The 115,343-nt window shown below is 53.0% G+C and carries 105 protein-coding genes and 3 pseudogenes (1 of these 108 running past the window's edge); 42 read left to right on the top strand and 66 right to left on the bottom strand.

The features are described 5' to 3' along the window. The 3 genes in view from ACOSDR_RS00540 to ACOSDR_RS00530 are tightly spaced (at most 12 nt apart) and all read left to right on the top strand, a layout consistent with a single transcriptional unit that may run on beyond the window. Nucleotides 1-1,011, top strand: partial view of a thiamine pyrophosphate-binding protein gene (locus ACOSDR_RS00540; RefSeq protein ID WP_420730060.1) — the 3' portion only. 684 nt of this gene lie to the left of the window's left edge; the window shows 1,011 of its 1,695 coding nt (coding positions 685-1,695); its start codon lies off the left edge, out of view; it ends in the stop codon at nucleotides 1,009-1,011. Nucleotides 1,012-1,015: 4 nt separating this feature from the next. Next, complete coding sequence (locus ACOSDR_RS00535) at nucleotides 1,016-2,644, top strand: GMC family oxidoreductase (protein ID WP_420730059.1); 1,629 nt, start codon at nucleotides 1,016-1,018, stop codon at nucleotides 2,642-2,644. A 12-nt stretch (nucleotides 2,645-2,656) separates the two neighbouring features. Beyond that, a complete protein-coding gene (locus ACOSDR_RS00530; RefSeq protein ID WP_420730057.1) occupies nucleotides 2,657-3,040 on the top strand; it encodes a carboxymuconolactone decarboxylase family protein in 384 nt (127 codons plus the stop codon). Here ACOSDR_RS00530 and ACOSDR_RS00525 read toward each other — a convergent pair. The 10 genes from ACOSDR_RS00525 to ACOSDR_RS00480 all read right to left on the bottom strand — a co-directional run bounded on the left by ACOSDR_RS00525 (nucleotide 3,037) and on the right by ACOSDR_RS00480 (nucleotide 13,812). Further along, nucleotides 3,037-3,795 (bottom strand): TSUP family transporter, encoded by a 759-nt coding sequence (locus tag ACOSDR_RS00525; RefSeq protein WP_420730056.1) that lies wholly within the window; start codon nucleotides 3,793-3,795, stop codon nucleotides 3,037-3,039. The two genes, ACOSDR_RS00530 and ACOSDR_RS00525, sit on opposite strands and share 4 nt — an antisense overlap. Nucleotides 3,796-3,842: 47 nt before the next feature. Further along, the gene (locus ACOSDR_RS00520) at nucleotides 3,843-4,883 is read right to left on the bottom strand and encodes a YeiH family protein (RefSeq protein WP_420730055.1); all 1,041 of its coding nucleotides are present in this window, start codon (nucleotides 4,881-4,883) and stop codon (nucleotides 3,843-3,845) included. Then, nucleotides 4,861-5,334, bottom strand: coding sequence for a DUF3237 domain-containing protein (locus tag ACOSDR_RS00515; RefSeq protein ID WP_420730054.1), 474 nt, complete (start codon nucleotides 5,332-5,334; stop codon nucleotides 4,861-4,863). Before ACOSDR_RS00515 ends, ACOSDR_RS00520 begins: the two co-directional genes overlap by 23 nt. Nucleotides 5,335-5,400: 66 nt before the next feature. Further along, entirely contained in the window at nucleotides 5,401-6,684 is a 1,284-nt protein-coding gene (locus ACOSDR_RS00510; RefSeq protein WP_420730053.1) for a TRAP transporter large permease, read from the bottom strand. Between the two features lie 9 nt (nucleotides 6,685-6,693). Next, nucleotides 6,694-7,215, bottom strand: coding sequence for a TRAP transporter small permease (locus ACOSDR_RS00505; RefSeq protein ID WP_420730052.1), 522 nt, complete (start codon nucleotides 7,213-7,215; stop codon nucleotides 6,694-6,696). 92 nt (nucleotides 7,216-7,307) lie between these two features. Then, nucleotides 7,308-8,534: a TRAP transporter substrate-binding protein gene (locus tag ACOSDR_RS00500; RefSeq protein WP_420730051.1), complete on the bottom strand. Its 1,227-nt coding sequence runs from the start codon at nucleotides 8,532-8,534 to the stop codon at nucleotides 7,308-7,310. A 169-nt stretch (nucleotides 8,535-8,703) separates the two neighbouring features. After that, complete coding sequence (locus tag ACOSDR_RS00495) at nucleotides 8,704-9,762, bottom strand: SDR family oxidoreductase (RefSeq protein WP_420730050.1); 1,059 nt, start codon at nucleotides 9,760-9,762, stop codon at nucleotides 8,704-8,706. Further along, nucleotides 9,759-11,993 (bottom strand): acetate--CoA ligase family protein, encoded by a 2,235-nt coding sequence (locus ACOSDR_RS00490; protein ID WP_420730049.1) that lies wholly within the window; start codon nucleotides 11,991-11,993, stop codon nucleotides 9,759-9,761. The genes ACOSDR_RS00495 and ACOSDR_RS00490 overlap by 4 nt, the downstream gene beginning before the upstream one ends. 35 nt (nucleotides 11,994-12,028) lie before the next feature. Then, nucleotides 12,029-12,250 carry a biotin/lipoyl-binding carrier protein gene (locus ACOSDR_RS00485; protein ID WP_420730048.1) on the bottom strand — a complete coding sequence of 74 codons (222 nt, stop codon included), beginning with the start codon at nucleotides 12,248-12,250 and terminating at the stop codon, nucleotides 12,029-12,031. 32 nt (nucleotides 12,251-12,282) lie between these two features. Then, the gene (locus ACOSDR_RS00480; RefSeq protein ID WP_420730047.1) at nucleotides 12,283-13,812 is read right to left on the bottom strand and encodes an acyl-CoA carboxylase subunit beta; all 1,530 of its coding nucleotides are present in this window, start codon (nucleotides 13,810-13,812) and stop codon (nucleotides 12,283-12,285) included. Between the two features lie 254 nt (nucleotides 13,813-14,066). Between ACOSDR_RS00480 and ACOSDR_RS00475 the strand changes: the two genes are divergently transcribed. Then, nucleotides 14,067-14,984, top strand: a complete 918-nt coding sequence (locus tag ACOSDR_RS00475; protein ID WP_420730046.1) for a LysR substrate-binding domain-containing protein — start codon at nucleotides 14,067-14,069, stop codon at nucleotides 14,982-14,984. 13 nt (nucleotides 14,985-14,997) lie between these two features. Here the strand turns inward: ACOSDR_RS00475 and ACOSDR_RS00470 are convergent, their stop codons facing one another. Next, the gene (locus tag ACOSDR_RS00470; RefSeq protein WP_420730044.1) at nucleotides 14,998-16,344 is read right to left on the bottom strand and encodes an MmgE/PrpD family protein; all 1,347 of its coding nucleotides are present in this window, start codon (nucleotides 16,342-16,344) and stop codon (nucleotides 14,998-15,000) included. Between the two features lie 316 nt (nucleotides 16,345-16,660). Here ACOSDR_RS00470 and ACOSDR_RS00465 point away from each other — a divergent pair, with 316 nt between their 5' ends. After that, entirely contained in the window at nucleotides 16,661-17,431 is a 771-nt protein-coding gene (locus ACOSDR_RS00465; protein ID WP_420730043.1) for a GntR family transcriptional regulator, read from the top strand. A gap of 22 nt (nucleotides 17,432-17,453) precedes the next feature. On the opposite strand, the gene ACOSDR_RS00460 is transcribed toward ACOSDR_RS00465, so the two are convergent. The 4 genes from ACOSDR_RS00460 to accC form a co-directional block, all read right to left on the bottom strand. Beyond that, nucleotides 17,454-18,335 (bottom strand): amidohydrolase family protein, encoded by an 882-nt coding sequence (locus tag ACOSDR_RS00460; RefSeq protein ID WP_420730042.1) that lies wholly within the window; start codon nucleotides 18,333-18,335, stop codon nucleotides 17,454-17,456. 33 nt (nucleotides 18,336-18,368) lie between these two features. Then, nucleotides 18,369-19,865: a hypothetical protein gene (locus ACOSDR_RS00455; RefSeq protein ID WP_420730041.1), complete on the bottom strand. Its 1,497-nt coding sequence runs from the start codon at nucleotides 19,863-19,865 to the stop codon at nucleotides 18,369-18,371. 21 nt (nucleotides 19,866-19,886) lie between these two features. Continuing rightward, nucleotides 19,887-20,417 (bottom strand): acetyl-CoA carboxylase biotin carboxyl carrier protein, encoded by a 531-nt coding sequence (locus ACOSDR_RS00450; protein WP_420730040.1) that lies wholly within the window; start codon nucleotides 20,415-20,417, stop codon nucleotides 19,887-19,889. A gap of 193 nt (nucleotides 20,418-20,610) precedes the next feature. Then, nucleotides 20,611-21,981 carry an acetyl-CoA carboxylase biotin carboxylase subunit gene (accC, locus tag ACOSDR_RS00445; RefSeq protein ID WP_420730039.1) on the bottom strand — a complete coding sequence of 457 codons (1,371 nt, stop codon included), beginning with the start codon at nucleotides 21,979-21,981 and terminating at the stop codon, nucleotides 20,611-20,613. Between the two features lie 272 nt (nucleotides 21,982-22,253). Between accC and ACOSDR_RS00440 the strand changes: the two genes are divergently transcribed. From ACOSDR_RS00440 to ACOSDR_RS00430, 3 genes are read left to right on the top strand one after another with little or no spacing between them, the layout of a single operon-like run. Then, complete coding sequence (locus tag ACOSDR_RS00440; RefSeq protein WP_420730038.1) at nucleotides 22,254-22,988, top strand: energy-coupling factor ABC transporter ATP-binding protein; 735 nt, start codon at nucleotides 22,254-22,256, stop codon at nucleotides 22,986-22,988. Then, nucleotides 22,976-23,572, top strand: coding sequence for an energy-coupling factor transporter transmembrane component T family protein (locus ACOSDR_RS00435; protein ID WP_420730037.1), 597 nt, complete (start codon nucleotides 22,976-22,978; stop codon nucleotides 23,570-23,572). Before ACOSDR_RS00440 ends, ACOSDR_RS00435 begins: the two co-directional genes overlap by 13 nt. 1 nt (nucleotide 23,573) lies before the next feature. Beyond that, complete coding sequence (locus tag ACOSDR_RS00430) at nucleotides 23,574-24,116, top strand: biotin transporter BioY (protein WP_420730036.1); 543 nt, start codon at nucleotides 23,574-23,576, stop codon at nucleotides 24,114-24,116. A 275-nt stretch (nucleotides 24,117-24,391) separates the two neighbouring features. Here ACOSDR_RS00430 and ACOSDR_RS00425 read toward each other — a convergent pair whose 3' ends face one another. From ACOSDR_RS00425 to ACOSDR_RS00415, 3 genes and pseudogenes are all read right to left on the bottom strand, one after another. Continuing rightward, nucleotides 24,392-24,877 (bottom strand): DNA methyltransferase, encoded by a 486-nt coding sequence (locus ACOSDR_RS00425; protein ID WP_420730035.1) that lies wholly within the window; start codon nucleotides 24,875-24,877, stop codon nucleotides 24,392-24,394. Between the two features lie 392 nt (nucleotides 24,878-25,269). Further along, nucleotides 25,270-25,991: pseudogene (locus ACOSDR_RS00420) on the bottom strand (IS5 family transposase); the annotation flags it as partial. Nucleotides 25,992-26,268: 277 nt separating this feature from the next. Continuing rightward, on the bottom strand, nucleotides 26,269-27,954 hold the full coding sequence (locus ACOSDR_RS00415) for an AIPR family protein (RefSeq protein ID WP_420730034.1): 1,686 nt from the start codon (nucleotides 27,952-27,954) through the stop codon (nucleotides 26,269-26,271). 705 nt (nucleotides 27,955-28,659) lie between these two features. On the opposite strand from ACOSDR_RS00415, the gene ACOSDR_RS00410 reads away from it, so the two are divergent. The 3 genes from ACOSDR_RS00410 (at nucleotide 28,660) to ACOSDR_RS00400 (ending at nucleotide 31,027) form a co-directional block, all read left to right on the top strand. After that, nucleotides 28,660-29,337, top strand: a complete 678-nt coding sequence (locus tag ACOSDR_RS00410; RefSeq protein WP_420730033.1) for a hypothetical protein — start codon at nucleotides 28,660-28,662, stop codon at nucleotides 29,335-29,337. A gap of 158 nt (nucleotides 29,338-29,495) precedes the next feature. Next, a complete protein-coding gene (locus tag ACOSDR_RS00405; RefSeq protein WP_420730032.1) occupies nucleotides 29,496-30,110 on the top strand; it encodes a type IV toxin-antitoxin system AbiEi family antitoxin domain-containing protein in 615 nt (204 codons plus the stop codon). Then, nucleotides 30,107-31,027, top strand: coding sequence for a nucleotidyl transferase AbiEii/AbiGii toxin family protein (locus tag ACOSDR_RS00400; RefSeq protein ID WP_420730031.1), 921 nt, complete (start codon nucleotides 30,107-30,109; stop codon nucleotides 31,025-31,027). The genes ACOSDR_RS00405 and ACOSDR_RS00400 overlap by 4 nt, the downstream gene beginning before the upstream one ends. Before the next feature lie 100 nt (nucleotides 31,028-31,127). On the opposite strand, the pseudogene ACOSDR_RS00395 reads toward ACOSDR_RS00400, so the two are convergent. The 11 genes and pseudogenes from ACOSDR_RS00395 to ACOSDR_RS00345 all read right to left on the bottom strand — a co-directional run. Then, nucleotides 31,128-31,253 (bottom strand): annotated as a pseudogene (locus ACOSDR_RS00395) (IS110 family transposase); the annotation flags it as partial. 226 nt (nucleotides 31,254-31,479) lie between these two features. After that, nucleotides 31,480-32,550, bottom strand: coding sequence for a hypothetical protein (locus ACOSDR_RS00390; protein WP_420730030.1), 1,071 nt, complete (start codon nucleotides 32,548-32,550; stop codon nucleotides 31,480-31,482). A gap of 212 nt (nucleotides 32,551-32,762) precedes the next feature. After that, a complete protein-coding gene (locus tag ACOSDR_RS00385) occupies nucleotides 32,763-33,221 on the bottom strand; it encodes a hypothetical protein (protein ID WP_420730029.1) in 459 nt (152 codons plus the stop codon). A 456-nt stretch (nucleotides 33,222-33,677) separates the two neighbouring features. Continuing rightward, nucleotides 33,678-34,079: a hypothetical protein gene (locus ACOSDR_RS00380; protein ID WP_420730028.1), complete on the bottom strand. Its 402-nt coding sequence runs from the start codon at nucleotides 34,077-34,079 to the stop codon at nucleotides 33,678-33,680. Nucleotides 34,080-34,393: 314 nt separating this feature from the next. Next, complete coding sequence (locus ACOSDR_RS00375; RefSeq protein ID WP_420730027.1) at nucleotides 34,394-37,780, bottom strand: DEAD/DEAH box helicase family protein; 3,387 nt, start codon at nucleotides 37,778-37,780, stop codon at nucleotides 34,394-34,396. Next, a complete protein-coding gene (locus ACOSDR_RS00370; RefSeq protein WP_420730026.1) occupies nucleotides 37,777-39,867 on the bottom strand; it encodes a GmrSD restriction endonuclease domain-containing protein in 2,091 nt (696 codons plus the stop codon). Before ACOSDR_RS00370 ends, ACOSDR_RS00375 begins: the two co-directional genes overlap by 4 nt. A gap of 12 nt (nucleotides 39,868-39,879) precedes the next feature. Further along, entirely contained in the window at nucleotides 39,880-40,710 is an 831-nt protein-coding gene (locus tag ACOSDR_RS00365) for a hypothetical protein (RefSeq protein ID WP_420730025.1), read from the bottom strand. Next, nucleotides 40,707-41,513, bottom strand: a complete 807-nt coding sequence (locus ACOSDR_RS00360) for a TIGR02391 family protein (RefSeq protein WP_420730024.1) — start codon at nucleotides 41,511-41,513, stop codon at nucleotides 40,707-40,709. The genes ACOSDR_RS00365 and ACOSDR_RS00360 overlap by 4 nt, the downstream gene beginning before the upstream one ends. A gap of 2 nt (nucleotides 41,514-41,515) precedes the next feature. Then, entirely contained in the window at nucleotides 41,516-42,610 is a 1,095-nt protein-coding gene (locus ACOSDR_RS00355; protein WP_420730023.1) for a restriction endonuclease subunit S, read from the bottom strand. Continuing rightward, nucleotides 42,607-44,145, bottom strand: a complete 1,539-nt coding sequence (locus tag ACOSDR_RS00350; protein WP_420730022.1) for a type I restriction-modification system subunit M — start codon at nucleotides 44,143-44,145, stop codon at nucleotides 42,607-42,609. The genes ACOSDR_RS00355 and ACOSDR_RS00350 overlap by 4 nt, the downstream gene beginning before the upstream one ends. 43 nt (nucleotides 44,146-44,188) lie before the next feature. Next, on the bottom strand, nucleotides 44,189-44,983 hold the full coding sequence (locus tag ACOSDR_RS00345) for a helix-turn-helix transcriptional regulator (protein ID WP_420730021.1): 795 nt from the start codon (nucleotides 44,981-44,983) through the stop codon (nucleotides 44,189-44,191). Between the two features lie 186 nt (nucleotides 44,984-45,169). On the opposite strand from ACOSDR_RS00345, the gene ACOSDR_RS00340 reads away from it, so the two are divergent. From ACOSDR_RS00340 to ACOSDR_RS00330, 3 genes are read left to right on the top strand one after another with little or no spacing between them, the layout of a single operon-like run. After that, nucleotides 45,170-45,412: a DUF2188 domain-containing protein gene (locus tag ACOSDR_RS00340; protein WP_420730020.1), complete on the top strand. Its 243-nt coding sequence runs from the start codon at nucleotides 45,170-45,172 to the stop codon at nucleotides 45,410-45,412. Nucleotides 45,413-45,441: 29 nt separating this feature from the next. Next, on the top strand, nucleotides 45,442-46,455 hold the full coding sequence (locus tag ACOSDR_RS00335) for a CBASS cGAMP-activated phospholipase (RefSeq protein ID WP_420730019.1): 1,014 nt from the start codon (nucleotides 45,442-45,444) through the stop codon (nucleotides 46,453-46,455). 4 nt (nucleotides 46,456-46,459) lie between these two features. Then, a complete protein-coding gene (locus ACOSDR_RS00330; protein ID WP_420730018.1) occupies nucleotides 46,460-47,848 on the top strand; it encodes a CBASS cGAMP synthase in 1,389 nt (462 codons plus the stop codon). A 446-nt stretch (nucleotides 47,849-48,294) separates the two neighbouring features. Here the strand turns inward: ACOSDR_RS00330 and ACOSDR_RS00325 are convergent, their stop codons facing one another. The 3 genes and pseudogenes from ACOSDR_RS00325 to ACOSDR_RS00315 all read right to left on the bottom strand — a co-directional run bounded on the left by ACOSDR_RS00325 (nucleotide 48,295) and on the right by ACOSDR_RS00315 (nucleotide 51,117). Continuing rightward, entirely contained in the window at nucleotides 48,295-49,053 is a 759-nt protein-coding gene (locus tag ACOSDR_RS00325; RefSeq protein ID WP_420730017.1) for a hypothetical protein, read from the bottom strand. A 155-nt stretch (nucleotides 49,054-49,208) separates the two neighbouring features. After that, a pseudogene (locus tag ACOSDR_RS00320) lies at nucleotides 49,209-49,412 on the bottom strand (IS3 family transposase); the annotation flags it as partial. Nucleotides 49,413-50,265: 853 nt separating this feature from the next. Further along, a complete protein-coding gene (locus ACOSDR_RS00315; protein WP_420722918.1) occupies nucleotides 50,266-51,117 on the bottom strand; it encodes an IclR family transcriptional regulator in 852 nt (283 codons plus the stop codon). A gap of 151 nt (nucleotides 51,118-51,268) precedes the next feature. On the opposite strand from ACOSDR_RS00315, the gene ACOSDR_RS00310 reads away from it, so the two are divergent. From ACOSDR_RS00310 to ACOSDR_RS00280, 7 genes are all read left to right on the top strand, one after another. Continuing rightward, a complete protein-coding gene (locus ACOSDR_RS00310; RefSeq protein WP_420722917.1) occupies nucleotides 51,269-52,036 on the top strand; it encodes an enoyl-CoA hydratase/isomerase family protein in 768 nt (255 codons plus the stop codon). A gap of 3 nt (nucleotides 52,037-52,039) precedes the next feature. After that, nucleotides 52,040-53,647: an AMP-binding protein gene (locus ACOSDR_RS00305; protein ID WP_420722916.1), complete on the top strand. Its 1,608-nt coding sequence runs from the start codon at nucleotides 52,040-52,042 to the stop codon at nucleotides 53,645-53,647. A gap of 212 nt (nucleotides 53,648-53,859) precedes the next feature. Beyond that, on the top strand, nucleotides 53,860-54,750 hold the full coding sequence (locus tag ACOSDR_RS00300; RefSeq protein ID WP_420722915.1) for a TauD/TfdA dioxygenase family protein: 891 nt from the start codon (nucleotides 53,860-53,862) through the stop codon (nucleotides 54,748-54,750). A gap of 68 nt (nucleotides 54,751-54,818) precedes the next feature. After that, entirely contained in the window at nucleotides 54,819-55,883 is a 1,065-nt protein-coding gene (locus ACOSDR_RS00295; protein WP_420722914.1) for an ABC transporter substrate-binding protein, read from the top strand. Between the two features lie 40 nt (nucleotides 55,884-55,923). Then, nucleotides 55,924-57,024 carry an ABC transporter ATP-binding protein gene (locus ACOSDR_RS00290; RefSeq protein WP_420722913.1) on the top strand — a complete coding sequence of 367 codons (1,101 nt, stop codon included), beginning with the start codon at nucleotides 55,924-55,926 and terminating at the stop codon, nucleotides 57,022-57,024. 2 nt (nucleotides 57,025-57,026) lie between these two features. Next, complete coding sequence (locus tag ACOSDR_RS00285; RefSeq protein WP_420730016.1) at nucleotides 57,027-57,899, top strand: ABC transporter permease; 873 nt, start codon at nucleotides 57,027-57,029, stop codon at nucleotides 57,897-57,899. A gap of 12 nt (nucleotides 57,900-57,911) precedes the next feature. Then, nucleotides 57,912-58,688 (top strand): ABC transporter permease, encoded by a 777-nt coding sequence (locus ACOSDR_RS00280; RefSeq protein WP_420722911.1) that lies wholly within the window; start codon nucleotides 57,912-57,914, stop codon nucleotides 58,686-58,688. Between the two features lie 55 nt (nucleotides 58,689-58,743). On the opposite strand, the gene ACOSDR_RS00275 is transcribed toward ACOSDR_RS00280, so the two are convergent. Genes ACOSDR_RS00275 through ACOSDR_RS00255 form a run of 5 tightly spaced genes read right to left on the bottom strand, consistent with a single transcriptional unit; the run spans nucleotide 58,744 to nucleotide 63,791 of the window. Continuing rightward, a complete protein-coding gene (locus tag ACOSDR_RS00275) occupies nucleotides 58,744-59,181 on the bottom strand; it encodes a MaoC/PaaZ C-terminal domain-containing protein (protein ID WP_420722910.1) in 438 nt (145 codons plus the stop codon). Next, nucleotides 59,174-60,733: a class I adenylate-forming enzyme family protein gene (locus ACOSDR_RS00270; protein ID WP_420730015.1), complete on the bottom strand. Its 1,560-nt coding sequence runs from the start codon at nucleotides 60,731-60,733 to the stop codon at nucleotides 59,174-59,176. Before ACOSDR_RS00270 ends, ACOSDR_RS00275 begins: the two co-directional genes overlap by 8 nt. Nucleotides 60,734-60,750: 17 nt before the next feature. Continuing rightward, complete coding sequence (locus tag ACOSDR_RS00265) at nucleotides 60,751-61,701, bottom strand: NAD(P)H-dependent flavin oxidoreductase (RefSeq protein ID WP_420730014.1); 951 nt, start codon at nucleotides 61,699-61,701, stop codon at nucleotides 60,751-60,753. 4 nt (nucleotides 61,702-61,705) lie between these two features. Beyond that, the gene (locus tag ACOSDR_RS00260) at nucleotides 61,706-62,569 is read right to left on the bottom strand and encodes an SDR family oxidoreductase (protein ID WP_420722907.1); all 864 of its coding nucleotides are present in this window, start codon (nucleotides 62,567-62,569) and stop codon (nucleotides 61,706-61,708) included. A 1-nt stretch (nucleotide 62,570) separates the two neighbouring features. Then, entirely contained in the window at nucleotides 62,571-63,791 is a 1,221-nt protein-coding gene (locus ACOSDR_RS00255) for an acyl-CoA dehydrogenase family protein (RefSeq protein ID WP_420722906.1), read from the bottom strand. Between the two features lie 283 nt (nucleotides 63,792-64,074). On the opposite strand from ACOSDR_RS00255, the gene ACOSDR_RS00250 reads away from it, so the two are divergent. The 15 genes from ACOSDR_RS00250 (at nucleotide 64,075) to bktB (ending at nucleotide 80,234) form a co-directional block, all read left to right on the top strand. Beyond that, nucleotides 64,075-64,857, top strand: coding sequence for an enoyl-CoA hydratase-related protein (locus ACOSDR_RS00250; protein WP_420722905.1), 783 nt, complete (start codon nucleotides 64,075-64,077; stop codon nucleotides 64,855-64,857). Nucleotides 64,858-64,862: 5 nt separating this feature from the next. Beyond that, on the top strand, nucleotides 64,863-66,713 hold the full coding sequence (locus ACOSDR_RS00245) for an acyclic terpene utilization AtuA family protein (RefSeq protein ID WP_420730013.1): 1,851 nt from the start codon (nucleotides 64,863-64,865) through the stop codon (nucleotides 66,711-66,713). Continuing rightward, nucleotides 66,710-67,417, top strand: coding sequence for a TetR/AcrR family transcriptional regulator (locus ACOSDR_RS00240; RefSeq protein ID WP_420730012.1), 708 nt, complete (start codon nucleotides 66,710-66,712; stop codon nucleotides 67,415-67,417). Before ACOSDR_RS00245 ends, ACOSDR_RS00240 begins: the two co-directional genes overlap by 4 nt. A gap of 2 nt (nucleotides 67,418-67,419) precedes the next feature. After that, complete coding sequence (locus ACOSDR_RS00235) at nucleotides 67,420-68,211, top strand: ABC transporter ATP-binding protein (protein ID WP_420722902.1); 792 nt, start codon at nucleotides 67,420-67,422, stop codon at nucleotides 68,209-68,211. Further along, nucleotides 68,208-68,972 (top strand): ABC transporter ATP-binding protein, encoded by a 765-nt coding sequence (locus ACOSDR_RS00230; RefSeq protein ID WP_420722901.1) that lies wholly within the window; start codon nucleotides 68,208-68,210, stop codon nucleotides 68,970-68,972. The genes ACOSDR_RS00235 and ACOSDR_RS00230 overlap by 4 nt, the downstream gene beginning before the upstream one ends. Nucleotides 68,973-68,974: 2 nt before the next feature. Then, nucleotides 68,975-70,816: an AMP-dependent synthetase/ligase gene (locus tag ACOSDR_RS00225; protein WP_420730011.1), complete on the top strand. Its 1,842-nt coding sequence runs from the start codon at nucleotides 68,975-68,977 to the stop codon at nucleotides 70,814-70,816. A gap of 10 nt (nucleotides 70,817-70,826) precedes the next feature. Continuing rightward, nucleotides 70,827-71,699, top strand: coding sequence for a branched-chain amino acid ABC transporter permease (locus ACOSDR_RS00220; protein WP_420722899.1), 873 nt, complete (start codon nucleotides 70,827-70,829; stop codon nucleotides 71,697-71,699). Continuing rightward, complete coding sequence (locus tag ACOSDR_RS00215; protein WP_420722898.1) at nucleotides 71,699-72,745, top strand: branched-chain amino acid ABC transporter permease; 1,047 nt, start codon at nucleotides 71,699-71,701, stop codon at nucleotides 72,743-72,745. The genes ACOSDR_RS00220 and ACOSDR_RS00215 overlap by 1 nt, the downstream gene beginning before the upstream one ends. Before the next feature lie 50 nt (nucleotides 72,746-72,795). After that, nucleotides 72,796-73,971: an ABC transporter substrate-binding protein gene (locus ACOSDR_RS00210; RefSeq protein ID WP_420730010.1), complete on the top strand. Its 1,176-nt coding sequence runs from the start codon at nucleotides 72,796-72,798 to the stop codon at nucleotides 73,969-73,971. Nucleotides 73,972-74,041: 70 nt separating this feature from the next. Beyond that, a complete protein-coding gene (locus ACOSDR_RS00205) occupies nucleotides 74,042-75,532 on the top strand; it encodes an acetyl-CoA carboxylase biotin carboxylase subunit (protein WP_420730009.1) in 1,491 nt (496 codons plus the stop codon). Nucleotides 75,533-75,536: 4 nt separating this feature from the next. Further along, nucleotides 75,537-76,031 (top strand): acetyl-CoA carboxylase biotin carboxyl carrier protein subunit, encoded by a 495-nt coding sequence (locus ACOSDR_RS00200; RefSeq protein ID WP_420722895.1) that lies wholly within the window; start codon nucleotides 75,537-75,539, stop codon nucleotides 76,029-76,031. Further along, a complete protein-coding gene (locus tag ACOSDR_RS00195; RefSeq protein ID WP_420730475.1) occupies nucleotides 76,024-77,631 on the top strand; it encodes an acyl-CoA carboxylase subunit beta in 1,608 nt (535 codons plus the stop codon). Before ACOSDR_RS00200 ends, ACOSDR_RS00195 begins: the two co-directional genes overlap by 8 nt. Nucleotides 77,632-77,641: 10 nt before the next feature. Beyond that, nucleotides 77,642-78,253 carry a 2-hydroxychromene-2-carboxylate isomerase gene (locus tag ACOSDR_RS00190; protein ID WP_420722894.1) on the top strand — a complete coding sequence of 204 codons (612 nt, stop codon included), beginning with the start codon at nucleotides 77,642-77,644 and terminating at the stop codon, nucleotides 78,251-78,253. Continuing rightward, nucleotides 78,250-79,020, top strand: coding sequence for an enoyl-CoA hydratase/isomerase family protein (locus ACOSDR_RS00185; RefSeq protein ID WP_420730008.1), 771 nt, complete (start codon nucleotides 78,250-78,252; stop codon nucleotides 79,018-79,020). Before ACOSDR_RS00190 ends, ACOSDR_RS00185 begins: the two co-directional genes overlap by 4 nt. A gap of 29 nt (nucleotides 79,021-79,049) precedes the next feature. Continuing rightward, nucleotides 79,050-80,234: a beta-ketothiolase BktB gene (gene bktB, locus ACOSDR_RS00180; protein ID WP_420730007.1), complete on the top strand. Its 1,185-nt coding sequence runs from the start codon at nucleotides 79,050-79,052 to the stop codon at nucleotides 80,232-80,234. 15 nt (nucleotides 80,235-80,249) lie between these two features. On the opposite strand, the gene ACOSDR_RS00175 is transcribed toward bktB, so the two are convergent. The 4 genes from ACOSDR_RS00175 to ACOSDR_RS00160 all read right to left on the bottom strand — a co-directional run bounded on the left by ACOSDR_RS00175 (nucleotide 80,250) and on the right by ACOSDR_RS00160 (nucleotide 85,815). Further along, nucleotides 80,250-82,325, bottom strand: coding sequence for a DEAD/DEAH box helicase (locus ACOSDR_RS00175; protein ID WP_420730006.1), 2,076 nt, complete (start codon nucleotides 82,323-82,325; stop codon nucleotides 80,250-80,252). 206 nt (nucleotides 82,326-82,531) lie between these two features. Continuing rightward, nucleotides 82,532-83,260, bottom strand: a complete 729-nt coding sequence (gene pxpA, locus ACOSDR_RS00170) for a 5-oxoprolinase subunit PxpA (RefSeq protein ID WP_420730005.1) — start codon at nucleotides 83,258-83,260, stop codon at nucleotides 82,532-82,534. Nucleotides 83,261-83,281: 21 nt separating this feature from the next. Continuing rightward, the gene (locus tag ACOSDR_RS00165) at nucleotides 83,282-84,046 is read right to left on the bottom strand and encodes a pyrroline-5-carboxylate reductase dimerization domain-containing protein (RefSeq protein WP_420722889.1); all 765 of its coding nucleotides are present in this window, start codon (nucleotides 84,044-84,046) and stop codon (nucleotides 83,282-83,284) included. Then, on the bottom strand, nucleotides 84,046-85,815 hold the full coding sequence (locus tag ACOSDR_RS00160; RefSeq protein WP_420730004.1) for a cobalamin-dependent protein: 1,770 nt from the start codon (nucleotides 85,813-85,815) through the stop codon (nucleotides 84,046-84,048). Before ACOSDR_RS00160 ends, ACOSDR_RS00165 begins: the two co-directional genes overlap by 1 nt. A gap of 295 nt (nucleotides 85,816-86,110) precedes the next feature. Here ACOSDR_RS00160 and ACOSDR_RS00155 point away from each other — a divergent pair, with 295 nt between their 5' ends. Then, nucleotides 86,111-86,911: a phytanoyl-CoA dioxygenase family protein gene (locus tag ACOSDR_RS00155; RefSeq protein ID WP_420722887.1), complete on the top strand. Its 801-nt coding sequence runs from the start codon at nucleotides 86,111-86,113 to the stop codon at nucleotides 86,909-86,911. On the opposite strand, the gene ACOSDR_RS00150 is transcribed toward ACOSDR_RS00155, so the two are convergent. The 9 genes from ACOSDR_RS00150 to ccoN form a co-directional block, all read right to left on the bottom strand. Continuing rightward, complete coding sequence (locus ACOSDR_RS00150; RefSeq protein ID WP_420730003.1) at nucleotides 86,895-87,563, bottom strand: TetR/AcrR family transcriptional regulator; 669 nt, start codon at nucleotides 87,561-87,563, stop codon at nucleotides 86,895-86,897. The genes ACOSDR_RS00155 and ACOSDR_RS00150 overlap by 17 nt on opposite strands. A 68-nt stretch (nucleotides 87,564-87,631) precedes the next feature. Beyond that, nucleotides 87,632-87,793 carry a cbb3-type cytochrome oxidase assembly protein CcoS gene (gene ccoS / locus ACOSDR_RS00145; RefSeq protein WP_420722885.1) on the bottom strand — a complete coding sequence of 54 codons (162 nt, stop codon included), beginning with the start codon at nucleotides 87,791-87,793 and terminating at the stop codon, nucleotides 87,632-87,634. Next, nucleotides 87,790-90,018: a heavy metal translocating P-type ATPase gene (locus tag ACOSDR_RS00140; RefSeq protein WP_420730002.1), complete on the bottom strand. Its 2,229-nt coding sequence runs from the start codon at nucleotides 90,016-90,018 to the stop codon at nucleotides 87,790-87,792. Before ACOSDR_RS00140 ends, ccoS begins: the two co-directional genes overlap by 4 nt. 80 nt (nucleotides 90,019-90,098) lie before the next feature. Continuing rightward, on the bottom strand, nucleotides 90,099-90,605 hold the full coding sequence (locus tag ACOSDR_RS00135) for a FixH family protein (protein WP_420730001.1): 507 nt from the start codon (nucleotides 90,603-90,605) through the stop codon (nucleotides 90,099-90,101). 1 nt (nucleotide 90,606) lies between these two features. Then, nucleotides 90,607-92,160, bottom strand: coding sequence for a cytochrome c oxidase accessory protein CcoG (gene ccoG / locus ACOSDR_RS00130; protein ID WP_420722882.1), 1,554 nt, complete (start codon nucleotides 92,158-92,160; stop codon nucleotides 90,607-90,609). A 10-nt stretch (nucleotides 92,161-92,170) separates the two neighbouring features. Then, on the bottom strand, nucleotides 92,171-93,046 hold the full coding sequence (gene ccoP / locus ACOSDR_RS00125; protein ID WP_420730000.1) for a cytochrome-c oxidase, cbb3-type subunit III: 876 nt from the start codon (nucleotides 93,044-93,046) through the stop codon (nucleotides 92,171-92,173). A gap of 3 nt (nucleotides 93,047-93,049) precedes the next feature. After that, complete coding sequence (locus tag ACOSDR_RS00120; RefSeq protein WP_420722880.1) at nucleotides 93,050-93,199, bottom strand: cbb3-type cytochrome oxidase subunit 3; 150 nt, start codon at nucleotides 93,197-93,199, stop codon at nucleotides 93,050-93,052. An 11-nt stretch (nucleotides 93,200-93,210) separates the two neighbouring features. After that, nucleotides 93,211-93,942, bottom strand: a complete 732-nt coding sequence (gene ccoO / locus ACOSDR_RS00115; protein ID WP_420722879.1) for a cytochrome-c oxidase, cbb3-type subunit II — start codon at nucleotides 93,940-93,942, stop codon at nucleotides 93,211-93,213. A gap of 12 nt (nucleotides 93,943-93,954) precedes the next feature. After that, a complete protein-coding gene (ccoN, locus tag ACOSDR_RS00110; RefSeq protein ID WP_420722878.1) occupies nucleotides 93,955-95,589 on the bottom strand; it encodes a cytochrome-c oxidase, cbb3-type subunit I in 1,635 nt (544 codons plus the stop codon). Between the two features lie 221 nt (nucleotides 95,590-95,810). On the opposite strand from ccoN, the gene ACOSDR_RS00105 reads away from it, so the two are divergent. Then, complete coding sequence (locus ACOSDR_RS00105; protein ID WP_420722877.1) at nucleotides 95,811-96,320, top strand: hemerythrin domain-containing protein; 510 nt, start codon at nucleotides 95,811-95,813, stop codon at nucleotides 96,318-96,320. A gap of 1 nt (nucleotide 96,321) precedes the next feature. On the opposite strand, the gene ACOSDR_RS00100 is transcribed toward ACOSDR_RS00105, so the two are convergent. From ACOSDR_RS00100 to ACOSDR_RS00045, 12 genes are all read right to left on the bottom strand, one after another. Beyond that, a complete protein-coding gene (locus ACOSDR_RS00100) occupies nucleotides 96,322-97,059 on the bottom strand; it encodes a Crp/Fnr family transcriptional regulator (RefSeq protein WP_420722876.1) in 738 nt (245 codons plus the stop codon). Nucleotides 97,060-97,236: 177 nt separating this feature from the next. Continuing rightward, a complete protein-coding gene (locus tag ACOSDR_RS00095; protein WP_420722875.1) occupies nucleotides 97,237-97,623 on the bottom strand; it encodes a hypothetical protein in 387 nt (128 codons plus the stop codon). Between the two features lie 100 nt (nucleotides 97,624-97,723). Further along, complete coding sequence (locus ACOSDR_RS00090; protein ID WP_420722874.1) at nucleotides 97,724-98,515, bottom strand: glycosyltransferase family 2 protein; 792 nt, start codon at nucleotides 98,513-98,515, stop codon at nucleotides 97,724-97,726. A gap of 52 nt (nucleotides 98,516-98,567) precedes the next feature. Beyond that, on the bottom strand, nucleotides 98,568-99,020 hold the full coding sequence (locus ACOSDR_RS00085) for a hypothetical protein (protein WP_420722873.1): 453 nt from the start codon (nucleotides 99,018-99,020) through the stop codon (nucleotides 98,568-98,570). Next, the gene (locus ACOSDR_RS00080; protein ID WP_420722872.1) at nucleotides 99,020-99,799 is read right to left on the bottom strand and encodes a beta-ketoacyl synthase chain length factor; all 780 of its coding nucleotides are present in this window, start codon (nucleotides 99,797-99,799) and stop codon (nucleotides 99,020-99,022) included. The genes ACOSDR_RS00085 and ACOSDR_RS00080 overlap by 1 nt, the downstream gene beginning before the upstream one ends. After that, nucleotides 99,796-100,998 carry a beta-ketoacyl-[acyl-carrier-protein] synthase family protein gene (locus ACOSDR_RS00075; protein WP_420722871.1) on the bottom strand — a complete coding sequence of 401 codons (1,203 nt, stop codon included), beginning with the start codon at nucleotides 100,996-100,998 and terminating at the stop codon, nucleotides 99,796-99,798. Before ACOSDR_RS00075 ends, ACOSDR_RS00080 begins: the two co-directional genes overlap by 4 nt. Before the next feature lie 13 nt (nucleotides 100,999-101,011). Continuing rightward, nucleotides 101,012-103,330: an MMPL family transporter gene (locus tag ACOSDR_RS00070; protein WP_420722870.1), complete on the bottom strand. Its 2,319-nt coding sequence runs from the start codon at nucleotides 103,328-103,330 to the stop codon at nucleotides 101,012-101,014. Continuing rightward, nucleotides 103,327-103,914: a LolA-related protein gene (locus tag ACOSDR_RS00065; RefSeq protein ID WP_420722869.1), complete on the bottom strand. Its 588-nt coding sequence runs from the start codon at nucleotides 103,912-103,914 to the stop codon at nucleotides 103,327-103,329. Before ACOSDR_RS00065 ends, ACOSDR_RS00070 begins: the two co-directional genes overlap by 4 nt. Continuing rightward, nucleotides 103,898-104,809 (bottom strand): hypothetical protein, encoded by a 912-nt coding sequence (locus ACOSDR_RS00060; protein ID WP_420722868.1) that lies wholly within the window; start codon nucleotides 104,807-104,809, stop codon nucleotides 103,898-103,900. Before ACOSDR_RS00060 ends, ACOSDR_RS00065 begins: the two co-directional genes overlap by 17 nt. Then, a complete protein-coding gene (locus ACOSDR_RS00055; protein ID WP_420729999.1) occupies nucleotides 104,806-106,386 on the bottom strand; it encodes an AMP-binding protein in 1,581 nt (526 codons plus the stop codon). The genes ACOSDR_RS00060 and ACOSDR_RS00055 overlap by 4 nt, the downstream gene beginning before the upstream one ends. After that, the gene (locus ACOSDR_RS00050) at nucleotides 106,383-107,015 is read right to left on the bottom strand and encodes a hypothetical protein (protein WP_420722866.1); all 633 of its coding nucleotides are present in this window, start codon (nucleotides 107,013-107,015) and stop codon (nucleotides 106,383-106,385) included. The genes ACOSDR_RS00055 and ACOSDR_RS00050 overlap by 4 nt, the downstream gene beginning before the upstream one ends. A 5-nt stretch (nucleotides 107,016-107,020) precedes the next feature. Further along, nucleotides 107,021-107,290, bottom strand: coding sequence for a phosphopantetheine-binding protein (locus tag ACOSDR_RS00045; protein ID WP_420722865.1), 270 nt, complete (start codon nucleotides 107,288-107,290; stop codon nucleotides 107,021-107,023). 157 nt (nucleotides 107,291-107,447) lie between these two features. On the opposite strand from ACOSDR_RS00045, the gene ACOSDR_RS00040 reads away from it, so the two are divergent. Beyond that, nucleotides 107,448-108,290 (top strand): YdcF family protein, encoded by an 843-nt coding sequence (locus ACOSDR_RS00040; RefSeq protein ID WP_420729998.1) that lies wholly within the window; start codon nucleotides 107,448-107,450, stop codon nucleotides 108,288-108,290. Here the strand turns inward: ACOSDR_RS00040 and ACOSDR_RS00035 are convergent. Next, nucleotides 108,283-109,566 (bottom strand): NAD(P)/FAD-dependent oxidoreductase, encoded by a 1,284-nt coding sequence (locus tag ACOSDR_RS00035; protein WP_420722863.1) that lies wholly within the window; start codon nucleotides 109,564-109,566, stop codon nucleotides 108,283-108,285. The two genes, ACOSDR_RS00040 and ACOSDR_RS00035, sit on opposite strands and share 8 nt — an antisense overlap. 139 nt (nucleotides 109,567-109,705) lie before the next feature. Beyond that, nucleotides 109,706-110,941 (bottom strand): EAL domain-containing protein, encoded by a 1,236-nt coding sequence (locus ACOSDR_RS00030; protein WP_420722862.1) that lies wholly within the window; start codon nucleotides 110,939-110,941, stop codon nucleotides 109,706-109,708. A gap of 124 nt (nucleotides 110,942-111,065) precedes the next feature. Between ACOSDR_RS00030 and ACOSDR_RS00025 the strand changes: the two genes are divergently transcribed. After that, nucleotides 111,066-112,085: a DNA-binding response regulator gene (locus tag ACOSDR_RS00025; RefSeq protein WP_420729997.1), complete on the top strand. Its 1,020-nt coding sequence runs from the start codon at nucleotides 111,066-111,068 to the stop codon at nucleotides 112,083-112,085. Here ACOSDR_RS00025 and ACOSDR_RS00020 read toward each other — a convergent pair. Continuing rightward, nucleotides 112,022-113,278, bottom strand: a complete 1,257-nt coding sequence (locus ACOSDR_RS00020; protein ID WP_420722860.1) for an HDOD domain-containing protein — start codon at nucleotides 113,276-113,278, stop codon at nucleotides 112,022-112,024. The genes ACOSDR_RS00025 and ACOSDR_RS00020 overlap by 64 nt on opposite strands. Nucleotides 113,279-113,467: 189 nt before the next feature. Here ACOSDR_RS00020 and ACOSDR_RS00015 point away from each other — a divergent pair, with 189 nt between their 5' ends. Next, nucleotides 113,468-113,992 carry a molybdopterin-dependent oxidoreductase gene (locus ACOSDR_RS00015; protein ID WP_420729996.1) on the top strand — a complete coding sequence of 175 codons (525 nt, stop codon included), beginning with the start codon at nucleotides 113,468-113,470 and terminating at the stop codon, nucleotides 113,990-113,992. Between the two features lie 969 nt (nucleotides 113,993-114,961). On the opposite strand, the gene ACOSDR_RS00010 is transcribed toward ACOSDR_RS00015, so the two are convergent. Beyond that, nucleotides 114,962-115,132 (bottom strand): hypothetical protein, encoded by a 171-nt coding sequence (locus ACOSDR_RS00010; protein ID WP_420729995.1) that lies wholly within the window; start codon nucleotides 115,130-115,132, stop codon nucleotides 114,962-114,964. Nucleotides 115,133-115,146: 14 nt separating this feature from the next. Between ACOSDR_RS00010 and ACOSDR_RS00005 the strand changes: the two genes are divergently transcribed. Beyond that, nucleotides 115,147-115,343: transposase family protein (locus ACOSDR_RS00005; RefSeq protein WP_420729994.1), on the top strand; the 197-nt coding region annotated here is incomplete at its 3' end.

The following is a 115,343-nucleotide window of genomic DNA, read 5'->3' as shown; positions in this document are numbered from 1 at the left end:
GCGGAACGCCTGCAATGCCCAGTCGCGACGTCGCCTGGCCATGGTGATGCGATCCCATTTGGACACCCACTAAACGCAGGACAGATGGGCCCGCGCGGAAACCCTGTTGCCTCGCGTCTGGTAAAGGAAGCGGACGTGATATTGGCACTTGGGACACGCCTGGGATTCAACTCAACATTCTATACCTATGACAACATAAATCGTGACGCCGCGATCATTCATGTTGAAATAGAACCAACAGCAATTGGTCGCTATTTCCCAATTGAATTGGGAATCTGGGCGGATGCTGCCTCAGTAGCGGATCAGATTTCCACTCAGTTGGACGCAAACCAATGCATTGCCGCTGCCGAAACCTGGTTGACTCAGTTTAAGGAAGAGCGTGCTGATCATCTGGCCCGTCGGGACGCATCGGCCGTAATGAGTGAACCCATTCAGCCATCGGGAGTCTTCAAAGTTCTACGCGACGTGCTGCCAAAGAACGCCGCCGTCACTATGGATGCCGGTACTCTCTGTCTACAAGCAACAGATGCATTGAACTACTGGCAGAGCCCATCTCTCTTCACGCCTCTCGACTTTGGTCTTGTAGGATTCTCATTCGCCTGCGGGTTGGGCGTTAAACTGGCCAATCCAGATCGACCCGTCGTCAGTCTGATGGGGGATGGCGGTTTCGGCATGACGCTGAGTGAACTCAGCACCGCCGTGCAGCACAACATTCAAACTGTCGTCATTGTTCTGAACAATGGATGCTGGGGAGCAGAAAAAGCCTATCAGCGGGACTTCTTTTCGGAACGCTATATCGGCGCCGATATTCACAGCCCGCCCTTTGACAAGGTCGCGGAACTGTATGGGGCGGCGGGTTTCCGTGTGGATCGGATCGATGCCCTGGGTGAAGCTGTGCAAGCCGCCCTGAACTGCGGAAAGCCAGCCGTGATCGATGTGCAGGTTGACCCGAAGGCCTTGTACAGTTTCCGACGTGATTCTTTCACACACCGCGCCCAAAAGAAGTTCTGAGGCGATGATGACGGATAGCTATGACTATATTATAGTCGGCGCCGGGTCCGCTGGCGCGGCCTTGGCTGGACGACTGACCGAAGACGGAAAGTACAGTGTTCTGCTGCTTGAAGCAGGCGGAAAAGATCGGAATCCCTGGATCCACATCCCACTAGGCGTGGGCAAATTATTAACGAATGCTAACTATGTCTGGCCCTATGAATCTGAGCCACAGGAGCATTTGGCCGGTCAGCGGATTTATTCGCCACGCGGAAAAGTACTAGGGGGGTCCAGCGCCGTAAACGGCATGGCCTATCTTTGGGGGGACCCAGACGAATATGACTCCTGGGCTCAGGATGGTGTCACCGGATGGCGTTACGAAGATGTTGCCCCATACTTTAAACGGATGGAATCGAACCCAGCCGCAGTCGATCCAAAACGTGGGAAAACAGGGCCGGTTCGGATCACTGATCTGAAAGAACGCGCCCCTGATACTTTATCTAACGCGTTCATCGCGGGGTGCAAAGAAGTCGGAATTCAAGAAACACCTGACTATAACGCCATCAGTTATGAAGGGGTGCGGTATCTTGAGCAAACAGCCTCCAACGGTCGTCGCTGGTCAACAGCCACTGCCTATTTGCGTGATGCGAGCAAGCGATCTAATTTAAAAATTGAAACAAACGCATACTCGACCGCCATCCTGTTTGACGGTCGCCGGGCATCCGGTGTCGCCTATCAGCAGAATGGCGCAAAACGAATGGCCCATGCCCGCAGTGAAGTCCTCGTTTCTGCTGGCGCAATTATGTCCCCGCATCTGCTTGAATGTTCCGGCATTGGTGATGCGCAACGACTTAAAAATCTAGGTATCTCCGTTGTTGTGGATAATCCTAACGTCGGGGAGAATATGAGTGACCACTTGCAGGTTCGAAGGACATATCAGACCGACGCGGCGCATACAATCAACGATATCGTCTGTCACTTCCATATCAGGATGTTCGAGGCGATGCGGTATTTTCTGACACGAAAAGGTCTGTTCGCCGGTACATCTTCGACGGCGCATGCAATCACCCGGGCCAGCACCGACGCCCAACGACCAGATGCGATGATCCGATTGTACCAGATCAGCGGCAAGGACAGGTACTCGCGAAGCAAGCTGGGCGGCATCGATTCCTTTTCCGGCTTTTCCGTTGGTGGGTTCAAACTGCTCCCTAAATCCCGTGGAAGCGTCCATATCCAGTCACCGGATCCGACAATTCTGCCCTGCATTGCCCCAAATTACTTCACTGAACCGGAAGATGCCGCTGCAGCTGTTGATATCCTGAAACTCATAGGCAAGGTTTCGCGCCAGCCGTCCTTCAGCAAAGTTATTGTTCAGGAGCATCTGCCGGGGCTTGAGTACGAAACGGACGACGCATTGCTGGATTATGCAAAACGCACGGGCCAGACCGCATGGCACACTGTCGGCACATGCCGGATTGGTTCTGTGGCTAATGCGGTAGTCGACTCTGAATTGCGGGTTCATGGCACAGAAGGACTGCGTGTCATCGATGCGTCCGTGTTTCCAACAATCCCATCATCCAACACTAACGCGCCGGCCATAATGGTTGGTGAACGTGGCGCTGACTTGGTGTTGGAAGTCGCACGAAAGCGATAAAGGAGCCACAGAATGGCCAACTCATGTTATCCGAACACGGAAGACCATATAACAAAGGGCGACTGGAATCCGCTCTGGGAGCAATTCCGGGAGTTCGATCCGGAATTCCTGGAAGCATATCTGGCGTTTCGGAGCGTACCGCAACGTAATGGGCCCTTAGCGCCCAAGATGAAAGAATTGATTTTAATTGCGATCAATGCGGCGACAACACATCTTTACGCGCCTGGGGTTCGCCGACATATCCAGAACGCCTTAAAGGCTGGTGCCACGCGCGAGGAGATACTTGAGACAATTCAATTGACCACAGTTATGGGAATACATTCTTGCAACATCGCCTTACCAATCCTGGCCGAGGAACTGAAGAAACTGGAAACGGATGCTGACGCGCCCACCTAGTAAGCGAGCAGGGATGGTACGATAATCCCAATCCCTGCGAGCATGAGCAGTACAAACGCCAGACGCCGCATTGCCTGATCACTCAGCGGCGGTGGAAGCTTCCCGCCCAACAGCGTAAAGGTCAATGTGACGGGCAATGCTAAGGCCGCCTGTAATAAGGCTTGCATCGGCATTGCATCCTCTAGAACAAGAAATCCGATGCGCTCCAACGACAAAATCAGAAAAACCATCAACAACGAATCTCGGATGATAGAGAGCCGCAAAGGCTGACGGTAAAACTGAAAGATCAGAGGTGGTCCATAGGCGGCAAATAGACCTCCAAGGATGCCCGAGGTGAAGCCAAGCATACCGAAGGTTACAAGGCTGGATTCCTTTGCAAGGGGTTTCGGGTTAAAAACCAGCATAAGGCTGCAGCCAACGATGGTCACCCCGAGCAGTATCCGTAATAGTTCCTGGCTGGCATCATTCATTTCATTGAGCAACAACAAACCTAGATAGATCGTTGGCGCCGAAGCAATGACTAAGGGGATAATGCGACTCCAACGGACCTGGCATCCACTCTGCCATAACGCCACGCTCGCATTCGATAGCGTGATAACGGTTACAACAATAGAAGCCAATTCAATCGACATAATCCCAAAAAGGGCGGAAAGGGCGATAACGATCAGCCCCAATGCAAAGCCCGTGACTGCCTGAATGTAGCACCCGAAAGCAACGACGCAGAGAAACAGAACCTGGTCCCAAATCGGCAGCATGATACGGCCTCCCAGCCAGTGTATCTCTGGCGAATTTTACCGGTCAATCATCCGATAAGAGTGATTATTCCAAACACAAGGACGGCCAGCATGACAGTCTCTAAAATGATAAGGGCAATTGCTGGACCGCCGATGCGGACTAGGCCCATCAGTGACGTTTTGATCCCCAATGCCGCGATTGCAACAATCAGGCACAACTTTGATGCATCAGCAAGCAAGGTCGCAACTTCCGCCGGTATCAGTCCCGCGCTGTTAAGACCGATCAACGCGAAGAACGCGAAAAGGAACAACGGCGGGCGGGCTTTCTTTTCCCCGCCACCTCTGCCCCGATTGAAGGCAAAGCCTAGTGCCAGGGCAACCGGCAACAACATCGCCACCCGCAACAACTTGGTATAGGTCGCAACATCCCCTGTGTTATCGGAAATAATATAGGCCGCGCCAACCACCTGGGCGACGTCATGGATGGTGCCACCAAGAAAAATCCCGGCTGTCCGATCGTCAAAGCCCAACATCGCTGTTAACAGGGGATAGAGAACCATTGCGATCGTGCTTAATGTCGTGACTCCAACAACGGTAAAGATTGTATCGCGTTCGTCATTCTGTCCCTTAGGCAGAACAGCGGACAGGGCAAGAGCGGCCGAGGCACCGCAGATCGCAACAGCACCGCCCGTCAGCACGCCAAAGCGTTGGCTCAAGCCAAAGGCACGACCCACGACCATGCCGAAAAGAATGGTTACGATGACGCCCACCACGACCACGACTATCGGCACCAGCCCCAAAGAGGATATCTGATCTAAGGTTATCCGGGCCCCCAACAAAGCAACGCCGGTCCGGATGATATGCGTAGTCGCCAGCGTGATGCCTGGTACAAAATTCGGACTGTTCGCCATTGGATTGAGTGTCATCCCAAACAACAGAGCGAACACCATGATCGGTCCGCCGTACTGGTCCGAAACGAATGCGGCCGCAAGGCCCACTATACAGGTCACGGCCAGGCCCGGAAAAACCGAAATGACAGAAAACAGAGCCCTTAGTCGCAACCATGGTGCATAATCTGACCGCTCATCAGAGGATTTCAAAAACATCATAACTTGTCACCTTTGGCTTGCGTCGGCCAACACCAACGGCCACCAACTCGTTCAACCACGAATACTGAGCGCTCGCGGTCTCAAACTGAATCAAACTGCGCAGATAGTAACTATCCGGATCCACAGGCAGCGATTTCGCGAACCGTTCCATTACCTCAGGCGATCCGCGACGAATGCCGCGATAAGACATTAGGATCATCTCCCCAGTATCGGTTTCCAGGCACACCCGAACATCGGGTCGGTACACCAAATCCTGACCACCTAATATCCAATCACTGGTGCCGGGTATAACGCGGGTAGTTAGTCGTGGCCCGATAAAATGACCGCTGTCAAAGCAGTCCACTCTGCGCGTTCCTAATGGGGTCTCCCCGACAATATGCGAGTGCGCAAACTCTAATCTAAGTTCTCCCAAATACGCTGATTTGAGTTGCGGCTTTAAAATGACACTCACTCCATGTTGAGAAATCCACCCTGCGCATGACGCGCAGGGCAAATAGAGACACACCGGTTTGCCTAATTACATGCCACTTATTGATGGCAGATAGGTTGACAATTCAGGCATGTTAACAATGGCGAACCAGGCCAACATCAACGCGATGAGGTATGGAATTACGAAAGGTACTACGCGCAGGAACGGCACGCTGGTAATACTGCTGGCAACGAATAGGTTTAGGCCAAAGGGTGGTGTGATGAATCCAATTGCTGTTCCGGTGACAAAGATAATCGCAAAATGGACCGGATCGACGCCGATGCTGTAAGCAATCGGGGCAAGAATAGGCGCCAGAATTATAACAACAGGAACACTTTCCAGAAAACATCCCGTGATCAGAATTATCGCCATACAAACGGCCATGGTAGCGTAGTAGCCATTGATCCCATCGAATAACCCCGCCACGAATGCTGGTGCGCCAATGATCGACAGTATCTGTTGCATCACGATTGAAACGGCAACCAAAGGAACCAGGAGACCAGCAACCTGCCCGGAATGAAGCAATATCTTTGGGATAGCCAGAAGCTTGATTTCGCGCGTAATAAGTGTTCCCGCCAACAGACCAAACACCACGGTCATTGCAGCGGCTTCCGTCGGCGAAAATATCCCACCATAGATACCAAGCAATACGATCCCTATTGCTACGAAACCCAGATAGGCGCGCAGACCCTTTCGGGCGCAGTTACCAACTTCAAACGGAATAATTTTACCCCACCCGAATTTCCAGGACATAAACAGACAGACAATCTGCATTCCAACTATCATCAGCGCACCGGGTATGAGCCCTGCCATGAACAGGTCACCAATTGGCAGATTCAGCAAGAACCCATATATGACGAAGATAATGGAGGGCGGGATGATAATCCCGACGACCCCACCCGAAGCCAGGGTCGCGGCCGAGAAACGGTCGTCATATTTTCCCTCCTTCAATTCCTTATACATAATCGATCCGATCGTTGCGGTCGTCGCCGCATTTGATCCTGAGATCGCCGAGAACATCCCACAGGCGCCAAGCGCCGCAAGACCGAGACCACCGCGAACCCATCCCAGCATGGCATAGGCGAAATCTGTTAACCGCTTTGCAATTCCCGCAGCATTGATGATGTCACCAGTTAAAATAAACAGTGGTAGCGCAAGCAATCCAAAGAAATTAATTCCCTCGAACAGCGTGAGGCTAAGATTAGCAAGCGTGAAATCGATGATGATACTAGTCCATAAGACCCAGTGAGCGATGATAAGAAAAATTGGAACACCGATGATGAACAGTACAGCAGCGGAAACAGAGACGAGAACAATCAGTTCATTTTCCATGATTGTCTCCTATTCTGCGATCGCTTGTGAATTTAGCTGGAATGGCTCTCGTCGACGGAAGGTCGCAATATCCTGCCAGAGGTTCTGAAGGGCGCGCAAAATGATCAGGCCCCAGCCCAGCGGCATAATCAGATAGAACCACCACTGCATCAAGTTGCTTGTGCCAGGCACAAACGCGAAATTCATTTGCAGCAGCTCTATCTGACCCAAGGCGTAGTATATCACCACAACCGAGAGAGACACCCAGAGCACAGCATCAATCAGCAAACAAAAAAACTGCATCACGTAGGGCATTTGAGAGCGTATTTCTCCAAAAGTGAGATGCGAACGTTTACGTACATTGTACGCAGCACCCAGCCAGGTCACCCAGATAAACATATAGATCGCTACGCCTGCACTCCAGGCGACCTGCGTCTTGAACAGAAAGCGAAGGACCACTTGTTCAAAGACCAGACCGGCCATCATTGCATAGGCGACGTAAATTAGGATCGGCTCCAAATTATCATCGAGCCATAGGATGACCTTTTTCATTCTTGGCATCTCCCCTGCGTTTTAAATTGTTCTTCTAATCAGATGAAAGAACGGTGAGGCGATCAAATTACCGCCTCACCGCCCACTCTAGATCAGGCTTTCCACCAACGTTGTGGATTAACGTTTTGCGCGAGGGTTTTTTTATCGATTTCACGCGCAATCGCGTGAATTTCCGAATACACATCATGGCCGCCGGACCATTCATTGATCCGTTCACGCCACTCTTCCCAGGGCTCTGGAACAAATTCAGGCGCACATAACCGTTCAGCCTTGGCGATTTCCTCGTCGGAAAGAGTAGCAACGCGAACACCGTACTGGTCGAACGTCGTGCCCGGCATTGGTGGGTTCGTCGCGCCGACCAGATTGACCAGGGCGGCTTCATGCGTGCCTTGGATACGTGCCTGAGTAAAATACGCAGATTCCATGACCGCATCCTGGTATTCAGGCTCCAGCTTGTCAAAGACATCTGAATTCATGGCAGCATGTTCCGCGCCGCAGAAGAAGCGCAGATCAACAGCCTGGGAAACCACGGGGGTCATGTTGAAAGCGGCAACCGCCGACATCCAGGTTTCAGCCCCATCAATCAGGCCCTGTTTCAGACCATCAAGGGTTTCTTCCCAGGCGACGGGAACAGGGTTCAAACCCATCAGATCCATTGCAATCCGTCCCGGCTGAGAACCCGTCACCCGGTTCTTACCGCCTTGTAGCTCCTCCAAAGTCGTAATGGTCGGACGATCCTTGTATTTTAACCCCATCATCAGACCGCGGGCTTCATACATCGTGAACAAGAACTGGACTTTATGGAGACGACGAAGCGGCTCGCGGAACAGAACCTCGCTCTTGGGATGATAGAGGAAGTGATAGAAGGATGCCCGGCTTGGGAACATATAGGCGAAATCAAGCGCGTTGTAGTAAGGCGCCCCACCGGCTGCATTCTGAGTTGAAGAGGTGAATATGTCGATGATCCCCTGCTGGGTCTTCTTCACACAATCCAATTCATTACAGATTTGGTTTTCACCGATGAACTCAACTCGGATGGCGCCATTTGTCCGCTCTTCCAGATCCCGAATGAAGTCAAGGCATCCAACATGAACGTATTTCAACCGCTCCGCATTGTATCCCGCGCCGCCAAAGCGCAGTTTGTATTTGGGTTCATTGGTATAGCGTTTGTTGTTTGCATCTTCAGCCGCTGCGGCAAGTCGCGGCGCCGTTATTGCGCCCACCATTCCAGTTGCAGCCAGCATCGTTGAAACCATACCAAACCGACCGACGGTATTTATCAAATCCCGCCGAGATACATTTGTAAAAAGTTCTTTCATCGCTTCCTCCCTTTGCCAGACTTTTATTGCCCGGCTTTAAGTCGCACGGCAGGCTCGTCCCGTCCGCGCTGAAATGAAAGCCCAGGTGCACAGCTGCGCCCCAGACCACATCAACAACCGTCAAAACAATCAACGGTTGAATTCGCACCTCTGGAAAAAGCTAAAACAATTACGGAATTATTTTTTCTGCCCGTAGTTTTTCCAGAGAATTTATATAACACTCCATACTATCCATACAGTCTGAAAACCCGGTTTTTCTTATTTTTATAGTCGATGAGACGTTGTCAAATTCACTGCCGAAGATGAAATCACCCCATCTCCAGTTGACCAATTGCTCCATTTCATAACTCTTTAAGTTGTACTCCTTAACGATCTGATCCCATACCTTCCCCTTGTTCCCCATCATGTCGACGAGGGATCGGGTTCGTACTTCACCGCAGGGCACACCAAAGAATTCCGCAAGGTGCGGCCATAAATTCCGCCACCGGAACAAATCGCCGTTTGTGACGTTGAAAGCCTGGTTTGCGCAACTTGGTTGTGTTGCGACCCACTGCATTGCCCTAGCCAGAACACCGGGATCCGTCACCTGATACAGCGCATCGAAGCAACCCGATGGGCCGGGGAAATGAAGAGGCTGACCAAGGGCGCGGCATATTGATCCATAAACACCAACGATCAGAACCTGATTCATCGGACTTCCCACAGAAAAGCTCAAGGGCGCTTGCACGCGTACAGAAGACCAGTTCCAGTCTTTGCCTTTCTGACGCTCAGCAATAAAATCCTGCTGGTCATAGTAAAAATTTGGGGGCATATGCCTGGGATCATCTTCCCGGGCGGGCGTCCGATAAGGCCCAAGATGATTTCCATACCATTTCTGGCCATGGACCAAATTGATGTGCTGGAATGCGGATGCCTCTGCCTCTAGCGCCGCCACTAGATTGACCAGCATGGAAAGATTCTCCTCGGCTTCCATTATAGGGTCTGGCGCGGGCTTATAGGCTGCGAAAAAGATGTGGCTGACATCTCGGTTTTCCGCGATCTGACGCCGACAATCTTCAGGATCCTGTAGATCTATAGCGACCCTTCGAATACCCGCACCGACCTTCGGTGGAACGCGCGATGCAGCAATCGCAGACCAACCCGCTTGCTGCGCAAAATGGTCCAGTACCGGACGTCCGACGACGCCGCCAGCACCAACAACCAGTGCGGTATCCGTTGTTCCGTTCATGCGGCTCTGTCCTCATTATTTCGCCGTGCCTTATGAAATGACTCAAACTGAGACATGGCACCCAAGGCCTTTGCCGCCACTGCGAAATCGTCAAATACCGGAACACCGGCAGCTACTGCACGACGACGCTGTTCTCTGCGAACACTGTCCACTTCCTCAGACCCATCGGAGCGCATAACAATTACCAGATGCGGTGAATTGTGCTTCGCAATACGACGGTGGTTAATTGCCGCATCAATAATATTTGGCACGATATTGCTGCCGCGATAACTGACCAAAACAGGAAGGTTCAGATGCAGAAGAATCGCATCTGTCCCAGTATCCCCAAAAAGAATGGGTAGTATTCTGTCAGCAACCTTCCCACAGCTACGATTGAAGGCATTTGCGGGAAAATCGATTGGGTTGCTTGTGCTGGCTCCATCCGGAATATCAAGCTGCTTCAATCTTTCAGACGTCTGATCTGAAAATTCCGCGAGATCGAAACCTGAATCGACAAAACAATCTGTCGCAACGACACTTGCCCCACCGCCATTTCCAAATAGTGCGAGGCGGGTGCTCACGTGATCTTCAGAAGGTGTAATTGTTTGAAAGAGCAACAGAAATTCTAGCAGATCCTCAATCGTATCGACGAGAACGCATCCAGTTTGCGCCGACAGCGCGCGCCATGTTTTAAAATCCCCAGCCAAGGCCCCGGTATGGGACATAACTGCCTTTTGTCCCTGTCTGCTTCGCCCCCCCTTTAGCAGGACAACCGGCTTGTACCCTTGTGCGGCACGCAACAGATCAAAGAACCGGCGACCATCGCCGATGTCTTCAAGATACATCCCAATGACCGACGTATCCGGATCGTTTATAAAATATTCCAAAAGATCATTTGGTCCGATATCGGCGCTGTTCCCGACAGTTACGACACCCGAATACCGTATCCCACGTCCCTGGCCGGTCCGGACGAAATCAATCCCGATTCCACCGCTTTGAGAAACGACACCAACACAGCCGGCTTCCGATTCCGCCTTGTCGACTTCGATAAAAGTTATTCCGCCTTTTGGTGAATGTGTGCCCAAAGAGTTTGGCCCTAAAATGCGGACTCCCCCTTCACGAGCCGCTGCCATCAGCGCATCCTGACCTTGGTCATTTGCGCCACCCTCACCAAATCCACTTGTCATAATTTGCGCGAATTGGACTCGCGATTTTGCAGATTTCAGCAGGTCGGCAACGCCGTCTTTCGGCACCGCAATATAGGCATAGTCCACCGGCTGTGGAGTTTCCCCAAGGCTGCGATACGCCGTCAAACCTTCCAGCGTCTCTGCTTTAGGGTGGATCGGATAGATTTCGCCCGAATATCCCATCGTCCGTAAATTCGCGATGAAACGGTTTCCAGGTCCTATACCCGATGATGAAACACCCGCAACTGCAACCGTTTTCGGCCTGAAGAGCGGCGCAAAGTCGATGGATGCCGACGACGCAAGAACGTTGGAACCGCGCAACCCATCCGACAGAACTATTAGGGCATCGACCGCCACGGCGCCCTTCTGACTGACAATCAGCGGATTGATATCAAGTTCCGCAATCTCACCCTGCAACTGCACCAAAAGTCCATCCGCGCCACCAACCTGCAGCAACGCATCAATCAGCGCATCCTGATCCAAAGGGGGCTGACCGCGTGCACCATCCAGTAGTGGCTTCGCCGTCAGCTCATCCAGCATGGATACCGCGTCATCCCGACTGATCGGACATATCCGGAATGTTACATCGGCAAAAATTTCAACATACACACCCCCAAACCCAACCATTAGGATGGGACCAAATTGCGGATCCAGGAATCCACCGATCACAATCTCCTGTCCAACAGGGGCCATTTCCTCGACTAGAAATGCTTCAATGGTGGGCGCACCAGCAGGCCAATTCTTTTGTATAGAATCCGCCGCGGCAGCAGCCTCATCGGCAGATTTTAGCCCCAGACGCACGCCTCCGAGATCGCTTTTATGCAATGCCTGGGAGGAAAGCACTTTCACGGCAAATGGGGGCTTAAGCCGAAGTGCGGCCTGCCGGACTTCTTCAGGCGTAGCACCAGCATCGGATTTTGGCACTGAGACGCCGAATCCGGAAAGAACCGTCTTTCCGATTTGCTCATCCAGTGCGGCGAACCCCTGTTGACGCGCCCACGCTAGTATTGACCGTGGGTCCTTCTGCGTGATCGCGTCCTTAAGATTGGATTCTGCTTTCCCCATTTTGTCATCTCACTTTAAATTATAAATGCCGTTCATCAAACTGTCAGAACCAAAACCAACTGCCCCTCCACAACGGCGTCACCTTCTTTCAAGGCTAGGCTCTTCACGACGCCGTCTTCAGGAGAGGAGACCGGGATCTCCATTTTCATGGATTCCAGGATTACCAGAGTGTCGTCTTCAGCAATTTCATCCCCGGGCTGAACCAGGATTTTCCATACGGACCCGGCAATATCACTTTTCACTTCAAATTCAGCCATGACGGCTCCTTCGTTTCATCAATCCGATTAGATCAATAGGATGTTGGCCAAGTAGCTAGTTTATGCTCACCAACTTCACCCTTCAGAGCATGCACTTCCAACAAGCGAGCCAGCGATTGCCGTGTTTCCCGCGGATCAATAATCGCATGCGTTTCATAGAGTTCAGCGAGAGAGTAAGCTGTGGAATCCTGCTTCAAATCTGCTAACAATTCGTCGAAGCGCTCTGGATCCTCGCTGCGCTTCACTTTGTGAAGCATCTGGACGCCAAGAGCAGGATCCACAAAGCCCAGATCCGCCATTGGCCAAGACAGAACTTCATCGGAGTTTCGGCCGCCCCCCATGTTCAGGTAGGCCTGCCCATAGCTTTTACGCATGATCACTGATATCTTCGGCGTGCTAACCAGGCTGATCGCATTCATCCAATTCATGATCCGACCGGGTGCCCAACGCTTCTCCCCATCGATCCCAATCAGAAACCCTGGCTGATCAACCATAAATACAACGGGCACGTTGTATGAATCACACAGCACAAGGAAGCTTACAGCCTTGCGCATGGCATCGACATCAATGGCACCACCCTTAAATTTTGGATTATTGGCTAGGATGCCGACCGAACGACCCTCAATTCGTGCCAAGGACGTACAAATTGACTTGCCGAACCTTGCCTTCAACTCGAACAGCGAATCACCATCGACAACACAGCGTAGAATGTCGCGCACATCATAAACCGCGTTTCGTGTCTCAGGAAGAATCTCCAGAATATGATCAGCCGACTTTTCAGGCTCGGAATAGGCTTCCTGTCGTGGCGGCATTTCGCTGTTATGCCGGGGAAGATAGCTCAGGAATACACGAACCGCTTCAAGCGCTTCCTCATCGGTATCCACCGCCAAGTCGACAAGACCAGTGCTACCAGTATGAAGCCGCCACCCGCCCAGATCCTCGGCTTCAACCGGCTGATTAATCGCGACGGAAGTCACCCGCGTGCTGGCCACGGCCAGCGTTGAGCCTTTGCGCATCACGACAAAATCCGACATGCAGGCGTACCAGGTCGATGAGCCGTAACAATCGCCCAGCAATGCGGAGACCCAGGGTGTTTTGCGATCCCGCAAATATTCTGCAGCATCCTGTCCCAGCATTGCGCGACCTGCCGCGCCCATGCGGTCAGGCATGCGTGCGCCAGCGGACTCTCCTAGAAAAACGAGAGGGAGGCCGCGTTTCGATGCGACTTCACGCATATGGCGGATTTTCTTTCCATTGACGGCACTGCTTGTGGCGCCAACGACGGTAAAGTCGTTTGAAATAACGGCGATCTCTCTGCCGTCTACACGCCCAAATCCCGCAATTTTACCATCAGCTGGCGTCTTATGACGTGCCTCGGGGCGGATACCTTTCGCAAACAGACCGGACTCAAAAAAGGAGCCTTCATCCAGCAAAACATCCAAGCGTTCACGCGCATTCAGCCGACCCTGCTCGCGTCGTTTCGCAAGCTTATCTGATCCACCCATGGCATAAGCGACCTGTTTACGTTGCGCATACTCATCCAAGACATCCTCAAACGCCACTTACGAACTCCTCCCAATGTTTTTTGTCGGCATTAATGCGCCTGTAGATGACATTTTCACGAGGACTGGTTATAATTTCAAATATTAATAAGTCATTAACCTATAACGTTTTGTAATAGGTATGATGATCGACAGAATTGACACGAGATTCTACATGTCATTGAAATATCGTAAAATTTTTCGACTCGTAGAATGCACCAGTATTTGAAACTGACATAGTGCCATACTACCCTATTCAAATTTTGGAGGTGAAAATGTCTGGATCTCTCAACCTTAAACAGATCGATGCATTTCGATGGGTCATGATCTCAGGATCAACCAGCCAGGCAGCCGCAATACTTAATGTATCGCAGCCCGCAGTCAGTCGATTGATCCACAATTTTGAAGGACAGGTCGACTATCAGCTATTTATAAGACACGGGGGTCGACTGCATCCAACCGCAGAAGCTGAGGCGCTGTTTCGAGGAATTGAACGGGTCTATCCGGGCCTCACCCATCTCAGCAGTTTAATGCAAAATATCTCGCTGGCCGATAGCGGCCTCATTCGGGTTATCGCCACCATGCCTATGGTGCAGCGGCTGGTGCCAGAAGCATTGAAAGCATTTCACGAACAACTGCCGCAAATTCAATTATCCGTGAAAACGATCGTGAAGCGTGAGTTGCGCGAATGGCTGGACGGTCAACAGTTTGAAATCGGCTTAGCAACGCTTCCTGTCGACTATCCCGCAGCAAACATAATACCATTGGCCAGTCTAAATTGTGTTTGCGTTCTACCTCCGGGGCATCGGTTGAGCGAAGCTGATTTTGTTGCCCCTACGGATCTGGCCAATGAACAGTTCATCTCCATCATTCCCGACACAGTCCTACGTCGTCGGGTTGATCAGGTCTTCAATGAACTTGGGGTCGAGCGCCAGCTTAACATCGAAACACAATCCGGAGCAGCCATTTGCGATATGGTGGCAGCCGGTCTTGGCGTTTCGATTGTCGAGGTCTTTACGGCCAGTGCCTTCGCGGACAAGGGCGTGATACTCAAACCATTCCGACCCGCAATCAGATTACAGTTCGGCATGTTGCTGCCGGTGAAAAGACCGCAATCACATGCCGTTGAGGTTCTAATCGAAGCCTTACGCGACCGGGCGAAAGGCTTCGAAGAGAGTTTCCGTAACTTCTGATCGCATTGCTTCCTTAGACAGCGACAGTACGCATCAATTCACCGATGTCGGCGCATTTGTCCATCTTTGCCATGATTTCTATTGAAGTGACGATTTGGGATTCTGGCAGAACACCCTCGACGCAGCCACGATATTTCGGAATGCACTCGGCAAAGCCAAGCAGTGCGGGGGGCTGGCCTCTCGCCGTTTCAGGACTCCGCTTGATGATCCGGCCATCTGCCAAACGATATGTCAGATTCGGCGTCCATCCCGTCGGCGTCCAGCCCCAATCTTCGCGAACGATGGTTTCGACCTTTTTACGGAATGCCGCAAATTTCGGGTCATTAATTTTCTCACGTGAGAATCCAGAAGGTAGAACCTGTGGTTCAAGCATCGCAATCGCCAGAGAATGCGGCAAACTGAACTGGGCCTGGATCTCGTCATTTGGTTCCGCATGTTGCACAACGGTAGGGAAGAAGGCGTTAACTTCCACCGAGATGGACTTAATATCGTCGGCGCTCAATCCCTCTTCTTCCCTCACAGCGGCGGTGGTTTCGATCATGCGCTGCAAATGATAACAGCAGGGGTAGGATTTAATGCCGATCTCGTTAATTCGATAGGGCTTTCCCCAGTCCCCCAGGATCGCGTCTGGGTTTTCCACTTTGCCTGCGGTAATAATGTTGAAAAGACCGCGTGGTGCTTCGAGGATATCTTGTTGGCCGGTAAATCCATCGGCAGCCAACAATGCCGCAGTCAGGCCGTTTCGGGCCGAAAATCCCATCTCAATGATATGAGACATTGTACCGGTCTGATAGCCAATGCCACTAGCCTGCGACGATGCGATGGCGATTGCGTTGGCTGTGCTTTCCTCGTCCAACTTTAATAGCTTTGCACCTGCGACGGCGCAGCCGATTGATCCAGCAAGGCTTAGTACCATAAATCCCAGCCGACGCGCTTCCCGGCAGGCAAGACCAATGCGCGCTTGCGCCTCGTAAGACAATATGAAAGCGGAGATCACATCCTGCCCGCTGGAACCGAGCTTTTCGCCCATCGCCAGGATCGCCGGAAACAAAGTATAGCTAGACACGGCTTCCGGAAAGCTATCATCCTCATATTCAGTGGCATGCGCAAACGTGCCGTTGGCAAGCGCAGCCATTTCCACCGGTGCTTTCATACCGGCGCCTAGCACAGATGCTTCTTCAGCGCCTCCCGCACGCTTTACATATCGCGTAATCTTATCACTGCCCACACAATGCGGACCGGCAACCATAGCTCCCAAAGCGCTCATCGCGAGCGTCTTAGAGTAGGAGACATCCTGATCGGAGAAGTCTTCAAACTGGGTGCCGGAAACTCGCGCGGCAATTTCTCTGGTGGTTTTCATGATCGCCTCACACTATGGATTTCAAAACATATGTATGATATAAATCTATTCAACAGCTTGAATCAAGTATGTGATTTTTCTGAAATCGTCGTTTTTCAGGTTAGCAACTCGACACATGCTATCAATGGAGCTTAGAATACCGGGATAATCTCGAATAAGTTGTTTCCCAGGCTTGAATCATAGATTTTTGTGTCATTGATATTGACAATTGTCAGCAAATTCGCCTGAACCTCGTTCCCGGGAACGAACCAACGAGAACCTGAAAATGCCAAGACGCACAAACAACATCGACATTGACGCAATGACAGGGATGTCCATGTCGACGCGTCAAAGTCGACGCGGTGCTGTGACGTTGACGGGGCAATCCCGCCAGCCTCTTTACAAGGAGGTGAAACTCGCAATCACCCGGATGTTGAGCAGCGGGGAAATGCAGGCAGGCGAAGCCATTCCGACAGAAAAACAATTATGCGAAATATTCGGCACCAGTATTGGAACGATACGACGTGCAATCGACGAATTGGTCGCTGAGCATGTCCTGATCCGACAACAAGGTCGCGGCACGTTCCTTGCGCCCTACAGTCCAGACCGGATGCTAAATATCTTCTTTAACATTGTCAGTAAAGATGGGCGCCGAGAAGTTCCCATTGTTCAGACATTATCGTTCCAGAATGACATTTCGGATGCAGAAACCGCAAAAGAACTGGCGATCCGTGATGGGGATGAGATCTACAAGATACACAATATTATGTTAATGGGCGGAGAACCCGCCGTGCTGGACGAAATTCGTATCTCATCTGTCCTTTTTCCAGGATTAACGGAGACGGAATTTGTCTCTCGGGATATGACAATTTACGATCTTTATCAAAACCGCTTTGGCATAAACGTGATCAGGACATCCGATCGCCTACGTTCCATTCCGGCCGATGTCTCCACCGCGAAAAGGCTGAATATCCCGTTGGGTATGCCGCTTCTTGAGATACTGCGGGTCGCGGTTACATTCGAAGACCGGCCTGTGGAATGGCGACGCACATTGTTGAATACAGAAAACTTCGAATACCGAAATCTACTGAAATCGGACGGCCTCTGAGGCGAGACCATCCGATCCCATATCAGAGATCAAGTTTCAGCAACTTTGCCGCATTGCCATAGAGAACCTTTGGAATAATATCCTGCCGCCATCCGAGATCCAGAAAATCACGCAAAGAATCCTGAATGTCCTTTACGGGATAAGCAGTACCGAACAGAGTGCGGTCTTCCAGAAACATATTCGCGCCCTTAACATAGGTATCTGCGCAGATCATTCCCTTGGTCGACGCGTACAGATCCGGTGACACATAAATGTTCGGACAAGCCAATGCGACAACGACCATCTCCTCCGCATAGGGCCATGCGGCATGTGAGACAACGATCTTCAGGTCGGGATATTTCTGAGCAACCCGTTGGATCGAAACCGGACTAGACCAGGTAATATCATGCCCGCCCAGAACCGACAGCAATCCCGAAAGTGAGATCGAAACAGGTAGATCATATTCCAGAGCGATCTCATAAATCGGGTCCAAACTTGGATCATCCGACCATCTCGGCTTACGTGCCGAACCCGGCTCAATTGATATTCCCTTGATGTTTTCCACTGCGGCATATTCCCGAATTTCCGCGAGCCCCTTATCAATGTCATCTAAATCGACCCCCAGAAAGCCCAGGAAGCGATCGGAATAGGTCGTCACTGCCTCAACAATCTCAGAATTTTCAACGCCACCAAGATTACCAGCACCGGATGACGCGCGGCCGATCAGGACACCATATCGAATTCCCGCTGAATCCATTTCTTGAAACAGAAGATCCAAATCTTCCAACCAGGCAGAACGGGCCCCCTTGAAACTAATCATCTGGCGCGGGTAATGCATCGCGGTGCGGAACACACTGCCACGGGTCCAGGCAGGAATTGGCGGTCGCAGACGCATATCAACAATTGGCGGCATCATCATTGTCATCTTGTATCCTCCCAGGTTTGAACGGGACGCCGACTAGGCAGTTCGGCGCAAGGCGACCCGCGTGTTATGGAACTCAAGTTGAAATCCTGTAACGGTCTGCCGGGCGTTAAGCGCCCTGAGCAATGACTCCACCGGACTTCCCAACGCAGCGGTGGTCTTAATAGGACCGGCCGCCCTAATGGCATCGACCTCCCCGCCGGCGAACATGTAACGTAGCATCCGTTCGTCATCGTCCAGACTAGGATAATCCCGCTTCAGTTTCGGACGAGCCGGCTCAAGTGCCTTTGGTTTAATTGGAATGGATGAAGAACCGTTCTCAACAATTCGATCTAGGACATTTGGTTCCACTGGGGACAATAGCTTGCCAAAATGCCCTAATGCATAGCGCTTGATCTCATCAGGCACACTTCCATAGCGCTCTCCACCAACCACATTCAGCATCGCCTGAACTGCGATAATCTGAGAGAAAGGCGTCACCATAATCGGCCATCCAAGCTCAGCGCGGATCGTAACGATTTCCTCAAGAATTTCGTCGAAACGATCTTCGAGACCCTGGGCGCGGAGTTGAAAACGCCAGTTGTTCAGCATGCCGCCCGGCATCTGATGCTTATAGTGAAAAACGTCGTATTCCATCGGCTCGCCATGCGGAAAGCCTTCCTGCGCAGCAAGATCTATAAGATAGGTGCTGATCTCATCAATCAGGTCCCGATCCACCGCCGTTTCAAAACCGGAGTAGAACAAATTCCGCAGCGTGTTCTGGATGGAAGGTTGAGCGGGACCGCTGGCCAGCGGCGCAATGGAGGCATGAAGCTGATCGACACCAAGCTTCGCACCTTCCAAATATACCAAAGGAGCCAGACCCGTATTGCAATGGCTATGAAGTTCTAAAGGTCGCCCCCCCATCACGGCCTTTAATGCGGGTACAAGCGTCCTTATACGATCCGGCGTCAACAATGCGCCAGAATCCTTGATCATAATGGCATCGACATCGGTTTTCTCAATCAATGCCTTTGCGGTTTCAGCATAGACCGCATCCGTGTGAACCGGACTTTCGCTGAAGACCAGGGCCCCGACCGTATACAGTCCCAGCTTCTTTCCATGTCGGATACTTACCGCCATATTATCGACGTCGAACAACGCGTCCAGCGTACCAACGACAGAAAACCCGTTCGCAGCAAGTCGCTCCATCCACATTTCCACCATATCATCAGGCGCAAGGCTGAACCCGATCAGACTTTTGCTACGACAGTAGCTACGCAGCGGCGTCGTCGCAAATTTCTCTTTCAGAAGCCTGACTTTCTCCCATGGGTCTTCATTCAGATACCTTACGCAAACGTCAAACTGCACCGGCGCCATGAAATCAATCATTTCAAACCCGGCGCGTTCCATCTGGTCGGCAATCGGTAACATCATTCCGGCGGTCATCCGTGTGGTCCAAAGGCATTGCTGTCCATCGCGAAGCGTAGTGTCGATAATGCCGACCGTTCCATCTTTCGCGCGCCGAGCGCGAACCTTTTCAGCTTCAGTCAATATTTCTCTCCCGCCTTGCTGTTAATCAGGCTGAACGACGAAGAGGATCTGTCCTTCTTCGACCATTTCTGCATTGCTCGCGCGGATTTCCAGAACGGTTCCACCGACGCCGGCCTCCACATTATTGAACAGCTTCATAACTTCGATCAGAGCGATCGTGTCTTCCGGACCGAACCGGCTGCCGACATCGACGAATGGTGGTGTAGTCGGGGAAGATGCGCGATAGAATATCCCGTGCATCGGCGCCGTTACTGTAACCGCACCATCGGGGATCTCCGACATTTTCTCAGTGTCATCCGCACTGGAGGTGTTCGCTTTTAGCTCAGATGGACCCACTGGCGTTGTGTCGGCCTGTTCCACTCTCGCAACGGTTGGCTGCGTCTCCACCCTATTAGGAACCTCTGAACCCGCGCCGCCGGTAGCGACTGTGCCCTTTTGAACACGCAACTTCATGCCGCCATATTCTACAACGACCTCAACGTCTTCCGCTTGATCAACAATCTGAAGAATCCGTAAAACATCCTTGTGTGTTAGGTCTGTGGTCCCAGACATTTCTAAACCTTTCTATTCAGAGGTATCCCACCCTTGGTCTTCTTTAGGTCTCAGTTATGAATCTGTTGCTTATCCGCCTCATAATTCCGAAACCCTGAGCTCACTCTGCACTAACAACTATGTCATATATATGATATGGAAGTTGTTATCGCGTCAACATCAAGTCATGATGCGTTGCGGAGTGAAATTGTTGTTAAAGCATCTGCTGCATGCGGTGACCGGAATACATCACATCACGGATGTATCGCGTATGCACCCGACCTTCCAAAAAGACAGGATCATTGAGCAGCCGCTGGTGAAAACTGATTGTGGTTGGCACACCTTCCACACGCATTTCCCCCAGGGCGCGTCGCATGCGCGCCAAGGCCTCCTCACGGTTGGAACCTGTTGCAATAACTTTCGCCAAGAGTGAATCGTAATAAGGTGGCAGCTGATAGCCGGGATAAATATGGGTATCTACCCTGATCCCAGGACCAGAAGGCAAAACAAAGGTTTCGATCTTGCCTGGCTTGGGCATAAATCCCTTCTCTGGGTCTTCCGCATTAATACGGCATTCGATGGAATGTCCTTGAGGGTTGATATCTTCCTGCCGCAATTCAGGCGCGTTGCCTCCGGCTTGTAGAATCTGGCGTTTAACCAGATCAACACGGGTGACTTCCTCTGTCACAGGATGCTCGACCTGAATACGGGTATTCATTTCGATGAAGTAGAATGTTTGGGTAGCCGCATCAACAATGAATTCAACTGTTCCAGCCCCTTCATATCCAACCGCATCCCCAAGAGCGCAGGCCGCAGTGACCATCTTTTCACGCAGTTCTGGCGAAACAGCTGGTGAGGGACTTTCTTCAAGTAGCTTCTGGTGACGGCGCTGAACACTGCAGTCTCGTTCTCCGAATTGGAGCGTTTTCTTGCCATCGCCAAAAACCTGAACCTCTACATGGCGTACATCGGAGAGATATTTCTCTATGTAAACTTCACCATTGCCAAAAGCGGATGCGGCCTCATGTGACGCGCTCTCCAATGTTTCCTTCAGCTTTTCTTCAGATTCCACGACGCGCATACCACGCCCGCCGCCACCGGCCGAGGCCTTGATCAAAAGTGGATACCCTATTTCACCTGCGATTTTCACCGCGTCATTAAAGCCAGAAATCGGATCCTTGGATCCTGGAGTGACTGGAACACCAGCCTTCATCGCCATGGCGCGGGCAGCCGCCTTGTTTCCCATCAAGTCGATCACCGACCCTTTGGGACCAATAAACGTAATACCCGCCGCGGCACATTTGTCAGAAAAGGCTGCACTTTCTGACAGGAACCCATAGCCTGGATGAATGGCATCCGCCCCCACCTGCTTTGCGGCTTCAATAATCCTGTCACCCTTCAGATAACTCTCCGTCGCTTGTGCCTCACCAATCTCAATCGCGGAATCTGCCAGTTGTACCGGCAGTGTATTGGCGTCCGCAGTGGAATGAGCCTGCACAGATTCAACACCAAGATCTCGACATGCCCTAATGACACGAAGAGCGATTTCGCCACGGTTTGCGATCAGAATACGGCGAAGCGCCATTGAAACCTCCTATTATTTTCTTGCGGATTGGCGCCAGCGCCAGCATCCAACATTGTTGTGCATAACATACATATCATATATATCTTTGTAAATTGCAGAGATGCAAGAAGGGAATTTTGATGCGACTATTATTGCGCTCGGATGTGGCAACTCCCGAATTGGGGCGCACTGGCATATCCAAGGGCGAAAACAGTACTTTGCCTCGCGTCTGGGACTCAGCGAGACAATATGCGATAGATGGCGCCTTCACTGCCCATAATGGATACAGCTACGTGACTTCAGATATCAGCGTTGAAACCGGTATTCACCTGAAACAGGCCCGGGTTGATCGCGGTGGGCAGACGGTTCTGCATGATCTTGATCTGTCGATAACACAGCACCGAGTTGCGATTGTTGGACGAAATGGATCAGGAAAGTCGACATTGGCGCGTCTTATAAAGGGAATACTGCGCCCCTCATCCGGGACTGTGCGACTCTATGGTCGCGACCCCGCAAAACGCGACTTTGACTCCTTATCTGTTGCCGGCTTTCTGTTTCAGAACTCGGATCATCAGATCCTGTGTCCCAATGTTTTTGAGGAAATTGCCTTTGGTCTGAGCGAAAATGGCACCTCTTCGAAGCGGATTGGTTCCACGGTTATGGCGTTGCTTCAGCACTATGGGATCGCCGATTGGCGCGATCGCGCAGTCGCGACCCTGTCAGAAGGTCAGCGCCGTTTGGTGTGCCTGTTGGCGGTGTTGATCATGCAGCCGAAAGTGATCCTGCTGGATGAACCCTTCAATGGATTGGACATTCCAACCCGAAGCCGCCTGAAGCGTTTCATTGCGGATCTGCCCCATCAGGTCCTTATGATCACCCATGACATCGATAGCCTGAACGATTTCGACAGAGTGTTGTGGATCGAGAAAGGGCGGATTCATGCCGATGGTCGACCGGAATCCGTCTTGCCCGCCTTCGCCGCCGCGATGCAGGCAGCCGTAGAAAGAGAGTCATCGTGGGAAATGTAAATATTGAGGCGCAATGGCTGCGCCGTTTGCCCGCAGGTTTGAAGCTCATATTGCTGGCTCTTATCAATGTATTCGTCTTTCTGATAGACAGGCCTGTCTTTCTGATCGCAGTCTTCGCCTGCGTCGTGATCCTGACCATACTTGCCCGCGCCCACGGCCTATATTCCGCGTTGCGCGCGCCTGGACAAATGCTGCTCCTCGCCTTTGCGGCCCATGGACTGTTGGGGGATTGGGTGCTGGGTCTTACTGTCTGCCTGCGGATCGCTACTCTGGTTCTGCTCGCCACAGTGATTTCGGCGTCAATCCCGCTGGCCAGCATGCTTGCTGTGCTGGACCGCGTTCTGGTACCCCTCCAGTGGATTGGACTGCCAACGCGCCCAGTTGGCGTGGCCATCGCGATGACTTTACGTTTCGCACCCATGCTGACGGAGCGTTGGCAATTCTTGGGGGAAAGCTGGCGTGCCCGCTCACCCCGCCGTCCACTTTGGCGACTCGTATCGCCCTTTGTTATATCAGTGATAGACGATGCGGATCGCACCGCTGAAGCACTTGCCGCCCGTGGCGGTTTTGACCGGAGAAAATAAAATGGAAAATACGGTAACCCGCGTTGCACTCTTTGCGGCATTCATCGCCGCTCTTGGGCTGATACCTCAGATTACCCTTCCGATTGCCAGTGGCGTTCCAATTACTGCGCAAACGCTAGGCGTCATGCTGGCTGGGTTGATTATCGGCCCCTGGCGCGGGGCGCTTTCTATCATGGTCTTCATCGGGGTTGTCGCGCTCGGCGCCCCCCTGCTTGCAGGCGGACGCGGTGGGCTGGGCGTCTTCGTTGGGCCCACTGTCGGCTTCCTGGTTGGATGGCCCATTGCCGCCATCGCGATTGGACTATTGTTCAGGGCGACAACGAAACTGGGCGTCATGACCGCAGGCCTGATCGCAAGCCTGTTGGGCGGCATCGTCGTTCTTTATGCTTTCGGAATTGTCGGGCTCAGCGTTATCGCGGAGCTTTCTCTGCTGAAGGCTGTTCTCGCCACCGCCATCTTCATCCCAGGGGATATCCTGAAGGCCATCCTCGCCGCCTACATAAACCGAGAGGTGCGACGCGCCAGACCCGGCCTATCAGAATGAGAGGCGAATATAAGGTGCGGTTACTCGTGGAACATCTAGTTTGTTAATCATGGCTTTTCTCTGAGTGCTTCGTGAGAGGTCTTTCCAGCATGCGCGCCGTGGGGTTTGTGGGCGTTGTAGAGGCGCTCCCGCTGTGAGGTGGAAGCTCATCAACCTCAACAAGCTAAAGTTTGACAACGCTGAAAATCATCGAACTCAGCGTGACGCTATCGAAGCGCTGCTCGGCTGAAACGACTACTGTAGAAGAATTTCCTGGATGGCCTTTGCCGCTACCGTCAGTCTTGTTTGCGATTTCTGGGGTAGCCCAGCAACTCGACTTTGTCGGCGGGCTGAAGCATGGGAAGTCGCCAAACGTCATCAATGGTTCTGTGTGTTGCGTTGATATAAATCACATTTCCATTCTCGTCTTTAGCGTTAACCAAGGACTGCGTTTCCTTGTTCCAAACCCTTTTGATCTGCTGAACTGGTTCAGCACGCTTTTCGCGAAGTTTATTGAAATGGTACTTTGCCGATTTCTTATAAACCAGAATGACGTCATGGTTTGATGCAAAGCGATTAATGTTGCCTTGCATTTTGTTATAGTAATACCAGACAATTTCATTTTCGAAGGCATCGGCGCCAAATATTTCATCCAAAAGCGCACGCAAATAGTGGGACTTGTGCCAGTCGCAGTGCATACAGAAGACGCCGTCGTCGCTTAGAAGCTCACGCATGAGTATTGAGCGCTCATAAGCCGTTGGAATATTTGGTTGCGGGGGCATGCAACCAACTTTACTTACTTTACTCCGCGCGACACTTAAAAGCCCACTAGCAACTATGTCTAATCGCACTTTCCAATTTGACTTGCCCGCTCATTCTTCGGGCATGAACCCTATACGCATCGGCGCGCAAAAGGGAAAATCAGCAAAAAAGGGAGAAGAGACATGCAGTCTGCTAATTTCCAACATGCTTCGAGAGAGTATCGCCTTAACTAGATGGCATCCGACCACCTCGAGAGCGGGACCCGGACGGATACACTAAGAAAGGCCATCTGGGTCGGCTTAAGCCGGAAAGTGAGGCAACAAGTAAAAACACTGAAATCTATGGTAAAGTATCTAGCAAGTGCGACATTATGAGAAGACACAGCGTATCAACATCCAATTAGGGTGTGGACTCAATTGATCCAGCATTTGATGGCGAAGAGATGTACCATGTTTCTGAAGTTGGTTGCGTGTTTCTCAAACCGCGTTGCCAATCTTCGCATATCCTTCATCTTGCAGAAGAAGCGCTCAACGATGTTACGCATGACATAGATGTTCTTGTCTTGGGGGACTGGAGTTTGGGCATTGCTTTTCGATGGGATCACCGCCAATGCGCCTTCGTCTGCGATTTGGCGTCGTATTTTGGCGCTGCCATAGGCTTTGTCCGCGACGATGGCGAGAGGTGGTTTCGTCCAGTTCAAAAAGGCATCCATGACCTGGCTGTCATGGACGTGTCCGCCGGTGATCTCCAGCCTGTGCGGGCGACCCTTGGTGTCTACGGCCACGTGAACTTTGCTTGTGCGACCGCCGCGTGAGCGTCCAATACCTTCTGCCAGTTCTCCCTTTTTGAGCCTGACGCAGCGCGATGGGCTTTAACGATGGACGCATCAATGAAGAGGAAACTATCCTCGACCTCTTCGGCCAAGGCATCAAATATGCCTTTCCAGACACCCCGTTCACCCCACCGCACATAGCGATTGTAGACCGTCGTTCGAGGCCCATAGCGCTCTGGCAAACCCCACCAATGCGCACCGGTCCGCAAAATATAGAATATCCCGTTGAGAACCCGACGATCATCCTGCCGACGCGGACCACGGACATTTTTTGGCAATAAAGGCGCAATAACCGCCCATTCTTCGTCACTCAAATCAAATCGACCCATCATTCCCTCCTGTGTTACAGAATGACAATCATGATTTGCTAAGTCTCATCAATACCTTGAATTGGGTTCACACCCTAGTAAAAGAAAGCCCTAAAAGTAGTTTCAAGCAGGAAAAATCTATAACAATGGTATTATTCTAACACGAAGAGCGTAATGATATCATTTACTTCATTTTGCACGATATTCTACTATATGGAAAAATGATCATTCTTACCAATTGACTACACAAAAATTCGTTCAAATATAATTCTTATAGACTGGAAACAAACCTTCTATCTTGATGCGCATTTCTAATGTCGAATGAAGCGCCTTGAGATTCAATGGCTTCCGCCAACTGTTGCTCGGCAGCCAATAGCAACGAACTAAAAATTTGGGGGTCACGAATCTTTAGGAGTGCAGCTTCAGCATATTTTTGTTGTGAACTTTCATTAGTTAGCGGTGGGAGCTTCCCAAGTTTTCTTTGGACGAGCATGGCAAGAATGAACCGGAATTTCCAAACATTCTTTCTGTTCTTCCCAACGCTAAGCTTTTCTATCGAGCGCAAAATCTTCGAAGACAAGAGATACGGCCACATCGAGTGCTCATCTACAAACATTTTACTTCTATATTTTTTTAATAACACACCATAATAGTCATTTGCATCAACAGGCTCTTCAAGACAACAACTAACAAAAGAATATGTTAGGGAGGAAAGTGATATAATATTGTGTGGTAAGTATGTAGTGTCAGAGTACTGTCTCTTTCTGCGCTCATAAACAATTTTTTCATTGCTTGATTCTTCTATACTCAAAAAGAAACGTTCAATTTTTTTATGAAATCCATCCAAGACAACGAAAGCTTCGTCTTTCACCTCAGTTTGTCTGTTCGTTGCTTTGACAATCTCATTTATTATTTCTTTATCTTCTACTTCAATTATTTTTACGGCAACAGCGGTTTCTTCTTGAAGTAAATTCCTATGTAAAAAAATAATATTGCTCGTTTGACATCCATTTACAATTTGAAAGTCTGATAACGTAAATTTTTTTCCAACAAGATTTACGTTTCTAGCTACTATTGTGATACCGTTGTTTAGAGCAGCGAGTTTTCTTTGTTCTTTTTGCGACGTTATTGTTTTTGAAATTTCATCATTGACAGGGTTTCTGTTCAGAAAATCGCGGACATTTTCGTTGAAAATCGCCTTATGTAGCTTGCCGTCCGAATTCGATAAGAGCTTAACAAGCTCCTTGCATGGAAGTAGGCCGAGATAAGCTTGACGAATTCCCGGAATTTGCGGGAGTGATGCAAATTCGCTCATCTGAATTTCGCGTTCGAGCCGTAAGTTAATCTCCTGATAACGCTGTTGCAATTTATCGCCATCAACAAATGAGAAAATAACATCTGAGAATAAATTATATTCCTTTAGCTCATCCACGCCAGCTTTTACTCGTGCATTGATGATTGAATCATTTTTAAAATTTCCAGCATAGCAGTAGTACAAATGCAAACGTGGTTTTGATTTAAATTTTACACTTATAGAGAATACAAAATCTGATAATTCTCTTTTATCCGCGATAGTATCATTTACTGGCATATATTTTTGGCCAAAGAATTCTTTCACACCCTGCAGGAAGCTACCAATTTCAGCTGCATTAAGAGAACGCGAAGTTTTCGATTGAATAAAACAATAGTCAGCGTCAATCCTTTGACGAGATACAATTTCAGAAACCTGAGTTGGTGTAGAAACGGGAATATCGTTCAGAAAAATCGCGGCACTATCTATTCCTGTATCAAGTCCACCTGAAACAATCACTTCCGATAGTTCAACATGCTCTGAAAAATCTCGATGCAGTACAGAATATGCAGAGAAATACTCAAACACTTCAGATTCCTTAAGGTCTTTTAGTCCATATGAATTGGAAAATTCATTTAGATAGGAATTAAGTATAGGATCATCCATTGGTTTCTCCGAATAAAGCTAAAAGTGTCTTGATATACTATAATTACATTTTTGAGTTAGACCATACTCTCGTTGACGTTGTAGTCAGATTTTTTTGGTAGCAAGTTTGAGCATGGCGAGGTAGTTTTCGGCATGTATTTCGTAGCGCAAGCGACACGCCTGAACTTTCTGATACGGTTAAAGAAATGCTCGATCCGATTGGCACTTTGTAGAGCCCCTCGCTGAAACAAACCTTCCACTTCCGGTGGCGCTTTTAAGGGATATTAGGAGCGGCGGCGGTCTCGGCAATGGCAGTTCGCAACCAAGTCGGCGTCGCAGACCGTGGCGACGAACAGGATCGACCCCAGTCTCAGGCATCTGATCAGAATCGTAGCCGGACAGTCGCCCGTATGGCCCGCATTAGGATTATTTCTAGCTGGCAACCACGAACGTCGGTCCGTGCATGAACCTTGGTCGTCAGTCCGCCGTCCGTGCGGTCCTTACATTGATCCAATTGCCCTTTTTGGTTTGGCAGCATGCTGATGGACGTGCTCAGACGTGCTGTCAATCATCTTGACGTCGCCGTCATAGGCCTCCGCTATCCGAACAAAATCACGACGCCTGTTGGGTCTCCTTATTGGGAGTTTCCTTCTAGGTGCTGCCGTGCTCGGTGTGGTGATATGGAGGTTACAACCTCCTTCCGATCATCTCGACAATCTCCGTTCTATGAGCGGAAGCGAACGTCAGATCCTTGAGCGATTGCAGGTCATCGGACTGAATCGCTTCGATCTGTCAGAACCGGAACTGGAGGCCCGGCTGGGTCTCTCCAACGAAGCCATGACATTGACGATGAAACTGGATCGACCGTTTGAGGGCACACAATGGCGTCACTACCTGCCAGAATGGACGGGTCTCAAAGAAGAGGCCCAAATCGGCAGGGATGGCGCCATCCAGATATTTGTTCGTCATATTGCCAACCTACCTGAATCCAAGATCGGTCCGGTTCTTGTCCTGATCAACGACGCCATCACGGCAGTTGGGAACGCACCAACACTGTTACGCTGGCTGCTTTCACTGACACCGGAACAGCGCGCGGACCTGGACAAAACGATAATAGAATATCTGGGCACCCGGGAAGGTCGCGACCTGCTACAAGCGATGGCGGCGCTGCAGAGGCCGGGGCTCGAGCTTGTTCTTGCGGCTAGCAGCAGCAATTCCTGGATGCTAAGAAGTTTGCTGATGACAGCTCCTGAGCATCTGGAAAACTTCTATCAGATAGAACTCGCCTATCAGGGAACTTACAGCAATTATGGCCCGGCCCCATTCCCGTGCCCTAGCCGAGTAAGAGTTATTCAGGCAACGGATGGTAAAAGTCTGTCGATTTGCCAGGTTGTTCTGTATTGAGGATGGACGTGTCCTTTCCCAATGGCTGTTAAACAGATGTTGTAAAGAACCACCTATAGTCGCAACTCTTATCGTGGGTTGCCGGTTTCTCTTGCGGAGTGTTGTAGACAATGATACTAATTCACGGCATTTATAAATTATTGCTGAGTTTTAGTATCATGACTAAACCGACCCAGGGAACGCTGAAGGATCGCGCGCTGACAATCGCTAGGGAACGCGGCATCGCGCGTGCGCGCGACTTCGATGCAGAGGGCGTTCCCCGTGCCTATCTGCGGCGACTGCAAGATCAGGGGCTTCTGGTGCGCATGGGGCGCGGTCTCTATCAGATTGCCGATGCGGAATGGTCCGAGTCCCATAGCCTTGCGGAAGCCAGCCGGACAGTGCCCCATGGCACCATCTGCCTGCTCTCCGCGCTCAGGTTCCACGAACTCACGACCCAACTGCCACATCAGGTTTGGATGCTGATCGGTCACAAGAAATGGGCACCGAAGAGCCCGCCTGTATCACTCCGTATTATGCGCGCCACCGGCGAAGCCCTGACAGCCGGTGTGACGTTTCATACAATCGAGCAGGTAGACGTCCCCATCACCAGTCCGGCCAAGACGGTTGCAGACTGCTTTAAATACCGCAACCAGGTCGGCCTCGATGTCGCCATCGAGGCGCTGAGAGACTGTATCCGAAACCGCCGAGCCACAGTTGACGACATATGGCGGTTCGCCGCTATCGACCGCGTGCAGAATGTCATGCGGCCCTATATCGAGGCGACCCTGTGACCCCGAAGCCACCCCTCAAGAATGTCGGCGCCTCGGTCCGCGCACGACTCACTCACGCTGCCCGTGAGCGCAAGGAAAACGTTCAGCTTGCGCTGACCCGTTTCGCCATCGAACGACTTCTCTACCGGCTGAGTCTGTCGCCCCACAGAGATCAATTCGTCCTCAAGGGCGCCATGCTGTTCAGTCTCTGGACACCTACGCCGTACCGAGCGACCGGCGATCTCGATCTTCTGGGATATGGCGATGCGTCGCCGGAGCGGATCGCTGCTAACTTCCGCGAGGTCTGCGGGATCGACGTCGAGGACGACGGCGTGGTCTTCAAGCCGGAAACCCTGCAGGCCGAGCCAGCCCGGACTGAAGACGAGTATAGCGGCGTCCGGATCACCATTACCGCCGAGATCGCCGGTGCGCGCCTGCCCATCCAGATCGACATCGGTTTTGGCGATGCCGTAACCCCGGCCGTGCTGGAAATCGACTATCCCTCACTGCTCGACATGCCAGCGCCGCGTTTGCGCGCCTATCCGCCCGAGACGGTCGTAGCCGAGAAGTTCCAGGCGCTGGTCGCACTCGGCATACTCAACAGCCGCATGAAGGATTTCTTCGATCTCTGGGCGATCTCGGAGACGTTTGCCTTCGACGGACCGGTCCTCGCGGATGCAATCGCAGCGACCTTTGATCGCCGCCACACGACCATCCCTGTGGATACGCCCGTCGCGCTGACGCCAGCCTTTGCCGAAGACGCCGCGAAGCAGGCACAATGGCAGGGATTTCTGCGCCGGACGGCCCTTTCCATGGCGCCTGGACCTTTCTCGGAGATGCAGGCGAAGGTGGCTACGTTTGTTCTACCACCTGTCCAGGCTCTCGTCGTCGGTAAACCGTTCGAATGCAAATGGGTCATCGGCGGTCCCTGGAAATAGTGGAAAGAAGTGCGCGGGGCTGAGGCAAGAGACAGCCTGATCTTCATCGACCGTTCCATCGTCAAGGCTCACCACGCAGCGGTCGGGTCATAAAGCCTGCAAAGAAATTCGTGAGCTCAGAGCGACGAAGCTTCCGGCGAACGATCACGGCGCCAGCGTCATCGACGCCGTGAACCTGAAAGACGTGCTTCGCGATATCCAATCCGATCGTGATAACCTGTTGCATGGACGGCTTCTCCTTGTTGCGGCCTAAGACAACCGCAGTATGGCGCATTAACGCCGGTGGTGGGGGCCGTCCACACCATCAGGTCAGATAATAGAAACCACACTCACATACGACAGGTGCACGGTTTTGCTTAATAAGCGTATCCATCCCTCTTTATTTGGAAAATCGTGATCCGTTATTTTTGGGCTGCTGTCCGGCCGAAAATGCATCACCAAATTTAGTCCAATCAGTAGCGCCTATACGCCCGCAAAATCACCCCAAGAGGTTCATTGTTTTGGTCATCTATAGCCACAATGACAGCAATCTTTGGCTCCTTCAAAGTTTTGACCGCATCAAGAAATGAAATACCGCCGGGCAAAATCCGGCACCCCTGCTTGACAGCATCATCTTTAATAAGATCAGAGATCTTATGGTCCTTCAGATCAATCATCCCATCCATTGCCAAAGCTTTCTCAGAAACAAAATGTGAAAACTGTTTATAAGTAAATGCTCCAACAACCACTCCACCATCAACGCAAACAAACGCCGACAAACTTTTTGCCTCATCCGAGGCGATTGCCAAAAGCGTCATACTAGGCTCAACCTTGAGGAACCTTGGATCCGATCTATCTAAGAGCGAAACAGGTGCGCTGCCTTTTAAGCTTGGCTTGGAACGCATCACAATGTTCACCATCGTGTGGTGGCGCATCCAGTCAGATGTTTTCGGACATCTCAAGTTTGTCAGCTTGATCATCTTTGATTGAAGGTCAGGAGCATTCACATCAAGGATAGGCTCGTGATGAGCAACCCTATTTCTGAAACGGTTTATCTCTTTCACCAAGAGCTGAATTTCGTGACGCCCTTCGCCTCTTGCCAGACCAGGAAATGCGATATTGGCTTTTGTGCGCCAAAGGCCCGCATAATCCGTCCGAAAAAGGTTAGACCAAAAGTCAAATGTAAGCTCAGCTATTACCTTACCTCTGTCACCAACACCAACTCGCTGTATCGCCTTATCCAAAGCCGCAAGGCTTTCAGCCGTCAGAACTTGGCTGCGTAAAGTTTCGTCTTGATGCCAATTCGCACCATATGTCTGGACAAGGACATCGTCTACCGCATTTCGCAGAACAACCTCTGCGACGCCAAGCGGAAAAAGAAAAGCCTTTGCAAGCCGAACCTTGTAAAGGTATATCTCGATAGCGAATAGTTCGTTCCCGCTCGCCCTCGTAAGATACTTGGAGAAGCGAGGTTCTGACAAAGACGCTTTCAGAGCGCTGATCGTATCTTCGTCGTATGCGTATGGAACTTGACACTCACCCATAATGCACGTACGTTCTCTTTAAGAGCAGTCGAACTGGCCCCACTGGCTTTGCTATGCGCCATCGACACCAAATTCTGAGCACCAGGTCAGGCAAGCCCTCACCTGGTGTTTTCGTTCACGACGCAAAATCAAGCCTCTTCAATCGTAGACGTTCACGCAAATCTCTCATCACCGGAGCCCTCCGCTAGGTGATGACAGGTCTGCGAATGACATCAAGTCAATGCTACTGCTCTTGTTCCTGAAATTGTACGCTTTACAACCAGCGACGAGAGATCATCATTTGCAACCAGAGTAACCAGACCAAACTCTAGCATGGTCTCAAGGGTACGCGGCTCTGATGAGAAAAAACTTAATGCCGCTTCAGAAGCTCTCCGTTCAGCTTCACCACAAGGCTCATTTACAGTTCCTAAATTGCGCAGAAAAGCAAACGCCTCGCGAGAAAGAACTATGGTTTTTCGGCTGACCCGCTTCTGATTCAACTTCATTTTTCCCCAGTCATCGAGCAAAGCTTTCATCATTGAGGCCTCCAGTTCGGGAAGCTTACTCCAATCAATGATATTGCTATGATTGAGGTACAGAAGCATCAAAAAAGCAGAACGGATTCGCTCTTTATACCCCTTAGAATTGAAAGCAGATGGAGAAAGCAACAAAACATTATCTAAATCGCTCATATCTTAAAGCCCCTTTCGTGTTGTACAGAGCAATGGTATGTAAATGTCGAATTCTTATGCTCCCATATATATGGCCCATATAAGTATGTCAATGATTTTCACGGATTGCTGTGCCACGATGCGAGAATCTGCATTATTTGAAGAGGTTAGGCCTCTTGATTACGGCCCTACTAATGTCTGCTCGTTATTTTGAAATTTTATCAACTACCTCCCAGAGACGCCACAGCACCATGCTGACGGCCCCTGCCAAGAATGTTCGTATTTGCAACATTGCCCAAGTCTGTGTTTTATCGCTCCACTCGCCAACCAAGGCTTTTAATTGTTTGATAGGTGCCGGTAATTGGCGGCGATGAGTGAGCCGCGCTTCTTCGGTTTTTACAGTTAGAGCAACAATTGCCTGCGATTACATGATCTTGCGTATTCCAGCATAGAAGCTAATGTTCCAAGATATCATGGCTACGAACAACATCGACATGGCCATCCACCGTCAATCCGGTCCAGGTGGGCTCGTTCATCGCGTACTGCCATCCGGCGAAATACTCGCCCAGATCCAGCATCGTCGCCTCCTTCGCCACATCCCAGAGCGAGCGGCTCGTCGATGGAAAACCCGATATCCAGGCGTCGGCCGTTCGTCAGCGTGATCCCGACCCGCTCAGGTGCCGCCGCTTGCAGCACTGCCGCCGCGGCATTGGCATCACTGACCGGGACAGGCATGGAAGGCCCGTCCGGCACGACCTCAACCGGCAGGAAAGCGTCCGTGCCGCCATGACCAGTTCGATCCCGCCGCCGTGGAAAGGTCGGAAATAGAACGGACGCTCCAGATGCTTGCCAGAAAATGAACCCGCAAACCACGGTCAAGAACCGGAAATACTTAGTCTGAGGCCTTCACCGGATGGTTACTTCGAGAACGCCAAGAATGGCAATGATCGCAAAGATTTTGTCGACCCAATCCGGGAAAATCCCCCGTTCTTGTATCTCTATGTGAAAAAGGGACGTGTAAAAGAACGACAACGCGACGACGACAGCAAAAATCCCCCCTATTGCTGGGTGACGCAATCCGTCGGTCGCCTTATCCCAGAAAATTTATCGTGCATACAACAGGAGAAATATATGAGCACAAATCACAAAGGTCCAATCAAGCAGGTGCGTTAAGCCTAGCGTCAACTTCAGGATTATGCCGCTGCGCGCTTCTTTACTTCATCGAGAATACCTATGAGCTCGATAACGCTCGCGCCGTCAAAAACACCTTCTACTCCGAGTGCATCAAGATCAGTGAACGGGCTCTCGTAAAGCAGCCGCGGCTCCATGACGCCTCGTTCAGTCAGATAGTCGATTACCAGATTAAGAAATTCGATCTGACTGGATGACAACGTTCGAGCGGCCTGAAACCCATCGAATGCATGCTTTGCTGCTTCACGATCCAGGCCAACAAGTGACCTGATGAAAACGCCGAGACCGACGTCGGCCTTGACCCTATCCAGGTCCTCCCGTTCAGCCACACCGGCCTCTACGAAGATCCTTTCCAACTCTTCAAGGTCTTGCGCCGTGAGCGGCTCGTTCCGGCGAAGTTTCTGAATAGCAATGTGGTTCTCGTGCTCCTTAAGGAAGTGCCGGACCTTCAATTGGAAGCGGTGCATATCTGTGCCGACAGCGACACCGCGCAGTTCCACAGCTTCGGAGCCACCAATTTCATCCTCGAAATCTGTGTAAATGTGGGGTCGCTTCTTCAATTCAATCAGCTTTATGAGATCCCGCAGGCGACGGCGCGCCACGTCGAGCATTGCAGGCGTTACATCCTGCCAGTACTCATCAGTCTGGATTTCAAGGATGAATTCCATTTGGCTGGCAATCATCGGAACATTGCCCAGCTCCTCCAGTGCGGATGCCAGCTGGATGACACGTTTCTTGATGGCCTCCAGCCCTTTCTCGGAGCGCAAAATGATCAATTGAGCGCGCAGAATGAGATAATCGAACTGTTTGGCTGCAATATCGTCATCCACCAAACTCGACGGCAAACCAGCGAGCTGGTCAATCAACTCCATTCGCTCTTCAAGATTGAGATTCTTCCAAGGCGCGTCCTCCTTGTATTTCTCCACGAGACGACGCTTGGGTCTGACAATGAAATTGTCCGGGTTCATGCCGCTTACTTCGTCGCGAAGCCGTGCGATTAAATCACGATGCAACTGTGTAAGCTGGTCATCGTCTTCGGCCGGTCTCGACTTCAGTTCTCCAGCAAGCTCAACACGCGCGACAAACAGGCGCTCGGCCAGCGAGCCTCCGACAGCACCTTCGGTGATGTCGGGGTTCTGATTGAAAAACTCGAAATTCTGGCAAAAATCAAAGATGCAGAAGTACTCCTTGTGCGCACCTATGCCGAAGAGGTTAGGACAAAGTCGGGTGCCGCGCCCGATCATTTGCCAGAATTTCGTCTTCGAGCGAACAATCTTGAAAAACACGAGATTGACGACTTCCGGCACGTCAATGCCAGTATCGAGCATATCGACCGAGATGGCGATGTGGGGGGGCTTATTCATGGTCGAAAAATCGTCGATCAACGACTGCGCATATTCGGTCTTGAAGTCGATAACACGCGCAAATTGACCATTCAGGTGCGGGTAGTTTGCATCGAATCTCTCGGCAATGAACTGCGCATGATCATGGTTCTTGGCAAAGATGATCGTCTTTCCAAGTCGATCGCCATCAGCCACCTTCAGACCATGGGTCATCACGTGTTCAAGAACCTTATCCACGGTGTCCTGGTTAAACAGCCACTTGTTTACAGCGGTAGCGTCAACATGGTCAGGAACAGTGCCATCTTCGTCCCATTCGATGGAATCCCATTCTTCCTTCTCTTCTTCGGAAAGGTCATCATACTTGATCCCCTCCCGTTGGAATTTCAGCGGCACTGAAACGGCCTTGGGGGGGACGAGAAAACCATCCTGCACCGCCTCATCGAGGCCATAGGCGTCTGTGGGAATTCCCCTCTCCAGATCAAAGAGTGAATAGGTGTCGCGATCCACTTCATCCTTCGGCGTCGCCGTAAGACCGACAAGCAGACTGTCGAAGTAATCGAAGATGGCCTTGTACTTCCGATAAACGGACCGATGCGCCTCGTCGATGACGATCAGGTCGAAGTGACCAGGTCCGAAACGACGGGAGGCTCCCTTCATTTCGTCAATCAGGCCTATCATGGTTGGATAGGTCGATACGTAGACCCGGCCATGGGCCGACTTGTCGGTAACGAGGTTCACAGGGGACGCCTGCGGCAGGAACGTCTTGAATGCGCCCGCGGCCTGATTGACCAGAGCAACCCGGTCGGCAAGAAACAGGATGCGCTTTGCCCAGTTGGCACGCATAAGCAGGTCGGACAGTGCGATCACTGTTCGGGTCTTGCCAGAACCGGTCGCCATGACCAGCAGCGCCTTGCGGAGATTGTCCTTCTCAAAAGACTCAGCGACCCGTCGAATGGCTCGGGTTTGGTAATACCGCTCGACTATCTTCTGATTAATATTCTCCTGCGCCAAAGGCTTCTGGGTTGAGCGCCGCTGGATTGCAAGCTCCAGTTCGTCTTTCTTCAGGAAGCCCTGGATGGCACGCGGCGGATAGCGGCGATCATCCCAAATCCAGTGCTCGTAACCGTTCGTATAGAAGATCACGGGACGCTGACCGGTCTCGCGTTCCAGCGCATCTGCATAGAGTTCCGCCTGTCGCTGCCCCTCCCGCGCGTCGCGACGGGTACGCTTGGCCTCCACCAAACCCAACGGCTTCCCGTCATCGCCCCACAACACGTAGTCTACAAAACCTTCGCCGGTATTGTTCGGCATGCCCGTCACCGGGAATTCAACGTCACGAGGCTGGTCGAGTTGCCAACCGGCCTCATGCAGCAACAGGTCAATGAAGGCGTCGCGTGTCTGCGCCTCATTGTAGTCGTGGGTGTCCGGAGCGGCCTGATTGGCCTTCTTTGCCTTGGCCACCTCTTCCTGAAGCCGCTTGATCTCCGCTTCCAGCTTCTCGTGCTGCGCTTCCGTCTTCAGGCGTGCGGCTTTCTCGTCTTCCAGCGCCTTTTCGCGAGCGGCGGAGTCATCCTGAAGCTTCTTGATCTGCTTTACGGTGCTGGCGGTTATCGTCAGGGTTTTTTCAAGTTTGTTCCCGTCGAACTGGATGCCCGGCGGCGGCTTCTCACCACGGGCATAGGTCCGCACCAGCCAGTAAGAGATATGAAACAGCTCCCGAAGCGCGGTGACGGCGCGGGCAGACGGAACGGCCGTCGTTTCGTGTACCGCTTTATTCCCAAGGTCTTTGATCAGGCGAGCCTTAGTGACGATGGCATCACCGGCGAGGTTGCGGAATGTCGGTTCGTGAATGAGAGCGGAAAGCGTCGTCTCATAGGGTGACCGCAATTGGCGATCATGCCCGTACATCCACTTGACCGCCACCTCCAGCGCCAAGCGGGCATAGAAACACGCCCCACGAGGGTCTGAGAGTGCCAGATTTTCAGCCTTGGCTGCATGGTTGTGAATATCTGCAAACTCGGTCTGGAGAAATGAAAACTGGCTCATAGGTCGCCCTCATTTCCGAGTTGCCGCTCCAAAGACTGACGGACCAAGCCGATGACATAGGGGAGTTCATCTAGCCGACTAAATTTCAGATCGACATCTCCATTGCCCCACCGTCCAAGACCCGTTATGTCCCGACAGAGCCCTTTGGGATCATTGATATCTACAAATTTCAAGTTGAGGGACAGACGAAGACCTTTGGCCTGCGGAATCACATCAACGAAATTGGTCTCGGCCTTGTAGGCAATGTAGAGCTTCAGAAACTCCTCACTCACGCAGGGATCAAGTTTCAGAACCTCCTTACGGAAGGCCTCGAAGAGCTCCTTTGTTGGAGAACCCGAAAGATGAGCGTGATCTTCCACTGAGTACGACGTCGCTACAGCCTCTTCAGGGCGATAGGCATCCAACACGTCCGTTGCGATATTGGGGAACCGCCATACATCGCTGGCCCTGGTAGCCAAAGTGTTCGCTCGGTCAACTATGGTCGTTTCCGTCCATTCTTCCAGTTCACCTAGGCCGACATTGACCTTTAGCGGGCTCTGACGGAACCCGCCCTCCATGTCCCTTTTTTCCTTGAAAGGCCGGTCGCTGTATTCGGAGTTGTAACCGGTCAGCGTCAGGTTACCGAGCGTATGCAGATACTTCTCATGCACACGCTGCCATTCATCGCCTAGGGCTTGCTGCCATTCTGTGGTGAGGTCTTCATTCTGCGGCATGATGTGCTCAATCGTGTACTCATCGACCGGCACCCGTTCCTTGCGACCAAAGTTTTCGAACCGGCGCAGCCAATAACTGCGGCTGCGGAAGTTATAGAGATCCCGAACCTTGATCTGCTCACGAAATTCTTCATCCGATGGGAAGCGGCGATAGGACGGCATCAGCAGGAAATGGGCCATGATGCTTTCCAGATAGCGATCCTTCTTCAAGGCCCGCCCAAACGTTGCGAAAGTCTTGTTCATGGAATTTGTGGGTATCGAACACACCGCACGCCGGAAGACGTACGATTCAATCAAACGAACGGCGGCCAGAAAGTCATCACGATCCAGCACGCCGCTATCGAAGTCCGCATACAGCTCCAGCAATAGCGGATAGGCAACATCGACACGCAGTTCTCTCAAATCGTGGAAGGCCGCTTTCAGATCAGCATCAGCCTCCTTGCCCAAGGCCATAGAGCAGTAAAACTGTGAATAGCGGCGGATATCCTTTACTAGCGCCTCGATGCCCAATTCGGCAACGCTGTCAGATCGGGCATACGTCTTGAAGGCCGCATAGACATCATCAAGCCTCGGGATATCGCCTGTTTTCACGATCAGGTAATGCCGCATGAAGCTGTCAAAATGGCTGTCGTAAGACTCCTGTCCAAACGCTTGCTCCATCGGGCGCCAGTACTGATTATAGAGCCGCGTTTGAAGGTCAGTCTCCAAACCCATCAGAACGAAGTTGCGGATGAGGTCGGCCTGGCTCAGCTCTCGGCCGGTCGAGTTCATGCTTTCGAAGATAAGCTGCGGGTTATCCTCTTTTCGCGATAGGGCAACATAGACAACAAGCAGCTTTGCCAGTCCGCGACATACCGTTTGTAGGTCGCCTGCCTGACTTTCAATGCGCTCTTGGAAATACAGGAAGTTATCTTCAATTCGGCGGGAGTGATTATCCGGCAACTCCCTGTTATCGATCACGGCGAAAAGCGTGTCGCTATCCGTTTCGGACAAGACCAGTTTTCTGAACGTGTCGCCGGTTTCGAGAGGATTGATAAGGTAGTAGCTCTCCAGTTTTTTCTTCGAAAAGCCATCCATCGGCTCCTGATCGCCCAAGGCGCGAGACAGCGCAGCAATCAGCAGCGTCAGTGTTGTCAGTCGTTGTTGGCCGTCAATGACCAGCAAAGGGGCACTATGTGCATCCGTATCGGCGACATAGACAATCGAGCCAATAAAATGGCCACCAGCAATATCCGCTTTTCCAGCTCGCAACACATCGTTCCAAAGCTGTTCGCACTGAATACGCTCCCAGGAGTATTTCCGCTGGTAAATCGGAATGACGAACTGCGAGGCGTCACGAACAAATTTTAGAAGATTGATGTGTCTGGCATCCATATACCGCCCCCCTTACGAGCCGCTGTAAATTGTGTCTGAATTGATGAGGTTGGTCAGGTATGGCGCAAACCCCGCCAGCAGTATGCTAACCGCAACAAGATCCCGCATCTCGATATTGCGCAGGCTGTTGGCGGGCGTCCCGCCATGCCTGATGCCCGGATAATCGGATGCGAAGCCGTAGAGCTTCTTCATGGCATCCTTCAGCCTGTTATGCGGCCAGGTGCCCACCTCGTCGCAAATCGCCCCCAGCGTGTTGGACGTCACGCCAGGGCAACGCTGCCCGATGGCCTCAAGCAGGTTCACCTGCTTTTGGATGCAGGTCTTGATCCTGCCGGGTGACTGGCTGGTTTTGAGGTCGCGAATGGCATCCTCAAACTCCACCATCAGTGGGTGCAATTCTGCATCCTGATAAGTGGCATCACGCAAATCCCGGATCAGGCGGGCAAACACGCCAGGCAGTGTCGGATTGAGGCTGAATGGCCGACGCAGATCATAACGAAGGCTGAATTTGTCGAGAAACGCCTCGATCAGAAGGAAATAACGATTGGCAAGTGGATCGCCGCCAAGATCGACAACGACATTATGGGCCCGCTCAAAGAAGCCAAGTAGGGCCACCTCTCCGCGAAACGCGCTGGCCTTGGCGCTCCGGAAGGCTTTGCGCGCTTGAACCGGATCATCGACAACATCCGCCAGTGCTGTCACATCGAGGGGCGTCTCAAAGGCGCCCGCCAGGTCCCGGTACAGTTCGCAGAACAGGTCTTCCGGCGCATCCGGGTGCTTGGCCAGTTTCGACCAGATTTCCCGCCATGTTTCCGACCAAACGCCGATGACCTCGCCCCTCATGCCTGCCCTCCCAAGCCCGTCCTGGCGCAGTCATCGAGCCTTCTGTGCAGCAGGGAGATCAGCGAAAGGTAATCCGCCGCATCATCCTCCCCTTTCCAAAGGAGTTTCGGTTCGTGAGCCAGCGGATTCCGCACGGCGGCGAAACATCCCTTGAGAAGAGACGCAAAACCCTTGTGCTCGGATCGCTCCGTCTCGGTTTGAAGCGTGTTGATGGCCAGCAAGGGCCGCTCAACCGAGAGCACCTTGTCCACCAGCGCCGCTCCGTCGCCATCTGCGCCAGACAACTCCCTGATCCTCTGCGCCAAACCTTTGGATGCCTCGAAAACCGCGTGAAAATAGTTGTCCTGCAGAAGCTCCGGCTTACAGTACCGCACGACTTCGGCATGGATGCGCCGCCCCCTGAACTTGGCTTCCAGCGTCTTCGCGCGCTGATGGGCTTCGCCGATAGTTTGCGCCGCCGGTGCGTGGCGGAATTTACCGTCCTCGCCATATTGCAAACCAGCAAACGCAAGAATGGCGTTCAATTGCTGACGCACGGCCTCGAACTCGTCCGCACGTTTAACAAAGGCAGCCGGATCAAGTGAGGTGCGGATATAGTCTATCAGCTTGCTGGCCGCTCTGTCCTGCCGCTGGTAGTGGCAGAATGTGCTGTATAGCCGCCGCCACTTCGTGCTCTCACCCGAAACATCATCCAGCCCCATGCTATTCAAAATGCGGGTAATATCCGAACCGGTCGCACAGTCGCCCAACAGGCGAGAAACCTGCTCAAGCTGGGCATCTGAGAGGATCGGTACACCCGCCATGCTTACAGCTCTCCCCTAAATGCACGATGCTGTACCGAAGAAAAAAGCTGCTCAATCTTTGCATTCTGTTCAGAATGCCGGTTACGTTCGGTAGTCACTGCACTTAATCTCTTATCGAATTCATCCTGTAGCTCTTGGGGCGGAAGGGGTACTTCAAATGCCATGAGTTGCTTTCGGTTCATTTTTGGAATGTTCGCCCGCCCCGAAACACTATCGCCGTAGGTCAAGAATTCACGACTCCCAAGAATGAAGTGAAGATATCTTGTCTTGATCCGATCCGATTTGGGAAGAAGGGCATACATGTCCGCACTACACATCCCAACGCGATCTGCGATCGCAACCTTGTTCAAGTAGGGTCGAATTTTACTGTAGATAACATCGCCCGCCTCAAATCGATATTTTCCGCTGGTCACTCCATCGACCCTACATGTCCGGACACGATCCCATTCGATATATCCCCCACTTTGGCGGATATGCTCGGGGCCGACGTGAGGGAGCTCTGCGTTCTCATCCAAAGTTGGGTCTGCCAGAGATGAACGCGCTTCGACTAATTCAGCCAATGAGACTTTGGGCAGGTCGAGTTGCCCAAACATCTCATGAAAGATTGCCTGGCCGAGGGTGTTGAGCTTGTCGAGGGCTTGGGCGCGGAGACGGCAGAGCGCGTCAGCCTGATCCAGTATCTCCGCAATCCGCTTCTGCTCATCCAAGGGCGGGAGGGGGATCTTGCCCTGCTTCAAGTACTTAAAATGTCTACTGTAACCAGCTGCCGGAATGTGAATTCGCTGCATTGCATAGAACAAATATCGCTCGTCAGCATCGATTTTAGGGCGCAGCACTTTCGTCCCATCTGCTCCTAAACAGAATGGAAAGTCGATGAATTTGAAATACTTAGTATGATCCCCAAACACAACAACCGGAAGGTCAGATTTGCATAGACGGCTCTCATCATTCGTATATCCAGCTATTAGCTCTTTTCCTTGGTCCACGACCGGGTACCTACCAGAGGGCAAGAAATCGCTTTGTAGGGTTTTGATATTCCCACCTGTCTCGTCTCTGACGACTTCAGTAAATGACCTTGTTTGCCAATTGCTGCTCATCCAAGCATCTCCTCAAGCCGATCCAGTCCATCAACGATCTCCGTCTCGATTGCCCGCAATTCGGCGATAATGTCCGTTGGCGCTGCGTGCTCGACCTCTTCGTGCTCCACCTCTTTGTAACGGTTGAGGGACAGGTCCCAGGTCCCCGTTGCCCGGATATCCTCGACCGGCACCAAAAAGCTTTGCGCTGTCCGTGGTCTGTCGGCTTCACCCGCACGATTCTTCCAGCGGGCAACGATATCCGGCAGATTGTTTTTCGCGTGCTCCTCTTCGGCCAGAGGTTCAGCGGGGACTGCCCCGAGCTTATCTGGCGGCAGTAGATTGGCCCGCTTGTCATCGAGGCTGAGGCCGTCAGCCGTCATGTCGTAGAACCAGACCTTCTCCGTCCCGCCGACACCGGTTTTCGTGAACAGCAGGATCGCTGTGGACACACCCGCATAGGGGCGGAACACACCGGAGGGCAGCTTGATGACCGCATCCAGCTTATGATCCTCAACCAGCATGCGGCGGATATCTTTGTGCGCACCGGAGGAGCCGAACAACACCCCATCCGGCACGACTACGGCCGCGCGGCCACCAGTCTTCAGCAAACGCAGAAACAGCGCGATGAACAGAAGTTCGGTCTTCTTCGTCTTGACGATCTTCTGAAGGTCTTTGGCCGTCGATTCGTTATCCAGACTGCCCGCAAAAGGCGGGTTGGCGAGAACAAGGGAATAAGTGCCGGCGTCTTCAGAATGGTCCTCCGCCAGACTGTCGCGATAGGTGATGTTGGAGTTCTCCACGCCATGCAGGATCATGTTCATGGAGCCAATGCGCAGCATGGTCGTATCGAAGTCGAAGCCATGAAACATGTTGCTGTGGAAATGCTCTCGCAACGCCGGATCACGTAGCGACTGCGGATGATGATCGCGTATATATTCACCCGCCGCCACGAGGAAGCCGCAAGTGCCGGAAGCGGGATCGCAGATCACGTCGGTCGGCTGCGGCTCGGTCAGCTCCACCATCATCTGGATGATGTGGCGCGGCGTGCGGAACTGTCCGTTCTGCCCGGCGCTGGCGATGCGGCTCAGCATGTATTCATAAGCATCGCCCTTGGTGTCCCGATCTTCCATCGGGATCTTGTCCAGCTTCTCGACAACCTTGGCCAGCAGGGCAGGATTGGAGAAGCCAAGGCGGGCATCACGCATATGGTGGCCGTAGCTCGACCCTTCAGCACCAAGCGTCCGCAGGAATGGGAAGACGTGCTCATCCACTACTTCCATCATTTCGCGGGGTTCGAAATTCTTGAAGCGGGACCAGCGCAAATCCTCATAGGGGCGCCCCTTCTCATCTTTGCCGTCTGGAAAGATGCGGCGTTCCATTGGCGTCTTGAGGGTCTGGCTCTTGCGCTCTTCCAGGGTGTGGAGGTCGTTCAGCCGTTTGATGAATAGCAGATAGGTCATCTGCTCCATGACAGAGAGGGGATTGGCAACTCCACCCGCCCAGAAGTCATTCCAAATACTGTCGATCTGGTTTCGGATTTCGCCTGTCAACATAGTGTCCCTCTGTCTCTCTATATTAGTGTTTTTCTTATATCACTCAACTTGTAGCTTTTGCCAGGGCGCGTTCAAACTCAGCCCGGTTCGTCACCACAACAGGCGTCTCGTGCGGATCGTCCAGAACCTCCGCAACATCAAGCCGCAATCGTTTTCTGAAGTAGTAAAGAAGCGCCTGCCTCACCGGGATCGAAATCTCGCCGTCTGACATCGCGTAGTCTTGCGCAATCACTCGCCTTTGATTCTCACCCAATTTTGGATTGGGCGCGAGAACTACATTAAAATAAGTGCTCCACAAGGTATCTGCGTTGGCACCAACATGTGATTCAGCGGCGTCTCTTGCATCCATGATACGGGATAGCAGGAAATCTTTGAACTTGTCTTCGATGTGACAGTAGGCGCGGACATGCCACCTGAAACCGTCACTGCCAAAGGCATGAGGACTTATCCGCCGCCAAACGGGGTCAGGGCGCTGCATATTCATGGACTGATAAAATATTTCGAGAGACGCCTTGTCGCGAATTGCCGCCAATACAGCCCTCAGCGTTTCCACATCAACCCGGCGATGTGGCACCGGCATGGTGTCTACGCTGGGCGGGTCGGTCAGCCAGCCATGCGCACCAGCTTCCAGGGCCGTAGCCACTTTGTCGAGTTGCGCTAGATAACTTTCGGCGTCCGGTTTAAGGAATACAGGAGCGAAGCCTCGGGCGGCGAAGTACCGCTTTTCACTGCGGTCATAGCGGACGTTATCGGGCGCCAACTCCTGATACTGGGTCAAATCCTTAGAGGCCTGCGGGACGGAAACACCAAAAAATCGGGTGATGTCCGAACGGTTCACACCCCCCTCCCAGAACAACCTGAATTCAATGAATTCAAGCCTCTGCTCCACTCCCCACCTTAGTCCTGGACCCTCTAACGGCATGATCACTCCAAATACGGATAGAAACTATATTGACAGCGAAACGCTTCCCGTATAGTTTCTTAACTCATCAAGGAATTGCGGTCAACTGAATTGGAGAGATTGATGTCAAAGAATGACAGATATGTGGTTAAACATCCGGAAGGGTGGGCAGTGAAAGCCGGTGGAGCGCAACGCGCCAGCAGTCTCCACGGAACTCAGAAGGAAGCCGAGGCAGCCGCCAAGCAAACGGTCAGCAAGCTGGGCGGCGGCGAAGTTCGTATTCAGGGTCAGGACGGCAGATGGCGGGATTCCGACACGGTTGCTCCGGGGAATGATCCGCACCCGCCGAAGGACAACAAGCACTAGGAAGCGGCCGCCGGACAGGGAGAACAGATATGAGCGCAAAGACTGATCGCTTCACGATCCTCTCCTTGAGCGGCGGCGGTTATCTCGGCCTCTACACCGCATCCGTATTGGCCGCCCTCGAAGAGATTTATGGCGGCCCGCTCGCCAGGCATTTCGATCTGATCGCCGGCACATCGGTCGGCGGCATTATCGCCCTCGGTCTGGCGAATGAAGTACCGGCCCAGGCCATCAAGAAGGCGTTCGAAGACGACGGCACTGCGATCTTTTCTGACCGGCCGGCACCGCAAGGTATGGCCGGTTCTCTCATCGATCTGCGCCGCTACTGGTCGAAGCCGAAATACCGGCCCGACGCCCTGAGGAACACCATCGTCCGCATCGTCGGAGCCGATACACTCATCGGCCATCTGAAACACCCGGTCATCGTCCCGGCCGTCAACCTGACCAAGGGCGGGCCCCAGATGTTCAAGACTCCGCATCACCCGGACTTTCGCAGGGATCTTCATCTGAAGGCCGTCGATGTAGCCATGGCGACCTCCTCCGCCCCCACCTATTTCCCGATCGCCGAAGTCGATGACGCGATGTTCACCGACGGCGGGCTATATGCAAACTCTCCCGATCTGCTCGCCGTGCATGAGGCCGAGCATTTCTTCAAGAAACCGGCCAGCCAGATCAGGCTGCTGAGCATCGGAACGACGACAGCGCAGTTCTCGTTTGCCCATGCGCACGGCCGTGACCTTGGCGCCTTCGGGTGGATGCGCGAGCAGCGCCTTGTCAGCGTCATCATCGCTGCGCAGCAGCACTCCGTCGACTTTATGATGAAGCACCGCCTCGGCGAGCGTTATCTCCGGCTTGACGCGGTTCAGTCGAAAGAACAGGAGCGCCATCTCGCGCTCGATGTGGCGACAGATGATGCCCAGAAGACCATCAAGGGACTGGCACAGGCCACCGTCCAGACTTCGATCAATGCGCCGCTCCTCAAAGAAATATTGGCAGAGCAGGCCCCGCAGCCTGTCTTTTTTAACCTAGACACTTTGAAAGGATAGGATCATGGGATCGGCGTCATCGCTTTTTTGCAGTTCGAACGATACCGAGAAGCAGACGCTGCATCGGCGCATTACCCCCTCAAGCGACCAGTTCGAGGAGCAGCAAGCGCGCTGGAACGCCCTCGCCGAACACCTCTCCGCCGACTTGCGGAAAAGGAGCGGTTATTCGATCCGGACATGGCTTCAGGGGTCATATAAATTCGGGACGCAAACGCGCCCTGTCCGCTTTGGCGAGGAGTTCGATATCGACCTCGGCATCTATTATGTGTGGAAGGGTTCGCGCGACGACGGAGACTATGACCCTCAAACCCTGAAGGGTTTCGTCAGGGACAGTCTGCTTGCCTATGCGGCTAACAACCCTGACGACGTTTTGTCGGTCGCCCCGCCCAAGCCCCGATGCGAGCGCATCCGGTTCAAGGGCAACTTCCATATCGACGTGCCTGCGTATCATCTGGAACCCGACCTGGACGAGCGGTCGCTCGCGACCCGCGACGGCTGGGAAGACAGCGATCCAAAGGCCATCTATATCTGGTTCCGTGACTCGTTTGATGACATTGAGCGCGCCAAAGTACGGCGCCAGATCAGATACCTGAAGGCGTGGGCGGCCCTCAAATTCGCTGAGCCCGATCGGCCGTCATCGATCCTTCTGACCGTCCTGATTGCCGAGGCGGCCCGTGACTTGGGCAGCCTTCCGGCCGATGATGAGGCTCTGCGCGACCTGGTCGAGCACATCACCGAGCGCCTTGAGGACGATTGGCAAGTACCTAATCCCGTAGATCCTGATGAGAATCTGGTCCGGATGTCCTCGCAGCAGATGCAAGACTTCATTCGTGCGCTATCTAATCTGCAAGACGTTGCCAGCCGCGCCTGCGAGGCGGAAACCGAATTCGCAGCAGCCGACATCTGGCAGGAGGCGTTCGAGCATTTATTCCCGATGCCCGAGGGGCAGCAGGCGATGGTCGAAATGGCAAAGTGGCTGCCGGTAAGATCGGTGATGCCCGAGATCAGGATCACGGCGATTTCTCGCAACAACCCGCAGGGCGGGCGGTTCACTGGCATGAACCGGATTGGGCCGATACCGAAGGACTGCGATATCTATTTCGAGGTCGTGAATCCGGGACAGCTTCCGGCGAACAGCTCCGTCGCATGGATGGTGCGCAATGAAGGCGGCGAGGCCGAGAATACGAACGATCTTGGTCATTTTGCCGGGCTTGGCCTCACGGCCAATGAACGTTCGGCCTATCGCGGCACCCACTACATGGACTGCGTCGTGAAGGTGGGCAGTCAGACGGTCGCCATGCGACGGGTGCCGGTCACTATCAAAGGTGTCGCCATGCCTCGCAGGAACCCGGTTGCCAGACCCGACTACGTCCGCCTTCGCGGCAGAAAGTAGTGGAGATTCGATTCTGGCCGAAGCAAAGATTGTCAATCTTTGTTATGTCGCGTAGGTGCCGTAAGATGGGATACTGTCGAACGATGGACTCCAAAAGTCCGGGCGACCTTATTGCCGTCATCTCATCCGAGTTGAACGCCCACAAACCGGCCCAGCATGACCGGAACCTCTACGCAATGCGTAACATCGTCGAAAGGTTTTTCTGCAAGATGAAGGACATGCGATCCATTTCCACAACATGACATACATCGTCGCAATCAGATGCTGAATCAATTGAGTCCACACCTTTGTTACGGCATTCTTTGTCCTTAGCTGATATATACAATCTCAAGTTTTTTTATCCATGTTAATTTATGGCACCTTTAAGGAGTATTAATTCAGAAAATGAATCACCGACGAGTTATTGTCGTCGACGAGTGGTCATAATGCTTTTGATTTTAGCGCAACTATTTTCTTGCCAGACGGCCGCCTTGCCCCACCACTACAATTGGTTGCCAACTTAGATCGGCCTTCACTACTACAAAATTTCTTTCGACATCAGCTTGAGAGTAAAACTCTGACGTCATATATAGCACGGCGTAAAAACTACGCCATTCAAGGTGACCAGTATAGCCATGCATGTCAGCATAAATACCGTCCAGCGCCGTTTTTGCCTCCTTTTCGCTGTCGATAAACTTTGCTGCCATAAGTGAACGTACACCGATATCGGGACGGTACGTTTTGATCGTCTTGTCGAGGGGTATTTCGCGCACGACATCAACGAACGAGAACGCTAAGACTTTCAGCACTGCCTTGCGAACCTCTGCTTCAGTAGTAGGTTCGAGGTTTGCATATTTTATAATCTTATGAGTATTCTTAAGGATGGTCTCAAACACGCCAAGGCCGGTTACCTCCCGTCCTTCTGTCATTACTGCCAGCGAAGAGTACAATGCTCTTGCAGCGGCGAGCGCCGGGCTGTGGAACGCTGAATCCCAATGTGAGATTTCAATGTCCTCAAGGTTCGCGAAGGAGCGCATTTTGCGCACGACGTCCTTGCGATAGGCTGGGAGGCCTAGTCGCTCCGCAAGGATCGCAGTATCGCGGAACACTTTCTCAATTAAAAAGACGAGATGTAATTGAACCTCATTGAGTTCTTGTGCATGGTCACCCACGTCAATATTATTTAACGTGTTGTTTTCACTTAATGTTTGGTATTTCATCAGCATACGCTCAGCTTCGCTGATCGTATTTCAGATTGATGCCGTTAGTAATTGTTCTTCAATATGCATAGTCTGCCAATCTCACTGAGCGGATGCCGGATAAAGTCCGATTTTTGCGTACGCTCGAAACTTCAATAAGTTCTCTTATTCACGGGATGGCACTAGGTGTTTAGTCCCATTATGTGATGGGTTGGATTAAGATTGAACCTTTCGAGCTCTATTGTCCAGATTTTGCAGATGCATTCGTAAGGTGCGAGGCCGCTAAGCGTCTTCAAACGGCGGGCATAGTTGTATGCTGCGATGAAGTCACCGAGATGGGTTTGGAGTTGATTGTGGCTGTCGTAGTGATAGCGCTTTACGGTTGCTTAGGTCGGCCACTTACCGTGATGTCCTTTAGGCGTTTTGCGTCCAGGATCTCAGAATGCACGGAGAACTTCTTCAGGAGTTCGGTCGCCCACTCCTTGCGCAAGGATATCAAGTGGCAGGAGGCGGGCAAGTTCTTCTGACCGATGAGTAGGTCCGTCGACGCAAAGGAGACGACCCCTCATAACAACTATTTCCCTCTCGGCCGCTTCCCACTTGCTTACCTATTGCTTACCCGAACGCAAGTACGGCCTAGCGGTGTTAGCGCTAAGCCGTTGATATATTTGGTTGCGGGGGTAGGATTTGAACCTACGACCTTCAGGTTATGAGTTCTACGTTTTATTCAAAAATTGGCTTCGTCATATTTTTCATTGATGTACGTTGCATTTTATAACAACCGCCGATCTACTATGGAGCAGGAAAACATGTTTTGTTCTTTTGGTAATTTTAAATTGTAAGAAAAGTAAGCTTTATGCGAAAATTATGCCTATTTATTCTGACAAAAATTTATCTAACTTGTTGATTTATAAGCACTGGTATTTTGCTTATTATTGAAAACCAACAAGTTTATCGGGGCCCAGCGCATATCCTCCCGCCCGGTAAATCAGAACCCCGGATTGGGGGGCAGTCCAGATGCGCGTTGATACATTTAAAACCCTTTGATCCCTTCGGGCGATCAGGGCATCGCCCTTGTCTTTTACCCCCAGGGCCATGGCTACAGCCTGGATGTTCGACCGGACGTCTTCGAAACCTTCAGCGCGATGTAGGAATATGCCCTGCTTTGGCTGGTTTATCCATTGGGCGATTCAAACTGGCAAACAGTCGTCAAAAGACAGTTAAAGACGCTCCGAGGGCTCACGCCATCATTGCCGCAGGAGGTCGGTGGCTGGACGCCGCCTGAGCCGCTGCCGCCACCGCACCGGAAAATCGGGCCTCCGCCTCTTCGGGCGTGTATCGGGCACGAGAGACAGCAACATTAATCGCGCCAACGGGAGCGCCGGTGCTGTCGATGATCGCCGATGCGATAGAGATATCACCCAGAAAATATTCTTCAAATGCGGTCGAATAACCGCGCTTTGCTGAAACCGCGATCTTCTGCAGCAACGCATCCCTGTCACAGGTCGTATGCTGCGTGAATGCCTTTAAGGACGATGCATTGATCACGTCTTCTGCTGCTTCCGGATTGAGCCGCGACAGCATCGCAATACCTGGCGCAGAACAATAGGCGGGCATCCGCGTTCCGATAACGACGTCGGTTGCCAAGACATGACGACTGGGATAGCGCGAGATAAAGACAATATCGGTGCCTTCCAGGATCGTAAGATTGACGGTTTCCTCCGTCTCTTTACTGAGATGAATGAGGTAAGGCTGGGTTCGCCGAATGAATTCATTGCTGTTCAGATAGAAGTTTGTCAGTTGCAGAACCTTAACGCTTAAAACCCAACTGTTCGTGTTTTGAAAGCGTTCAATATAGCCCAGTTTCGCCAGGGTATGCATAAACCTCTGCGCAGCGCTCTTGCCAATCTGAGTCTTGGCGGTGACTTCTGCCAGCGTACAGGGCGTGCCGCTGTTGCCGATCGCGTTCAAGACCCGAAACGCCTTTTCGACAGACTGAACCATCAGCAGATCAGGGTCCGATCCTGCTTCGTCACTCCCTCCCCCACGGTTGCCTGATGCCTTAACCATATTTCTAGATGGATTACTCAAAATGCGCGCTCCCTGACCTTATTCTCATCTCGGATTACTCTTCGCGGACTATATTCCATATTTGATACGTTGCATCGTATTGCGATATATTGTATCGAATTCAAATGCAAACTTTGTGCACCCAAACTCACCAGAGGTTACAGGTCCAATCATGACATTGCCAATACTAACAGAAGTCAGAGACGAAATCGGTTTCATCACACTGAACAAGCCGCATATTTTGAATGCGTGGGACAGGCCGATGCGTGACCTGCTGGTCAATAGTCTGGAAACCTTTGAGGCCGATCCGGCAATCAAGGCGATCATTCTGACAGGCGCGGGGGATCGTGCTTTTGGTGCCGGGCAGGACCTAAACGAGACCAAAACCTTCGATTCAAAAAATGCGGAAGATTGGATTGAAGAATGGCGACGCCTGTATGGAACGATCAGATCCCTAACGAAACCGCTGGTTTGTGCGCTGAACGGGTTGGCGGCAGGATCCGCCTTCCAAGTCACACTCTTGGCCGATCTTCGGGTTGGTCATGCGGATGTAAAGATGGGACAGCCAGAGATCAATTCTGGTCTGCCAACCGCAACTGGTTCGTGGATCATGCGAGAACTTATCGGTCTTTCCCGGACCATTGATCTGACCCTTACAGGCCGAATGGTCCCGGCTGACGAATGTTTGGCCATGGGCCTGCTGAGCCGCATTGTCCCAAAGGAGCAAGTCATGGACGCCGCGATAGCGCTGGCCCGGGAACTTGGCGAGAAAGCACCTATCGCCATGCGCCTGAACAAGCGGCGATTCCAGGAAATGACTGAGGCGTCGTTTCAGGAAACCATGTCCGCAGCCTCGCGCATTCATTCAGAAGCTTATGGTACCGGCGAGCCAAGCATGATGATGGAGCGCTTTCTGAAGAAGACAGAACGGAAGGGCTGAGTTATGGCGGGTGTCAGTGAATTTCTTCGTAATACCGGACCGATGAATGACGCGGAATCTACCGCAAATCCAGCCTCGGTTGATATAACATTGGGGGCGGCGTTCAAAGAAAAAGCCACTCAAGAACCAGATGCAGTTTATGCCGTATTTGAAGGCGTAACGATTACTTTTGGGGACCTGGATCATCGCTCTGATGCAATTGCGAAGGTGATCCGAGACAAGGGTGCTATCCCAGGTGATCGCATCATCACAATGCTTGTGAACAGTCCGGACTGTCTGGCGTTAATATTTGGCATTGTAAAGGCAGGCATGGTTTGGGTACCTGTTAATGTCAATCAGCGTGGCGAAGGTTTGAAAGCAATCTTCGAAAATTGTGATCCGCGCCTGGCTATCATAGAAACCGAATTGGCGGGCGTGCTCTCCGATAGCGGGATCGAATTAGGGCGGGACGCCCTTATACTTCACGATGAAGAGGTCGGGCTGGCGTTTGCTGAACAAGGGCAGACGGCATCTATGCCGTATTCGGTGCCGAATGCGAAACCGGATCAGCATTTCGCCCTGATGTATACGTCCGGCACAACGGGGCCGCCAAAGGGCGTTATCGTGACACATAGAATGTTCCGATTGGCCGCAGAATCCTCGATTCTGGTTTCCGATGCGCAGGATCATGACATTTTTTTTATGTGGGAACCTTTGTATCATATTGGCGGGGCACAGCTATTGTACCTCCCCGTCTTAAAAGCCATGCATCTGCATATGGTTAAACGCTTCAGCGCGAGCCGATTCTGGCAGCAGGTCCGGGACAGTGGGGCAACCCAGATCCATTATCTTGGTGGCATTCTTCAAATGCTGTTGGCCCAACCTGAAACCAATCAGGACACGGATCACAAAGTGCGCATAGCCTGGGGTGCGGGATGTCAAACCGACACATTCGCCCTGTTTACAAAGCGTTTCAATGTGGCAATCCGCGAATGCTATGGCATGACGGAAGCCTCAAGCATCACAACCTATTCCACGTCAACACAGCCGGGTGTCGTCGGCAAACCTGTGCCGTGGTTTGATGTACAAATCCGCGATGAACATGACCAGATTGTCCCAAATGGTCAGAAGGGGCAGATCGTTGTCTCCCAGAAAACATCAGGGGGGCTGTTTCCCGGATATTTTCGGCAAGCGGATGCAACCAGGAAAGCACTGCAGAACGGTACACTTTACACAGGTGACCTGGGATCCCTGGACGAAGCAGGCATGCTGCGATTCCATGGCAGACAATCCGACAGCGTGCGGTGTCGGGGAGAAAATATTTCTGCATGGGAAGTTGAACATGTCGTCCTGAAGCATCCCGCTGTTGAAGAATGCGCCATTATCGGTGTCGCGGCCCAGATCGGCGAACAGGATATAAAGCTGTTTGTGCGTCTGAAGGATGGGGAAAGTTTATCCCAGGATGCGCTGTGCGATTGGCTGGAACCCAGATTGGCAAAATATATGATGCCTCGCTATGTGGTCTTTGCCGATGACTTTGAGCGCACCGGCAGTCAGCGAATAATTAAACGCAAACTGTCCAGCGAGATAGCAGGATGTTGGGACCGTCTGGCCCTGTCGAAAAGTGCCTGAGGGCATGAGACCTTTCACATTGAATCGCACCACACCAATGAAAATCAAACAATGAGCAGATCAAGCAGACCCTTAGAAATTATATGAATTGCAGTTGCGCGATACATTGTATCGGTATACAGTACATTCCTATTGCGATACGTTGTATCGAAATACGGTGAAAATAAGTAAGGCAGCTATGTCTTATTTGACGTCAAACCTGGAGATATCTGATGAATACTCCCGCCTTCGAGATTCGGCCTTGCACCAACGTTCTTGGCGCAGAAATCCTTGGTATCGATTTATCCAAGCCTTTGTCTTCAGAGACCGTGGATCTGTTGCGGAAGACTTTGTTTGATCGCGGGGTGATTTTTTTCCGTGATCAGGACTTAACGCCAGAACAGCACATCGCCTTTGCACAGCGGTTTGGCGAAATCGACATCAATCGTTTCTTTACGCCCGTGGAAGGTTATCCATCCATTGCCGAAGTCCGAAAAGACCCTGATCAGGTATCAAACATCGGTGGCGGTTGGCATACGGATCACAGCTACGATCTTGCGCCGGCCTTGGGGTCTATTTTGTATGCGCGCGAGCTTCCCCCATGCGGTGGCGACACATTATATGCAAGCATGTATGCAGCCTATGATGGGCTATCTGATGGTCTAAAAAAGACACTGGAAGGCTTATGTGCGCTGCATTCAAGTCGGCATGTCTTTGGCGAAGGGCGGACACGCGAATGGGGTGATCTTAAAGGTCGCCTTCAGAATATGGGCGCTGCAACACAGGACTCCATTCATCCGATTGTGGTCCGTCACCCGGAATCCGGGCGCAAGGCACTGTATGTGAATCCAGACTTTACCGTTGGTATTCATGGTTGGACGCAGAAAGAGTCTGCCCCCCTGCTGGAATACCTCTATCAGCACGCCGCACGCCCAGAATATTGTTACAGATTTGTTTGGGGCCCAGGGTCCATAGCATTCTGGGATAACCGGGCAACCTGGCACTATGCCGTGAACGACTATTCCGGCGTCCGCCGACTGATGCATCGCATTACCCTGGCCGGTGTCACCCTGACACCAGACAGCATTGATCTGAGCGCCGAACAAAATCGGGCCTCAGCGTAAACCAGAACCGTCCAAACAAATGAACAAGAACGGTCCCCTTTATTCGACATTGAACAGGAGAAATGTACATGACCCGTTTTTCAAGACGTCAATTCCTTGCAACCACAGCAACCGCTTCCGCCGTGCTGGCGCTGCCAAATATCGCCCGGGCAGATGGTAAAACGCTAACCATCGTCTCATGGGGCGGAGCCTATCAAAAGGCGCAGAGCGAGGAAGTCTGGCAGCCCGCCGCCAAGAAACTTGGCATTGAGCTTATTGAAGAGACCTATAATGGTCTTGCCGACATTCGCCTGCGTGTCCGGTCCGGTGCGGTATCCTGGGACATTGTCAGCATCGGTGCTGGTGGCGCTGCCCGCGCCGCTGCGGAAGACCTGCTGACGCCCATTGACTATTCCGTCGTGCAGACAGAAAACCTGATGCCCGACTATGCCTCAAAGAACTGGTTGGGCGGGGATCTGTACTCAACTGCTCTTGCCTGGCGAAGCGATGTATACGGGGATAATGCCCCGCAAAACTGGGCTGATTTCTGGGATGTTGAAAAGTTCCCCGGAAAGCGCGCCTACCGAAATCAATCTCTAGGTCATCTAGAGCCCGCGCTGCTTGCGGAAGGCGTCGCCGCCGAGGATGTTTACAAAGAACTCTCAACCGATGCCGGTCTGAAGGAAGCCATCAACAAGATCGCCTCCCTTAAGCCGCACATTGCCACATTCTGGGCATCCGGTGCGCATCAGGCACAATATCTTAAAGACGGTGTGATCGATATGACCTCTGCATGGAGTGGCCAGATCATTCCGTTGATCGAAGCGGGCCAGCCTATTGATCTGACCTTCAACCAAGCCATTCTGGATGCGGATGCCTATGTTGTTCCAAAAGGCGCACCCAGTGAAAAACTGGCTATGGCGTTCTTGAATGAAATCTCCAAAGCGGAATACCAGGCGGCATTTTCAAACAGAATGCCTTATGGTGCAGTGAACGAACTGGCCTATACCAGCGGTGCTATTTCAGAAGAACGGGCTAAGCTGCTGCCGTCATCACCAAAGAATGTGGCAACCCAGTTGAGCCTGAATTCTGAGTGGTGGAAAGAAAATCAAACCCGTGCCGAAAAGCTGTATCAGGAAATGATCACCGCTTAAGGAATGATGTGAATTTGGTGGGGAGCAAGGACCGGGTTCTATGAAGGAAGATGTGTCGTTAAAATCTGCGATGTCGTTAAGCATCGTTGATATTGTTAAACAGTATGGCAGCTTCCGGGCCCTGGATTCGGTTTCTGTAGATGTTGCACCAGGAGAGTTTTTGACTCTTCTGGGGCCATCTGGATCCGGTAAGACAACATTGCTGATGGCAATCGCTGGGTTTGTGCGTCCCGACAGCGGGCATATTCATCTTACCGGCCAGGAAATTACGCGCCTTGCTCCCTATCGCCGCGGTATTGGCGTTATGTTTCAGAATTATGCGTTGTTTCCCCACAAGACAGTCGCTGAAAACATTGCCTATCCATTGTGGCTGCGGCGGGTTCCAAAAGACGAACGAAACAAAAGGGTCAAAGAATCCTTGGAACTGGTGCAATTGGCGGAATATGGGGATCGAACGATTGATGCGCTCTCCGGCGGGCAAAGGCAGCGTGTTGCCTTGGCGCGCGCAACCGTATTCAAGCCACGAATCCTTTTAATGGATGAACCGCTTTCTGCCTTGGACAAACGCTTGCGCGAAGAGATGCAGGTGGAATTGCGTAATTTGCACCGAAAACTGGAAATGACCACAATTTGCGTTACCCATGATCAGCGCGAAGCCCTGACAATGTCAGATCAAATCGCCATCATGGAAAAAGGGCGAATTGTTCAAAAAGGGGCGCCACGAGACGTGTACGAGCGACCCGTGAATGCCTTCGTTGCGAATTTCATCGGTGAATCCTGTCTGCTTCCGGTGGATATCCAAAATGGAAAAACTACATTCCGGCAGCACCCAATTCTCTTAAATGATCCACCAAAACTAGAAGGTCGTCACAACCTGCTGGTTCGTCCAGAAAAACTGCGGCTGTTGGGCCAGGAAACACCGGATGACGTGAACATCTTCAAGGGCAAGGTAGATGACCTTGTCTATGAAGGGGAAAGTGTCGTGTTTCAAATCAACATTGAAGACGGGTACTCGCTGCGCATTCGCATGTTGTTGAATGAACATGCCGCCCAAGGTTTTACTATTCCAGAAATCGGGTCGACAGTGCAATTGGGTCTGCACAAGAAAAACAGCGTTCTAGTACCCGGAAATGCGGGGTAACGATGTCGGTTGATCACGCCCCATCTGGTGTCGACAATGCCGCGGACCTGCGCAGCGACGCACGAATGGAGACTATTCTTCGATTTGGCCTGGTTTTTCCCGCACTGCTTCTGATCGGGGCCGTGGTTATGGTGCCCGTAGGGTTGTTAACTTTCCTGTCCTTTACGGATGATACGGGGGCTTTTTCATTTGAAAACTATATCAGGTTGGTGGACAGCCCCACTTATTTACGGGTGTTTCTGACGACCTTCAGGGTCTCATTGCTTACATCTGTGATATGTCTGATTCTGGGAACCCCTCTGGCCTATTTTCTCAGTCAGCTCAGGCCGCGCATTGCCAATATTTTGTTGTTGGCGGTTCTGTTGCCGTTGTGGACATCCGTTTTGGTGCGAACTTACGCATGGCTGATAATCCTGCAACGCAACGGGCTCGTTAATCAGGCTGGTATGGAACTGGGGATTTTGCAGGAGCCTCTGGCGCTGTCCTTCAATGAACTGGGTGCAGTTATCGGCACAATGCATATCATGCTGCCTTACATGGTTCTTCCAATTTACGCGGCAATGCGAAAGATTGATATGAATCTGGTACAGGCCGCAGCCAGCATGGGGGCACGGCCGCTGACAGCTTTCTGGTCCGTTTTCCTGCCGCTTGCAGCGCCTGGAATAGCCGCCGGTGTATTGATCGTATTTGTTCTCTGCCTTGGTTTCTACGTCGTCCCTGAAATACTGGGAGGCGGAAAAGTCGTAATGCTGGCCATGCAAATTGCCAGTGATGTGCAGCTTTTCTACAACTGGGGGGCAGCTGGTGCCCTGGGCGTTGTTCTGATGATCGCGACCGTGTTCATCATGGCAATTGCCAAAAAGCTGACCCCTTAAAGGAGCGGAACCGTGTTGCGCGTCCCCAAATTGCTGACTCTGTTTGCCGTTGTCATTTTGGCCTTCTTAACAGGCCCCACCCTGTTGATTGTGCCTATGTCATTTTCTGGAAATGCGTTTCTGGAATTTCCCCCCAACAGTTGGTCCATACAATGGCATGAACAGTATCTGAATTCATCGGAATGGATGTCAGCGACGCTTGTTTCAATACAAGTAGCCTTGGCCAATGTCGTCGTGTCCCTGGTTTTAGGGACTATGGCCGCGTACGGTCTGCAGACGGGGCGGTTCGCACAGCATAACATTATTTTTGCGCTGTTGATGACGCCAATCATTTTCCCGGTAATCCTTCTGGCGATTGGCAGTTTCTACCTGTATTCGCAACTCGGAATGCTCAATGGCAAACTGGCGCTTGTCTTATCGCATGCGGCGCTATCGATTCCGGTTGTTGTTATTTTTATGAGCGCCGCCTTCAGAAGCTATGACTTCAACCAGGAACGTGTTGCAGCCAGCCTTGGTGCCAATCGGTTCATCGCTTTCTTCACGATTACACTGCCACAGATTAAGTTTTCACTATTCTCCGCAGGACTGTTTGCGTTTCTGACGTCCTTTGACGAAGTTGTCATTTCCATTTTTGTCGCTGGTGGTAAAGCGACAACCCTCACCAAGAGAATGTTCAATTCCTTAAGAGATATTATGGACCCTACTGTCGCAGCAATTTCGACATGGGTGTTGGTACTGACATGCATTCTGCTGCTTTTGTCTCAAATCAAAACGGATAAGGCTAATTAGGAGAGTGTTCCCGAATGGGCTCCGGCATTCCCCTTCTCCCTTTTCGATAAGCGCGTCAATCCATGCGCATCATGACGGTCATGCGGCCCTGCTGCACCGAAACACCGTCTTGATTGAAGACATCGAAAAGAAACCGTGTGATTGCACGGCCTGGCTTCGACGTCGCGCGTGTATCTTCGACTGTCAATCTTGCTCGAATGGTATCGCCAATCTTAACCGGTTTGGCAAAATCCCAGTTCAAATTCAGCAGACCCACCACCCTATCCCCGAAGAATCCGGTTTGGGTAGCCATCCCAATCATTGCTGACATCGTCAATGGACCATGTGCGATCCGCGCGCCATATGGCGTGGAGTGTGCGAACACATCATCCATATGGATCGGGGTGAAGTCCCCCACCAGCCCGGCGAAGGTGTGGATATCACATTCCCCTATTGTCCTGCCGGCTGTCACAACGGTTTGTCCGACCGTCAGCATAGGTTTTAAGTCACTCATGTATCTGTCCCATCTGCACCATAACCTCAATCTCGTGACGCAGGATTTTACCGGTCGTGCTGCGAGGAAAGGCATCGTAAGACATAAAGTAAACACCCCTGGGGCGCTTATAACCAGCCAAAGCGCCGCGGCAGAGGGAATCAACGTCGGCCTCTGTCAATTCCTTGTCCGCGCGCGCGATACAGGCGATGGGAATTTCTCCCCAATGGGCATCTTTTCGCCGAATCACCACAGCTTCGCGTATGCGCTTATCTGATAACAGAACCCGCTCTATTTCTGCCGGATAAATGTTCTCGCCACCAGATTTGATCATGTATTTCGCGCGATCCACAAAATCGAAACCACCGTTGACGGATCGTTGAAACAAATCTCCCATTCGGAACCATCCGCCCTGAAAATCCCGCCGGTTCACATCATCAGCATTCCAGTAACCACTAAAGACAGTGGGCCCTCTTACAGCGACCTCGCCCGGGGTGCCATAGGGAACATCATGGCCATCCGGATCCAACAAACGCACATCACATAAAGAGCTTTGTATCTTAGAAAGGGTTTCAGGCATCTCCCCCGGCGGAATTAACATAGCCGATGCCGGCGCAAGTCCGGTTTCCGTGGCGCCAAAACTGTTCAAATAAGGCGCATTGGTCAGACGGGAGAGTTTTGCCGCCAAGCTGAGCGGGACCAGATCGATCATAGCCCCGACAGCCCGAATACTCTTGGCACATCGACCTGACTTTTCCAATATTTCCACTACCGGCTCAATGGACCCTGGCATCAGCAGCATCCATCCGATGGCGTGCTGTTCCATTATGTCAACGATCCGATCAGCGTTAAACCCATCCACAATATGGACGGTTGCCCCCGACATTAACGCCCCCAAAACTTGATCTGTGGAGCCCATATGGAACATTGGCGCCCAGGCGACAAAACCATCCTCGCGCGTAACATTCAGGTCCATGCGCAGGACGGCCATACGTGCGATTTCCGCGCGATGGCTGATTAAGGCGCCCTTGGGAAGGCCCGTTGTTCCGCTGGTGTAGAGAATGACCAAGCCATCTTCCGGATCAACATTCCCACTATTCGCCAACGGCTCAACCTGGCGCGAAGCCTGTTCATATGCATCACCCAGCGTCAGGCATGTCACCAAACCAGTATCCAAGCGGTTGATAGCCTCTTGATATCGTTCTGATACGATCACCAAACTGGGGGAGACCAGATTTATGCAATGACGCAATTCATCATCGGCCAATCGCCAATTCTGACAGGCAACAATTGCGCCGATCATGGCAGCGGCCAACTCGATTTCTGCATATTCGTGCCGGTTCTCAGCCATCAGGGCAATCCGCTGACCCGGCATGATACCCAATCCGCGCAGCAATGCTGCCGTGCGACGCACACGATCCTGAAGCACACTATATGTCCAGGTTTCGTTCAGCTGACTGATAGCAACTCCATTTGGGTTACGTGCAACCTGCGCGGCAAAAAGCTCATAGACGGACAAGCTGCCTGTCCGGATAACATCGTCGGTTACAGGACGCCCGTTTCGCGCTGCCACAGTCGTCCCCTCCTCGGTCAAGTCCAAGTTGCCGTCTCTGCAATGGCCGTACGATATTCCTCACCCAGCCGACGACACAGGTCAGCAGCGCCGGGCACATCTACAATACTCCCGACCCCCTGCCCCGCCGCCCAAACCGTCTTCCAGGCTTTGACCTCGCTGGTGCCAAAGTTGTAGCCTTCTGGCTTTGTTAAATCATCTGGATCAATACCCGCAGCCCGAATGCTGTCGCGCAGAAAATTCCCATCCACGCCGCTGATCGCCGGCGTGTACATAATATCGCTCGCCTGAGACGCGCAGATCATTTCCTTTTGGGCTTCTGGTGCCAGACATTCCCGTGTCGCCAGGAAACGTGTGCCGATATAGGCCAGGTCGGCGCCTAACATCCGTGCCACGGCGATATGACGCCCGGTTGAGAGGGCACCGCCCAGAATGATCGTACCCGCAAATATTTGCCGAATTTCAGGAACCAATGCAAATGCGCTCAATGTGCTGGCATGCCCGCCAGCACCGGAACAAACCGCGATAATGCCATCCACGCCGGCTTCCACCGCCTTCCTGGCATGACGGATATTAATAACGTCATGAAAAACGAGACCACCATAGGCATGAACCGCTTCCACCACTTTATCATTCGCCCCTAGAGAGGTGATAACAATCGGCACCTTTTGTTCAACCGTGACGGCCAAATCAGCCTCTAAACGCGGATTACTGCGATGAACCACCAGATTAACGGCAAAGGGCGCAACCGGGTTTCCGGCCTGCTGCCTTATAACATCAAGTCTTTTTTGAATGTCCTTCAACCAGTCTCGGTACCCTTCTGTGGTGCGTTGATTCAAGGCAGGGAAAGATCCGATTACCCCCGATCGGCAGGTCTCCACAACCAGGTCAGGGCCAGAGCATAGAAACATCGGGGCGGAAATAGCAGGGATTGACAATTGGCCCTTTAGAGCGTCGGGCAACGGCATGCTGTTACTCCTTAAAATAGTCCGGCTTCCCGATTGTCCAGGTTTCTCCCCAATGCTGGCCACCACCAGCAACATGCAGGACCTCACCGGTAATATAGCTTCCCGAACTCCCTCCCAGATAGGCGCAGGCCTCGGCAATTTCCCAGGGGGACCCATTGCGCATCATCGGGTTGGAACGATGATACAAGGCACGGGCTTCGGGGGAATAGACCTTCCACCCCTCGGTCTCTATCGCGCCAGGGGCAATACAGTTCACCCGAATATCCAATGGGGCCCATTCCACAGCGAGATTCTGACTAAGGCCGATTACCCCAGCCCTGGCAGCAATGGTATGCGCAACACCATAAAGGCCATGGCGGGTTACCACCACGATATTAACAATGGAGCCCTTGGATTCAGTATCACGCCAAAACTGAGCAGCCGCCTGCATCATGAACCATGTGCCGGTCAGGTTAGTAGCGATTACGGCATTCCAACCCTTTTCAGAAAAGTCGATGGCCGCCTGCGGAAACTGTCCCCCCGCACTGTTGATCAGCAAATCAAGCTGCCCGAATTTTTCTCTGACATGGCGAAAAAGGTCCTGAACGTCGCCTTGCTGACGGATATCCAGGGCAATTGTTTCTGCAACAATCTCCTTTTCCGCCAGAGCAGTGGCAAGGGAGTCCAACCGATCCTGCTTGCGTCCGACAAGAATAAGTCTGGCTCCAAGTCGCCCCAGCAACCACGCCGCCGCCCGGCCAAGCCCTCCTGCCGCCCCGGAAATCAGAACCGTTTTGCCCTGAAATGAACCCGGCGCATAAACAGTTGGATGAACTGCCAGATCGGCATCGCTCATCCCGATCACGGTATCAGCTGCTTGCTCCGTCATTTCACTTCATATCCCTGAGCAATTCACCCGCAATAATCATCTTGCGCACTTCAGTCGTCCCCGCCCCAATCTCCAACAGTTTGGTTGAACGGAACAAACGATTGATTTCTGATTCCCAGATATAGCCGGATCCGCCATGAATTTGAACGCCAAGATCCAGGACCTTGTTCGTGGTCTGGGCCGCAAACATAACAGAGGCCGCCGTGAGCATATGGATATCACCACGAGGACCAGAACCGGACTCCAACCCCTCCGCTACGGCCAGCCCGCGATAGGAGAAGGTCCGCATGGTCTCTACATGCACATACATCTCTGCCAACATGGATTGAACCATTTGGAATGATCCGATCGGCTTGCCGAACTGCTTCCTAGTTTTTGCATAGTCAATCGAAAGCTCCAACGCCCGCTCTGCAACGCCAAGACACAGCGGTGAGATCATGGCCCGTTCGATATCAAGGCCACTCATCACAATTGAAACGCCGCGGTTCTCCTCGCCAACAAGATTTTCGACCGGCACGCGGCAATCGGTAAAGACCAGCTCCCCGGTCTGGCTGCCACGATAGCCCATCTTTTCCAATTTCTGGGCAACTTCAAATCCGGGGAAATCTTTCTCAACAATAAAGGCGGAGATTCCGTGCGCGCCCTTTTCTTTGTCGGTTTTGGCATAGACCAGAAGAACATCGGCCACTGGCCCGTTGGTGATGTATATCTTGCTGCCATTCAAAACATAATGGTCGCCGTCCCGCACTGCCGTTGTACGCATTGAACCTAATGCATCAGACCCCGCCCCCGGTTCCGTAAGCCCCAACGCGCCAATTTTTTTACCCGAACATAAATCAGGCAGATATTTCTTCCGCTGGGCCTCATTCGCGTTGCGATAGATATTGTTCAAACACAGATTTTCATGCGCAACCCAACTTAACGCCAATGCATGATTCCACCGACCAAAAGCTTGTAGCAACAAGCCAGACGTGAACAGGTCCATGCCGACACCGCCATATTCCTCTGGCACGGTGATGCCAAAGAAACCGGCCTCCCCCATCTTGGGAAATGCCTCCTCTGGCCACCATTCCTCGGCATCCATGCGATTGGCCAGCGGATAGAGCTCATTACGACCAAACCGATCCGCCTGGTCTAATATTTCACGTTGCGTTACATCGAGATCAAAACTACCGCCATGGTCAAAATTCGCCAGGCGCCCGGATGGTCCATCACCGGTCATATCACGTCCTCCCTGATATCTGTCTTGCACGGTAGTTCCGGCATAGACGGTATTTTTATTGACATCAGGCTAATGAACGATTGTGCCGTTGTCCAGACTTTAAGTAAATCATACTCATTAACTTACTGTATCGAAAAAACCCGTTTTATAGGGGATCAATGCAATTTCTTATGCTGCAGCGCACACTAAAATTTTTCAATTGACATTTTTAATGAGTATGGCTCACTAAAGTGAAGAAGGCGGAAATCGAAACATAATCCGCCACAGGAACGGGAGGTAAATTGTGGAAGACGTTGTGCAGATCCGGACGGATGGCACGGTGCAAACCGTCACCATCAATCGGCCGGAACGGCGAAATGCGCTCAACGAATCTGTTGCGGAAGGCATCATCTCTGCGCTGGATCAGGCAGAGGCAGATCGACGCATTCGGGCCATCGTTCTGACTGGCGCCGGTGACAAGGCGTTCTGTGCCGGTGGCGACCTGCAACTAAATGCTGACGGCACGCCATTCACAATCGCTGCAGAAGATCCCCGTCATTACATTGCGCGTTTGCTGCGACGCATGCGCGATTGTCGTATACCCCTGATCGCACGCCTGAACGGCCATGCTCTGGCCGGTGGATTTGGTCTGGTTTGCGCCTGTGATCTGGCCGTGGCGCGGGATGATATTCTGGTTGGTGTTTCAGAGGTCAAAGTCGGGTTGTTCCCAATGATGATCCTGCCGCTTTTGCTGCGGGTGGTTCCCGAAAGAATTCTCATGGAAATGTGTCTGACGGGTGAGCCTTTTACGGGGGCAGAAGCCGCGGATATGCGGTTGGTGAATTATGCTGTACCCAAGGCGGATCTGGACCAGAAACTCAATTGGCTGGTAGAGCGAGTGGTATCGAAATCCCCGACTGGCATTCGATTGGGCAAACAATCCCTGACCCGCATTCGCGAAATGTCCTTCGATGGCGCGCTGGAATATGCGCAATTCATGCTGGCCAATATGGCAAGAACCCAGGATGCCCGTGAAGGTTTCACCGCCTTTGCAGAGAAACGCCCCCCAAACTGGACGGGGAGCTAGTCAGAATGGCGCAAACAGTCAGGATCGGATGTGGCACAGGGTTCTGGGGCGACTCGCCCGAAGGCGCGGCGCAATTGGTCCGGTCAGATAGCATTGACTACATGATTCTGGACTATCTGGCAGAAATCACCATGTCGATCCTGGCTCGATTAAAGGCGCGAAGCCCGGACCAGGGCTATGCAACGGATTTCATCAGCCATGTGATGACGCCCCTGGCACAGGACATCGCGACAAAAGGCATCCGCATTATCACCAATGCCGGCGGTCTGAATCCGCTGGCCTGCCGGTCTGCCTTACAAACTGTGTTAAAGGCAGCAGGACTGGACCTGAAAATCGCAGTGGTATTGGGCGATGATCTGGCCGAAAACGCGATGACCCTGAGAGAAGACGGCGTGACAGAAATCGCGACTGGCGCCCCTTTGCCAGAGCGGGTTTCCAGCATCAACGCCTATCTGGGCGCATTCCCTATTGCCGCTGCACTTAGAGAAGGGGCGGATATTGTCATCACCGGGCGCGTCGTTGATTCAGCGCTGGCATTAGGCCCCTTAATTCATGAATTCGGCTGGACAGAAGCGGACTACGATAAGCTGGCAGGCGGCAGCCTGGCCGGTCATGTGATTGAATGCGGCCCACAAGCGACAGGGGGCATCTTCACGGATTGGGATGCCGTTCGGGGATGGGATGAAATGGGCTCCCCAATTGCAGTCTGTGCGCCTGACGGCTCCTTCGAACTAACGAAACCATCGGACACGGGCGGATTGATCACGCCCATGACAGTGGCGGAACAGATTGTCTATGAGATTGGTGATCCTGCGGCCTATCTCCTGCCGGACGTTATCTGTGATTTCTCCCAGGTGACGGTAACGCAAACAGCAATCGATCGCGTTCATGTGGCGGGTGCACGGGGAACGGCCCCAACGCCATTCTACAAGGTCTGCGCCACCTATGCAGATGGCTATCGCTCCGTAGCAACAATGACGATTGCTGGTCGCCAGGCAGGCGCAAAAGCGCAAGCTGTCGGAGAGGCAATCCTTACCAGAACCGGCAGAATGATTGCGACAGCAGGATTCGCCCCCTTTTCCGAAAGCCTGATCGAAGTACTTGGCGCGGATGCCAGCTTTGGCATGGACCCGGTACAACAGGGTGCACGGGAAGTTGTACTGCGCATTGCCGTACGGCACGACCATAAAGATGCTCTGGGCATTTTCGCGCGGGAAATTTACCCTGCCGCAAGTTCTATGGCACAAGGCATTACGGGGTTTGCAGGCGGTCGCCCGGCACCCCAACCGGTAATTCGGCTTTTTTCCTGCCTCGTTGAGAAAACCAAAGTAAACACCGCTATCGATATTGATGACCATGCCATCCCTATTCCGGTACCAACGGGGCAAAAAGAAACATCACGCGCTGTCAAAACCCAACGCACACCCTCGATAGGCACAGATGCTGATGCCCCAGACTCAAACGGCGCGATATCCATACCGTTAATCGCATTAGCCCATGGTCGCAGCGGCGACAAAGGTGATATCGCCAATATTGGACTGCTTGCGAGAGATCCGGATTTCCTGCCAATACTGCGCGCAAACCTAACGCCACAGCATGTAAAAGCCATATTCTCCCATGTCGCGAAAGGCGCGGTAGAGCGGTATGAATGGCCCGGCCTGAATGGATTTAATTTCGTTCTGCGCGACGCCCTGGGTGGCGGTGGCGTGGCTTCGCTTCGGAATGATCCGCAAGGTAAGGGATACGCACAAATCCTGCTCGATACCCCTGTTCGAGTGCCCGCTTCTCTTTTAAACGAATTTCCCGCACTGACCGAGTGGTCAATCCCTAAGACTCAACAGGAGGGTCTGGAATGAGCGTTGCGCCGGAAAAACGCAGCTTTGTCAGGCTGCCCCGTGAAAAGCGGATGCGCGATATTGAAAAAGCTGCTCGGTTGGTTTTTTCCCAGCATGGATTCGATGCCGCACCCGTAAACGAAATCGCCGCAGAGGCCGGCATATCCGAAGGATCAATCTACAAGTTCTACACCAACAAGCGCGATCTTTTGCATACCATTCTGCGCACCTGGTATCTGAGTATGATCGACGATTTCAAAGCAAAGCTGGAGGGAATCGAAGGAACACGGGCGCGCCTTCATATCGTTATCTGGCAGCATATGAAATCGATCAAAGAAAGCCCGGATCTGTGCCGCTTATTCTATTCCGAAGTTCGCAATGCTCCCGATTACTATTCGACTGAATTGTATGAAATGAACCGGGAATATACCCGCGTGCTTATGGGCATTCTGGCGAAAGGCATAGCGAAAGGCGACATACGCCCGGATACATCCCCGGCCCTGGTACGCGATGTCATCTTTGGCGGCATTGAGCATCATGTAACCGCTTATCTGATGAACCGCGGGGATTTCGATTATGAACTCGTCGCGGGGCAATTGTCTCAACTGGTCTTTTGCGGAATTGCTGCCGCACCGCCGGAACCGCCACGTGACCTGAACGCCCTGATCGAACGCCTGGAACAAGTGACCGACCGCTTGGATCAAGCGTCGTCTGAGAAGGGATAGCCATGCTGCAGCTTACCAACGTGCAGATCATGTATGACCGGGCCATAGAGGCCGTACGGGATGTTTCCCTGACGGTTGAAACTGGCACTATTGTCGCGCTGCTTGGATCGAACGGGGCCGGGAAATCAACGCTGTTGAAGGCTATTTCCAATGTCCTGTATCCGGAGGAAGGCGAAGTTCTGCACGGGGACATTAGATTCGATGGCGCCGATCTTCTGGGCTTACCCGCTGATGAAATCGTGCGGCGTGGCATCGTGCACGTCCCAGAGGGTCGCCGTCTTTTCCCGCTGATGAGCGTTGAAGAGAACCTGATGATGGGTGGCTTCCTGAAGTCAAACAAAGAACTGGGATCGGATCTGGAACGCGTATATGCGCTGTTCCCCCGACTGAAGGACCGCCGAACGGCGGTTGCTGGATATCTTTCCGGCGGAGAGCAGCAAATGGCTGCAATTGGCCGTGCACTGATGTCCAAACCAAAGCTGTTGATGTTGGACGAGCCGTCCCTGGGATTGGCCCCACAGATCATCGATCAAATATTCGAAACGATCATCGCACTGAATCGCGACGAGGGCATGTCAATCCTGCTGGTTGAGCAGAACGCTTCCCTGGCATTGGACATCGCATCCTATGGCTACATTGTAGAAAACGGACGCGTGGTGCTGGACGGCCCGTCTCAGCGGATTGCCGGGAATGATGATGTGAAGGAATTCTATCTGGGGTTTTCCGAAGCAGGCGCGAAAAAGAACTATCGCGAGGTCAAGCACTACAAACGACGCAAGCGGTGGTTATCATGAGCACACTTCTGTCCTTGAAGAATGTCACCAAGACCTTTGGCGGACTGACTGCGGTCAGCGATGTCGCCTTCGACGTACCGGAAGGGTCCATCTACAGCGTGATTGGTCCAAATGGTGCGGGCAAGACGACCCTATTTAATCTGGTCACCGCCCTTTTCCCCCCAACCGACGGACAGATCATTTTCGATGGTCATGCGATTCACAAATCGAAAACCCATCAATTGGTGGAATATGGCATTGGTCGAACCTTTCAGAACCTGGCGATATTCTCCCACGCTACCGTGGTGCAGAACCTGCTGGTGGGACTGCACCATACGCTAAAAACCAATCCGATTACTGCCGCCCTGTTTTGGGGACCGGCCCGGCATGAAGAAATTTCGGCCCGAAAGCGGGTGGAAGAAATCATCGACTTCCTGGAAATTGAACATTTGCGCGACATGCCTGTCGGCCTGCTGTCCTATGGGCTGCAGAAACGGGTCGAATTGGGGCGCGCCCTGGCAACAGGGCCAAAAATGCTGCTGCTGGACGAAATGGTGTCTGGCATGAACAGCGAAGAAACAGAAGATATCGCCCGCTTCATCCTGGACATTCGTGAGGAACTAGGGATCACGGTGGTGATGGTTGAACATGACATGGGGATCGTCATGGATATATCTGACCGCATCGCCGTGCTGAACCACGGCGCCCTGATTGCTGAGGGCACACCATCTGAAATTTCCTCCAACGATGATGTCATACAAGCCTATCTGGGGAAGAAGTAACGATGCCGCGCGACGTAAAATTTGCCGAACAAACAACAATGCCCGGCCTGTTGCGGTATTGGGCAGAGCGCTATCCGGATCGACTTGCTTTTCGGGAAAAGGATCTCGGAATCTGGAACCGTTTTACCTATCGCGACTATTACGAGCACACGAAAGATTTCGCCTATGGTCTGCTGGCTCTGGGCGTAACGCCTAAGGATTTTGTCGCCGTCGCCAGTGAAGATACGCCGGAATGGATGTTCAGCGATCTCGCAATCCAGGCCCTGGGCGGGGCCTGCATCGGCATTTATCCAACCAATCCGTGGCCCGAATTGCGTTACATTCTGGAACATTCCCAAGCCCGTGTCATTGTCTGTGGTGATCAGGAACAGACTGACAAGGTCCTGGATGCCATAGAGCATGAAGGCACCCTGCCGCATTTGGAAAAGATCATCTGCGTCGATATGAAGGGACTGAATCACTATTCGCGCGACATGTTGATGAGCTTTGATGAAGTGTCCGAACTGGGCCGCACAAAGCGGGCTGACTATGGAGATCGCTTTGAAGAATCGATCGACGCCCTGTCACCCGATGATACGGCCGTCGTGGTTTACACATCCGGTACAACCGGTATGCCGAAAGGTGCCCAACTGTCTCATCGTGGCCTTATCTGGGGCGCGCTGCGGGTTTCCGAGCGCTACGGGATCACAGAGACTAACTGGGAAGTCCTGTGTTACCTGCCGCTGTGTCACGTCGCGGAGCGGTTATGTTCAACCGTGATGCAATTGGTCAATGGAACCCCCGTGAATTTTGCGGAATCGATTGATGCCGTCGCCCAGAACCTGCGAGAAATCGCGCCGACAGGATTTCTGGGTGTGCCGCGCATCTGGGAGAAAATGCAGTACAGTGTCATGGTCCAATTAAAGGACGCATCGCCCCTGCAACAGCGCGTGGTAGAGACCTGTTTACGGATCGGTCGCCCAATTGCGCGCAGGCAAATGGCGAATGGCGGCGACAGAGCCTCATTACGGGATCGGCTGACTTTTTTTCTGTTATGGGTCGCTTGCTTTCGGGCTTTGCAAAAAGCGATGGGGTTGGACCGCGCCAAGACTATGTTATGCGGCGGGGCCTCAATCTCTCCGGAAGTGCTGGAATTCTTTTGGACCATTGGACTTCGGGTCTATCAGGTCTATGGCATGACTGAACTGTCAGGTATATCACACTGTCAGTATCCTGGGCACACCGCATTGGGGAATGCCGGCCCGCCGCTGGATACATATGAACAGAAGATTGCGGAAGATGGCGAAATTCTGGTGCGTTCCAAGGCGGTTTTTCCGGGCTATCTGCATAATGAAGAAGCGACCCGGGCCGCTGTCGTGGATGGCTGGCTGCATACCGGCGATGTCGGCCGAATTGCAGAGGACCAATCGATCCTGATCACGGATCGGAAGAAAGACCTGATCATCACATCGGGCGGTAAAAACATCACCCCGTCGCTGATTGAGAACCGGATCAAGGATTCAATCTATATCCGCGAGGCCGTCCTGATTGGAGAGCGGCGAAATTTCCTGACCGCCCTTATCCAGATTGATTACGAAACCGTTGGGAAATGGGCTCAGGAGCGCAATCTGGCTTATACGACATTCAAAAGCCTGGCCAGCCTGCCCGACATTCGCGATCTGATCACCGGGGAAATCAATACCGTGAACAAGGAATTCTCGCGGGTGGAGAATGTCCGGAAATTTGCACTGCTGGAAAAGGAACTGGACCACGACGACGGGGAAGTCACCGCGACAATGAAGGTGCGCCGGTCGGTCATCGAAACAAAGTTCAAACATCTGATCGACCAGATGTACGGAGGTTAAGGAGGGCGCTATGGATCTGTTTCTCAACTTCGCAGCATCTGGTCTGGTGATCGGTTCCATCTATGGCATCATCGCCATCGCTTTTGCGATTATTTTCAAAACCACCGGCGTCCTGAACTTCGCACAAGGCGAGGTAATGATGTTGGTCACCTATACCTCCTGGAGCCTGGGCACCGAGCTTACGCTGCCCTTCTATGCCTTGATACCCGTGTCAATTGTGGGGGCCGCGCTGATTGGGATCATCATTGAACGCCTGTTTATACGCCCGATGACCGGCCAACCGGCATTTTCCATCGTAATGGTAACCATCGGTCTGGCGGTTTTTCTGCGCAGTATGATCGTTATGATCTGGGGCCCGGACGCCGCTGCTTTTGATGCGTCCATAAAGGATGACATTGTCGAGATCGGGCCCGTCATTCTGTTTTCTGAACAGCTGTATGCCATTCTTCTGTTCTTCGTTATCAGTGGTGTGGTCTTCCTGTTCTTCCGCTTTACCCGCATTGGCGTCGCGATGCGCGCAACCGCGATGGATGAAACGGCCGCCCTCTTGATGGGGGTTGATGTCCGCCGGATATCGTCTTTGGCCTGGGCTATTTCTGCAGTTGTCTCTGGATTGGGCGGCATTGCCTTTGCGCTTATGTTTTCGCGGGCACCCGACCTTTGGTTCGAAGGGTTACGGTCCTTCCCCGCAACGATCCTGGGGGGGTTGGATTCCCCGCTGGGATCCGGCTTTGGCGGCCTGATCATCGGTGTAATCGGCGCGCTTTCCGAAGGCTATATCGGTCAGGGTCTGAAAGAGATTTCTGGCTTCTTCGTCATCATCATCGTCCTCATGATCAGACCTTATGGGCTGTTTGGCGATAAAGATCTGGAGCGCGTTTGATGCGGACTCACCATTTCATCGAAACCTATCAGAAACATGTCGCGTTAAGCGACAACCCGATCACCTGGGGCTGGGTCGGGGTTTTCATAATCGCACTGTTCGTATTTCCTTTCTGGGCCAGCGGTTATCTGATCGCTATGCTGACGTCTGTCGGGATCATGGTGGTGGGTGCGATCGGCCTTAACATTCTGACGGGATCAACAGGGCTGATATCATTAGGTCAGGCCGGATTCCTGGCCGCGGGTTGCTATACGACGGGATTGCTGATCGCCGATTATGGCTGGCCTCCGGAATTAGCCTTGCCTGCTGCTGGGGTTGTTTCAGCGCTGCTGAGCCTGCTTGTGGGTATCCCCTCATTGCGGTTAAAAGGGCTCTATCTGGCGATCACGACGATGGCATTTTCGTTTATCGTCACCCATTTCCTGCTTTACGCGGAAGATATCACCCACGGCCCCTATGGCGTTCGGATCGAAGATTTAAATTTCCTGGGTCTGGACCTTGCTGATCCGGTTCAGTTGTATCTGCTGGTGCTGGCTGTTGCGATCCTGACAGCATTGGCGGCGCTGAATATCTTACGGACCCGGGTTGGACGCGCATTCAACGCGATCCGGGATCATGATATCGCCGCGCGCGTCATGGGCATTAGCCTGACACGCTATAAGCTTTTCGCATTTGCAATCTCGTCTTTCATGGTTGGGATTGCAGGCGGTTTGATGGCCTTTCAATTCCGATTTATCAATGTCGACATCTTTAATGTCCTGCTGTCTATTGAAGCCCTGGCTGTCATCATTGTGGGCGGTCTGGGGTCGGTTGCAGGCGCGGTTCTGGGGTCGTTCTTCATTATTCTGTTGCCGGAAGCAACGCGCGAGGTTCTAGACCTTTTGCCCGATGGCGTCAGTGCAGCGCTATCCACCTATATCTATGAAATCCGCGGTCTTATGACCGGTCTCACGATCATAATTATGCTTCGCATCAAGCCACAGGGCCTTATCGGCCTATGGCGGGATGTGAAGCGTTACTGGACCCACTGGCCCCTGTCAAAATGACAAGAAGGGTAAAAAAAATGAGGGTCTTCACACCAGAGGAGGAAAAACTGATGCGTAGATTAAGGTTTGGCGCTTTATGCGCTCTTACATTGCTGATGCCGCTTTCCCCTGTATCAGCGGAAGAAGGCGTTACGAAAACTGAAATTGTCATTGGCAACGTCCTGCCAATGACCAGTTCAGCCGCACTTGTTGGTCGTGCAGCGCATTTTGGCACAGTCGTCGCCGCTGCGGAAATCAATGCCAATGGCGGCATAAACGGCCGGAATATTGTGATCAAAACAGAAGATGACGGATATGTTCCCGCCCGCACCGTTCAGGGGCTGCGCAAACTGATGGATGAGGGCCTGTTTGGTTTGATCGGCACCGGTGCGGGGGCTGGCACGACGGCGATCCTGCCAATTCTGGAAGATGAAAGCATTCCAGCGATCGTATCATTCTCTCCCGTTAAAGCTTCTATCGATCCGATCAAACCAAGCATTTTTATGATCGGAGCGTCCTATCAGGACCTGTTATTCGCACAACTAAAATACATTCATGACAATGACAGCCCCGAGAAAGCAAAATACGGAATCATTCGTCAGGATGATGACTTTGGCAATCAATTGGAAGAGGCCTTTACCCGCGCAATCGATGCATTCGGGGCGGATGCTGCAGAACCAATCCGCTATAAGCGTGGTCAGAAAGACTTCGGGGCGGAGATCCTGCGAACACGATCAAACGGCGTTAATGTTTTGATTGCCGGCGGCGTCACCACAGAAATTCCTGCCATGTTGAAAGAAGCCAGTAAATTTAAAATGGATCTGCGGATCTCTACTGTCCCAACCGCAACTTTGCCACCAATCATGAAGCTGTCGGCCCCATCCGGTTACACCTATTACAGCGGAGATTACATCTCCCCCATGGGCTCAGAAGGATCGGCGCATTTTATGGAAATGGCCAAGGCACATCTGACAGAAGAGGAACAAGGTGCCCTGAACCGCTATTCTCTGACAGGATATGTTGCTGCTAAAATCATGATTGAGGCAATTCGTCGTTGCGGTGACGAGCCGACGCGTGCCTGTGCAGTTGATAAAATGACATCCGGGGAACCCTTCGATACTGCAGGGATCACCCTACCCCTGACATTCACACCGGACCGTCATATCTCTGCAACGGCGGTACGCGTTTTGAAGGTCGATCCAGAAGCCGGCACGGTGACCCCGGTGACTGAGTTCGAACAGTTTTAAGGTCTATGGCGATGGGCCGCGAAAGCTGTGCCCATCGCCATTTCTTTTCTGATATTTTGGAGCCTTTAGTATGGCGAGTGATACCCCTTATTTTGCAAAGGTCCTGATCGCAAATCGGGGTGAAATTGCGTGCCGGATCATGGAAACCCTCCGTCGTCTCGGAATCATATCCGTCGCAGTTTATCATGCAAGCGAACGCCGCAGCCGCTTTGTCCAAATGGCCGATGAAGCCATTGAAATATTTGGCGATACGCCTGTCTCTGCCTATCTGGATGGGGCGCAGATCATACAGGCAGCCCAGACAGCCGAAGCGCAGGCCATTCACCCAGGCTATGGATTCTTATCGGAAAACAGCGGCTTTGCCCGACACGTCATAACAGCAGGCCTGGCCTTTATCGGCCCGACGCCGGATGCCATCGATTTAATGGGGGATAAAATTCGGTCGCGGGAATTTGCCCGCAAGCATGACGTACCAATTGCCCCTTCTGTACAAGCCGGCGACGACCTTGACCACTTTGTTGCGGCCGCCTGTGAAATAGGTTTCCCGCTGCTGATCAAGGCATCTGCCGGCGGGGGCGGTAAGGGCATGAGTATTGTGCGCAATCGCGAAACACTGGCATCGTTGGCAAAGACAGCCATGAATGAGGCGCAACGCTATTTCGCCAACAGCGCGATCTATGCAGAACGCTATATTGAGCGCCCACGTCATATCGAAGTACAGGTTTTTGGCGACGGCGCAGGAAACGCCATTCATCTTTATGAGCGCGAATGTTCCATTCAGCGCCGCTTCCAGAAGATTGTGGAGGAAGCGCCAGCGGCCAACCTGCCTGAGGGCCTGCGGCAGGAAATCTGCGCAGCGGCGGTTCGACTGACAAAAGCGGCAAAGTATCTGAATGCCGGTACCGTTGAATTCATCCTGGCGCCCGACAACACATTTTATTTTCTGGAAATGAACACCAGATTGCAGGTCGAACATCCTGTAACTGAGATGGTGACAGGGCTGGATCTGGTTGAATTGCAAATCAAAATTGCCGCGGGGCAACCAATATCAATTCCCCAGGAAGCAATCGTTGTAAATGGCAGTGCCATTGAATGCCGGATTTGTGCAGAAGTGCCTGAGCGCGATTTCATGCCAGCAACGGGGCGCCTGTTGAAAATCAACATCCCGACAGGTGAAGCCATCCGGTTCGAGAATGGTTTGCTGGAAGGCCAGGATGTTACATTGAATTTCGATTCCATGCTGGCAAAGCTGGTTGTTCATGGTCATGACCGGACGGCTGCAACTGCGGCGATGCAACAGGCTTTGTCTAAAACGGTTCTGCTGGGGGTCGAAACGAACATCAATTATCTGGCGCGCATTATTGCACATCCTGCCTTTGCCAAGGCACGTCTCCATACAGACTTTATCGTCGAGCATAAAAAGTCCCTGGACGAGCCGGACCATGATGCGGCAACGACGGCAAAGGTTCTGCTGGCCGCCGCCTTGACCTTCCGAGAGTTCAGAAGACTCGCTTTTGAGGCACCGGACCCCTATGCCGCGATGGGCGCGTGGAGGAATTGATCCCATGACATTAAAGCTGAAGTTATTTGAAACCGACCACGAGCTGAACCTGAAACAGTTGCGCCCCGGCCTGACTGTTAACGTGGACGGGCGCGACCATGCCTTGACAGAGCGCAACGGCATAGGATCCGACCGCACCATTGAACTTGATGGAGAGACGATTTCCTATCAACAGGCCCGCGACGGCAATACGGTCCACCTGCATCTAAACGGTCGAAACTGGATTGTGGAATTCATTGATCCCAGGGATGCCGCCAAAGCTGAAGCGGCAGGAACAGATGCAATCCGCGCGCCCATGCCTGGTGTTGTCATCAACCTGGAAAAGAAACCGGGCGCCATTGTCGCGCGCGGCGAAACAGTTCTGACGATTGAGAGTATGAAATTGCAAACAAATTTGGTAGCTCCCCGCGATGGCATCCTGGCCAATATCCTTAAATCAGTAGGAGAGACGTTCGAGAAAGATGAGGTGATCGCCATGATGGAGACAGATGATGCGTAGGATTCAATCGGCGATCAATACCTCCAGCCCCGAATTCCGCACGCGGTATGCCCATAATACCAAACTGGTCGAGACCTTTCGCGAGAAACAGAATACGGCACGATACACGCGCCCGGAACGGGATTTGAACCGTCTGGCCCGTCAGGGAAAAATGCTGCCCAGAGAACGTGTCGAGAGATTGTTAGATCCCGGCACCCCCTTTCTGGAATTGTCCAGCCTCGCGGGAAATATGGACTATGACGGGGAGGCTCCCGGTGCCAGCATCATTACGGGACTGGGGATCGTTTCTGGTCGGGAAGTTCTTATTCATGCTGATGATTCCTCCGTAAAGGGGGGGGCATGGTATCCATTATCAGTTAAGAAAATCATCCGCTGTCTGGATATTGCCCTGGAAAACCATAGCCCTGTCATTCATCTGTGCGACTCCGCCGGTGGATTTCTGCCACTGCAGTCCGAAGTCTTCCCCGACCGTCATATGGCGGGTCGCATTTTTAGAAATCAGTGCCAGTTGTCCAAGCTGGGGATCAAGCAATTGTCTCTGGTCTTTGGTCAATGCACGGCGGGTGGGGCGTATATTCCCGCCCTATCCGACTATAATGTCATTGTTCAGGGCACAGGCGCAGTGTTTCTGGGCGGTCCCCCGCTGGTCAAGGCCGCAACGGGTGAAGAAGTTGGCGTTGAGGAATTAGGGGGAGCTGCGATGCACACCTCAATCAGCGGCACCTGCGACTATCGCGCAGAAACAGAAGACGAAGCCATCGCCATTGGACGGGAAATCGTCGCGCAATGGGAACATCCAAAGAAATGGGACTGTCAGCGGGAAGAGCCGGTCGAACCGTATTATGATCCCACTGAGTTATACGGCATTCTGCCCGATGACATTAAGAAGGGCTTTGACATACGCGAGGTGATCGCCCGCATCGTCGACGGCAGCAGGTTCCACGAATATCAACCGGATTATGGCACGACTTTGATTTGTGGTTACGCCAATATCTGGGGCTGGAAGGTTGGTATTCTGGGCAATAACGGTGTTCTGTTCAATGATTCCGCCCTGAAAGGGGCGCATTTCATGGAATTGTGCAATCAGAACAACACGCCGCTTGTCTATCTGCAGAATATCACCGGCTATATGATCGGAAAAGAATATGAACGATTGGGCATTACGAAAGACGGCGCAAAAATGATCATGGCGCAATCCTGTTCCCACGTGCCCAAATTCACTGTGATGTGCAATGGGTCTTTTGGCGCTGGAAACTATGGCATGTGCGGGCGGGCCTTTGACGCGCGATTCCTGTTCACCTGGCCTAATCATCAGATTGGCGTAATGGGGGGAGAACAGGCAACCAACACATTGGCAGATGTCAAAATTGCCCAGATGCGCCGCAATGGGGAAGAAATTGATGAAGCGGTGATCGAAGAATTACGCAAAACCACCCGCGCCGCCTATTCGGAGCAATTATCTGCGTATTATTCAACGTCACAAATCTGGGACGATGGCATTATCGACCCGGTCGACACGCGAAACGCCCTTGGTATGGCGATCACCAGCGCATTAAATGCCCCATTGGCCGATACGGGCTATGGCGTGTTCCGTTTTTAGAGAATGCACAATGGCAAAGACGGTCGACTTCTATTTTGATTTTGGATCACCCTATACATATTGCTGCCTGAACGAGGTTATCGGGTTGGGAGCGGCGCATGATTGCACATTTGTCTGGCACCCCATTCTCCTGTGGACGGCGCGCAAGCATTTTGGGATGACCCCACCGATGGAAGACGGCCCTAAGGCCGCCTATATCCGCAAAGACATGGAACGGTCCGCTGCATTTTATGGCGTGCCTTTCACTTTTCCCCGGACTTTTGGAAAATCAACCCATATCGCTGCACGGTTATTCTATGGGATACGACAATCCCATCCTGGTCTGGAAACCGATTTTGCCGTAATGGCGTTTAAGGCCCATTTTGCTTCAGGTCTTGATATCAGTGACGCTGCAGTGTTGATCGAATTATGTGCGGATTTAAACATCCAGGCGCAAGAAGCACAGACCTTGCTATCCGCGCAGAACTCTAAAGATTCTCTGATCAGAGCAAATCAGCGTGCCATCGAGCTAGAGGTTTGGGGAGTACCCTTTTTCATTTTCAAGGGCGAGAATTTTTTTGGCGCAGACCGGATGCCACAACTAAAGTGGCGCCTGGCACAACAACAAGCGGGGAACCCATGACCTATCAAGATCTAACCGTAGAGATTGACGGCGCCATCGCCACGATCTGCGTAAACCGACCAGAGAAACTGAATGCCCTGCGTGATCAGACCGCAGATGAATTGATCGACGCGCTGCATTCCCTGGAACAAAGCGCTGGAGTCAAAGTTGTCATTCTGACCGGAAATGGGCGGGCCTTTGGCACAGGCTATGACCTCTCCACCGTGGATTTGGATACGGGCTGTGATTTGTACACGGTACTGGAGGATCATTTCAATCCACTGATCTTGGCCCTGAGGCGCAGCCGATTGCTGATCATATCACGGGTCAATGGTCCCTGCGCCGGTGTATCGGTCGGCATTGCGCTGGCCTGTGACATCGTCATCGCCAGTCAGGATGCATATTTCCTGGAGCCCTTTTCACAGATTGCCCTGGTGCCCGATGGCGGCAACACATTCTTCTTCCCCGCAGCGGCAGGACGCACACGCGCAATGGCCGCAATGTTGTTGGGCGAGAAGATATCAGCACAAGACGCCCTGACATGGGGGCTTGTCTGGCAGGTACATCCCGCTGACATGTTGGATGCAAAGGTTCAGGAAGCTGCGACCAGAATTGCCCGACTGGCCCCAAACGCCATCAAAAGAACCAAACAATTGGTCAATACCGCCTGTGAAACCGGCCTGGCTGCGCAGTTGGACCTGGAGCGAGATTATCAGGGCGAGCTTGGGGGCTCCCCAGAAATGGTTGCAGCCATTTCCCGCTTCGTCAAAGGTGGCAAAAGCCAATAACCGACGACCCTAACCAAATGGAGGCCATCATGGCAGAATCAGTTGTAATCTTAAGCGGCGCCCGCACAGCAATCGGGTCGTTCGATGGCAGCCTGAGCAGCATCCCACCCATCGAACTGGGGGCAGCGGCGGCAAAGGCCGCGATTGACCGCAGCGGCGTAGATGCCGAAGAGATCGATCAAGCTGTCTTTGGGAACATCATCCATACCGAACCGCGCGACATGTATCTGTCCCGCGCGGTTTCCATCGCAGCCGGGGTGAAACTGGATACCCCTGCCCTGACCTTGAACCGCCTGTGTGGCTCTGGACTGCAGGCTATCATCAGCGGCGCCCAATCGATTATGCTGGGCGATGCATCGACAATGCTGGTCGGGGGCGCGGAATCGATGAGCCGATCCCCCCATGCCACACGATCTATCCGAACCGGCCATAAAATGGGGGACCTTGCCTTCACCGACATGCTGATTGGCGTTTTAAGCGACCCTTTCGATGGGGCGCATATGGGGGTGACAGCAGAAAATGTTGCAAAAGATAAGGGGATCAACCGTGAAACCCAGGATAAGATAGCCGTAGAAAGCCATCGTCGGGCCATCAACGCCATCGACAAGGGCTTTTTCAAAGACCAGATCATCCCGATTGAAGTGAAATCACGGCGCGAAACCGTCTCCTTCGACACGGATGAACATCCCCGCCGGGATGCAACGCTGGACGGAATGGCAAGCCTGCGTCCGGTTTTTCAAAAGGATGGATCGGTTACGGCAGGCAATGCGTCAGGTATCAATGACGGGGCCGCCGCCCTGGTGCTGATGTCGGAAACAGCCGCCCAGAAAGCCGGTCGCACCCCCCTGGCGCGTATTGTTGGATATGCGCATGCCGGTGTTGATCCAACACGCATGGGCATTGGCCCGGTGCCGGCCGTCCGACGCCTATTGGAGCGAACCGGCCTAAAGATTGAGGATTTTGATGTTATTGAATCCAACGAGGCTTTTGCCGCACAGGCCTGTGCGGTGGCCAATGAGTTGGGATTCGACCCTGAAAAGCTGAACCCCAATGGCGGGGCCATTGCACTGGGTCATCCCGTCGGGGCGACAGGCGCTATTCTGACCGTCAAAACAGTGTACGAATTGCGCCGCACTGGAAAAAAACTGGGGCTGATCACAATGTGCATTGGCGGTGGTCAAGGCATCGCCATGGCAGTTGAATCGCTGGCCTAGAGCGTTTCCGAACTATCAGGGTTTCTGTTTCCGTTTCAACGGGCTGTGTGCGGCGGCGGGATGGGATTTTTCCTGCTTTTTATCCATCGCTCTGGCGGGTTTGGGTTTGAACATTTTGCCCTTCAGCTTTTTCGGCGTTTTGCTCCAAGGGCGCTTGTTATCGGATTTTTCCGACTTGCGATCCTGCGGGGCGTGGTCGGGGGAGTCCTTGGGTGGTGCGTGCCGGGCCTTTTCCTGGTGCGGCGGCGCCCCCAGGGGCTTCACATGACCCTGTGCAGGAGGAACAGATCGCGGCGCGACAGGGGACGTCGAGCCAGGGGGCGTTGGTCTGGATGTCATCGCAGAGGACGACGATACGCCGGATTGTTTGCGCGGCGATCGTGCCGGGCGGGATGATCCCCGATCTGATCCGCGATCTGATCCGCGATCTGATCCCTGGCCTGATCCCTGGTCTGATCCCCGGCCTAATCCACGACCCGGGGCATTTTGCATCGGCGGCGCACCTTCCAAGCGGATCACTGATATCGACTTTTCCAATGTCCCGTTCGGACCCAGGCCACGCAGAAACTGATCAACGCAATGGGGGGCTAATTCTACATAGGTGATCCGGGGTTGGATACGGATCGGGCCAATATCTGCCTTGGTCAGATTGCCCGCCCGGCATAACAGCGGCAACAGCCAGCGCGGCTCTGCCGATTGTTCTCGCCCGACTGAGAGTGAAAACCAAATCCCATCTTTGAAGTCATCCCGTTGCTTTCGGTTCTGCTCTGGCACGGGGGCGACATCCTGCAATTCTTCAGGGGCGGCCATGGTTGAAAGCTGCTGGCGTATAAAAGCACCGGCAATCTGTTCCGGACTGTGTCTGGCCAATAATTCCTGGGCGAATTGCGCTTCGCTTTCGCTCAAGACTTCGGTCAAGGAGGAGTCCGACAACAAGCGTTCGCGATCCCGCGCAATGACATCATCCGCGGTCGGCGGTGTTTCCCAGGTGGCCTTGATCGACGCATTGTCCAACAGCCGCTCTGCCCGTCGGCGCGCATTCTGGGGCACGATCAGCGCGCAAACACCCTTGCGCCCGGCCCGACCGGTGCGGCCGCTTCGATGCAAAAGGGTCTCACTGGTCTTAGGAATGTCAGCATGAATGACCAGTTCCAGATTGGGCAGATCAATCCCCCGGGCGGCAACGTCGGTTGCGACACAGACCCGGGCGCGGCCATCGCGCATTGCCTGCAACGCATGGGATCGCTCATTCTGGCTCAGCTCCCCCGACAGGGCGACGACGGCAAAGCCCCGATTATTGAAACGGCTGGTCAGATGATTGACCGCCGCGCGGGTAGCACAAAAAACCAGGGCATTCTTGGCATCAAAAAAGCGCAGCACATTGATGATGGCGTTTTCCTGGTCCTTTGGCGCGACCATCAGGGCGCGATAGTCGATGTCCAGATGCTGTTTCTGTTCCGAAACAACATTGACCCGGACAGCATCGCGCTGATAGCGCTTGGCCAATGTCTCAATGGATTTCGGCACGGTCGCGGAAAACATCAAAGTGCGTCTGTCCTTTGACGCCGAATCCAGTATGAATTCCAGATCGTCCCGAAAACCCAGATCCAGCATTTCATCCGCCTCATCCAGGACCACAGCTTTCAGCCCGGATGGATTGAAGGAGCCGCGTTCTATATGGTCGCGCAGACGACCCGGCGTGCCCACGACGATATGGGCACCGTTCTGCAGCGCGCGACGCTCGTCGCGCATATCCATTCCCCCAACGCAGGACGCGAAGGCCGCGCCAGTCATTTCGTACAGCCATTGCAGTTCACGTTTGACCTGTAGTGCCAATTCACGGGTTGGCGCGACGATCAGCGCTAAAGGCGTCGATGCACGCGCGAAACGATCCGCGCCCTCCAGCAGGTCACCCGCCATCGCCATTCCGAAAGCGATTGTCTTGCCCGAACCGGTTTGCGCTGAAACCAGCGCATCCGCCCCCACAAGAGCTGGGGCCAGCACCGCGTTCTGGACCGGGGTCAGTGTTTCATAACCGCGCTTCGTCAACGCCTGTGCCAGCATCGGAACGACGCTTTCGAACCCTATCATTATATCTCTTTCAGTGTGTTGGTCGGTCCAACATCTGCATTACCGTTAAGGATGCGCGCAACTGCGCAATCCAGGGCATGACCGAACTGCCCTGATCAGCGGTCTTGTACGGCGTGTCAGGCCCGGCGTAAAGCACCACAACAATCCGCCGCGAATTGCACCAGGCTTTTGACGTCGCAAAACAGGGTGGCGTTATATGCCGCAGATCACGCAGCCTTAAGCGCGGCCACCGCCTCTTGAACGGCCCTGGCGATTTCGACGGCATTTGGCGTATCAGAATGGATACAGACGGTTTCCGCCCGAACCTGCAAGGAAACGCCATTGACTGAGGTCGTTGTTCCACTGATCGCCGCATCGACTACGCGCTTAGCCGCGACTGCAGGATCAACCGCGTGGTGTTCCCGCGTGATCAACAGCCGCCCGTCATCATCATAGTCCAGGTCGGCAAAGAATTCGGCCTGGAATTCAAGCCCCCGCGCGCCATAGACGGTTTCATGCAGTGTATTGGCAAGACCGAGCACCGGCACCTTGTACACATCCGCAGCATCCGCAACGGCGTGGGCAATATGCTCCATCCGCGCGGCCATACCGTATAAGGCACCATGGGGCTTTATATGGGACAGGGGCATGCCTGCCTGATCCAGGAAGCCCTTCAGCGCGCCGATCTGATACAGGATGATGTTTGCCATCTCTTCGCGATCAATCTTCATTTCGCGTCGCCCAAATCCCGCCAGATCCGGCAAAGAGACATGCGCGCCAACTTTCACACCATGCCGCTGTGCAAGGTCCACCGTGCGGCGCATATGATTGGGATCAGAGCCATGAAACCCACAGGCAACATTGGCTTGGGAGATGAAGGGCATAACCCCTTCGTCATCCCCCATTTTGTAGAGGCCGAAACTCTCCCCCATGTCACAATTGATTTCCACAGACATAAATTTGATCTCCCCAAAACATTACCGATCAATAGAAAGCGCCTGTTTCAGGCTGGCGTCCAGCGCGTCGGACCAACTGGAAATTGCCTGTTTTTCCTCCAGTACCCGTAATCCTTCTTCGGTGATGCCACCCGGTGTCATCAGATCATCCAACAGGTCACGCGGGGGGCGTTCGCTGCTGTCGATGATAACAGCGGCGGCGGCCTGAACCATTCGGGCGGCAAGCTGCCGGGCGGCAACAGGTTGCAACCCCTGGCGTTCCGCCCAACCCGATGCCTCCCCAATAAAGGCATAGGACAGGGCGTAATAGGCCCCGAAGATACTGGCCGTCCCAAATTGTGATTCATCGTCAAAAGGATGCGCAGTGCCAATGCGGTTAAAGATATCGGCAACCATTGGATCATCAGGGAAAAAGGCTGTTGGGCTGTGACAAATCCGGCTGGCGGCGATGGGCATCGCGCGCACCGCCATCGCCGGCGCGACGGCGGGTTGGAAAGACTTCAGGCTGATACCTGCTGCAATGGAAACGACACGCTGTCCCTCGCGCCAGGGCAATCCCTGTGCGCTGGTGGCGATATCCCCCGGGCGGGTGGCCAGAAATACCAGGTCAGATCCTTCAACAACTTCCTGGTTGCTGGCGGCGACATCACAGCCAAAACGCTCCGCTAATCCAGCGACCCGCTGTGCATTGCGCGGCGACAGGATTGTTGGCGTCTGGGTGGCGGCCAATCCTTCCGCCAGACATTCCCCCAAATAACCAACTCCGATTATACCCACGCGAATCATCACTCTCTCCCTCTTATCGCTGCGGCCAGTTCGGACAGGGGGCCGTAAAGGTCCTCAATAGACCGACAGACAAACGCCCCCTCAGCTGCGATTTCACCGCTGACATCAACCGGAAGATTGGTGTTGGAGTCTGCCGGGACTTCATTGAGTTTTCCCCCCACAAAAACAGGGATATACAAATCCCTTGCGGCGAGTTCGGCCTTAAGAGACCGCATAAAACTGAGTGCCACACCGTTATACGTACTCAGGAATATGGCGTCGCTGCCCCGGGCAGCTTCTGCCAATTGATCCGGATCGGTGCTGACCTCTCCATCGATGGTCTCTATGCCCAGTTCCGAGAAGACTTCCTCCAGAAGGCGTTTGCCATATTCATGGACATCGGTGGTGGCGGTCACCACCCGCAGACCCGATGTTGCAAAACAGGCCCGGTCTGCATCAGACAAGCCGGACAAGGCTTGTGCGGCCCGATCGGAAATCTCTTTCAGGACGGGGGATGGTTGTATCGGAACATGGCCGTTTGGTGCGGAGATATCTTCCCTGCCCGGCCCGAATGCCTGTTCCAACCGCTTGGCCCCGATGCGACGCAGCGATAGAAAAAGCTCGAACGGGTCCTTGATATTGATGCCCGCCTGATCCAATCCGGTCAGCACAGCATCCTTAAACCGCTCCGCCCCTTCAATCATCCGGTCCGCCAGCAAATCCGCCTGTGTCACATCAATCAGGCTTTCCATCCCCTGTGACCGGCGGATCATTTGACCACAGAAAATTTGTGCCGCGACGACTTCTTCTATATCGGGAATTCGCATTGCCTCTGTAATCGGAACCGGGTTGATCGCATGACCGGTCGGGCCCGCCAATTGCGCCTGAATATCCACCATCAGATAGGCACCTAAGGCCGCGTAATTGGCCGCTTCATTCTCCCCAAAACCCGTCGTATTCCCATAGACCATGGTGCCTGGTGATCGGGAAACACGACCCAGCGCACGCTGAAAGGCAAACCGGGCCAGCGGGCCGGAAAAGGTATGCCCATAGCAATGACTGGCATGCCCCCCCAACAAATCATCAACGATATATATTTCCAGCATCACCGCGCCCAGGGCAGAGGCCAAGTCACTGAACCGCGCAGCAAAGCCATCATCGATATTGGAATGAATAAGCACCGGTTGTGGCTGGGCCGCCGCCAGCGCGATTGCAGCAACGGTGGCACGGGTTGTCGCCACATCGTCATGCCAGCCGGGCAATTCAAAGGTGAAATACTGGCCCAAATTACCGATTGAGGTCGATCCAACGCGCAAGGCCGCCACCGTATTTTCCAGCGCTGAGGGCATGCCGATGACGAAATCCCCAAAATGCGGCGCCACCGGTGCGGCATTGGCCAGCTGTGCGAAATCATCGCTGTCATGCAGGATCAAACCGGTTCCCTTTGGTCGCCCGGCGCGCTGATCCTTTGGATAGCCCATGGACCAGTCCAGGCATATTCCATAGCGATCCACCCGGAATCCTGCGGCCGCGACATCGTGATGGATTGTTCGTGCCGCTTCAATGCTGCGCTGCAGGCTGCGATAGCCGATTTGGGCATGCTGCATGATCCGACCCTGGCCTGCCTCGCGTTGCTTGAAATCAGCTTCACACCCGACACCCTGTTCTTTCAGAAAGGCAGAGTCGCCGATTGTGACAGATGCGGCGTGGGCCTGCCCTTCGGCCACCACGTCTTTGAAACAGGGCAGACGTGTCTCTGGTAAAATCTTATCGCGATGAAATGATGTCATTGTGCGCCCCATGCACCCATGCTGTTTTGGCGGTCAGCCCTGAAACACGCCAACAATAGGGGCCCGGTTCTGACAGTGCAAATGACCTTCCCCCAATTTCGCTCCCCCTTGATTACATTGAGACGCGCCAGGCGTCATCTGTAACCACCGTCGCAGCACTTGTGCCCATCCCCCCTGTTCCTTTGAGGGTAAAAACAAGAGATCATTGGGACGGAAACCTTGGCAATTCGGGGCCGGACTGCCTAACATTCAGATATTAAGTATCCCAACCGACAGCAAAATCGGAGATCCCATCGTGAGCCAATCCATCCTATCCGACAAAGAACTGGCACAATTTCAGGAAAAGGGATGGATTGTGCCGAAATGGGAACTGCCCCAGTCCCTGATCGCGGACATGCGCCAGGAATATGCCACACTTTTGGAGCGCAACAGTCATCTAAAGTCAGATATCATGATGGCCCCGCACCAAACCAATGGCGGATCTATGGGGGTTGTCGGATCCAAGAAGTGGTTGGAATTTGCCACCCATCCAGAATTGATCAAAATTGCGCAACAGTTGATCGGTGACGATATCATCCTGTGGGGTACAACAATCTTTGGTAAGCCGGCATTCAGCGGCAAGGAAACCCCATGGCATCAGGACGGGGAATACTATCCCATCAAACCCCTTGAGGTTTTGACCGTCTGGATTCCCCTGGACGATGTAACCCCGGAAAATGGCCCGATGGAATTCATTCCCGGCTCTCACAAGGCCCACAAGCTCTATAGCCATTCCTGGATTGAGGGCGAGAACAAAACCATCAACCTGACATGTGACCCTGAACACTATGACGTTGCCACAGCAGAGCCATTATTGCTGCGCGCCGGGCAGGTTTCATTTCATGATGTGTATATGATCCATGGATCGAAACCCAACACCACAGATAAGCGCCGCGCAGCCTTTATCGTGCGCCTAATGCCTGCAACCAGCTTTTATGATCATGCGCTGGGCGCAGAAACCGGTAAGAAGCATCCCGCCCAGGGATATGGCGTTCGTCCGCTGTATCTGGTCAGCGGTACCGATAAGGCAAACAATAACTTCAGTATCGGTCACTGATTCCCACGGCGTTACAGGTCTTGGCGTCATAACCGGGAAATGTCTGGCGCTTTACCAATATCCCGGCCTCCTCAGGGGCCCCCAACGCCATCATGCAGGCAATCCTGACCAGATCATCCAATTGCTTTTGGGAACGCCGAAGGCGATTGGTTACAATCAAGCCGTCGAATGTCAAAATGACAAATTGGGAAAATTCTGTATTGCGTCCCAACAAGGCGCGGCGATCTGCGGGAATACAATCCTGCAGCATATCATTCAGTCGATCTTCCAGATATAAAGCCGCATTCTGGCTTTCGACATCGCCCGGCGAAGACATCGCGACGCCATGCACAAAATTCGCGGCAAGATTAAAGTTGGCCGCGGGAATGTTCCCCCATAATGCGTATAGAATATGTTCCAGCTTGCTTCTGGGATCTGTGATTTTCTGGGTTTCCCTTTCCAGCTTATCCATTTGTGCAACCAGCCAAGGCTGCAGAACCGCCCAGAACAGATTTAGCTTTGAGGGGAAATAAACATACAGGCTGGCGGGAGAAACGCCCGCTTCACGGGCAATATCCACAAGCGACGTCGCAGCATAATCCTTTTGAGAGAACAGATCAAAAGCGGCCCGCATAATGGCGTCCCGTACGATTGCTTTCTTAACCTGTGCCATTCCTGTGTCCTCCATCATCACGTGACTCAAGATGAACCAACCGCACCGATACCATGAGTGGCGCGGAGTTAACGGCGTGTGCTTTCTTCATCCGGCTCTTCATTCAGGGCCCGCCATGCATCACCATCCAGATCAGTATATTGACCGGATTTCAGGGACCACAGGAATGCCAGAAGGCCGATCAGGCCCAGCACCAAAGCGGCAGGTATCAGGATCACAAGGATGCTCAACCGACCTCTCCCGCAATCTCAGTGGAAACACGCGCCCCTGGGTGAGGATGTCCGACAGACACTTCGCGGGGGGATTTACCGCGCACTGATGGCAGATTCAGGCGCAATGCATTGGCGATCACCAGACAGGAAGAGGCCGACATCGCAATCGCGGCAACCAACGGCGTGGCAAATCCGGCAACAGCCACCGGAACCGCGATCAGATTGTACACCACCGCCAGTCCAAAATTCTGATAAATCAATGTGCGGGCCTGGCGCGAAATTGTAATCGCCATCCGCACCGCATCCAGGCTGTTGGACAGAAAGACAAATCCAGATGCACGCCGCCCGACATCTGATGCCGTAGAGGGCGCAATGGATGCGTCGGCCGCATTCAGCGCCGGTGCGTCATTGATGCCATCGCCCACCATCAACACATGATACCCGTGTGATTGCAGTGCTTGAATCCGCTCAATCTTGTCGGCGGGGCTCATCCCCGCCTGAGCCTGAGAAATATCCAGAGTGTCGGCAATAAGCGCCACCTTGGCAGCAGAGTCACCAGACATCACTTCTGGCGCGAAACCCCGGTCGCGCAGCCAAGCGACGGTTTCCACCGCACCGTCCCGGATTGTTTCATCGAAATAGTACAGATCCAGGGCGCATCCATCGCGGCTGAATACAACGCTGTCCTGACCGTCGTCCATTCTGTCCTTCAAGGCCCAGGATGCCTTCCCCAGACGATAACGGCTGCCATCGCATTCCGCTTCTATGCCTTTGCCTGGTTCTTCCCGCACGCTTTCCCACGGTTCCTGTTCCACAACCAACGACAGGTCTTCGCAGGCCGCCACCAAAGCCCGTGAGTAAGGATGCCGACTGACCATTGCCAAAGATCCTGCACGGCGCAGTACTTTAGGATTATGGCGCTCTGCCTGGCGAAGGGCCGGGTTCCCCGTTGTCAACGTGCCGGTCTTATCGAACAGAACCTTATCGACCTGTGCCATTTTCTCCAGGGCCGACCCGTCGCTGAGCAAAATTCCCTGACGCGCCAACCGACCGGCGGCGACGACCTGCACAATCGGCACAGCAAGGCCCAAGGCGCAAGGGCAGGTAATGATCAGCACGGCAATGGCTGTAAAGATAGCGTGATGCCAGTCACCCGTTGCAATGACCCAGCCGATGAATGTCAGCAAGGCGGCCAGATGCACGGTGGGTGCATAAATCGCCGCAGCTCTGTCGGAAATACGCCGGAACCTTGGCTTTGCGCTTTCCGCGGCTTCCAACATAGAAACCATTTCAGCCAGAAAGGATTGCCGTGCAAGGCGTGTGGCCCGCAGGATAACCGGTGCCCCAACCGCAAGGGCGCCGGCGGGAAAGGCTTTGCCTGGTTTCGCGACAACTGGATCACTTTCCCCGGTCGCAATCGCACAATCCACCTCTCCGTCCCCACTGACAACGATACCGTCAACCGGCAGGTATTGACCGGGGGCGACAAACAAGATCATGCCTGGTACCACTGCATCCAATGGCACCCAATCGCGGCTTCCATCCTCTGCGATCACGGTCGCGCCGCTGGGTGCCATACGCCCCAAACTGGCAACAGCACCGCGCGCCCGTTCACGCATCACATGGTCCAGCACACGCCCGATCAACAAGAAGAACAGCAATGTTATCGACGCATCGAAATAGGCATTTTCGCCATGATTGGAAGTCTCATACACACTCATCCCCAGTGCCAGTATGACGGCCAGAGAGATCGGAACATCCATCGTCAAATGTCCGGCCTTTAGTGCACGCAGCGCTGGCCGAAAGAAGGGCTGACCGGCATATCCAACGGCTGGAATGGCGATCAGGGCCGAAATCCAGTGAAACATGTCCCGGGTCGGACCTTCCGCCCCGGACCAGATGGAGACGGATAACAACATGACATTGGCCGCAGCAAATCCAGCAACGCCCAGGGACAGCAACAACCGACTGAGCGTATTATCCTTGCGCGCCGTCGACCCGTCATCCAAATGCGCCTGGTACCCCAGCCCTGCCAGCGCATCGAAAACCGCATCAGGATCCGCATCCTGCCGCGTCCAATGGACAACGACCCGTTTGGCCGACAGATTGACCCTGACATGTTTGACACAGGGCAGCGCCCCCATTGCCTTTTCAATGGCCGCCAGACAACCGCCACAATGCATCTCGGGGACGAAAATATGGGTTTCCAGCAAGCCATCCCCGACATTGGTGCTGGCAAACAAGACCTCATCCCGGGACGGGTAGCCGTCGGGCCTGCCCGATGGGCTTTGTTGGGATATCTGCGTAGGGACACAACAACTCATTACTGCGATGCTCCGACATCCGTATTCTTGACGGTGAAGCGATAGCGTTTCATCCAATCGGCCTGACCCGGGATTTCGACCCGCACATCCGCCGCCCAAACCCCCAAAGCCAATTCATGCCTTAGGGTGAATTGACCGTCAGGCGTGGTCACAAGACGGACCTCATGATCCTGTTGTTCCGCCACCGGACGACGCAAAACAACATGTACTGTTTCGGCTTTTACCGGCGTGCCAGCGGCGTCGGTCAATCGCAGGGTCAGAATACCGTTTTTATAGGTGAATTCATCTGACCACCCCAGGCTGGCTTGCTTTCTCTCGTTGGCCAGATGCTCATTGAAATGCTGGCTGGCGACATAGGAATTTTTAACCACCAACCCGGTCCAACTGTTACTGGCAAAATAAGCCAGGGTCAGATTCACAATGATGGTGACACCGAAGAACACCACCAGCACCCCCAGCATATGCCAACCCGTAAAGTGTCGCGATTTCAGGGTCAGTGTCGTCATTTTATCTGTCTCCTGCTTCAAAGCGTGCTTCATATTCGGCCCGTTCAGACCCGAAGATATCCTGTGCGATGAATTCAAAACCAATTACAGGGTCCGTCAGTAGTTCCGGTTTCACCCGTATATAGACCCGCTGGCTTTTCAATGTGTCTGGTTCAACATCGATATAAAACACATCCACCGTATGACCCGATGTGCCAGGAAGGGACATTTCGGCACCTGGCAATCCTGACAGGGTAACCCGCACAGTGCGGGGTTCCGGCATCATGTTCAGAATTTTCAGGGTATAGCCGTTTCGGATATCCCCATTGGCCAAAGTCACGAATAACGGGTTGCGATCATGCAGAACGTTCATTTCCAACCGGCCCCGATTGGCAACATGATACGACATCGCCAAACCGATCATGGCCCAGACGACGAAATAAGCGATTGTCCTGGGGCGCAGGATAGAGCGGATATTTGTGTGCTTCACAGAATCCGACAAACGCCCATCCGCCTTGCGAACGCGTTCCGGCTGAATGGCATTGTGACCATCGGGCATCGCCATGCGCATATTGTGATTGTAATCCGCCAGCGTTGCATAGGATATCAGGCCCCGTTCCCGACCGACCTTATCCATGACAGAGTTACAGGCATCGATACACAAGGCACAGGTGATGCATTCCAACTGTTGCCCATCGCGAATGTCGATCCCCATCGGACAGACGGCGACACAGGCATTGCAATCAACGCAATCGCCAATTGATTTCCCTTCCTCCGCCGACCGTTTTTGGTGGCGTGACCGGGGTTCACCGCGCCAATTGTTATAGGTGACGGTTAAGGAATGTTCATCCAGCATTGCCCCCTGAATGCGCGGCCAGGGGCACATATAAGTGCAGACCTGTTCCCGCATCAGGCCACCTAAAACATAGGTCGTGGCGGTCAGAATACCGACTGTCATATAGGCGACTTGCGGGGCTTCCCCAGCAAGGAACTCCATTGCCAGGGTCGGTGCATCGGCGAAATAGAAAATCCAGGCACCCCCGGTCGAAACCGCGATCAAAAGCCAGATAGAATGCTTTGTTGCCCGTTTCAGAAGCTTTGAGGCGGATAAGGGTTCTTTATCCAATTTGATGCGCTTGTTGCGATCACCCTCAACAGCGCGTTCGACGACCAGAAACAGATCAACCCAGACGGTCTGGGGACAGGTATAGCCGCACCAGGCGCGCCCGACCGACGATGTCACCAGGAACAACCCGATCCCTGCCATCACCAACATGCCGGCGACGTAGTAAAATTCCTGCGGCCAAATCTCAATGAAGAAGAAGTAAAAACGGCGGTTCGCCAGATCGATCAAAACCGCCTGATCCGGTGCATAATCCCCCCGATCCCAACGCAGCCAGGGGGTTACATAGTAAATTCCCAACGTGATCGCCATGACGAACCACTTAAACCGCCGGAAGGTGCCTTCCGCCCGCTTGGGATGAATTTTCTTGCGGGCGGTGTAAAGCGGCTGTTGCTTGTCGCGCCGATTTACCGGTTCGACATCATGAATAGGCGCAAGTGGTTCACCAGACATACTCATAAAATCATTCACCCCCACCCAGGGAATGAACATAGACGCTGAGCTTCTTGACTGTCACATCGCCCAAACGATCCATCCAGGCGGGCATAACGCCATGCTTAGGCTGTTGGATTTGCGATGCGATGGCATCGGTATCAGAGCCATACAGCCAGACCGCATCGGACAGATTGGGCGCCCCCAAATCCTGGTTTCCCTCTCCGGCTTCTCCATGACAGGCCGCACAGTTATCCGCAAAAAGCGTTACCGCCGCTTCCGCAGAGGCCGCATCATGGTCCTGGCCGGACAAGGATCGAACATAATTCGCCAGATCCCGGATCTCCGCCGCCGACAGAATTCCATCACGACCAAAGGCGGGCATTTCAGACAGGCGCGTGTCCTCGTCCTGATCATAACGAACACCATGGGCGATGGTGGTATAGATCTGATCGACCGATCCTCCCCATAGCCAGGCATCATCATTTAGGTTGGGATAGCCGACAAATCCCTGTGCGCCCGACCCATGACATTGCGAGCAATAGACCTTGAAAGCCGATGCGCCACCCGCAATCGCGAAACGCTCAAGCTCCTCGTTATTCGCAATTTCCGTGACATCAATGGATGCTAATTGTGCAACAAGCTGGCTGTTGGCGTCGGTTGCCGCCTGCAATTCCGCCGCCACTTCTGCACGACTGGAATATCCACTGATACCCTTCGTGGCCTCATTGACCAGAGGAATCGAGGGATAATAAATCGCATAGCCAATTGCAAAAACGATACAGCCATAGAAGGTCCATAACCACCAGCGTGGCAACGGATTGTTCAATTCCTGTATGCCGTCCCAAACATGACCTGTGGTTTCAACGCCACTGATCTCGTCGATATTTTTCTTGTCATCGCCCATCGCTTAATCGTCCTTCAAGGGAATGTTTGCGGCCTCATCTGCCTTCTTCTTGCCGGTTGGCCAGAATGTGTAGGTCAGGATGCCAACGAACAGGACAAACAGGTACACAAGGCCCCAGCTATCCGCGAAATGTCGAAACTCATTGTAATCCATAGCCCTCTCCTTCAGCGGTAGTTCTGGTCGGCCTGGTATGTCGAGAAATCGACCAACGTGCCCAGCATTTGAAGATAGGCAATCAGCGCATCCATCTCCGTAACCCGGTCTGGATTGCCGTCGAAGTCACCGACCACAGCCTTGGGATATCGCGCCTGAACGCCATCCCAGTCGCCATCGGGAGTCGCCTGTGCATACAGGTCTGCCGTGGCATTCTCGATCATCTCCTCGGTATAAGGCACGCCGACCATCTGGTTTGCTTTCAGGCTGTCGGCTGTCAGATCGGATTTCAGATCATTGTCCAACAGGAAGCCATATTTCGGCATCACCGATTCCGGCACGACAGAGCGCGGATCGGTCAAATGCTGAACATGCCAATCATTGGAGTAACGCCCACCAACCCGGGCCAAATCCGGCCCGGTTCGTTTGGAACCCCACTGGAACGGGTGGTCATACATAGATTCCGCCGCCAGTGAGTAATTGCCGTAACGCTCCACCTCGTCCCGGAAAGGGCGGATCATCTGGGAATGGCACAGATAGCACCCTTCCCGGACATAAACGTCGCGTCCTTTCAGTTCCAGGGGAGAGTATGGTCGCACGCCCTCCACTTTCTCGATCGTATTGTCGAGATAGAACAATGGGGCAATTTCAACGATCCCACCCACTGTGACCACCAGAAAGGAGAACACAAGCAACAGAGAAGCGTTGGTTTCCAGTTTTGTATGTTTATCCAGTATAGACATCTCTGGTTTCTCCTATTCCGCTGGCTGCGGCGCGAGGGAAACGAGCGGACGCTCGTCCCGCACCCGGCCACGGATGGTCTGATAGATATTGTAGGCCATGATCAGGGCACCCAGGAGATACAGGCCCCCTCCCAGCACCCGCAGCGCATAGTAGGGATGCATCGCAGCGACTGTTTCTGCGAAGGAATAGACCAGGAAGCCCTGTTCATCATATTCCCGCCACATCAGGCCCTGAGTGATGCCCGAAACCCACATTACAGACGCGTAAACAACGATGCCCAGCGTCGCCAACCAGAAGTGCCAGTTGACCATGCGCAAGGAATACAGCTGTGTGCGGCCCCACAGTCTGGGCACCAGGAAGTACACAGCCGCGAAGGAGATCATGCCGACCCACCCCAAAGCACCTGAATGCACGTGACCAATGGTCCAATCCGTATAGTGGCTTAAAGAGTTGATTGATTTGATCGACATCATCGGCCCCTCAAAGGTCGACATGCCATAGAAAGCCAGCGCCATGACCATCATCCGGATCAGCGGATCGGTACGCACCTTGTCCCAGGCACCAGACAGCGTCATCAGGCCGTTAATCATACCGCCCCAGGACGGCATCCACAGCATGATTGAAAACACCATCCCCAGGGTCTGCGCCCAATCCGGCAGCGCGGTATAATGCAAATGGTGCGGACCGGCCCAGATATACAGGAAGATCAGCGACCAGAAGTGCACGATCGACAAACGATAGGAATAGACCGGGCGACCTGCCTGTTTTGGCATGAAATAATACATCATGCCCAGAAAGCCTGCCGTCAGGAAAAAGCCGACCGCATTGTGACCATACCACCATTGGGTCAGCGCATCCTGCACTCCGGCAAAGGCGGAATAGCTTTTCGATCCCATCAAAGAGACCGGAACCGCCAGATTGTTGACAATATGCAACATCGCCACAGTGACAATGAACGAAAGATAGAACCAGTTGGCGACATAGATATGAGATTCGCGCCGGGTCATGATTGTACCCAGAAAGACCACCAGATAGGCGACCCAGACAACAGTCAGCCACAGATCCACATACCATTCAGGCTCAGCATATTCTTTGGATTGTGTTACCCCCATCACATAACCGGTCGCGGCCAGTACGATGAACAGCTGATAGCCCCAGAACACGAACCAGGCGAGGTCCCCGCCAAACAGCTTTTGGCGCGACGTGCGCTGAACCACCCAGAAACTGGTGCAGATCAGGGCATTCCCACCAAAGGCAAAAATGACAGCGGAGGTGTGCAAGGGGCGCAACCGCCCAAAATTCAGATAAGGTTCAAAATTCAGGTCCGGCCAGGCCAATTGAGCGGCGATGACAATGCCGACCAGAAAGCCAACGATACCCCAGAACAGGGTCGCGATGACACCATAGCGGATCGGCCCATCGATATAGTTAGGCGGTGCATCTTCTGCACCCCGAAGCGGTATTGCCCCCGCATCGGTCGAAACCGACAGAGGCGCACGGTTCAGAAGGAAAAACGCCGAAGCGGTCAGGACAAAAAACAGGATACCGGAATGCGCCCGGAATAAGTCGTCCCGCCCTAACGCCGCCCCGACCAAGGCTAAAACCGCAGCAACGGCTAATGCGATCACGGTTGCAGTATATTTCATATCTCTCACCCTTTTGCGGTAATCAGGCCAACACCGATGCCGACCAGCCCCGCCGCGATAAACTGAGGCTATCCAACATTTCGATTATGCAGCGCCGGAGATGGCGCGACCTTGATCTGGATCAACGTAAAAGAACTTTCTGGCGTTCATTCTGGTCGCTGTTTAGAGAGAAGGTCACTGTATCAAGTGACTGAGAATGCAGGGACAGGGATACCTGAAAGATGTCGCTAACAGACTCAACCGTAATCCAATTGAAACTGGCACAAATAGAGGGGGAAGAGTCCGCCCCGTCTGCCTGTCTGACGGCCATGCGCGTCTATCACGATTTGCTGTTATCGATGTGTGATCGCCTGGAATGCATTGCTGATACCCTGCCGGTTCCGCTGAACACCGCAGAATGTCAGGTCGTCACACAGGATCTTCTGCCATCCATGACGGCATCCCATCACTTCGAAGAAAACAGATTTTTTCGGGACGCTCGCCTTATCCTGAACGGCGGCCGCGCCCTGGACGATGCCATCGCGCGGCTTTGTGAAGAGCACCGGGAGGACCAGTTCTTTGCAGAGGAAATTTGCGAGGAAATGCGCAGTCTGATTACGGGCGGCAATCAGAGGAATGCGGAAGTTACGGGTTATATGCTTCGGGGATTTTTCGGACAAATGCGTCGCCACATCGCATTTGAACGCGACTTCTTATACATTCCCATGACCCAAAAACTGGTCAACCTTTAAGTCAATTGCCAGATATTTCCCGCAAGCGACTTAGATCCGGTATGATTATATGTCGATTGTTTTCGACCCGGATGACGTCTGCTTTACGCATTTTGGTCAATTGACGGCTGACAGTCTCTATCGTCAGCCCCAGAAAATCCGCAATATCTGTGCGTGTCAGGGGCAGATCAAACGTCACCTCGGTGGCGGCGCGTATGTCAATGGTCGGATCAATATGTCGGGCGATCAGATACAGGAAACTGGCCAGCTTCTCTTCCGCAGATTTCCGGCCCAATGTCAGCATCAGGTCCCGCGCCTCGTCCAGTTCTCCCAGGGCCTGACGCAGCAACCGCCGCTCCAACTCAGGTTGTTCCTTCAACATGGCCTCGATGGTATTTTTGGGGAAATAGCACAAAGTAACATTCGATGCCGCTTCGGCACATACCTGGCTTTCAGCATGAAACGGGCGACCTACGAAGTCGGGGGCAAATTGCAGCCCGACGATCTGCTGGCGACCATCGGCCATGGTTTTGCTGAGCTTTACCACTCCATTCAATAGATTTGCGTAGCTTTTCACCGGCTCTTCTTCTGTCACCAGAATAGTTTTGGCCGGGTGCTGCCTGATCGTCGTGTGCCGACTAAGCCGCGTCAGTTCATCAGGAGTCATGGCGCCGCATACACCTTTATGGCGCGCCTCACAGGCCTGACACAGCACTGGCACCGATGAATTATGTATATCCAGGCGTTCTTGATCTGCCATTACACCGCCGCTTTTGTGCTATGAACTCTAACACGAAGCATAATGAAACACCCGCCACAGCTATACAATCCTTGTGATCAGCGACCCCGCTTCAGGGCAAAGGAACAACGCCGACCTGGTGGGACCTTGCATTTCAGGCCTCCAACAGATCGGCGATAAGTCGCTCAGAATCAATCCTTAGTAAACACTGCTGCGGGCAGTAATTGCGTTCTGCAAATTCTCGATCCAACCGTTGTAATTAGTATGAATCGTTGTGCCGTCATATTTCAGATTGGTGCTGTCCTTGTAGTGGATGCTGTAGCGTTCCACATCGAAATTAATGTCGATTACGGCCAAATGTGACCGGATCGGCAAACGGCCCAGAATATGCCCCGGGCCTTGTTCCTGCATCTGCCAACCCAGGCTGGAACCTGCGCTGCTTATCATTTTAGCAGCGGCGTCAAGAGAGGGGGCCGTTGTTGTAAAGGTATCATTTTCAACATTGTAAACGGGGGCCGTTCGGCACGCTGCTAAGGTGCCAGCGAATGCCAGAACCAGTAAAAATCGGATAATGGTACGAGGCATACTTTCCTCCTGTTTTTTTTAATTTGCGAATTTTATCAGTGCGCGTGAACTTGAAATAATTGCCCCTGTCTTACAAGGGGCATTATCCCAAGCGTAACACTCATACCTCTGGCTTCAGGGACCGATACAGCCCATACGGGTTCATACCACGGCGAATCAATGCCCAGGCAACCATCACCACTATCCGGGTGATATCCCGCACCGGCTTAAAGTGGCTAGGGCGAAACACCTCACCGTCATACAGCGCCGGTATTGGTACTGAAATGCTGGGGAAACCCTTATGCGCCGCGGCAATCAGCAATTCGCTTTCGAACACAAATCCGCTGCTGCGCAGCCTGGAAAAATCCATCATGTGCAACAGCGTGATCGGATAGTACCGGAATCCGCTCTGTGAATCCGATATCCGATGGCCTGCGGCCCAGGATATCCAGAAATTCGCGATGCGATTGGCCCGTAGGCGCGATTTAGGGAAATTCTCGGGCTGATGCAGGCGCGATCCGATCACAATCCGATTGCCAGCCACGAACCCTGCTTCTGAAATCTTGCCGATATCCCCCCATTGATGTTGCCCGTCACCATCCAGGGTTACGACGCCCCGGACGCCCAGGGTCATGGCATAGTGAAAACCAGTGATCAAAGCCGCCGCCTTCCCTTGATTTTCTGACAAACGCAGCACGACAACATCCAGTTGTTCCGCAATCAGGGCGGTGTCATCCTGGGATCCATCGTCCACGACAATCACATGCGGCGTCATGCGCCGCGCGCCTGTCGCAACAGCCGCAATTGTTGTGGCTTCGTTATACGCTGGAATAATCACCGCCAGGGCCGAGTTGGGTGCCCACGAGGCTGATTCTAAGGCTAATTCCGTGGCAACGGTCTTAGAGCAACCCATTAAAACCCCTCCCCCTCATCCACTGGGACGGTAGCTGACACAATGTGCAAGTTCAAGTTGATATGCTGGTATCATTCGAATCCAGCATCACGGTGATCTGACCTGACAACAGGCTTCTATGGGGGGCTGAAACAGACTCTTCCTCAATCACGATACGATAGATAAGCGCACCGTTCGACGCCATCAGCCGGATCGCGGAAACCAGCAGGGCACCCTGGTGGTCCGACAGGTATTTGGTATCCACCCGGCAATCCTTAACACTGACCAGATATCCCGCTGCAGATTGGCCCATCAACGCACCATGAACCGCCGCAGCCTGCGCGCCGTATTCTACGCCAGCGATGGCAGGAAGCGTGTCCCTTCTGCGCAATGGATTACCCAAAGAAAGATGGGAAGTCGTGCGGCATTGGACCCCCGTCGCATCCCAGTGCAAAACCTCCTGCAGCAGCACCATCGCCCCGGCATGGGGGATCAGATCCGCGATTGATGTACGGGGAGCATCCATCAGGAAACCTCAACATCCAGAAAATACCCAGATCCCGCTTCCACCACGATACGGGTTGGTGCGATAAATCCTTCCAGCAACGGTATTGCTTTAGCAGGCGGACAATCCTTCCATAAGGTGCGAACATCATCATTGCGGGGCGGGGTAGCGTCCTGCGCCTGACTGTATGTCACCTCCAGGCATGGCCCCAGCCCGGTATCATGATCCGGAGTAAGGACCAGCGCGACACCGAAGGGCGCACCTATCGGGCGCGTCGCATTCAATGGATCTGGAAACGGATAATCAACCGCAACCAGAATAGTGGGTCGTTTGTCCTGCGATACTGTTAACATCGCCTTTAACAATCCCGCACCAAAAGTGTAATCCCCCGCTGCCAGGCTGGTCGATGCCGCATAATTACCAACGCCGATACTCCAATATCCAGCCATCGCATTATGGACTGAGTTGTGGAACTGTGTCGGGGATACAGCTTTTTCAGGGGATGACAGCGCGGTCAGAATAGCATGTGCGACCTGGCCATCGCCCAGGGCACTGGCGAAAACACAATCCATATCCGCCCCGGATAGTCTGGCATCGTCACAAGCGGCCTGTGCAACACTCAGCGCCAGGCGCACCAGGGGGCTGGCCCGGCGGCGTTCATTCGGCGGCAGGACCATCGCCTTGGGCGGCACCAGGGGCTGCGCCTGCCAGCTTTGCGCACCAGACAGGATCGCCCGTGTTTCTGCCCAGGATCCAAAACCAGCGCCCAGTACCGCTATTCCCGCAACCCGCGCTTTCATACTGCCGCCTCCTGGCGACTGAAAATCAGGCTGCAATTGTTCCCACCAAAGCCAAAATTATTCGTCATGACATGGGTCAGCGGCCTTTCCTGACTGACGCGAACAAGGTTGCAACGGGACCGCGCATCGGGCTCTCGCATGTTCAGGTTACCGGGTATAAGACCGGCCTGTAAGCAGATCAGGGCAATCACAGCTTCGGTCCCACCCGCAGCCCCCAATGTGTGGCCAGTCCAGCCCTTAGTCGAACTGCAGGGCACATCCTGACCCAGAACAGCGGCGATGGCGGCATCTTCTATCCTGTCATTTTGGGCACTGCCGGTTCCGTGCATGTTGATGTAGCTGATCTGATCCGGTGCCAATCCCGCCCTGTCCAAAGCTTGTTGCATCGCCAGCCGCGCCCCCAAACCCTCTGGATGCGGCGAGGACATATGATAGGCATCCGAACTTTCCCCGTACCCGCTCAAGACGATATTTGCGCCAGGGCCTGTGCTTTCCTTTTCCAACAGAATGAAGCAAGCGGCCTCCCCAATACAAATACCCTTGCGGGCCCGATCATTCGGGCGGCACGGTTCCGGAGAGAGGAGTTGCAAGGCATTGAACCCCCGCAACGATGTCTCGCACAGGCTGTCGACCCCTCCGACGACGACCGCGTCACACAAACCAGCCGAAATCAACTGCGCCGCATCCACAAATGTCTTTGCACTGGAAGAACAGGCTGTTGAAATCGTGAAATGCGGCCCTTTCAGCGCCAGTCTTTCGCGAACATAATCGCTGAGTGACGCCAATTCGTGGGTGGTACGAAAATTGAAATCCTGAGGCAGGGTGCCATCATCCCGCTTGTTCTGATACGCGGATTCCGCACTGGCGATACCCGATGTGCTGGTCCCCAACAAAACACCGACCCGTGCCGCACCATAGTCCTGTCTGGCACGAGCGACCTGTTCCAGAAAACCTGGTTGCCCCAAAGCCTGTTCCGCAAGCCGGTTGTTGCGACAGTCATACTGCGACAACGCATTGGGCAGCGTGACATCTTCCACCCCATCGACCTGTCCCACAAAGGTATCCAGATCCGGCAGACAACCGTTCAGGCGACGCAATCCCCCCCTATTGTGCCTCAACGCCTGCAGCAACCCACCCACACCTAACCGGATCGCAGTAACGCAGCTATAGGCGGTTACAAAGGGTGATAACGTTCTCACAACTGAATCCTTATTACTCTGCGCAAAGCACGGTCAACAGGTAACTCAAACCAGTGCCCAGGGCCACGGTCATGCCCATTGCGGATAGAACCGGGATGCTGGACGTGGAAAGAATGCCAAAAACTGTCACGGTCGTAATGCAACACAATGTGACAGAACGAAAACCAAAGACCGCCGTTGCTTGGGCGGACTCGGTTCGCGCATGCAGGGCGTCGAGATTGCGATATGCGGGGAAAAACAAGCTGTAATCAACCCCTACACTGGCGATTAACAAAAAAGCCAATATGTGGAACAGATTTAGCGGCACATTAAAAGCCAGCAACAAGGTTGCTGTCAGAACCACCGCCCCAAAAGGCGGCACCGCGACCCGCAAGATCTTCCGTACATTGCGCAACCCGATTATCAGGATCATAAGGCCAATGCCCAGGCCAGCCACTAACAGGGTGACTGCCTGTTCGCGATAATCAGCAATGATTTGACCGGCGACCTGCATCAAATCAATCAGGTCCTGCGTCAAGCGAGGGTCCTGCAATTGAATGGGGGCGGATAGTGCGATGACACCCGCATATCCGCCCGACACAGGCCAGGGCGCCAAAAAGAACGGCCCCAGCGGGCTGTTCGCCAAAGCATCCGCATCTAATGTCTGCATGCTTTTCTGATCAAGCACATCATTGAGGAAAGGACCAAATGTCGCCGTAGAAACAGGCAAGGATCGCGTTGCCGTTTCCAGCCGCGCCATCAGGTCGCGCCGACCCGGCAAGATAGCCTGCCTTGCATGTTGTGCCGCCTGTGTAGGCAGGATCGTCGCGGCTGCAAAATATCGCCCCAACTGACCATTCGCGACGGCCTTATCCAATAGGGGCAGCAATGTCGCCTGACGTTCCAGAACCGATTGTGTATCCGGTCCTTCGATCAGCAGCATCTGCCGTACGTCGGGAAGTTTGAAACTGTGGCGAAGGTCTGCATCCAATTTACGCTCTTCCTGTTGCGCAACATTCAGGCGGGACAGATCCATCTCCCAGATTGGGGTGGTGGATTGCACCGCAAAGCCAACGGCCAGAATGAACAGGACACCAACAGCAATTCGAGCCCTGCTACGCAAATGTGGTCTTAGGCACAGCCAGCGCCAAATCGCCTGCATGTATCCAGGGTCCGGAGAGCACGCGCGATTTCCCACCAGATAAGGCAGGAAAACAAGGCTGCACAACAAGGCCGTAACCACCCCGACAGCGGCCAATGTGCCAATCTGGGCAAGACCGGGGAAGCTGGACCGGGTTAATGCCAAAAGCCCGACTGCCGTGGTTCCGGCCCCGATAATCATTGGGCGTGAAATACGACGTGCAACCGCGCGGGCAGTATCCCCCGGCTGCCGCAACCCCATCAAGTGTATGGGAAAATCAACGGCCACCCCGCTGAGGACTGCCCCAAAGGTCAGGGCGACCCCATGCACCGATCCAAAAAGTGCCTGGGTCACCAAAGCGCCCACCAGGATCCCCAGGCACACAGGCACGCCCGCCAGTAGAACAGGGCCAAGACTGCGGAATGCTGCGAGCAGGATAATCACAACCGCCCCGCCAGCCAGACTGGTCAGCACGGTCATATCCCCTTGAATACGCTGGCTGGCGCGCAGGCCAAACAGACCCGGTCCACTGGCTTCCCAGGTAAGACCTGCCTGTTCCACCGCCTGCCCAATTGCATCCTGGGCCACGGCCTGGGCCGACAAATCCCCAGCCGACGCGTGCAGCCGGGCCAGGATCAGCGCCCGCCCCTCCGCGTCCTGCCAAATTCCCGCCACACGATCTGACCCTTCCTGCCATTGCAGGCCGGATACGACCTGTCGCAAGCGCCCTGTCGGGTCCCTGGGAAAAAGATCCCGGAAGGCCCAGCCGGTAACAGTTGAAAGGCGGTTGATGCTGTCGGTAATGGATTCTTGTAGTCCACGGGTGGAAAAGGCAGATGGCGCAATGTCTGGTCCCAAAAGATATCGATGCGCCAACAGAAAAGCCTGAATATCCGGAGAGAGGAACGGGCGACCATTCTGCACCTGCACAAAGGCCGAATTCTCTCTTAATGCCTTTGTTATCTGGTCGCTGGCCTGCACCAGGTCTTTTGGATTGCTGCCCGTCACCCTGATCATAATAAAACTGCCGGGACGCTGCATCCCGACCGTCAGGGCCTGGGTTTGGGCCGTGCGTTCTGCAGGCAGAAAGAAGGACATATCTGTGACGACACGGACCCAGGATATGGCAAGCAGGGACAGCCCACCCATCACCGCCAGCAGGACGACAAAGGCAACCAACCGGCCCTTGGTAAGATCAGAAATCGGGTTCACGGTACAGAATGCTGCAGCGTCATAATGCTAGTATCCCCGTTTTCCCCCTCAATCTCTATCGTCTCCACAATTCCTTCCGCACCAGCCAGTGTCAGTCCCGGCAGGCTTTTCCGAACAGAATCGTCCAGCGGTACCAAATGCAATTGCCAACCAGAATCAGCACCAGACAGGGTTACATCAAACTGGTTGTCCAAACCGTTCAGATCGCCGGTCAACGTTGCCTTCAGCGCCATCGCCAGGCCTTTAATCAAACCATGATCATTGATATCAAAACGGTGGTGTTCCCCTTCCGCCGTATCAACCTGGACGGTGGTACCGTCAATTACGATACTTTCCTGCATGGGAGAGACAATGTGTTTTTCAATTCGATCGCCCTGACGCAGGACATAGCCTGACAACGTGATCGGCGCATCCAGATAGGAAACCGTCCGTGTTTCCGTAAAAGCCACGCGCCCTTCTGGTGCTTCCGCCAGCGCCTCCCCCAATTGGGTAAGCCCCCAAGCGCCAGGCCAATCCGCATGCAGCGGAGATGCCCCCCCAAAGAACAGGAGCACAAGACATAAAATTTTAAGCCCAAAAATCATAGAAATTGAACCAGTTATAGGGATGGGCACGAACCCAATCTTCCAATGTCCGGACATAGGTATCAACCTCCGTCTGGAAGGCTGTATCACGCTCGCCCGGGCCTGATATATTCCCTTCCGACAAAAGTCTGAATTTTACCTGATAGCGATTGCCACCCAGATAAACGCCGGCGAACATGACAACCGGCGCCTTAGAAACAGCTGCCAGAATCCAGGGAGACACGGGGAAATCAGCCGACTGTCCCAGGAATGGCACCGCGCGGGTCTTACCCTCCATTACAACACGATCCCCTAAAACACCGATCCAGTCACCCTGTTTCAAACATTCATTCACCCGAAGCATGCTGCCGGATTGACCCAATGGGATGATCATTTCTTTCAGATGCGGATTCAACGTATGAAGAATTGCCGAAATCCTGCTTTCCGCGCCGACATGCATCAAAACCTTCAGTTTGAATTCGGGGCGACCGATGGCTAGGGCGCGCATGGCATCGAAACTGCCGAAATGTGCGCCCACCAGCACGGCACCGCGACCCTGCATACGCACCGCATCCAAGGCTTCAAGCCCCTGATACTCAACCTGTAAGAGGTCTGACCTGTCTGTCAGGAAGTAAACCCGATCCAGGATTGTTGAGGCAAAGCATAAAAAATGGCGATAGCTGTCCCCGATGCGCGCAGGCCGATCCAGCGCATGGTTCAGAAACGCCTGTGACTGCCTGCGCTGTCGCGGTGCACAAATCAGGAAATACAGCGCAATCGGATGCAATAATAGCCGCGTCGGTCCGCGCCCCACAGTAACCGCCAACCACGCGATGAAACGGATCAGAAACGGGCTGCCCCTTTCCTTACGATACAACCAGTCTTGTATCTTGGCGTTGCGCCCAAACGCGGTCATTGTTGCGCCGCCGCAAGCTTGGCAGTCATAATTTTTCGCACGCCAACCCGACATGTCACTGTAATCTGATTTTGTCCACGAACCACTGTTACATCACAGGGTTCCCCCCCTTTCAGGGTTGAGTAGAAACGAACCGACTGCACCATGCAGGGCACCTCAAAGTTGATCAGATTCAACATGTAATCCAAGGTTACGACACCCGGCACAATCGGATTACCCGGAAAATGTCCGGGCAAGGCGGGATGATCGACTGGAACTGAAAACCGCATACTGGATCTATCTTCTATCAGGCCCTTTAAGGCCTGTGCCTGCACTTTACCCAGACTTGTCCTGGGAATCTGGTCTGTAAAAATGATCCGCCGGGGTACAAAAGCACTGGGTATTTCCCGGCGCAAGGCATGTTGAATATCATGGGCAGACAGGGTCGGCGCAACAACAACCGCAATCGGGCGCGCTGGCGATCCGGGACTTTCCTCTTTGCCCATCGCAAAAACCCCATCCTTCACGCCTGGCAAGGCCGATAGAATAGCGCTTAATCCCGACATGGACGCACGTTTACCCGCGACCTTGATCATGTCCTGTCCCCGCCCCAGCACCTCAAACCCGCCTTGGGTTAATCGCAGGTGATCTTGCAGGGGCACTGGCGTTTTAAAATGGGGTGCATCGACCAAGGCTTCGGATCCCGAGTCTGCCAGGGTCACAACTGTATCGGCACGCACTGTGTAGGATGTTTTCTGGGCGGTATGTCTGGTTGCGATCATGCCTGTTTCAGTGCTGCCAAAGACCTCTATCACCTGTGCGCCACAGGCTGCCTCTGCGGCAATTGCCAATTCTGGAGCCAGTGAGGCTGTCGCCGTCACAATCCGATAAATCTCTGGCAGGGCAACCTTTTGCTCTATTAAGGCCCGTAAATGAAGAGGTGTTGTGATTAGAACACGGCGATTGGTGACAGAATTCAACACCCGCACGATATCTGCCGGATAGAATGGGCGTTCCTCCAGGATCGTCACCCAGGGGCACCCCAAAGGCAGCAATACGGTGGATTCCAGACCAAACATATGTTGACCGGGAACTGTTGAAATCAGCGTTGTGTGGCACGCATCGGGTACGATGGCATCGCGCCAGGCTGCCATTGCCGCCAGGATAAAATTACGACCGTGACAATGCGCAACCGGTCGTCCCGTTGTGCCCGACGTGTACAATATGACCGACGCATCATCGCGCCAAATGATATCAGGTGCGAATTGTGGTGAATCCAAAGACTCCATATCGACGATAACGGGCGCAAATTCGCGATAGTCTGTTTCATTTGGCGCAGATAAAACCGTGGCGCCCGGGTTATCGGCTATTACCATGCGCACCGCCGATGCAGCCTCATCATTTGGCAGGATCACAGCGCGCCCGACCTGTTGTGCAGCGATCAGGCCCACCATCAAATCCCCGACCCGACGAAACAGAGGAATGACTGGACCCGGTGGCAGAGCGTCAATAACCCGCGCCAGGGCATGGGATCGCCGGGCGATGTCATCCCGACTGATCGGGACACCGTCTCTCAGCACGATTGGATGTATGGTCACTGTGCGATCCAGGTATCAGGACGAAGCAGCGTGCGCAGCGTGTGATAGGGGGTATTCTTGCCCAGATGGTGATAGGCGATACCCCGATAGGCATGCTCCAACAAAAAGATACTGGCGGAAAAAACCGGCATTGCGATATTGACTGTCCAGGACCAGACAGGAAGCGGGGCGAACAGTCCTAACAACAGGGACACAACCGTCATGATTGTCAGCATGACGGTCCATATAACAGTCAGTCGCCGCGTATAAGTTTCCAATTCCGGTGGAAGTGTACCGCGGCTCAAGCGACTGAACCGGCGGATCAAGGGTTCGCGTCCGGGCAACAAGCTGCTGCCGAACATCCACGCCAACCAGCCATGGATCAGAACCGGCGGCAGAGCGACGATATTGGCCCAATCCTTCTGACCTTGCAGGATGATACTCTGAAGGACCAACAAGACCATTATGATCCCGATCAGAATGAAAAGTATCCGCCGATCAAACCCAGCCCGGTAGGATAGAAACAAATGTAAAGCCACTGCCACGGTCAGACACGATAAGGCATAAATACCATTGCCAGTTACGATACAGATATGAACACCAACGATCGTCAAAACTGGGATGGCAATCCTCAGAATCGTGGGGCCCATGGCATTTATTCTCCCCGACGGGTCTCGATCGCTGCTGTTAAGGATCGCAAGGACCCAAACAAGACGTCAATATCCGGATCATCTGATCGGATCATGCAATCGTAACGCTCTGATATTTCCAGGGACAATTCTAACGCATCGACAGAATCCAGACCCAGACCGTCCCCAAAAAGCGGATCGTCCAAACCGATATCGTCTGCAGCAACATCTTCCAGATGCAAGGCCGTGACAATCAGTTCTGCAATCTCATGCTGAAATGGCGTTTTTTCCGACACAATTTCCCACCCATTTTTTCCACTTTATAACGTTATCTGGCGCGTCACTGAAAGTACTAATATTTTCAAGAAGCTAAAAACCACTGAGAAAGCCAATCATAAGGAAAATCATTCCCGTATGTTGCCGACGCTGACTATAGTGTTATGGGACTTAAGTATGATACAGTTCCTGACCAAGCAAGACGCGAAAATTCGAAAAACGGTTCATAGACTCTTGGCAGCGCGCGCCCCGTCCAATCCAACGCCTACACCCATTTCTCCAGCCACGTCTGTATCCTCAGACGGGGCCAGCCCGGCGGCATCAGATACGCCCCCTGAGAAATCAGCACAACCCCGCCATAAATCCATGGGCCCGGACGGCCTGGCGATGCTGTTGATCTCCAGTGTCGTCATTTTCCTGACAGTCGGGCTCAGTCTTCTGGTGTGTTTGATCCATGTCTTGCGAAAAGCCTGGCTGGCTTCAAGCAACCTCACGCCTACCCTGCAAGCGGACCGATCCCTGATTGTTGTACTGGGGGTGTGTCTGAACGCGGATGGCAGTCTGCCGGATGATTACATCTTAAGGCTGCGCCGCGCAATAACGCTTAACATCCTGCCCATCCTGATCCTAGGGGGGGCGACTCGCGGGCCACATTTTCCGACCGAATCGCAAGCCGGACGTGATTGGTTGCTGGCCCAGCATCTGGCCGGCGACACCATTCTTTGCGAAGATGGGTCCCGCAGCACTCTGGAAAACCTGACCTATCTTCGATCTGCGCTCGCCCCCGGAACTGACCGTCCCGTGATGATAACCAATCGCTATCACATAGCGCGTCTACAGATCATGGCGCGCGGACTGGGCCTGAACTATCCATTATGTGCCGCAGAGGACGAAATCCCCTGGTCCCTGTCGCAATGCGGGAAGCTGTTACTGGAAGCGGCCTATATCCATTGGTATTATACAGGTTATTGGATAGCCCGCCTGCTGCGCCATAAGGGCATGCTGGCAAGAATCAGCTAACGGTATGTTCCACCTTATCCAACCGTGCGCGATGTGCTTTTTGCTGACGCCAGAAGAACAAGCTGGCGACATGATACACCAGTCGAAACACCAGCAATTGCGGCCATATTCGGGTGCGACCATACACATCCCCTGACAGAACGGATATCACCGCCCGACGCAATTGGAACCGTCGCGTTGGATTTAAAAACAGATGGCGCAAAGCCGGATCGGTAAAGCGATAGATAAACCATGAAAACGCCCGCAACCCCTTTCTCACGCGCCTTTCATAGCGCCGCCGATGGCGCAGGGCGGCCTGTGGCTGGGTCAGAATACCCTCCACGGCCTCTGCCGCATACTCGGCACCCTGCATCGCCAGATAGACGCCGCTGGAAAACACCGGGTCTATGAAAGCATAGGCATCCCCGACAAGCAGAAATCGTTCCCCCGTCATTTCAGTCGATTGGTATGAGAAATTGCCGGTCCCGCGCATCTCTCCCAAAAGCTGGGCATTTTCCAGCCGTTGCGCCACGCCCTGAGTGTTGCTGACCGTTTGCCAGAACAAGTTTTGTAAATCCCCATCTCGCTGCTTCAGATATCCGGGATCAGACACCATCCCAACACTGGTGCAACCATCCTGCAGCGGGATCAGCCAGAACCAGCCCTGATCGAACCAATAAATGCTGATATTCCCGGCTTCTTCACCCTCTCGGCGCACCACGTTTGAAAAATGGCCAAACACAGCCGCGCTCTTATGGCGCTTGTTGCGTCGTTTCAGATCCAATCTCTGGCTCAGAAAAGTATCACGGCCCGATGCATCGACGACAAACCGGGCCGTTATCTGCCGTGCTGTGCCATCTGTGCCCAGGATTGACGCTGTAACAGGGTCCGCGTCCAATTCAATGCCCGTTACCCTGGTTTCCTGCACCACCTGAACGCCCCGTTCAGAGGCATTGTCCAACAGCATTTCGTCAAATTCAGCGCGCCGAACCTGAAAAGCAGAAGGTTCATCCGGGGCCATGGCTTCGGAAAAATCATAGACGACGTGGCTTTCCGCCTCATTGCCAGAGAAATCCGCCCCATGCTTGGTCACACCGATGTGACGCAGGCGGTTTTCAACCCCCAACCGCCGCAAAATAGGCAAATTGCGTGGCAACAGGGATTCCCCGATGTGAAATCTGGGGTGACGGTCCTTTTCCACCAGCAAGACTGAAAAACCACGTTCAACCAATAATGTGGATACAGTCGATCCTGCAGGTCCGCCCCCTATCACCAGCACATCGCATGAAAGCGTCATTTCACAGCCTTATGAAACTATCAGGAAATCAGCCAGCACCGCCGACCCGACCAACACCCTACACGGCGACACTTTAACAGCACAAGACTGCCGCCGTGGCGCACCATTGTTTCCTGAAAGCAACCATCGCTGTGAAAGACTATGCGCATTTGAGGAGCAGTGATTGTGGCAATTCTGTCGTTACATTGGGTATAAGCGCTGTTCTGCCCTCAATCCAAGGTACGATATCTTCTGCTAACAAGGGTTTGGCGAACAGATAGCCTTGCATCTCATCAATTCCGAGTTCGCATATTGTCTGTGCCTGGCGATCATTCTCGATTCCTTCAGCAACAGTTTTCAACCCCAATTGCTGCCCAAGATCCTTGACCGACTTTAAGATGGAATAATCCTTTGCTTTATCAGGCGCATGCGTCACGAAGGATCGGTCAATTTTGATACAATCGACATCCAGTGACTGAAGATAGCTCATAGAGGCGAATCCGGTTCCAAAATCATCAATAGACAAGTGCAGCCCTAGAGATTTCAGGCCTGCAATTTTATCCTGAACTAAATCATAGTCATGTAGATCCAGGCCTTCTGTGATCTCCAACTCTAACTTGTTGGGATCAATGCCGCTGCGCGAAATGGTGTTGCGAACCATGCCAACCAGCCCCGGGTCAGAAAACAGGACCGGTGATATATTCACGGACATCGCAACATCCATTGAATGCTGATACTGCCAGTCAGTCCAGGTTTGGCAGGCCTTGCGTAAAACCCATTGGGTCAATTCCCGGATCGACGACCCTTGTTCGGCAACAGGAATAAACTCCATTGGCGAAATGGGGCCATGTTCCGGGTGGTTCCAACGAATCAACGCCTCTAAACCGTGTAATACACCAGAACCAGACAGGACGCGCGGCTGATATCGAACAGTGAAGTCGCGATCAAAATCGGCCTTATCCAGTTCGGTCAGGATCCATTTCTGATCCAACTCATTCTTAGACATGCCCAACTGGCTTGAAACAGTGCGCGTATATTCCGTGACGCTTTCATTCAAACAATCGAAGAACTCTTTGCGAGAAAATGGCTTGTTTAAGAAGCGAAACACGGCAGCCCGATTAATCGACGCAGACAAGATTTCCTGATCCGCATATCCTGACATGATCACCCGCGTGGTCATGGGGGCCACAGATCGCGCCATTTCCAGAAATTCTATTCCAGACATGCCGCGCATGCTCACATCGCTGACGACAACCGCATATGGCCCATCCGCCGTCAGCATGTGAAGGCCTTCCTGACCGCTATTTGCGATGTCTACTTCAAAATTTTGTCCGGCAATGCGTTTTATCCCTTCAAGAATAAAGGCATCGTCGTCAACAATCAGCACCCTTGTCATCACGTTTCATCCTGCTGGTAAATTCATGGCTTCTTGTGTCATGTTAGCGTGGCTGCCTCTATCCGCATTTGAGGGCAATTTTTCCGATAACAGAGCGAAACAATCGGACTTTGGATGGGTGCTTATGAGTGTATTACCAAGTATCGCCTTCGTAGATGATGAACCAAAAATTCTGTCTGGTATTCGCAGAGGTTTAAAAAAACAGCGCCCGAACTGGGATTTAGCATTCTTTGAGAACCCCATTGAAGCGCTACAGAATTTCAAGGCAAAGCCACCCCGGGTAGTGGTTGTTGATATTCGCATGCCCCAAATGAATGGGCTGGATTTAGCGCGCGAGATTAACAAAAGCTGTCCTGGTACATTGTGTATCGTATTATCCGGATCTACCGATTTCGATATTGCCATCGCGTCCATCAACGACGGCAATGTCTTCAGGTATTATGTAAAGCCCTGCAGCCTGGACATTCTAATCGATGGCATTGAAGAGGCATTATCAACGCGCCGCCGGCGTGCTGACGACCAACCCAACACAGCCAGGATGGCTGGTTCAAAAATGGTCGACAGCCTGTCCGCAGGCGCTTTGGATTTGATTCGATATGGTGTACTGGTCGCGGATTCGGACGGACATGCCCTGTTCACCAATGCCAAGGCTGGTCGTATGCTTACAGAGCACGTCGGACTGTCTTTGGATGCAAACGGATTCTGCCGGGCTGCGAATACGAAAGAAACCGAACGGCTGCACCTAGCAATTGCCAAGGCAAGCAATCTTTCGGAAATGACGGCCCTGACGGTGCTATCCCCGGACGGAAAACCCTTGCGGGTGACTGTTCAGCCCTATGAAGCAGAAAGTACCACCAATAATCGATTGGTCTGCTTATTCTTGTTTTCAGACGATCAAGTGACCAGACCCAACCCAAAGTTACTGATGGATATGTTTTCGTTGACGGTATCTGAATCTCGTCTTGCAGCCGCATTGGCTGGAGGGATGTCATTGGAAGATGCCGCCCAGGAATGCGGACTCACACGCGCCTCTGCACGCACTTACTTAAAGAACATTTTTTCAAAACTGGATGTTACGCGTCAATCAGAACTGGTCCGGACAATATTGATTTCATTGGCTAATTCAACAAGCGATAATTCATGAAGACCTATTTCTTCTAGATAGGCCTTATCAAGACCGGGCATCCTTGTGTCATTTTGCGCCGGGTCGCCTTCTGCCACCGCATCAGACTCTATCGCATCGCCAGAGCATGCCAATGCCTGCGCTAGGTGGACCGCAGCCAGACAGCCCTTTTCATGCTGTCGGGCAGCAGTTGGGTTATGATGGAAAGCAACAGCTTCTACCACCGAGTTTGAGAAACCCCAAAGTCCAATCAGATAGGCCCCTAAAGCAGCATGTCCTGCCCCAAAAACCTCTGTTTCAATGTCATTAATTGATTTTTGCTGCTTTTCTGTCTGGATTTGAATCTGCTTAAAATCGACCTGGCGGTTAAGCCGAAGCACCACTGTTCCAATATGACATAACAGCCCCGCTGTTGCTGCATCTTCAACGACCTCCGAACTGCAGCCCATTTTTTCTGCTATCTGGCGCGCCATGCTGGCAATCTTTAAAGATCGCTGGGCCAAAGCCTGGCTTTCCTTAACCAAAGCTGGATCCATATCAGCCCGTAGATAGAACTCGCTGAGCGTGACCAGGGCGCGGATCGTCTCAAATCCTAATAATTCTACAGCATCCCGACATTTTGTAACTCGATAGGGTATGGCAAAGAACGACGAGTTGACGAGACGCAACACAAGCGTTGCCAGGCCTAAATCATTGTCAAGAACGCTGCCAACCGACTTGGCTGATGCAATCGGATGATCCAGTTCACGGATAAGCTGAAAGTATCGTTCAGACGGTATCGGGAGGATGGCAAGTTTTCCGACCAACTGACGCAGTGCATGAATGGGCAGCAAATCCCTGAGTGCCAGCGACGCTTCGATGGCCTTAATCAGGGTTTCAGAATCGCAGGGTTTTGGCAGAAACTGATGCGCGCTTGCCAGTCCGTCCAGCATTGCATCCTTTTCCGCAAATCCCGACAAAATTATGCGAATACTTTCTGGATATGCCTTCGCGGTCGCTGCCAGGACTTTAGCGCCATCAACATCGGGCATACGCATATCACAAACCAAAACATCGATGGCGCCCTTTTCAAGCCTGTTTAGGGCCTGTCTCCCACCTTCTGCAAACTCCATAGACCAGATATTCCTTTGGCCACGCGTCGCACGACGAAGCCCCTGAAGAATATTAGGCTCATCATCTACTATTAAGATAACAGGCTTATGATCCGTATCCATCGAAAACATCGATCTTTAGTTTGTCCCGTGTGCCTTTCTGGCAAAAGGTTTTCTATCGCGCTATCCCTAAATGAGGACATGATGTGTTACGGCGAAAAATATATTTTCGCTAAAGTTGTCCCTATTTGAGGATATTACTTCTGAGCAGCACGCGTCATTTACAGGCCACACAAACATTAGGAGACGACCATGAAACAAAACTCCCTATATGGACTGATCGCCGCAACGCTGTTGCTTATTGCATCCGTCGGGGTTCAAGTCAGCCATGCGAAAGACCAGCTTCCAGCCCCAACGGGCAAGCAAGTTCTGGAAGTGACCGGAATGATCGATGCGACGACGGACGGTACCAGCGCCTATTTTGATATTGATCAGTTGATGGCACTGGGACCCAAACAGATTACGACGGCAACCCCATGGACCTCTGGCACAGTTAACTTTGTCGGGATTCCAGTGAAAGCCTTGCTGGATGCAGTAAAAGCCTCTGGTGAGACATTATCCGTCACCGCACTTAATGACTATACAGCATCCATGCCAATTGATGTTCTCACCGACGCGAATGCCATTCTGGCTTATGAAATGGATGGTCAGCGTCTCAAGATCCGGGACAAGGGCCCCTTGTGGGTCATTTTTCCCTTTGATGATGACGCAAAGTATCGAACCGACGCTTATCTGGCCTATGCCGTCTGGCAGGTTAAGCTTGTAAAGGTACAGTGAACCATGAATCCCGGACGCACCTTCAGTTCACCCATGCGAATTGGTTTGATCGGCGGCGGAATTGCCCTCGCCATTGTCTATCTGGTCTTTACCACTTGGTTTAGACAACAGATTGAAGAAGAAGCGATCGAATTCAGGGAAAATTTGCTGTGGGCTGTGTTTCAAGTTCAGAAGGAGTTGATCTCAACTCTTCGGTTATCTGAAGGTGCGACCAGGGACAATAATGTTTCAGCAGACGATTTGTTGCTGAATTACGAGATTTTGGTCAGTCGGATAAAACTGGTCCAACATGGCGATGGCTTTGAAGACTTACGCTTGCTCAACGACTTCTCTAACACACTGGACAAACTGGAAAACAGTGTCGTAGTGATCGATCAGCAGATCGAAAAAGTCGGGAGTAATCCCCAGGCCATTGCGACCATATTACATCAGAATTTACAGCCATTTGAGGAGTTACTGCAAAGTAACAGCCTGCAGGCAATCAATTTCACCACAGTCAGAAACACGACCCGCAATGCTGATATCGCAAGAATGCTGAACTGGCTGCAGTTTCTGTTTGTTGTGAATATGCTTCTGATCGGTGGTGCGATATTCCTTGCCTTCCGGCAGACCCTACGGGCCTATCAGTCTGCTTTTAAGGTGGAAGAACAAGCCCTTGCGCGTCGTTTCGCGGAAGAAACGGCTGAACGCAGTAAACTTGAGGCTTTAGGGTCACTGGCGGGTGGTGTGGCACATGAAATTAACACACCGGCACAATTTGTTACCACGAATCTGGAATTCCTAAACGACGCCTGCGACGAACTCTTAACTGAAGATGCCAGCAAAATCTCCGCTGATGATTTGGACTATCTTCGAAAGGAAATCCCGCTGGCGATCCAGCAATCCCAGGAGGGCATGATCCGCATTCGGGATATCGTTAAAGCCATCAAACACTTTGCGCACCCGGAACAGGGCAAGAAATCTCTGATCTCAATTGAAGACGAAATCCGCAACGCCGTGCTTCTGACCAGCAATCAGACCAAAGCCAAAGTCACTGTGGAAACCAGCATTCAGGAAAACCTTCCCCCGGTGTTGGGCAGGGGAATCGCATATGGCAGATTTGCCATAGGCGGCGAACAGGATTCTAAGGAGGTTTTCCATTTGCGGAGGACCTCATGGAGCAGTTTGAAGACACGTTTGGGGATTTGCCGGACCCGCGCGCGGGGAATGTGCGTCATGATCTTTTGGAGATCGTTTTCATCGCCTTGGCAGCGACCTTGTGCGGCGCACAGACCTGCGTCGAGATGGCGTTGTTCGCGCGGTCCAAGGAGCGTTTTCTGCGTGAGATTGTAGAGATGCCGCACGGACCGGC

Origin of the sequence: Hwanghaeella sp. 1Z406 (assembly GCF_048892425.1) — a bacterium.
Taxonomy (GTDB): domain Bacteria; phylum Pseudomonadota; class Alphaproteobacteria; order UBA8366; family Aestuariispiraceae; genus Pacificispira.
This window is presented reverse-complemented; position numbering and strand designations above follow the sequence as displayed.

What these genes read in the sequence shown, in the direction of transcription:
- ACOSDR_RS00535 (WP_420730059.1), top strand. Translation starts at nt 1,016, where the DNA reads ATGATGACGGATAGCTATGACTATATTATAGTCGGCGCCGGGTCCGCT.
- ACOSDR_RS00530 (WP_420730057.1), top strand. Translation starts at nt 2,657, where the DNA reads ATGGCCAACTCATGTTATCCGAACACGGAAGACCATATAACAAAGGGC.
- ACOSDR_RS00525 (WP_420730056.1), bottom strand. Translation starts at nt 3,795, where the DNA reads ATGCTGCCGATTTGGGACCAGGTTCTGTTTCTCTGCGTCGTTGCTTTC.
- ACOSDR_RS00520 (WP_420730055.1), bottom strand. Translation starts at nt 4,883, where the DNA reads ATGATGTTTTTGAAATCCTCTGATGAGCGGTCAGATTATGCACCATGG.
- ACOSDR_RS00510 (WP_420730053.1), bottom strand. Translation starts at nt 6,684, where the DNA reads ATGGAAAATGAACTGATTGTTCTCGTCTCTGTTTCCGCTGCTGTACTG.
- ACOSDR_RS00505 (WP_420730052.1), bottom strand. Translation starts at nt 7,215, where the DNA reads ATGAAAAAGGTCATCCTATGGCTCGATGATAATTTGGAGCCGATCCTA.
- ACOSDR_RS00500 (WP_420730051.1), bottom strand. Translation starts at nt 8,534, where the DNA reads ATGAAAGAACTTTTTACAAATGTATCTCGGCGGGATTTGATAAATACC.
- ACOSDR_RS00495 (WP_420730050.1), bottom strand. Translation starts at nt 9,762, where the DNA reads ATGAACGGAACAACGGATACCGCACTGGTTGTTGGTGCTGGCGGCGTC.
- ACOSDR_RS00490 (WP_420730049.1), bottom strand. Translation starts at nt 11,993, where the DNA reads ATGGGGAAAGCAGAATCCAATCTTAAGGACGCGATCACGCAGAAGGAC.
- ACOSDR_RS00485 (WP_420730048.1), bottom strand. Translation starts at nt 12,250, where the DNA reads ATGGCTGAATTTGAAGTGAAAAGTGATATTGCCGGGTCCGTATGGAAA.
- ACOSDR_RS00475 (WP_420730046.1), top strand. Translation starts at nt 14,067, where the DNA reads ATGTCTGGATCTCTCAACCTTAAACAGATCGATGCATTTCGATGGGTC.
- ACOSDR_RS00470 (WP_420730044.1), bottom strand. Translation starts at nt 16,344, where the DNA reads ATGAAAACCACCAGAGAAATTGCCGCGCGAGTTTCCGGCACCCAGTTT.
- ACOSDR_RS00465 (WP_420730043.1), top strand. Translation starts at nt 16,661, where the DNA reads ATGTCGACGCGTCAAAGTCGACGCGGTGCTGTGACGTTGACGGGGCAA.
- ACOSDR_RS00460 (WP_420730042.1), bottom strand. Translation starts at nt 18,335, where the DNA reads ATGACAATGATGATGCCGCCAATTGTTGATATGCGTCTGCGACCGCCA.
- ACOSDR_RS00450 (WP_420730040.1), bottom strand. Translation starts at nt 20,417, where the DNA reads ATGTCTGGGACCACAGACCTAACACACAAGGATGTTTTACGGATTCTT.
- accC (WP_420730039.1), bottom strand. Translation starts at nt 21,981, where the DNA reads ATGGCGCTTCGCCGTATTCTGATCGCAAACCGTGGCGAAATCGCTCTT.
- ACOSDR_RS00430 (WP_420730036.1), top strand. Translation starts at nt 23,574, where the DNA reads ATGGAAAATACGGTAACCCGCGTTGCACTCTTTGCGGCATTCATCGCC.
- ACOSDR_RS00425 (WP_420730035.1), bottom strand. Translation starts at nt 24,877, where the DNA reads ATGCCCCCGCAACCAAATATTCCAACGGCTTATGAGCGCTCAATACTC.
- ACOSDR_RS00415 (WP_420730034.1), bottom strand. Translation starts at nt 27,954, where the DNA reads ATGGATGATCCTATACTTAATTCCTATCTAAATGAATTTTCCAATTCA.
- ACOSDR_RS00410 (WP_420730033.1), top strand. Translation starts at nt 28,660, where the DNA reads ATGAGCGGAAGCGAACGTCAGATCCTTGAGCGATTGCAGGTCATCGGA.
- ACOSDR_RS00405 (WP_420730032.1), top strand. Translation starts at nt 29,496, where the DNA reads ATGACTAAACCGACCCAGGGAACGCTGAAGGATCGCGCGCTGACAATC.
- ACOSDR_RS00390 (WP_420730030.1), bottom strand. Translation starts at nt 32,550, where the DNA reads ATGGGTGAGTGTCAAGTTCCATACGCATACGACGAAGATACGATCAGC.
- ACOSDR_RS00385 (WP_420730029.1), bottom strand. Translation starts at nt 33,221, where the DNA reads ATGAGCGATTTAGATAATGTTTTGTTGCTTTCTCCATCTGCTTTCAAT.
- ACOSDR_RS00375 (WP_420730027.1), bottom strand. Translation starts at nt 37,780, where the DNA reads ATGAGCCAGTTTTCATTTCTCCAGACCGAGTTTGCAGATATTCACAAC.
- ACOSDR_RS00370 (WP_420730026.1), bottom strand. Translation starts at nt 39,867, where the DNA reads ATGGATGCCAGACACATCAATCTTCTAAAATTTGTTCGTGACGCCTCG.
- ACOSDR_RS00365 (WP_420730025.1), bottom strand. Translation starts at nt 40,710, where the DNA reads ATGAGGGGCGAGGTCATCGGCGTTTGGTCGGAAACATGGCGGGAAATC.
- ACOSDR_RS00360 (WP_420730024.1), bottom strand. Translation starts at nt 41,513, where the DNA reads ATGGCGGGTGTACCGATCCTCTCAGATGCCCAGCTTGAGCAGGTTTCT.
- ACOSDR_RS00355 (WP_420730023.1), bottom strand. Translation starts at nt 42,610, where the DNA reads ATGAGCAGCAATTGGCAAACAAGGTCATTTACTGAAGTCGTCAGAGAC.
- ACOSDR_RS00350 (WP_420730022.1), bottom strand. Translation starts at nt 44,145, where the DNA reads ATGTTGACAGGCGAAATCCGAAACCAGATCGACAGTATTTGGAATGAC.
- ACOSDR_RS00340 (WP_420730020.1), top strand. Translation starts at nt 45,170, where the DNA reads ATGTCAAAGAATGACAGATATGTGGTTAAACATCCGGAAGGGTGGGCA.
- ACOSDR_RS00335 (WP_420730019.1), top strand. Translation starts at nt 45,442, where the DNA reads ATGAGCGCAAAGACTGATCGCTTCACGATCCTCTCCTTGAGCGGCGGC.
- ACOSDR_RS00330 (WP_420730018.1), top strand. Translation starts at nt 46,460, where the DNA reads ATGGGATCGGCGTCATCGCTTTTTTGCAGTTCGAACGATACCGAGAAG.
- ACOSDR_RS00325 (WP_420730017.1), bottom strand. Translation starts at nt 49,053, where the DNA reads ATGCTGATGAAATACCAAACATTAAGTGAAAACAACACGTTAAATAAT.
- ACOSDR_RS00310 (WP_420722917.1), top strand. Translation starts at nt 51,269, where the DNA reads ATGACATTGCCAATACTAACAGAAGTCAGAGACGAAATCGGTTTCATC.
- ACOSDR_RS00305 (WP_420722916.1), top strand. Translation starts at nt 52,040, where the DNA reads ATGGCGGGTGTCAGTGAATTTCTTCGTAATACCGGACCGATGAATGAC.
- ACOSDR_RS00300 (WP_420722915.1), top strand. Translation starts at nt 53,860, where the DNA reads ATGAATACTCCCGCCTTCGAGATTCGGCCTTGCACCAACGTTCTTGGC.
- ACOSDR_RS00295 (WP_420722914.1), top strand. Translation starts at nt 54,819, where the DNA reads ATGACCCGTTTTTCAAGACGTCAATTCCTTGCAACCACAGCAACCGCT.
- ACOSDR_RS00290 (WP_420722913.1), top strand. Translation starts at nt 55,924, where the DNA reads ATGAAGGAAGATGTGTCGTTAAAATCTGCGATGTCGTTAAGCATCGTT.
- ACOSDR_RS00285 (WP_420730016.1), top strand. Translation starts at nt 57,027, where the DNA reads ATGTCGGTTGATCACGCCCCATCTGGTGTCGACAATGCCGCGGACCTG.
- ACOSDR_RS00275 (WP_420722910.1), bottom strand. Translation starts at nt 59,181, where the DNA reads ATGAGTGACTTAAAACCTATGCTGACGGTCGGACAAACCGTTGTGACA.
- ACOSDR_RS00265 (WP_420730014.1), bottom strand. Translation starts at nt 61,701, where the DNA reads ATGCCGTTGCCCGACGCTCTAAAGGGCCAATTGTCAATCCCTGCTATT.
- ACOSDR_RS00260 (WP_420722907.1), bottom strand. Translation starts at nt 62,569, where the DNA reads ATGACGGAGCAAGCAGCTGATACCGTGATCGGGATGAGCGATGCCGAT.
- ACOSDR_RS00255 (WP_420722906.1), bottom strand. Translation starts at nt 63,791, where the DNA reads ATGACCGGTGATGGACCATCCGGGCGCCTGGCGAATTTTGACCATGGC.
- ACOSDR_RS00245 (WP_420730013.1), top strand. Translation starts at nt 64,863, where the DNA reads ATGGCGCAAACAGTCAGGATCGGATGTGGCACAGGGTTCTGGGGCGAC.
- ACOSDR_RS00240 (WP_420730012.1), top strand. Translation starts at nt 66,710, where the DNA reads ATGAGCGTTGCGCCGGAAAAACGCAGCTTTGTCAGGCTGCCCCGTGAA.
- ACOSDR_RS00235 (WP_420722902.1), top strand. Translation starts at nt 67,420, where the DNA reads ATGCTGCAGCTTACCAACGTGCAGATCATGTATGACCGGGCCATAGAG.
- ACOSDR_RS00230 (WP_420722901.1), top strand. Translation starts at nt 68,208, where the DNA reads ATGAGCACACTTCTGTCCTTGAAGAATGTCACCAAGACCTTTGGCGGA.
- ACOSDR_RS00225 (WP_420730011.1), top strand. Translation starts at nt 68,975, where the DNA reads ATGCCGCGCGACGTAAAATTTGCCGAACAAACAACAATGCCCGGCCTG.
- ACOSDR_RS00220 (WP_420722899.1), top strand. Translation starts at nt 70,827, where the DNA reads ATGGATCTGTTTCTCAACTTCGCAGCATCTGGTCTGGTGATCGGTTCC.
- ACOSDR_RS00215 (WP_420722898.1), top strand. Translation starts at nt 71,699, where the DNA reads ATGCGGACTCACCATTTCATCGAAACCTATCAGAAACATGTCGCGTTA.
- ACOSDR_RS00210 (WP_420730010.1), top strand. Translation starts at nt 72,796, where the DNA reads ATGCGTAGATTAAGGTTTGGCGCTTTATGCGCTCTTACATTGCTGATG.
- ACOSDR_RS00205 (WP_420730009.1), top strand. Translation starts at nt 74,042, where the DNA reads ATGGCGAGTGATACCCCTTATTTTGCAAAGGTCCTGATCGCAAATCGG.
- ACOSDR_RS00200 (WP_420722895.1), top strand. Translation starts at nt 75,537, where the DNA reads ATGACATTAAAGCTGAAGTTATTTGAAACCGACCACGAGCTGAACCTG.
- ACOSDR_RS00195 (WP_420730475.1), top strand. Translation starts at nt 76,024, where the DNA reads ATGCGTAGGATTCAATCGGCGATCAATACCTCCAGCCCCGAATTCCGC.
- ACOSDR_RS00190 (WP_420722894.1), top strand. Translation starts at nt 77,642, where the DNA reads ATGGCAAAGACGGTCGACTTCTATTTTGATTTTGGATCACCCTATACA.
- ACOSDR_RS00185 (WP_420730008.1), top strand. Translation starts at nt 78,250, where the DNA reads ATGACCTATCAAGATCTAACCGTAGAGATTGACGGCGCCATCGCCACG.
- bktB (WP_420730007.1), top strand. Translation starts at nt 79,050, where the DNA reads ATGGCAGAATCAGTTGTAATCTTAAGCGGCGCCCGCACAGCAATCGGG.
- ACOSDR_RS00175 (WP_420730006.1), bottom strand. Translation starts at nt 82,325, where the DNA reads ATGATAGGGTTCGAAAGCGTCGTTCCGATGCTGGCACAGGCGTTGACG.
- pxpA (WP_420730005.1), bottom strand. Translation starts at nt 83,260, where the DNA reads ATGTCTGTGGAAATCAATTGTGACATGGGGGAGAGTTTCGGCCTCTAC.
- ACOSDR_RS00165 (WP_420722889.1), bottom strand. Translation starts at nt 84,046, where the DNA reads ATGATTCGCGTGGGTATAATCGGAGTTGGTTATTTGGGGGAATGTCTG.
- ACOSDR_RS00160 (WP_420730004.1), bottom strand. Translation starts at nt 85,815, where the DNA reads ATGACATCATTTCATCGCGATAAGATTTTACCAGAGACACGTCTGCCC.
- ACOSDR_RS00150 (WP_420730003.1), bottom strand. Translation starts at nt 87,563, where the DNA reads ATGGCACAGGTTAAGAAAGCAATCGTACGGGACGCCATTATGCGGGCC.
- ACOSDR_RS00135 (WP_420730001.1), bottom strand. Translation starts at nt 90,605, where the DNA reads ATGACGACACTGACCCTGAAATCGCGACACTTTACGGGTTGGCATATG.
- ccoG (WP_420722882.1), bottom strand. Translation starts at nt 92,160, where the DNA reads ATGTCTGGTGAACCACTTGCGCCTATTCATGATGTCGAACCGGTAAAT.
- ccoP (WP_420730000.1), bottom strand. Translation starts at nt 93,046, where the DNA reads ATGGGCGATGACAAGAAAAATATCGACGAGATCAGTGGCGTTGAAACC.
- ACOSDR_RS00120 (WP_420722880.1), bottom strand. Translation starts at nt 93,199, where the DNA reads ATGGATTACAATGAGTTTCGACATTTCGCGGATAGCTGGGGCCTTGTG.
- ccoO (WP_420722879.1), bottom strand. Translation starts at nt 93,942, where the DNA reads ATGTCTATACTGGATAAACATACAAAACTGGAAACCAACGCTTCTCTG.
- ccoN (WP_420722878.1), bottom strand. Translation starts at nt 95,589, where the DNA reads ATGAAATATACTGCAACCGTGATCGCATTAGCCGTTGCTGCGGTTTTA.
- ACOSDR_RS00105 (WP_420722877.1), top strand. Translation starts at nt 95,811, where the DNA reads ATGTCGCTAACAGACTCAACCGTAATCCAATTGAAACTGGCACAAATA.
- ACOSDR_RS00100 (WP_420722876.1), bottom strand. Translation starts at nt 97,059, where the DNA reads ATGGCAGATCAAGAACGCCTGGATATACATAATTCATCGGTGCCAGTG.
- ACOSDR_RS00095 (WP_420722875.1), bottom strand. Translation starts at nt 97,623, where the DNA reads ATGCCTCGTACCATTATCCGATTTTTACTGGTTCTGGCATTCGCTGGC.
- ACOSDR_RS00090 (WP_420722874.1), bottom strand. Translation starts at nt 98,515, where the DNA reads ATGGGTTGCTCTAAGACCGTTGCCACGGAATTAGCCTTAGAATCAGCC.
- ACOSDR_RS00085 (WP_420722873.1), bottom strand. Translation starts at nt 99,020, where the DNA reads ATGGATGCTCCCCGTACATCAATCGCGGATCTGATCCCCCATGCCGGG.
- ACOSDR_RS00080 (WP_420722872.1), bottom strand. Translation starts at nt 99,799, where the DNA reads ATGAAAGCGCGGGTTGCGGGAATAGCGGTACTGGGCGCTGGTTTTGGA.
- ACOSDR_RS00065 (WP_420722869.1), bottom strand. Translation starts at nt 103,914, where the DNA reads ATGATTTTTGGGCTTAAAATTTTATGTCTTGTGCTCCTGTTCTTTGGG.
- ACOSDR_RS00060 (WP_420722868.1), bottom strand. Translation starts at nt 104,809, where the DNA reads ATGACCGCGTTTGGGCGCAACGCCAAGATACAAGACTGGTTGTATCGT.
- ACOSDR_RS00050 (WP_420722866.1), bottom strand. Translation starts at nt 107,015, where the DNA reads ATGGGCCCCACGATTCTGAGGATTGCCATCCCAGTTTTGACGATCGTT.
- ACOSDR_RS00040 (WP_420729998.1), top strand. Translation starts at nt 107,448, where the DNA reads ATGATACAGTTCCTGACCAAGCAAGACGCGAAAATTCGAAAAACGGTT.
- ACOSDR_RS00035 (WP_420722863.1), bottom strand. Translation starts at nt 109,566, where the DNA reads ATGACGCTTTCATGCGATGTGCTGGTGATAGGGGGCGGACCTGCAGGA.
- ACOSDR_RS00030 (WP_420722862.1), bottom strand. Translation starts at nt 110,941, where the DNA reads ATGACAAGGGTGCTGATTGTTGACGACGATGCCTTTATTCTTGAAGGG.
- ACOSDR_RS00025 (WP_420729997.1), top strand. Translation starts at nt 111,066, where the DNA reads ATGAGTGTATTACCAAGTATCGCCTTCGTAGATGATGAACCAAAAATT.
- ACOSDR_RS00020 (WP_420722860.1), bottom strand. Translation starts at nt 113,278, where the DNA reads ATGGATACGGATCATAAGCCTGTTATCTTAATAGTAGATGATGAGCCT.
- ACOSDR_RS00015 (WP_420729996.1), top strand. Translation starts at nt 113,468, where the DNA reads ATGAAACAAAACTCCCTATATGGACTGATCGCCGCAACGCTGTTGCTT.
- ACOSDR_RS00010 (WP_420729995.1), bottom strand. Translation starts at nt 115,132, where the DNA reads ATGGAAAACCTCCTTAGAATCCTGTTCGCCGCCTATGGCAAATCTGCC.